Origin of the sequence: Amycolatopsis sp. NPDC051061 (genome assembly GCF_040682935.1) — a bacterium.
GTDB lineage: Bacteria > Actinomycetota > Actinomycetes > Mycobacteriales > Pseudonocardiaceae > Amycolatopsis.
The window spans coordinates 1-110,812 of the sequence record NZ_JBFBBZ010000022.1 but is presented as its reverse complement, the minus strand read 5'-3'; the positions used below and the strand labels follow the sequence as shown (position 1 = coordinate 110,812).

The window sequence follows — 110,812 nt, the reverse complement described above, 5'->3', positions numbered from 1 at the left end:
ACATCGGCGACGACTTCCCGCTGTCGGCCAGCGCGAAGGGGCTGGCGAGCGGCATCTTCTTCGTCGGCTACCTCGTGCTGCAGATCCCGGCGGCGGTGCTGGCGGCGAAGTGGAGCGCCCGCAAGACGGTGCTGCTGCTGATGATCGCGTGGTCGTTCGCGGCGGTGCTGTGCGGCCTGGTGCGGAACGAGACCCAGCTGCACCTGGCCCGGTTGCTGCTCGGGCTGTTCGAAGGCGGTGTGTGGCCGGCGGTGCTGATCCTGCTGGCGTCGTGGTTCCCGCAGGCCGAACGGGCCCGGGCGAACGCGCTGTGGATGACGTGCCTGCCGATCTCGGCGATCGTCATGTCCCCGCTGTCCGGGCTGATGCTCGACCACATGTCCTGGCGCTGGGTGTTCGTGATCCAGGGCCTGCCGCCGCTGCTGTGGGCGATCGTCTGGTGGTTCGCGGTGGCCGACCGGCCGGCCAAGGCCCGCTGGATCTCCGCCGAGGAACGCGAGTACCTCGAAACCTCCTTGCGGGCCGAGGAAGAGGCGAAGCCGGCGTTCGTGAAGCAGGGTTACCGGCAGGCGCTGGCGAACCGGCAGGTGCTGCTGCTGATCGGCGTCTACTTCTTCTGGATCACCGGGTTCTACGGCTTCAGCCTGTGGTTGCCGTCGGTCGTGAAGACGATGACCGGCGGGTCGGCCACCGCCGTGGGGTTCCTGTCGGCCGTGCCGTACGTCCTCGCGCTGGCCGGGATGGTGGCGTGCGCGTACTGGTCGGACCGGACCGGCAACCGGCGGCTCGCCGTGGCGGTCCCGCTGGTCGTCGCCATCGCCGGGCTGCTGCTCGGCAACCTCGTGCACTGGCCGGCCGCGGTGCAGCTGGTGCTGCTCTGCGTGGTCGCGACCGGCGTCTACATGCCGTACGGGCCGTTCTGGGCCATCCCCAGCCGGCTCCTCGGCATCGAGGTCGTCGCCGTGGCGATGGGCCTGATCAACGCGCTGGGCAACCTCGGCGGGTTCGCCGGGCCCTACCTGGTCGGCTGGCTCACCGACGTCACCGGCAGCTCGACCACCGGCTTCGTCGTCCTGGCCGCGTTCCTCGCGGTGGCCGCCGGACTGGCGTTCTTCGGGCTGAAACCCGCCCCTGTGGAAGGCTTGGCGCATGTCCCAGCCGCGACCAGGAACCCGTGACCGGCGCGCGATGCTCCTGGAGGCCGTCCGCGACGGCTCGGGCGGCATCGCGGAGCTGGCCGAGGAGTTCGGCGTCTCGGAGTCGACGATCCGCCGCGACCTGGCCTCGCTCGCCGGGGCGGGGCACGTCGTGCGCACCTACGGCGGCGCACTCGACACCGAACGCAGTCCGCACGAGAAGGACCGCGAGCACGCGGCGGCGAAGGACGCCATCGCCCGGGAAGCCGCCGCGCTGGTGCGCGACGGCGAGGTGGTGCTGCTCGACGCCGGCACCACCACCGGCAGGCTCGCCCGCCACCTCGCCCATCGCGAGGGGCTGACCGTCGTCACGAACGGCGTCAACGCCATCCGCGAGCTCGCCGGCTTCGCCGGGATCGACCTCATCGTCCTCGGCGGCCGGCTGCGGCACCCGAACGAAGCGATCCTGGGCGAGAGCGTGCTGGCGCAGCTGAGGCACATCTCACCCGACCGGGTGTTCTTGGGCGCCGACGGCCTGGTAGCCGACCGAGGCCTGTGCTGCCCGTCACTGGAGCAGTCGGTGGTCAAGCACGCGATGCTCCACGCAGGCGGGGAGGCCTACGTGCTGGCCGACCACTCCAAGCTGGACCAGGCCCCTTTTTCCTACTGGACACCCCTCGACCGCGAGTACCGGCTGATCACCGACGAACCCCGGGTCGACGTGACGTACCCGCAGTTCGCCGAGAGCGTGATCGTGGCCGGAGAGCCGGAAACTGTCGGAGGTGCCGCGCATCATGGACGACGTGGCAGCTGACGTGCTCGACCTCTTCTCCCCCGCGACCCGCGACTGGTTCGCGGGGGCCTTCGCCGCGCCCACCGCGGCGCAGGAAGGAGCCTGGCGGGCGGCGCACGCGGGCGAGCACGCCCTCGTCGTCGCACCGACCGGCTCCGGCAAGACGCTGTCCGCGTTCCTGTGGGCGCTGGACCGGCTGTCGGTGGAGCCGCCGCCGGCCGAGGCCACGAAACGCTGCCGGATCCTCTACGTCTCCCCGCTGAAGGCCCTCGCCGTCGACGTCCAGCGAAACCTGCGCGCGCCGCTCGCCGGCATCTCGCAGGCCTCGCGGCGACTCGGGCTCCCGGTGCCGGGGATCGAGGTCGGCATGCGCACCGGCGACACGACCGCGACCGAGCGCCGCTCGTTCGGCAAGACCCCGCCCGACGTGCTGGTGACCACGCCGGAGTCGCTGTTCCTGATCCTCACGTCGTCGGCGCGGGAGTCGCTGCGCGGCGTCGAGACCGTGATCGTCGACGAGGTGCACGCCGTCGCCGGTGGCAAGCGCGGAGCGCACCTCGCGCTGTCGCTGGAACGGCTGGACTCGCTGCTGCCGAAGCCGGCGCAGCGGATCGGCCTGTCGGCGACGGTCCGCCCGGTCGACGAGGTGAGCGCGTTCCTGGCCGGCGGCCGTCCGGTGCGGGTGGTCCAGCCGAAGCTGGCGAAGACCATCGAGGTGCGCGTCGAAGTCCCGGTCGACGACATGAGCAACCTCGACGCGCCGCGCGGTGGCCCGGCGCCGAGCCCGCTCGACGAGCTGGAGTCACTGACCGAGGCGTTCCCTCCCGGCAACATCGCGCCGGGCGGCCTGGGCACGCTGGAGGAGATCGCCGGCAACCCCGTGCAGCGGCCGTCGATCTGGCCGGCGGTCGAGGAGCGGGTGCTGAGCCTGATCCAGACCCACCGGTCGACCATCGTGTTCGCCAACTCCCGGCGGCTCACCGAACGGATGACCGCGCGGCTCAACGAACTCGCCGCCGAGCAGACGGAGCTCACGCCGGCCGACACCTTCCCGGCGGAAGCCGTCGGGCAGTCCGGGGTGAGCACCGGGGCGCCGCCGGTGATCGCCCGGGCGCATCACGGGTCGATGTCGCGTGAGCAGCGCACGCAGGTCGAGGAGGACCTCAAGTCCGGGCGGCTGCCGTGCGTGGTGGCGACGTCGTCGCTGGAGCTGGGCATCGACATGGGCGCGGTCGACCTGGTCGTGCAGATCGAGGCGCCGCCGACGGTGGCGTCCGGGCTGCAGCGCGTCGGCCGGGCCGGGCACCAGGTCGGCGCGGTCTCCACCGGGGTGATGTTCCCGAAGTTCCGCGGTGACCTCGTGTCCTGCGCGGTGGTCGCGGAGCGGATGGCGAGCGGGGCGATCGAGGCGGTCCGCTACCCGCGCAACCCCCTGGACGTCCTGGCGCAGCACGTGGTCGCGATGGTGGCGCTGGAGCCGTGGACGGTGACGGACCTCGCGACGCTGGTGCGGCGGGCGGCGCCGTTCGCGTCGCTGCCGGACGACGCGCTGCACGCGGTGCTCGACATGCTCGCCGGCCGGTACCCGAGCGAGGAGTTCGGCGAGCTGCGGGCGCGGATCACGTGGGACCGCATCGCCGGCGAACTGCGTGGGCGCCCGGGCTCGCAGCGGCTGGCCGTCACCTCCGGCGGCACCATCCCCGACCGCGGCCTGTTCACCGTGATGACCCCGGGAGGGGACGACAAGCCCGGATCCCGCGTCGGCGAGTTCGACGAGGAGATGGTCTACGAGTCGCGCGTCGGCGACACCATCCTGCTCGGCACGTCGTCGTGGCGGATCACCGACATCACGCACGACCGGGTCATCGTGGTGCCGGCGCCGGGCGAGCCGGCGCGGATGCCGTTCTGGAAGGGCGACGCGCCGGGCCGTCCACTGGAACTCGGCCGGGCGCTGGGGAAGTTCGTCCGCGAACTGTCCACATCGGACGACGAGAAGGCGCGCGCACGAGCCACCGCGGCGGGGCTGGACGAGCGGGCGTGCGACAACCTGCTGGCCTACCTGACCGAGCAGAAAGCGGCCACCCGGCACGTCCCGAACGACCGGACGATCCTGCTGGAGCGCTACCGCGACGAGCTGGGCGACTGGCGGATCATCGTGCACTCGCCGTTCGGCGCGCAGGTGAACGCGCCGTGGGCGCTGGCCATCGCCGCGCGGCTGCGGGAGAACCGCGGGGTGGACGCGCAGGTGGCGCACTCCGACGACGGCATCGTGCTGCGCCTGCCGGACGCGCTCGACGCCGAGGGCGGCGACGTCACGATCGGCGCGGACGACATCCTGCTCGATCCCGAGGAGGTCGAGCAGCTGATCGTCGCGGAGGTCGGCGGCTCAGCGGTGTTCGCCGCACGCTTCCGGGAGTGCGCGGCGCGGTCGCTGCTGCTGCCGCGCCGGGACCCGCGGCGCCGCACCCCGCTGTGGCAGCAGCGGCAACGAGCGTCGCAGCTGCTGTCGGTCGCGTCGAAGTACGAGCGGTTCCCGGTCGTGCTGGAGGCGATGCGGGAGGTCCTGCAGGACGTCTACGACGTGGGCGGGCTGCGTGAGCTGATGGCCGACGTCCGGGCGCGCAAGGTCCGGCTGGTGGAGGTCGAGACGCCGGCCGCGTCGCCGTTCGCGCGCAGCCTGCTCTTCGGCTACGTCGGGATGTTCCTGTACGAGACCGACGCGCCGCTGGCCGAGCGGCGCGCGGCGGCGCTGTCGCTGGACTCGGCGCTGCTGGCCGAACTCCTGGGCACCGAGGCGATTCGCGAGCTGCTCGACCCGGAGGCCGTGCTCGAGGTGCAGCGGTCGCTGCAGCGGCTCGAGCCCGATCGGCACGCGCGCTCGGCGGAGGACGCCGCCGACCTGTTGCGGTTCCTGGGCGACCTGACCGTCGACGAGGCGGCCGAGCGCGGGATCCAGGCGGAGTGGCTCACCGAACTGGAGGCGGCGCGGCGGGCGATCCGGGTGCGGATCGGCGGCACGGAACGGTTCCTGGCGATCGAAGACTCCGGCAAGGTACGAGACGCCCTCGGCACCGCGCTGCCGGTGGGGGTGCCCGAGGCGTTCACCGAACCGGTCGCGGACCCGCTCGGCGACCTGCTGTTCCGCTACGCCCGCAGCCGGGGGCCGTTCGCCGCGGCGGACGCGGCCGCGCGGTTCGGGCTCGGCGCGGCGGTCGTCACCGGCGTCCTCGACCGGATGACCGGGGAAGGCCGCCTGGTGCGCGGCGAGCTGAGTCCCGTGGGGCATCCGGACACCCACGGCGTCGGTGTCGAGTACTGCGACTCGGCCGTGCTGCGCCGGCTGCGGCGGGCGTCGCTGGCGAAGCTGCGGGCCGAGGTGGAGCCGGTCGAGCCGGCGGCGCTGGGCCGGTTCCTGCCTTCGTGGCACGGGTTCGGCGGCCGCGTCCGGGCGGCGCCGACGGCGGACGACGTGCTGTCGGTGGTCGAGCAGCTCGCCGGGGCGCCGTTGCCGGCGAGCGCGGTGGAGTCGCTGATCCTGCCCGGCCGGCTGCCGGGCTACTCCCCCGCGTTGCTGGACGAGCTGACGACCGCGGGCGAGGTCACGTGGGCGGGCTGCGGCGCGCTGTCCGGCGGGGACGGCTGGATCGCCCTCGCCCCCACGGACGTCGCCGACCTGCTGCTGCCGGAAGTCGTCGAGGACATCCCGACCGGTCCGCTGCACGACGCACTCGTGTCCACTTTGGAGGGTGGCGCGCTGTTCTTCCGCCAGCTGGTGGACCGTGCGACCGTGCTGGTGGACAAGGCACCGAACGACGCCGAAGTCGTGGCCGCGCTGTGGGACCTGGTGTGGGCCGGGCTGGTCACGGGCGACACGCTGGGGCCGTTGCGGGCCCAGGTGGCCGGGCACGGCGCGCACAAACCGCGGCGCCAGGCACCCCGCGGCCGGTACGCGCGGCTGCGGGCGGGGCGGCCGCAGATGCCGTCGCGGTCGGGGCCACCCACGGTCGCCGGCCGCTGGGCGCTGACCCCGGCCCGTGAAACCGACGCGACCCGGCGCGCCCACGCGCGGACGGAGGCGTTCCTGGAGCGCCACGGCGTCCTGACCCGCGGCGCGCTCGACACCGAACGCGTCACCGGCGGGTTCTCGGGGATCTACAAGGTGCTGCGCGGCATGGAGGACACCGGCCAGGTGATCCGCGGCTACGTCGTGGAGGGCCTGGGCGCGGCCCAGTTCGCGGCGAAGGGCGCGGTGGACCGGCTGCGCGCGTTGTCGGGCCCGGGCCGGCCGGCGCCCGGCCGCGCGGTGGTGCTGGCGGCGGCGGACCCGGCCCAGCCGTACGGCGCGGCGCTGCCCTGGCCCGCCGCGACGGGCGACACGAAGCACCGCCCGGCCCGCAAGGCCGGAGCGCTGGCGGTGCTGGTGGACGGGGTTCCGGCGCTGTACGTCGAGCGAGGAGGCAAGTCGCTGCTGAGTTTCACCGACGAACGGCAACCCCTCTCGGACGCGGCGCAGGCGCTGTCGGCCGCGGTGCGGGAGGGCTGGCTGGGACAGCTGTCGGTCCAGCGCGCGGACGGCGAGCAGGCTCTGACGTCGGAGCTGGCGGAGGTCCTGCGGGAGGCGGGTTTCCGGGCCACGCCCTCAGGTCTACGCCTGCGGGCCTAAGCTGCCAGTCCGACACGCACGAAGGATGTTCTGCTCATGGCGATGCGCGAACTGCGCTATTTCGGGGACCCGATCCTCAAGTCCGTCTGCGATCCGGTCACCGTGTTCGACGAGAAGCTCGAGGCGCTCGTGCGGGACCTGGTCGACTCGGTGAAGCCGGCGGGGCGCGCCGGGCTGGCCGCGCCGCAGATCGGGGTCGGGCTGCGCATCTTCAGCTACGACGTCGCCGGGCTGGCGGGTTACGTCATCAACCCGAAGATCGTCGAGCTGTCCGAGGAGACGCACGAGATCAACGAGGGCTGCCTGTCGGTGCCGGAGCTGTGGTTCCCCACGAAGCGGGCCATGCACGCCAAGGTCCGAGGCGTCGACATCCACAACGAGCCGATCGAGGTCGAAGGCGAAGACGTGCTGGCCCAGTGCCTCCAGCACGAAACCGACCACCTCGACGGCGTGCTCTACCTGGACCGCCTGACAGCCGAGCGCAAGAAGACGGCCCTGCGCGAAGCGCGCGACAAGGACTGGTTCTGGAAGCGCTGACCAGCTGAGACGGGTGGTGCCGTGCCACCGGCGGCAAGCGGCCACCACGCCCCGTCAGCATCGCCCACGCAGGCAGCACCGGCCGCGCCGAGACCATCTCGGCCACCGAGCCGGCTCGGGTCGCCCCACCGGCGGCCGAACCCACGTCGGCGTGCACCACAGCCGGTCCCGCTCAGGGCGGCGGGAACATCCGCAGCTGGGTGCCGTCCTCGGTGGGACGTTCCGTGCGCAAGCCCGCTCGGGCCGCCGTGCGAGCCAGCACCTCGTCGCCGGGGAGGCAGTCCGCCCGCAGCTCCGTGCTCCCCCCGGCCTCCGCGAGCGCTGCCACCCTGGCCAGCAGGGCGGTGCCGATGCCCTGGCGCTGCCAGTCGTCCTCCACCAGCAGGGAAATCTCGGCCCCGCCCGCCGCGGACGGGATCAGCTGGGCCAGCCCGATCACCTCGCGGCCGAAGACCGCGAGCACGCTCGTACCGCGGGGTGGCACCAGCAGCCGGTGCAGCCAGCGGCGCGGGACCGTCCGGACTCCTGTGTGGTAGCGCCGGAAGAGCGTCGCCGTCGAGCAGCGGCGGTGCAGTGCCGACACCGCTTCGGCGTCGGCCGGGACGCCCTTGCGCAGGACGATCGCCGCGCCGTCCGGGCGGTTCAGCACCACCGGGCCCGCGACGTTCCGGGCCGCCGCGGTCAGCAACGTCACCAGTGCTTCGGCGCGGGTGAGCTCCAGCTGCACGAACGGCGCCCACCGGCGCCGCGCCACCAGCGCCTCCCCGCCGCCCAGCCCGAACACCGCGCGGTGCCCGCTCTCGGTGCGGGCCGGGTTCGCCTCGGCCGTGGGGACGCGCGTGACGACGTCCGCGGCCAGCACGTCCTTCAGCACCTCGGCGAGCCGAGCCGGGTCGTCGATCGCCCGGCGGGCCGCGAGCAGCGTCGTCGACGCCGGGTCGACCAGCTCGTGGACGTCGGCGTCGATGATCGCCGTGCATTCGCAGCCCTCGGCGCGGATGGCGTCGGCCAGGTGCCGCCGGGGCAGGCCGGTCGCCGGGCGCAGGACGATCTCGTCGAGCACGCCGCCGGGCACGGGCAACACGGCCAGGCCGAGGATGTTGCACTCGAGGTCGGCGAGCCGGATCGCGATGCGGGCCAGGGTGCCGGGGTGGTCGTGCATCCGGATCCGCACCCGCCACACCGGCGGCGCGTCCGCCACCTCGGCGGCGGCCGCCGGGCGAAGCTGGGGCAACGCTCTGGAGGTCTCCATGCCCCCACGGTCCCCCGCGGTTGTTGCCGTCCCGGGGCGCGGGTGTTTCGCGCAGATCAGCGTTCGCCGCGGCTCGGCAACCCGGCCGAAACGGTCAGCGTGGGGTCAACACGCAGAACTCGTTGCCCTCCGGGTCCATCAGCACGCGCCACGGCAGGTCCGGCCCGCCGAGGTCCGCGGGCGCCGCGCCCGCCGCCACGACCGCCGACACCGCCTCCGCGTGCTCGGTGCCCGACGGCGGCGCGACATCGAGGTGCACCCGGTTCTTGACCCGCTTCACGTCGTCGTTGCGGAGGAACTCCAGCCACGGCCCGCGGCCCGACGGCGCGTGCAACCCCACCAAAACGTTGCCCTCGCGGGCGCCGACCGGCCAGCCGGTGAGCCGCGCCCAGAAATCCGCCATGCGCTCCGGGTCGTGGGCGTCGACCACGATCGAGGCCACCGCGCCCGACGCGTACCGGTCGCGGGGCTCGAGGACGCAGAACTCGTTGCCCTCCGGGTCCGCCAGCACGATCCACGGCACCGCGCCCTGCCCGAGGTCGACCCGGCTGCCGCCCAGCTCCAAGGCGCGCGAGACCAGCTCCTCCTGGTGCGCGAGCGTCGTGCTGGCCAGGTCCAGGTGGATCCGGTTCTTCACTTCCTTGGCTTCGGGCACCGGCACGAAAACCAGGTCCAGGTCCCAGCCGTCGGCCTCCGGGGCGCGCACGTCGACCTCGTCCGGCTCCTCGAGGGCGACGCGCCAGCCGAGCAGCGCGGCCCAGAAGTCCGCCAGGACCCTCGGCCGCGCCGCGTCGATCACCAGGTTCACCAGGCGCGTGTTCATGCGCCGCAGGCTAACGGCCACCACCGACAGTTCCGGTTCGGCTTCCCCACCGGCCGGATCATCGGGTCGCGAGCCGCAGCAGCGCCCAGAGCTGGGCCGCCTGGTCGTGCACGCCCCGCACGGTCACCGAGGTCAGGGACGATCGGCCCCACAACCACAGGTGGATCCGCCCGGGTTCGGCGGCCGTGACGACGTCGTCCGCGGACTCGGCCTCCTCGGCCGAACAGCGCCAGGCCTCCGTCACGTCGGGACCGGCCCGCGCGATCCAGCTGTGCGCGCCGGCGCGGACGCCGACCGAGCCCGCCTTCGTGCCGGTCAGCCCCAGCATCGGCAATTTTTGCCCGAACCAGAGGGTCAGCGCCTCGTCGATGCCGTCGATCGCGAGGTCTTCGGCGATGCCGCGCTCCGGAGTGCCCGCCGCTTGTTCGACGTCCACACGGTGGACCAGCGTCTCGTGCAGCATCCGCCGCCGCCAGAACCCGTAGGTCGGGTCGGCCGGCCACCAGGTGTCGGCGCGCTCTTCCGGGTCGTGCGCGGCCAGCTCGTCGAGCAGTTCGGCCAGGCCGGTCTCCAGGTAGGCCGCCAGGCTCTGGCCCGGCTCGGGGTCGCGCGGCCAGTCTTCGGGGTTGCGGCCGTCGGTCAGGCGGCGCCGGACCATCCGGTAGAGGCTGCCGACGTGCCGGGCCACCTCGCCGAGCGACCAGCCCGGGCAGGCGGGCACCGGCGCTTCGACGGGCGCCGCGTGGACGGCCTCGGCCAGCACCCGGCCTTCGATTCCCAACGCCGTGAGCAGCCGCCCCTGGTCGACCGGGCCGTGCTCACGCGACATGGGCTTCCCCGGTGATCGGGAGGCCGTGCACCAGGCGGCGGACCAGTTCGAGGAACGACGTGGCGGCGCGCACCAGCTCGGCGGCCGACTCGGCGGTGACCTTCCCGGTGATCCCGGCCTGCGCGGCGGCGCGTGCGGCCGAGTTGCTCGCGAAGAAGGCGGACCACTCCTGCAATTCGGTAGCGACGGAGTCGAGCAGCACCCACGTGCTGGCCGGCCGCGCGCGCCCCCGGTGCGGCCGCCCACGGGCGGCGAGCACGGCGGCGGCGCCGCGCAGCGCCGCGAGGTAGGCACCGATGAACCGCTCGGTGGGAGCGGTTTCGCGTTCGGCCTCGGCGAGCCCCCGCCGGGCTTGGGCGAGCAGGCCGGCCGCGACCGGCGGAGCAGGCGGGCGCAAGGTCATGGGCAGCTGGGACTGACTGCGATCGGCATCGGCCGTGGGCGGACGCAGCGAGGCCGGCAGTTCAGGCTGCCCCGAGTCCGGCACCGACGAGTGCGGCATCGGCAGCTCCGCCCGCTCAAGCGCAGCACCGGCGGTAGGCGGACGCAACGCCGTGGGCAGGGGCGAGGGCTCGGAGTCCACACCGTCGGCGATCGACGGGCGCGGCGGCACCGGCAGCCGGGCCTGCTCCGGCTCCGCCTCGGCCGTGGGTGGGCGCAGGGATTCGGGGAGCGGCCGTTCGAAGTCCGCGCCGTCCGCGGTCGGCGGCGACATCGGCAGCTCGGGCTGCCCCGAGTCGACCGGGGCCGACGAGCGCGGCGTGGACTTCGCCTCGGCCGTCGACGGGTGCCGCCGGGGTCGCCGGTGGTGCGTGCCGGCCGCTGCCGGGGTCACCGGCGGGCGCAGCGGCATGGGCAGCTGCGGCTGCCCGGAATCCGTGGGGGACACGACCTTGACGGACATGACGACCCTCCTCCTGCGCGGGGTGAGCCCGATCGAGCACCCGGCGGCCGGACGCTTCCCCCGCCCCGCCGCCGGGCACCTGACCGGTGCGCGCTCACCGATGTCGAACGTCTGTTCGAACAATTTCCAGAGTAACCCCGACCCGGTGTCCGCTCAACCCCACGGGTGGAATCCCCGGACGTGGTGCGGGACACCAGGTCGGTGGCGTGATCTCATAGGTTCATGAGTTCGCTGGACCACCCCGCCGTCGCCAAGGTGGCGGCCGCGCTCGCCGAAGCCGGGCAGCACGCCGCCGCCGAGGGCATCCGCGTGCTGCCCGCCGAGGTCCGGACCGCCGCTCAGGCGGCCGAAGCGCTCGGCGTGCCCGTGGGGGCCATCGCCAACAGCCTCATCTTCCGCCTGGGGTACGACAAAAAAGCGCTCCTCGCGCTGACGTCGGGTGCGCACCGGGCCGATCCGGCCACGCTCGAGCGGCTGGCCGGCGCGGAAATCGGCAAGGCCGACGCCGATTTCGTGCGGGCGCACACCGGGCAGCCGATCGGCGGGGTCGCCCCGGTCGGGCACCCCGAGCCGCTGCCGACGCTCGTCGACACCGCGCTGCGCGCCCACGACGTCGTCTGGGCCGCGGCCGGGCACCCCAAGACCGTGTTCCCCACCACCTTCGCCGGGCTGGTCGCGTTGACCGGGGGCACTCCGGGTGCGCTCGGCGGCGCGGAGGAAGATGAGCAGCCGTGACCGCGATGCCCGCCGGCTGCTCCCGCTACGTCCAGCTGTCCTCGGACGAGTTCCGCGCCCGCCTGCCCGAGGCGCTGGACATCTACGTCCGGGCGATGCGGTACCCGGCCGGCACCGCCGAGCAGCGCGCGCCGATGTGGCTCACCCACGCGCTGCGTGAGGGCTGGCGCTGCATGGCCGCGCTCGACGCCGACGACGTCCTGCTCGGCCTGGCCTACGGCTACCGCGGCCGGGCCGGGCAGTGGTGGCACGAGCAGGTGCGCCACGGCCTGAGCCGCCGCTTCGGGCCCGAAGAGGCCGAGCGCTGGCTGTCGGACTACTTCGAGCTGACCGAGATCCACGTCCGGCCCGAAAACCAGGGTCACCAGATCGGCGAGGACCTGCTGCGCGCCCTGCTGGAGAGCGTGCCGAGCGCGAACGTCCTGCTGTCGACGCCGGAAGGCACGAGCCGCGCGTGGAAGCTCTACCGCCGGACCGGGTTCGTCGACGTCCTGCGCGACTACCACTTCGCCGGCGACCCGCGGCCGTTCGCGATCCTCGGGCGGACGCTGCCCCTCGACTCGCGCTGAGCCGAGGGGCGGCGCCGGTCAGCGCGGCTCGGGCCGCCAGTACCCGATCGCCAGCGCCGCGACCAGGACGGCGGCGCCGCACCAGGCCGTGACGCCGAGCCGTTCCCCGAAGAGCGCGGCGGACAGGACCGCGGCCGTCAGCGGCTCGAGCACCGCCGACAGCGCACCCAGGACCGGGTGCGCCGTCGCCAGGCCGCGCAGGTAGGCGGCGTAGGCGAGCGCGGTCGGCACCGCGCCGAGGTAGCAGGCCGCTGCGAGGACGTCCGCGTGCAGTGGCAGCGCCATGCCCGTCCAGCTCGCCACGGGGGTGAGCAGCGTCAGGGTCGCGAAGCCCGCCGCGGCGAGGAGGGCGAAGCCGAGGCCTCCGAGGAGGTGGGCGGGTTCGTCCGGTGACCAGCGGAGCAGCACCAGGCCGGCGAGGGTGCCGGCGATCGAGAGCACCGTCCAGCGGTGGGGCCTGCGCACCGCGGCGAGGGTGACGACGACGGGTGCCGCGCCGATGGTGGTCATCGTGGCGATGCTGACCGAGCTGAGCGCGACGGCGGCGAAGTAGCTCGCTTGGAAGAGCGCGAACAGCCCGCCGACGGCGAGAAGCCGTTTCGCCGCTTCGGCCGTGCGCGGGAGAGCACCGCCTCTCAGTAGGACGAAGAGGGTCGCGACACCGCCGCCGACGAGCAGCCGGTACGCGGCGACGGCGAGCGGGTGGAGGCCGGCCAGTTGCCCGAGAAGTGAGCCGGCGAGGCCACCGGTGCCCCAGAGAACACCGGCTAGAACGAGCGCGGCCGAAGACCGGGCGCGCGTGGACAGGGTTGTCAAAGGAATGCTCCTGCGTCGAAGGAAAAGGGAGTTCGACGACGCGGGGCGGTGTGCACGACTGATCAGCCGCGGGCCCTGGAGGCCACGCAGCTGGGGACCACCCCGCTCAGGCGCGGGGCGGTGGGGTGACGAAGAGAATTCGGCGCACGAGGACGAACTTAGCCGAGCGAGATCGGCCGGAGCCAACGGTTTTCGATGGTTGTCCACAGGCAGGCGGCATTGTGGACAGTCGGGCCGCGAAACGGCTTCTCAGCGGGTTTTGTCGGCCGGGGACGATAAACTGGACGTGGGACGCCCCCCAAGGGAAGGGCGGGGGCCCCGCCGCGATCGGGCGGGGCCGCGCACACCTCAGTCCAGCTGGGCCAGCTGCTCCCGCAGTGTGTCCAGCCCCATCCCGCCCATCCTCAGCGCCTCCGTGTGGAACCGCTTGATGTCGAACCCGGCACCTGCCCGCGACCGCGCCTCCGCCCGGGCCGCCAGCCAAAGGCGCTCGCCGATCTTGTACGCCGGCGCCTGGCCGGGCCAGCCCAGGTAGCGATCGATCTCGTCGCGGACGTGGGCCTCGTCCGTGATCGTGCGGGTCAGCATGAACTCCAGGCCCAGCTCCGGGGTCCAGCGCGCACCCTCGTGGAAGCCCGTTCCCGCCGGGATCGTGAGCTCCAGGTGCATCCCCAGGTCCACCACCACGCGCGCCGCGCGGAAGAGTTGCTCCGCCAGCATTCCCAGCAGGTCGCCGTCGTCCGAAAGGTAACCCAGCTCCTCCATCAGGCGCTCCGAGTACAGCGCCCAGCCCTCCGCGTGGCCCGAGGTGAACGCCATCAGGCGCTGGTACTTGTTCAGCCCCTCGGACTGGTCCACCGCCGTCGCGATCTGGAGGTGGTGGCCCGGCGCGCCCTCGTGGTAGACCGTGCTCGTCTCGCGCCACGTGACGAACTCGTCGCGGCCGGCCGGCAGGGACCACCACATGCGGCCCGGGCGGCCGAAGTCCTCGCTCGGGCCCGTGTAGTACGCGCCGACGCCGCCGCCCGGCGGGGCGATCTTGCACTCCAGCGCCATCACGCGGTCGGAAATGTCGAAGTGCTTGCCGCGCAACGACTTCAGCGCTTCGTCGGACAGGTGCTGCATCCACGCCTCGAACTCGGCGCGGCCGCGGACGCGGTAGCGCGGGTCGGCGTCCAGGATCGCGGCGGCTTCCGCCAGGGAAGCACCCGGCTTGACGCGGTTCGCGACCGCGCGCATCTCGGACTCGATCCGGGCGAACTCCGCCCAGCCCCACTCGTACGCCTCGCGCAGGTCCAGCGCCGCGCCGACGAAGTACCGCGACCACAGGCGGTAGACGTCCTCGCCGACGGCGTCCTTGACCGGGGCCTTCGGCGCCAGCTCGGCCCGCAGGAACCCGGCGAACTCCGCGAACGCCTCCTCGGCGGCCCGCGCCCCGTGCGCGAGGTCTCCCTTCAACGCTTCGCCCTGCGAAGTCGCGCCGCCGGTGAGCTGGGTGAAGAACCCCGTCTCCTCCTTCAGCCCGGCCCACGTCTCGCACTGCTCCGCCACCTTCGCGACCTGCCGCAGCGCCGCGACCCGCCCCGCGTCGGCCGCCGTGAGCAGGCCGTTGCGCACGTTCGCGAGCGCCTGCGGGACCTCGCCGATCCGGGCCGAGACGACCGACCAGTCCTGCTCGGTGTCCAGGGGCATCAGGTCGAACGCCATCCGCAGTTCCTGCACCGGGCTGGAGATGACGTTGAGGCTCGCCACGTCGAGACCGGCTTCGTGGATCTCCAGCTCCAGGCCGACGCGCTCGGAGAACACGGCCTTGGCGGCGCGCTCCGCGGTGTCCCGCGGCTCGGCGGCGGTGACGGCGGCGTGTGCCCGCGCGGCGAGCCCGGCGCGCTCGGCGAACCCGTCCGCCGAGTAGTCGGTCAGCCGGCGGTCGTGACCCTTGATGCCGATGACCGTCGCGGTGACCGGGTCCGCGGCCGCGTAGTCGTCGACGAAGCGGTCACAGATCGCGTGCACGCCTTCGGAAGCAGAAGAAGCCATGCGCCGCACGCTACCGGGCCGTCTGTGATCCGCGGTACGGACTTAAGCACGGGCCGGGACGAGCCCCAGCCTCGCGATCACCTCACGCGTCGCCTTCGACCGGTTGAACGTGTAGAAGTGCAGGTTCGGCACGCCCTCGGCGATCAGCTTCTCGCACAGCTCGGTGATGACGTCGATGCCCGCCGCGCGGAACGCCTTGGGGTCGTCGGCCAGCGGCTCGAGCCGGTCCAGCAGCTTTCGAGGGGCCGGCGCGCCGGACAGCTTGATCGTCGTCTGCAGGGTCCGCAGCGTCGTCAGCGGCATGACGCCGGGCAGCACCGGGACGTCGCAGCCGGTCGCGGCCACCCGGTCGCGCAGCCGGAGGAAGTCCTCGGCGTCGTGGAACAGCTGCGCGATCGCGAAGTCCGCCCCCGCGCGCAGCTTGCTGACCAGGTACTTCGTGTCGGTCTCCAGGTCGGGGGAGCGCGGGTGGCCGTAGGTGGACGCCGAGACGCCGACGCAGAAGTCGCCCAGCTCGCGGACCAGCTGCACCAGCTCTTCGGCGTAGGTCAGGCCCTGCGGGTGCGGGGTCCAGTCGCCGTAGACGTCGCCCGGCGGGTCGCCGCGCAGCGCGAGGATGTTGCGGACGCCGACCGAGGCGTACCAGCCGATCACGTTCCGCAGCTCGGCGACGGTGTGGTTGACCGCGGTCAGGTGGGCCATCGGCACGAGCGTGGTCTCGGTGGCGACGCGCGCGATACTGCGGATCGTGCCGTCGCGGCTGGAGCCGCCGGCACCGTAGGTGATCGACATGTAGGCCGGGTCGTACGGCTCGAGCTCCCGGATCGCCTTCCAGAGGACGGCCTCGTCCGCCGTGTCCCGGGGCGGGAAGAACTCGATGGAGAACTTCGGCCCGTCTCCTCGCAACCGCTCGATCACCGACGTCATACCTGGAATGTTAAGGGCCGACGCCCGCGATGCGGGAGCCCCCGTCCGCGTCGCGAGACTGACGTTCGACTCAGGTTCGAGGACTAAACTGGCCGGGTGAGGGACGACGACGCGAGCTGGGACGAGGACGTGCGCCTCGCCGTCTACCACGCCTTCGCCGACCGCGGCCGCGCGCCGTCCGCGCCGGAGCTGGCCGACGCCGCTGGCGGGTCACTGGCCGTCGCCAAGCAGGCGCTGCACCGGCTCGCCGCGGCCCACCACCTGGTGCTCGACGAGTCCGAGCACGTCGTGCTGGCCCACCCGTTCGCGGCGAAGTCGCTCGGCTTCTCGGTGATGGGCTCGCACACGCTGTGGTGGGGCGGCTGCGCGTGGGACTCCTTCGCCATCCCCCACCTGGTGGCCGGCGAGCCGGAGGTGCTCGTCGCGACCCGCTGCCCCGGCTGCGGCCAGCCGCACGCACTGGTCGTGGACCGTGCCGCGCCGCCCGAGGGCGCGCAGGTGGCGCACTTCCTCGTGCCCGCCGCGCGGATGTGGGACGACGTGCTGCGCACCTGCGGGCATCAGCGGCTGTTCTGCTGCGAGTCCTGCGTGGACGCCTGGCTGGCGGCCACCGGGCAGGCCAAGGGGTACGTCATGGACCTCGTCACGCTGTGGCGGCTCGCGCGCGGCTGGTACGAGGGCCGGCTCGAGCGCGGCTACCGGCGGCGGGAACCGGACAGCGCCGTCGCGTACTTCGCCGAAGCGGGCCTGACCGGGCCGTTCTGGGCGGCCACGGCCGGAGTCTGATTCGCCACATCCGGGTGCCCCGGCAGCCCGCGCCCCCGCCGGTTCCGCGAGGATGGCGGGATGAACGCGCCCGTTTCCGACGCCGATCTGCCCGCTGACGTCGAGCGCGCGCTGGCCGGGTTCCTCGGCCGGGCGAGCGCGGAAATCGTGGCGACCGAGCCGACCGTGAAGGCCGGGATCGACGCGCTGAGCGGGTTCGTGCTGACCGGTGGCAAGCGCTTGCGCCCGACGTTCGCCTGGTGGGGCTGGCGCGGCGCGGGCGGCGACCCGGCCGGCCCGGACGCCGAGGGCGTGCTGCAGGCGGTGTCGAGCCTCGAGCTGATCCAGGCGTGCGCGCTGATCCACGACGACCTGATCGACTCCTCCGACTCCCGGCGCGGTTTCCCGACGGTGCACATCGCGGGCGCGAAGCTGCACGCCGACCAGGGCTGGCTCGGCTCCCCCGCGACGTTCGGCCTGGCCACCGCGGTGCTCGTCGGCGACCTGGCCCTGGCCTGGGCCGACGACATGTTCGCCGACGCGGCCCTGCCCGCGCAGACCCTCTCCGCGGCTCGCCCGGCGTGGCGCGCGATGCGCACCGAGGTGCTCGCCGGGCAGTACCTCGACGTCCGCACGCAGGCCACCGGCGACGCCTCCGTCGAGGCCGCGCTGAAGATCGACCGGCTCAAGACCGCCGCCTACACCGTGCAGCGGCCGCTGCACCTCGGCGCCGCGCTCGGCGGGGCGTCGGACGAGCTGATCGCCACGCTGCTGGAGTTCGGCGGCGAGGTCGGCGTCGCGTTCCAGCTGCGTGACGACCTGCTGGGCGTGTTCGGCGACCCGTCGGTCACCGGCAAGCCCGCCGGCGACGACCTGCGCGAGGGCAAGCGCACGCTGCTCGTCGCGCTCGGCCTGCAGCTCGCCGCCGAGAAGGGCGAGACGGCCGCGGCCACGGTCATCGCGGACGCCATCGGCGACGCCGACCTGTCCGACGAGGGCGTCGAGACCGTCCGGATGGCGCTGCAGCAGGTCGGGGCGGTCGACGCGGTCGAGTGCCGGATCGACGAGCTGACCACCGCCGCGATGGCCGCGCTCGAGCGCGCGCACCTGGCCGAGCCGGCGCCCGCCGCGCTGACCGGGCTGGTCGTCAAGGCCACCCAGCGGACTTACTGACGTGCGGCACGTAGACGGGCCCGCCGACCACGTCGTTGTCATCGGGGCCGGGTTGGCCGGGCTTTCGGCGACCCTGCACCTGCTCGGCGCGGGCCGGCGCGTCACGCTGCTGGAGCAGGCCGACGTCCCGGGCGGGCGCGCCGGGCAGGAGAACTTCGACGGCAACGCCGTGGACACCGGCGCGAGCGTGCTGACCATGCCCGAGCTCCTCGAAGAGGCGTTCGCCGCGGTCGGCGAACCGCTGGCCAAGAACCTGCGCCTGACCCGGCTGGACCCGGCCTACGAGGCCCGGTTCGCCGACGGCAGCTCGCTGAGGCTGCGTACGGACGGCGACGCGATGGAGGCCGAGATCCGCGCCTTCGCCGGCGCCCGCGAGGCGGCGGGCTACCGGGCGCTGCGACGCTGGCTGAGCGAGCTGTACGCCGTGCAGAAGGACCGCTTCCTGGCGGCGAACTTCGACTCGCCGCTCGACCTCGCCCGCCCCGAGCTGGTGAAGCTCGCCGCGCTGGGCGGGTTCGGCCGGCTCGGCCCGCGCGTCTCCCGCTACCTGCTCGACGAACGGGTCCGGCGGCTCTTCACCTTCCAGTCGCTCTACGCCGGTCTCGACCCGGCGAGCGCGATCGGCGCGTACGGCGTCATCGCCTACATGGACACCGTCGGCGGTGTCTACTACCCCGAAGGCGGGATGGGCGAGATCGGCCGGGCGATGACCGGCGCGGCGGCCCGGGCGGGCGCCGACGTGCGGTTCGGCACCGAAGCCGCGTGGCTCGAGCGGGTCTCCTCGCGGGTGCGCGCGGTCCGGACGCGCTCGGGCGAGCGGATCGCCTGCGACGCCGTCGTCCTCGCCACCGAGCTGAGCGCGGCCTACCGGCTCATCGGCGCGCGGCCCCGGCGAGTCGTGCCGCTGCGGTATTCGCCGTCCGCCGTCGTCCTGCACGGCCGGACGACGCGGGCGTGGGACCTCGGGCACCACACGATCTACTTCGGCGACGCCTGGGAGCGGACGTTCGCGGAGATCATCCGCGAAGGGAAGCTCATGAGCGACCCGTCGCTGCTGGTCACGCGCCCCACGGCGAACGACCCGGGGCTGGCCGGGCGCGGCGGCGAGATCGTCTCGGTGCTCGCGCCCGCGCCGAACCTGCGTCGCGGGCCGATCGACTGGGACCGTGTCCGCGGGCCGTACCGCGAAGAGCTCCTTCGCACGCTCGAAGCGCGCGGGCTCACCGGGTTCGGCGACGGGTTCACCGTCGACGAGACGATCACCCCGGCGGACTGGGCGGCGCGCGGGCTCGCGGCCGGGACGCCGTTCTCGCTGGCGCACACGTTCGCGCAGACCGGCCCGTTCCGGCCGGCGAACCTGGTGCGCGCGGCGGGCAACGTGGTGCTCGCCGGCTGCGGCACCACTCCCGGCGTCGGCATCCCGCCCGTGCTCATCTCCGGACGACTGGCAGCGGAAAGGATCACCGGCCGGTGAACGAACTCGACGCCGCGGGCATCCTCTCGCCGGACCTGCGGGCCGCGTACACGGAGTGCCGCCGCATCAACGCCCACCACGGGCGCACGTTCTTCCTGGCCACCCGGCTGCTGCCGGCGCGGGCCCGGCCGGCCGCGCACACGCTCTACGGGTTCGCGCGGATGGCCGACGAACTCGTCGACAACCCCGAGCCGGGCACCGACCCGGCCGAGTCCTTGGACCGCGTCGCGGCGATGGTCGACGTCGTCTACGACGGCGGCACCCCGGGCGACCCGGTGCTGGTGGCCTTGGCCGACACCGTGCGGCGCTACGGCATCGCGCGTGACTTGTTCGACGCGTTCCTGAAGTCCATGCGGCTGGATCTCCACCCGATCGAGTACCGGACGTTCGCCGAGCTGGATGAGTACATGTACGGCTCGGCCGCGGTGATCGGCCTGCAGATGCTGCCGGTGTTCGGCACGGTCGGGCCGCGCGCCGACGCTTCGCCGGGTGCCATCGCGTTGGGCGAGGCGTTCCAGCTGACGAACTTCCTGCGCGACGTCGGCGAGGACCTCGATCGTGGTCGCCTCTACCTGCCGACTTCGGAGCTGGCGGCGTTCGGCGTCTCGCGATCGTTGCTGGAGCAGCGGCGGCCCGACCCGCGGATCCGGGCGGCGCTGGCGTACTTCGTCGCGAGGACGCGGGCGGTGTACCGGCGGGCCGAAGCGGGGGTTCCGTTGCTGCGGCCCGAATCGCGGCCGTGCGTGCGGACGGCGTTGACGCTGTACGAAGGCATCCTGGACGAGATCGTCGCGCTGGACTACGACATCCTCACGCGGCGCGCGGTGGTGCCGAAGTCCCGCAGGCTGGTAGTCGCGCTACCACCCTTGGCCGCGGTCTGGGCGCGCGAGACGCTCCGGGGCGGTCGTAGGCTGCGGTCATGACCGAACGACGCATCCGGATCGGCCTGCAGCTCCAGCCGCAGCACGCCGACTACGACACCATCCGGCGCACCGCCTCGGCCGCCGAAGACCTCGGCGCCGACATCGTCTTCAACTGGGACCACTTCTACCCGCTGTACGGCGATCCCGAGGGCGCGCACTTCGAGTGCTGGACCATGCTCGGCGCGTGGGCGGAGTCGACGTCGCGCGTGGAGATCGGCGCGCTGGTGACCTGCAACAGCTACCGCAACCCCGAGCTGCTGGCCGACATGGCCCGCACGGTCGACCACATCTCCGGCGGCCGGCTCATCCTCGGCATCGGCTCGGGCTGGTTCGAGAAGGACTACGACGAGTACGGCTACGAGTTCGGCACCGCGGGCGGCCGCCTCGACAACCTGGCGGAGTCGTTGCCGCGCATCGAGTCGCGCCTCGGCAAGCTGAACCCGGCGCCGACCCGCAAGATCCCGGTCCTCATCGGCGGCGGCGGCGAGAAGAAGACCCTCAAGCTGGTCGCCAAGCACGGCGACATCTGGCACGGCTTCGGCGACCCGGAGGTCGTCGAGCGCAAGGTGAAGATCCTCGACCAGCACTGCGCGGACGTCGGCCGCGACCCGGCCGAGATCGAGCGCTCGTGCGGCGTCCAGGGCGAGCCGGACGAGCTGGGCCCGAAGCTGCTGAGCCTGGGCGTCACGACGTTCACGGTGGGTGTGGGCGGCCCAGACTACGACCTGGACGCGCTCAAGTCGTGGATCGCCTGGCGCGACAAGACCACCGGCTGAGCTTGGTTCGTGAAGGCCACCTTCAGGAACTTCAAGTTCCTGAAGGTGGCCTTCACGGCTTTTGAGCCCGGTGTGCGGCGACGCGTTCGCGGACCGGGGCGGCGGGCGCCACGCCGGCGTCGACGATCTCCTGCGCCGGCATCGGCATGGTCACCGTCTGTCATCCCCGGCTGGGCGCGGCCCACCTGCGCGACCCTGCGGCGGCGAGCTGTCTCCGCAGGTCAGAACGCCATCGCTTGCGCGCGGCGCTTCACCTCCGTGCCGTGGCTGGTGCGCAGGGCGTTGACCGGGGTGTTGCCCGGCAGGCTCTCGTCGGTCTCGAAGAGCCACCGCAGCATCTCGGTCCGGGAGAACCCGGAGTCGGCGAGCACCGTGATAGTCCCGGCGAGGCCCTTGACGACCCCGTCCTTGACCAAGAAGGCGCCGGGAACGCACAGGTCACCGCCGCGTCTGAGGGCGATCAGCTGCCCGTCGCGCAGCATCTGGCGAACCTTGTTGGCCGACGTCCCGAGGGCTTTCGCGACCTCTCCCACCGGGAGGACCGCGATGGCGGTATCGAGAATGTCGTCGGCGACAGGAATCCCACTCACAGGTGACACTCTGCCACATTCCACACTCACGCCCGTTAGTGCGCATGGGTGACCGCGAGGTCTCCTCCACCAGCCGTGTGCGGTTCCGTACGATCCATACTCGTGACTCGCACCCAACCCGGCCTGGTCGGCACGCTCCTCGAGCGGCGCTACCGGGTGGACCGGCTGCTCGCGCACGGGGGGATGTCCTCCGTCTACCGGGGAACGGACACCCGGCTGGACCGTCCGGTCGCGATCAAGATCATGGATCCGCGGTTCGCCGACGACCGGTCGTTCGTGGACCGGTTCGTGCGGGAGGCGCAGTCGGCGGCGCAGCTGCACCACCCGCACGTGGTGGCGGTGCACGACCAGGGCTTCGACCTGCCCCAGGGCGCCGAGTCCGGACTGGCGTTCCTGGTGATGGAGCTGGTCGACGGCGGGACGCTGCGCGACCTGCTGGCCGACCAGGGCCCCCTGGACGTCGCGCTGGCGCTGAGCGTGGCCGAGCCGGTGCTCTCGGCGCTGGCCTCCGCGCACCGGGCCGGGCTGGTGCACCGGGACGTCAAGCCGGAGAACGTGCTGATCGGCCGGTCCGGGCCGCACGCCGGCGGCGTCGTGAAGGTCGCCGACTTCGGCCTGGTGCGGGCCGTGGCGAGCGCGGGCACGACGAGCTCGAGCGTCATCCTCGGCACCGTCGCCTATCTGTCGCCCGAGCAGGTCGAGACGGGCGCGGCGTCCGCGCGGGGCGACGTCTACTCGGCCGGCATCCTGCTCTACGAAATGCTGACCGGGCAGGTGCCCTACACCGGCGACACCGCGATCTCGGTGGCGTACCGGCACGTGAACGACGACGTCCCGCGCCCGAGCGAGCTGCGCCCGGACCTGCCGCCCGCGCTGGACGAGCTGATCACGCGCGCGACCCGGCGCGACCCCGAGCTGCGCCCCGCCGACGCCGGGGACTTCCTGACCGAGCTGACGGCGGTGCGCGCGCAGCTGGGCCTGCTGCCGGTGACCGTGCCCGTCCCGGTCTCCCACGGCCAGGGCGACCTCGCCGACACCGAGCGCACGCTGCCGCGGATCCCGCAGGTGCCGGGCACCGAGAAGACGATGCCGGTGCACCGCCCGAACGCGACGCGGGCGCTGAGCCACCCGGGCACCCCGCCGCCGGGCATCACCCAGCAGATCCCGCCCGTGCGGCCGCCGGGGTCGCGGCGCCGGAGCGAGCCGGAGCCGGAGCGGCCGAAGGACAACCGGAAGCGGATCGCCATCATCGCCGGGGCGGTGCTGCTGTTCGGCGGGCTGATCACGGCGTTCATCTTCATGCTCACCGACACCGGGGGCGACAAGACCGCGACCGTGCCGAAGCTCGTCGGGCTGAACCAGGCCGCGGCGGGCGACGCGCTGCGGGCGGTGAAGCTGAACCCGCAGTTCAGCCAGGAGTACGACAACTCGGTGCCCTCGAACACCGTGCTGCGCGCCGAGCCCGCGGAGGGCACGTCGCTGGCGCCGAACTCGACGGTGTCGGTCGTGCTGTCGAAGGGCCGCCCGGCGGTGCCGGACATCCGGCCGGGCACCGCGCTGCCCGACGCCGAGCAGGCGATCAAGACCGCCCGGCTGACCCCGGTCCGCGGGACGGACGACTTCGACGCCGACGTCCCGCAGGGCGCGGTGATCCGCACCGAGCCGTCCGCGGGCAGCCAGCTGAACATCGGCGGCCAGGTCACGATCATCGTGTCGAAGGGCCCGATCCCGCTGCCGCCGGTCCCGGACGTCGCCGGGCGGAGCAAGGACGAGGCGTTCCAGCTGCTGCAGCAGGCCGGCTTCGAGCCGTTCCAGGCGGGCGAGGAGTTCAAGCAGGACATCCCGGGCGGCGCCGTCACCCGGACCGACCCACCGGCCAACGCGCAGGCGAAGGCGAAGCGGATCGGCGTCTTCGTCAACAACGCCGTCCAGGTGCCGGACGTGCGGTTCCGCTCGTTCGACGACGCCCAGAAGATCCTCGAGCAGGCCGGGCTGCAGGCCGACCGCGACGGCGGCCGGGGCCACGGCAACGGCGGCGGGGGCTTCGACTTCGTCTTCCAGCAGGACCCGCAGCCGGGCACGTTCGTGCAGAAGGGCAGCAAGGTCAAGCTGAAGGGCTTCGGGGGATGATCGGCAGCCGAGGCCGCGTGACCGGCACGATCGGCCCCGGCCTCATCGGCGAGGTGCTCCTGAACGTCCGGGGCGGCACGGAGGCGTTCTACGCCTACCCGGCCGACCCGGACGCGAGCTTCTCCTCCGGCACCCAGGTGCTCGTCGTGGACTTCGAACCCCCTCGCACGGTTTATGTCGAACGGTGGCAACCGCTGGGCCGCTAGCGGCGTCGAAGGGCTACCAACGACAGACGCAACAACTGAAAACCGAGGGGTGTGGGAGGCCAATGAACATCCTGCTGATCGTCGGCATCGCCGTCGTGGCCGTGATCGTGATCTTCGGACTGCTCCGGATCCTGTACAGGGTGGCGGAGCCGAACGAAGCACTGATCGTGTCCGGCTGGGGGATCCGGGTCGAGCGCAGCGAAACCGCGGACAGCCTGGGCTTCAAGATCATCACCGGCCGCGGCGTGAACGTCATCCCGGGGTTCCAGACCGCCCGGCGGCTGTCCCTCGACACCCGGGGCGTCAACCTGCAGGTCTCCTGCGTGACCCGGCAGGGGCTGCCGGTCACCGTGCGGGCCGTGGTGATCTACAAGGTCGGCGACGACTTCTCGTCGATCGCCAACGCGGCCCGCCGGTTCCTGGACCAGCAGAAGGGCATGAACGACACGATCCACGAGCTCTTTTCCGGGCACCTGCGCTCGATCGTGGGCGGGCTGACCATCGAGGAGATGATCCACAACCGGGACGCGCTCACCGGCGAGGTGCGCCAGTCCTCGGCCACGGAGATGATCAAGCTGGGCCTGATCGTGGACTCCCTGCAGATCCAGGAGATCGACGACGAGTCGGGCTACATCCTCAACCTCGGCAAGCCGCACGCCGCCGCGATCGCCGCGTCGGCCCGCATCGCCGAGGCGCAGCGCGACCAGGAGGCCGCCGAGGTCGAGCAGATGTCCGCGGCGAAGAAGGCGGCCGCGGTCCGCGAAAGCCAGATCCAGCAGGCCGGCTACCAGGCCGAGGTCGACCAGGCGCGGGCGAAGATGTCCCAGTCGGGTCCGCTGGCCGAGGCGACCGCGCGCCAGGAGGTCGTCGTCCAGGAGACGCGGGCGGCCGAGCTGGAGGCGGCGCTCGCGGAGCAGCGGCTGCAGTCGCAGGTCCGCAAGCCGGCCGACGCGAAGGCGTACGACACGCGTACGGCGGCGGACGCGGCCCGTGACGCTTCGATCGCGAAGGCGCAGGCCGAGGCGAAGGAGACCGAGCTGCGGGCGGTGGCGGACGCGACCCGCGTCAAGACCGCGGCCGAGGCCGAAGCGCAGGCGACGAAGGCCCGTGCGGAGGCGGCGGCCGGCGCGACCCGGGCGACCGGTGAGGCGGAGGCGGCCGCGGCCAAGGCACGCGGTCTCGCCGACGCGGAAGCCGCGAAGGCGAAGGGTCTCGCCGAAGCCGAGTCGGCCCGGGCGAAGGGCCTGGCCGAGGCGGACGCCATCAAGGCGCGTGCCGCGGCGCTGGCGGAGAACCAGGAGGCGGTCGTCGCGCAGCAGCTGGCCGAGCGCTGGCCGGAGATCGTCGAGGCGGGCGCGAGCGCGTTCGGCAACATCGACCACATGGTCGTGCTCAACGGCGCCGACGGCATGTCCGACATGTTCGCCAAGGCGCTGTCGCTCGGCGGAACCGGTCTCGGCCTGGCCCGGCAGCTGATGGACGCCATGGGCAAGCCGGCCGAACCGGCGCTCGACGAGCCCGCCCGGCGCAACGGCGAACTCAAGTTGAGCGACTGACAGTTCACTCTGCGTGCGGCCCTTGTGTCCCGGATCACGGGAGGCAAGGGCCGTACGCCCGTTCGGGGGCGGCAATTCCCGGGCGGTTGTCCTACCGTGGGCGCATGGTGCCGGACAGCGTGTCGCGGGCCGTCCGATGAGCTTCTTCACCGGCGGTCCCCGCGAGCGTCCCCTGTTCCCCGTACCGGAGCAGGAGCTCTACGCGTTCAACGGACGACACTGGACCGATCCCCCGCGCGAGCACATCGTCCCGGCGGTGCTGCCGTGGGCGCAGCCGCTGGGCCGGTCCGAGCGCACGATCGTGGCGCTGCGGGCGGTCGAGGTCTGGCCGCAGGCGCTGACGCTGCGCATCACGGTGTTCTCCCGGGACAGCCTGGTCGACGACCCCACCGAGGGGCTGATCGACCACCGGCGCAAGCCCGACTACAACGGGCTGCTGATCGGCGTGCTCTACGCCGACGGCAGCCGGGCGAGCTCCGAGACGATCTCGGTGCCGTCCGCGTCCGAACCGGAGGACCCGGTGCTGCGGGCGCAGCCCGTCGGCGGCACGCGCTTCGCCGTCGAGCACGAAGTGTTCCTGTGGCCGCTCCCGCCGGCCGGTCCGCTGAAGCTGATCGTGCAGTGGACGGACCGGCAGATCGCCGAGACGCGCACGACGCTCGACGGCGGCGCGATCCGGGCCGCGGCGAAGGACGCCGCGGAGATCTGGCCGGGGCTCGGCAAGCGGCAGGTGAACGGCCTGCCGGTGCGCCGCGTCGGCAAGCAGGTGGCGCTCACCCCCGAATGGGGGACTTCGGTGGTGCGGGCGGAAGAGCCCGGGTCCACCCCCGCGGAGTAGCGGATTTCCTGATCTGTGACCCCGGGCACCGGCGACCGGGGTATCTCGAATGGACGAACGGGGTGGGTAGTTAGCGTCGTGGAAACACTTCGACCACCCGCCCGTCACGTCGGGCTGGTGCAGTGCTGTCACCGGGGCGCCGCCCCGGGCCGGGGGCTCCGCCACCCGGACCCCCGAAAGACGCAGTGCTGTCACCGGGGCGCCGCCCCGGGCCGGGGGCTCCGCCACCCGGATCCCCGAAAGACGGTGGTTCCTCCCTTCCGACGCACGTGGCCGTGCACACCCGCGAACCCGGAAAGGTCGCCCATGGCAGGCTCTCCGCTCAGCGCGCTCGACGTCGCTTTCCTCTGCCTGGAAAGCGAAACCTCCCCGATGCACATGGGGGCGGTGGTCACCTTCACCGCCCGTGGTCCGGTGGACCCCGCCGCGGTGACCGCGCTGCTGGCCGAACGCGCCGCCCGGCTGCCGAAGCTGCGCCAACGGGCCCGCGCGGAGCTGTTCCCCCCGGGGTCGGCCAGCTGGGCCGAAGACCCGAAGTTCGTTGCGGCGGAACACATCCACCACGTGACGCTGAGCTCCCTGTACGAGCCGGACCCCCTCGCGGCGTACGCGTCGCGGTGGATCGCCGAGCCGCTCGACACGTCCCGGCCGCTGTGGGACCTCACCCTCGTCACCGGGCTGCCGGACGGGAACTTCGCGCTGCTGCTGAAGCTGCACCACGCCCTCACCGACGGTGAGGGCGCGTACGCGGTCGCGGCCGGCCTGCTCGACGGCGTCAAGCTGCCGGACCCGACCCCGTCGCGGCCGATCCCGGCGCCGAGGTCCACTTTGGACACGGTGAAGGACACCCTCGGCACCGTCTGGGGCCAAGCGAACGAAGCCGCCGGTATCGCCTCGTCGGTGGTGCGGGCGACGCGGCCGACGCTGTCACCGGTGTCGGCACCGGCCTCGGCCGAGCGACGGCTCGGGTTCGTGCGGCTGCCCCTGTCCGAGCTGCGCCAGGTGCGCAAGGCCCACGGCGGCACCACCAACGACGTCGTGCTGGCGGTGCTTTCCGGCGCGCTGCGCGAATGGCTCGTGAACCGCGGCCACCGTGCCGACGGCCGCACGCTGCGCGCGCTGATCCCGGTGAGCGTCCGCGGCCGGGCCGGCGGCCAGGTGGGCGGCAACAAGCTGTCCGGGTACCTGTGCGACCTGCCGATCGGCGAGGACGACCCGGCCGAGCGGCTCCGGGTGGTCCGCCGGGCGATGACCCGCAACAAGGCGGCCGGCCCGAGCCGCGGCGCGGGCGCGCTGCCGCTGCTCGCCGGCCGCGTCCCGCCGCTGCTGCACCGGCTGGGCACCCGCGCCGCGGGCCAGGCGGCGCCGCTGCTGTTCGACCTGGTGATCACGACGGTGCCGGTCCCGCCGGCCCGGCTTTCGATCGACGGCGCGCCGCTGTCGGAGATGTACCCGTTCGTCCCGCTGGCCCCGCGCCACGCGGTCGGCATCGCGGTGGCGACGTACCGCGACTCGGTCCACATCGGACTGCAGGCCAACGGCGCGGCGGTGCCGGACGTGGGCTCCCTGCGCGACGCGGTCGTGAAGTCGATGGACCGCCTGCTCGACGCCTCCTGACCCAGCGGGGCGGGGTCAGCCGCGGAGCATCTCCGCGACCAGGAACGCCAGCTCCAGCGACTGCTGCGTGTTCAGCCGCGGGTCGCAGGCCGTCTCGTAGCGGCCCGACAGGTCGATGTCCGAGATCTCCTGGGCGCCGCCCAGGCACTCCGTGACGTCCTCGCCCGTGAGCTCCACGTGGATGCCGCCGGGGTAGGTGTTCAGCTGGTTGTGGACCTCGAAGAAGCCCTGGACCTCGTCGACGATCCGGTCGAAGTGGCGGGTCTTGTAGCCGGTCGACGACTCGTGCGTGTTGCCGTGCATCGGGTCGCACTGCCAGATGACCTTGTGCCCGGACGCCTCGACCCGCTCGACGATGCCCGGCAGCACCTCGCGGACGTTGCCGTTGCCCATCCGCGCGATCAGCGTCAGCCGGCCCGGCTCGAAGCGCGGGTCGAGCCGCTCGACGTACTCCACGGCCTGGTCGGGCGTGGTCGTCGGGCCGATCTTCAACCCGATCGGGTTGGCCAGCAGCTCGGCGAACGCGATGTGCGCGCCGTCCAGCTGCCGGGTCCGCTCGCCGATCCAGAGGAAGTGTGACGAGAGGTTGTACAGCTTCGGGTTCGTCGCGTCGGCGTTGTCCAGGCGCAGCATCGAACGCTCGTAGTCGAGCAGCAGCGCTTCGTGGCTGGCGAAGATCTCCGTGGACTGCAGCGACGTGTCGGTGACGCCGCACGCCGACATGAACCGCAGGCCGCGGTCGATCTCGTTGGCCAGCGCCTCGAAGCGCTGCGCCGCCGGCGACGCCGACACGAAGTCCTTGTTCCAGTCGTGCACCTGGTGCAGGTCGGCCATCCCGGCGCCGGTGAGGGCGCGGACGAGGTTCATCGCGGCGCCCGCGTTCGCGTAGGCGCGGATCATCCGGCCGGGGTCCGGCACCCGCAGCTCGGGCTTGGCGACGAGGGAGTTGATGATGTCGCCGCGGTACACCGGCAGGCCGAGGGCGTCCGTCGCGGCCGAGCGCGGCTTCGCGTACTGGCCGGCGATGCGCCCGACCTTGACCACCGGCAGGCTGGCGCCGTAGGTCAGCACGACCGCCATCTGCAGCAGCGTCCGCAGGTTGGCGCGGATGTGCGGCTCGGTGTTGGACTCGAACGTCTCCGCGCAGTCACCACCCTGCAGGAGGAAGGCCTCACCGCGGGCGACCATGGCCAGCCGGTCCTTCAGCCGGTCGATCTCCGGCGGGACGGTGATCGGCGGCACGCTCTCCAGCACCGCGCGGACCCGGCGGGTCGCGTCCGGGTCGGGCCACTCCGGCTGTTGCGCGGCCGGCCGGGCCAGCGCCTTGTCGAGCCGCGCGCGCAGCTCGGGCGGCAGCGGCGGCAGTTCGGGCAAGGTGTCGACAGGGACGTCCACAGTCCAGTTCACGAACACCAGGATAGGGTTCCCGCCCCGCCCCGCTTCGCCCGGTTCGCCCCCGAGCTGGCAGAGCGCCAGATGTGCCGGGGAGAAAACGCCGGTTCAGCCCGTCGAGCTGGGGACCCGCACCGAATGGCCGGACCGGGGTCCGCACGGCGGGAGAACCGGCTCCCGCCGCGCGGAGCTCACTCAGCAGGGACGCCCGGACGCGAACGTCGCCACCGCGTTCACGCGGGAGAACGCCGGCACCCGCAGCAGCGCGCCCGTGTACTTCTCGCCGGTGAACAGGCACCACGTGTCCTGGCTGCCGTTCTGTTCGGTGACCGCGGTGAACGGCGGCGCGATCGACGGCGTCGGCGCCGCCAGGCAAAGCGAAGTGGTGCCGAAGCCCACCAGGACGAGACTTTCCGGAATGCACGCCGTGGTCCGCGCGGACGCCGACGGCGCCGTCAGCAGCATCGTGGCCAGCGCGGACACGGCGAAGAACACCATTCTTTTCATGATTCTTTCCCCTCTTTTCCCCAGTGAGGGGAACAACCCCCTCACATTCCAGATTGGCAGGAAGTGTCCGCCACGGGGAAGACCCCGTCACGCAAATAGCGCAGCACCGCCGCGTTCCCGCAAGCGTTTTCCCGCGTGAAGACGCCGTGGCCGCCCGCGTCGACGGTCACCAGCCGCGCCCGGTTTCCGAACGCCGCTCGCGTTTCGCGCGCGCCGGACAGCGGGGTCGCCGGATCGCGCCGGTTCTGCACCAGCAGGACGTTCGCCGGGCCGGGGCCGCCGACGCGCGCCGGCGGTTCGCTGCGCTCGACGGGCCAGGACGCGCACGGGTTCACGTTCGCCGCGGCCGGGCCGAACATCGGGTGCCGCACCCGCTCGCGTTCGACCGCGCGCTGGTAGTAGCCGACCTGCTCGGGCCAGTCGGAGTCGTTGCAGATCACCTGGAGTTGCAGCGCCGCCCGGGTGTCGCCGTCGAGCGGCCCCGCCGCGGCGCGCGCGGTACCCGCCCACTCGGCGGCGAGGGCGGGGAAGGACGCGTCGTCGTAGAGCCCGTTCCACGTGTCCGAGCGGAACTCCGGGCCCCGCACGGCGGCCAGCTCGGCGAACTTCGCCGTCACCTCGGCCGGGGTCCGCCCCAGGTGGTAGCCGTCGTCGCGCGCGGCGGCCCAGGCGGCGAAGTCCGGGAACCGGTCGTCGAACCCCTCCGCGAAGCGCTGGTTGGCGCGGACGTCGAGGCCGCGCGGGCCGAGGACGCTGTCGAGCACGATCCGGTCGCCGCGGGCGGGGAACATCGACGCGTAGGCGGCGCCGAGGTAGCTGCCGTACGAGAAGCCGTAGTAGGAGATCTTCCGCTCCCCCAGCGCTTCCCGGATCCGGTCGAGGTCGCGCGCGGTGTTCGCGGTCGTCATGTGCGGCAGCAGGTCCGCCGTCGCCGCCTCGCCGCACTGTCTCGCGACGACACGCGCTTTCGCCGCGGTGGCGACGACGTCACGCGGGCTGTCCGCGTACGGGCCGAGCACGGCGCCACGCTGCTCGGGCGTCATGTCGCACGTCACCGGCGTGCTGTAGCCGGTGCCGCGCGGGTCGAAGCCGATGACGTCGTAGGCGTCCGGCAGGCCGGAGGCGCCCATCCGCTGCAGCAGCTGCGCGGGCATGGCTAGCCCGGGACTGCCCGGGCCGCCGGGGTTCATCAGCAGCACGCCGCGGCGCTGGCCCGGCACCCCGGCGTGCCGCGAAATCATCAGCTCGATGGTGCGCTCGGGGTGCGCGTAATCGAGCGGCACGCGCAGTTTCGCGCATTCGAGCCCGGCCGTGGGCGACGGCGACCTGCCGTAGTCCGGGCAGGGCGTCGTCCACTCGAGCCGCGGTGAGGCGTCCGCCGGCGGCGCGGCGAGCACGGGCAGGAAAGCCAGCGATATCAACGTTTTCCGCATGCCCCGAGCCTGGCCCGGCGGGAGCGCGTGGACGTCAGCCCGGGGGCCGGACCGGAAGGTCCTCCCCCGGGCTGACGGCGGTCACGCGGCTTGCGCGCGGTTGTACAGGTTCTGCGCGTCGGTGCCGAAGTACGGCCCGAACATGTAACCCGGCAGGAAGGTGTAGCCGAAGCTGTTCACCGAGGCCTGGACGCCGGAACCGGTGCCTTCGGTGAACGACAGGAACCACGGCCCGCCGCTCGAACCGCCGGTCATGGTGCAGTTCATGCCGTGGTCCTTGGTCAGCAGGAAGTCCGTGAACGTGCTGCCGCTGCAGTAGATCAGCTTCGTGCCGTCGTAGGGCGCCGCGGCCGGGTAGCCGAAGGTGTACATGCTCTGGTTCTTCGGCTGGTTGAAGGCGATCCCCTGCGCGCCGACGACGTCGGTCAGCCGCTGCCCGTCGAGCGGGTTCACGACAGCCATGCCGACGTCGTAGTTCATGTCCTCACCGGCTTCCCACTGCGGCGTGGTCAGCGTGGTCTTCGCCGCCCACTGGCCGTAGGGCGCGTTGCCGTTGTCGTAGCCGGGGACGAAGGTCCATTGCGTGTGCCAGGTGCCCTGGTACTTCACGCAGTGCCCGGCGGTGACGACGACGCTGCCGTTGGTGCTGGTGACGGCGTCACCGGAGCAGGACGCGTTCTGGCCGCCGAAGACGAAGAACACGCGCCCGGCGGTGTGCGTGACCTGGCCGCCGCCGGTCCACGCGCCCCCGCCGTTGGGAATGCTCCGGATGATCGCGCTCCGCCCGCGTTCCACGTCCTTCGGCGTGAACGCGGGGGCTTTGACGAGGTTGTCCATCGGGATGGCCGCCCGCATGGCGTCGGGCGTCCAGAAGGGTTTCGGCGCGGCCTGGGCGGGCACGCCGACCAGGGCGAACGCGAGGGAGAGGACCGCGGTGACGACCGCGGTCCGGAAAGTCGTGTGCTTCAAGGGGCCCACCTTCCGCCGAGGTGAATTGCCGCGAAACCGGCACAGTTACTCGAAAGTAGTTGTCCGTGCACGCAGAGCACAGCCGCTGTTCGGCCCAATGCGGCCCAAAGCCGTGAAGGCCACCTTCAGGAACTTTAAGTTCCTGAAGGTGGCCTTCACGGCTTTCCTGGAATCAGACGACGGCGAGCGGCAATGCCGTCGGGTGGACCGGGGCCGGCAGATCCGAAGCGCCGGTGAGGAACGCGTCGACCGCGTTGGCCACCGAACGGCCCTCCGCGATCGCCCACACCACCAGCGATGCCCCGCGGTGCGCGTCGCCGCAGACGAAGACCCCCGGGGATTCCGTCTGCCAGTCCGCGCCGCACGACAGCGTGCCGCGGCGGGTCAGGGACAGGCCGAGGCCGTCCAGCAGTGGCATCTCCTCCACGCCCTCGAAGCCGATCGCCAGCAGGACCAGGTCGGCCGGGAGCGTCTCGACCTCGTCGTTGACCGGGATGACCTCGCGGCGGCCGGTCGCCGGGTCCTTCTGGACGCGGACCTGCTGCAGCTCGACCGCCCTCACGCGGCCCTCTTCGTCGCCGACGAACCGCTTGACCGCGACGGCGAACTTCCGCTCGCCCGCCTCCTCGTGCGCCGGGTAGGTGCGCAGGATGTACGGCCAGGTCGGCCACGGCGAGCGCTCGTCGTCCCTTGTGGACGGTGGCGTCGGGTACTGGTCGAGCTGCGTCACGGAAAGCGCGCCCTGGCGGGTGGCGGTGCCGTAGGAGTCGGCGCCGGTGTCGCCGCCGCCGATGATCAGCACGTGCTTGCCGCGCGCGTCGACCGACGGCGGGCCGTCGCCTTCGACGAACTTGTTGGCCGGCACCAGGTGCTCCATCGCCAGGTGGACGCCGCTCAGCTCGCGGCCCGGTGTCGTCGTGTCGTCGCGGCCGCGCAGTGCGCCGACCGCGAGCACGACGGCGTCGTACTGCTCGCGCAGGTCCTCCACCGAAAGGTCGACGCCGACCTCGCAGCCGGTGACGAACTTGGTGCCCTCCTTGCGCAGCTGCGCGAGGCGCCGGTCGAGGACCTTCTTCTCCATCTTGAACTCGGGGATGCCGTAGCGCAGCAGGCCGCCGAGGCGGTCGTCGCGCTCGAACACCGTGACCTCGTGGCCGGCGCGGGTCAGCTGCTGAGCGGCGGCGAGCCCGGCCGGGCCGGAGCCGACCACGGCGACCCGCTGCCCACTGGCCACTTCGGACAGCTGCGGCTGGACGTAGCCCGCTTCCCACGACTGGTCGGCGATCGTCTGCTCGACGCGCTTGATCGCCACCGGGCCGCCGGAGGCCGGCGAGATGGACAGGACACAACCCGCCTCGCACGGCGCCGGGCACAGCTTCCCGGTGAACTCGGGGAAGTTGTTGGTGGCGTGCAGCCGGTCGCTCGCCGCGGCCCAGTCGCCGCGGCGGACCAGGTCGTTCCACTCCGGGATCAGGTTGCCGAGCGGGCAGCCGGAGCCGCCGGAGTGGCAGAACGGGATGCCGCAGTCCATGCAGCGCGTCGCCTGCTTGCGCACCTTTTCGTTGCGCTCGCCCGGGTCGACGTCCGCGTAGACCTCGCCCCACGAGGAAAGCCGCTCCTCGTAAGGCTTCTTCTTCGGCTCTTCGCGGTCGTATTTGAGAAAACCGGTCGGGTCAGCCACGAGCGGCCTCCATGATCGCCTCGTCGACGTCGCGACCGGCAGCCTTCGCCGCCTTCGCCGCGTCCAGGACCCGCTGGTAGTCCCGCGGCATCACCTTGGTGAACGCCACGGAGCGGCGCGGCCAGTCGCCGAGCAGCGACGCGGCCACCGCGGAGCGGGTGAGATCGTAGTGCTGGTGCACGGTTTTCTTCAGCCAGGCCAGGTCGTCCGCGGTCGGCTTGAGCAGGTCCACCATGTCCTGGTTGACCTTCTTGCGGTCGACGTCGAGCACGAACGCCATGCCGCCGGACATGCCGGCCGCCAGGTTGCGCCCGGTCGGGCCGAGCACCACCGCGCGGCCGCCGGTCATGTACTCGAAGGCGTGGTCGCCGACGCCCTCGGCGACGACGGTGGCGCCGGAGTTGCGAACGCAGAACCGTTCGCCGACCTGGCCGCGCAGGAAGATCTCGCCGGCCGTCGCGCCGTACGCGATCGTGTTGCCCGCGATCGTCTGCGCCTCGGCGGCGAAGGCGGCCGCCGGGTCGGGGCGGACGATGATCCGGCCGCCGGAAAGGCCCTTGCCGACGTAGTCGTTCGCGTCGCCGACCATGTCGAGGGTGAGGCCGCGCGGCAGGAACGCGCCGAGCGACTGCCCCGCGGATCCGGTGAGCAGCACGTGGATCGTGCCCTCGGGCAGGCCGTCACCGCCGTAGCGGCGGGTGATCTCCGACCCGAGCAGCGTGCCGACGGTCCGGTTGACGTTGCGCACCGGCAGTTCGAGCCGCACCGGGTGCGCGTCTTCCAGGGCCGCTTCGGCGAGCTGGATGAGCGTGCGGTCCAGGGCGTGCTCGAGGCCGTGGTCCTGGCCGCGGGTGCGCCGCTTCGCGCCGCCGTACGGCGTCGCGGTAGGCATCTCGAAGATCGGCGTCAGGTCCAAACCGGACGCCTTCCAGTGGTCGACGGCCTCGTCGGTGTCCAGCAGCTCGGCGTGGCCGATGGCCTCGTCGAGCGTCCGGAAGCCCAGCGCCGCCAGGGTTTCCCGGACTTCTTCGGCGACGAACTTGAAGAAGTTGACGACGTGCTCGACCTGGCCGGTGTAGCGCTTGCGCAGCTCGGGGCTCTGCGTGGCGACGCCGACCGGGCAGGTGTCGAGGTGGCAGACGCGCATCATGATGCAGCCCGCGACGACGAGGGGGGCCGTCGCGAAGCCGTACTCCTCGGCGCCGAGCAGCGCGGCGATGACGACGTCGCGCCCGGTCTTCATGGCGCCGTCCACCTGCACGGTGATCCGGTCGCGCAAACCGTTGAGCAGCAACGTCTGCTGGGTCTCGGCGAGGCCGATCTCCCACGGCGTGCCCGCGTGCTTGAGCGAGTTCATCGGCGACGCGCCGGTGCCGCCGTCGTGGCCGGAGATCAGCACGACGTCCGCGTGCGCCTTGGACACGCCGGCCGCGACCGTGCCGACACCGAGCGAGGACACCAGCTTCACGTGGATGCGGGCGTGCTCGTTGGCGTTCTTGAGGTCGTGGATCAGCTGGGCGAGGTCCTCGATGGAGTAGATGTCGTGGTGCGGCGGCGGGGAAATCAGGCCGACGCCCGGCGTGGAGTGCCGGGTCCGCGCGATCCACGGGTACACCTTGTTCGGCGGCAGCTGGCCGCCCTCGCCGGGCTTGGCGCCCTGCGCCATCTTGATCTGGATGTCGTCGGCGTTGACGAGGTACTCGCTCGTGACGCCGAACCGTCCACTCGCGACCTGCTTGATCGCACTGCGGCGCTCCGGGTCGTACAGCCGCTCGGGGTCCTCGCCGCCCTCACCCGTGTTGGACCGGCCGCCGAGCCGGTTCATCGCGATGGCCAGGGTTTCGTGCGCCTCGGCCGAGATCGAGCCGTACGACATCGCACCGGTGTTGAAGCGCTTGAAGATCGCTTCGGCGGGCTCGACCTCGTCGAGCGGGATCGGCTCGCGGAGGCCGTCGCGGAAGGCGAACAACCCGCGCAGCGTGCCGCCCTCGCGGTAGAGGCGGCGCACCTCGTCGGTGTACTTGCGGTACACCTCTTCGCGGCCGGTCTTGGACGCGTGCTGCAGCAGGAACACCGTCTCCGGCGTGAACAGGTGCAGCTCGCCCTCGCGGCGGTAGGCGTACTCGCCGCCGGTGTCGAGTCCACGGTGGACACGCTCGGTCGGGTTGTCCGGGTACGCGCGGCGATGCCGGACGGCGACCTCTTCGGCGAGCACCTCGAGGCCGACGCCGCCGAGCTTCGACGACGTCCCGGTGAAGTACTCGTCGAGCAGGTCCTGGGCCAGGCCGAGGGATTCGAAGACCTGGGCAGCGGTGTACGCGCCGACCGTCGAGATACCCATCTTGGACATGATCTTCAGGACGCCCTTGACGAGAGCCTGCACGTAGTTGCGGATCGCCTTGCGGGACTCGATGCCCGTCACGGCGCCCTGCCCGATCATGTCCTCGATGGTCTCGAAGGCCAGGTACGGGTTGACCGCGGCGGCACCGTAGCCGAGCAGCAGCGCGATGTGGTGCACCTCGCGCGCGTCGCCGGATTCGACGACCAGCGCGACGCGCAGGCGTTCCTTGGTGCGGACCAGGTGGTGGTGCACCGCGGAGACCAGCAGCAGCGACGGGATCGGCGCCATCCGGTGGTCGGAGTCGCGGTCGGACAGCACGAGCGTGCGCGCGCCGGCCGCGATCGCCTCGGACGCCTCGCGGCGGACCCGCTCGATCGCACTGGCCAGCGCCTCGGCGCCACCGTCCACTTCGTACAGTCCGGAAAGGACACTGCAGGCGAAGCCGGGGAGGTCGCCGTCGTCGTTGATGTGGATGAGCTTGGCGAGCTCGTCGTTGTCGATGACCGGGTACGGCAGCTTGAGGTGGCGGCAGGACGCCGGGCCGGGGGCCAGGAGGTTGCGCTCCGGCCCCATGATCCGCGCCATGCAGGTGACGAGCTCCTCGCGGATCGCGTCGAGCGGCGGGTTGGTCACCTGGGCGAAGTTCTGCTTGAAGTAGTCGTAGAGCAGCCGGGATCGTTGCGACAGCACCGCGGGCGGCGTGTCCGTGCCCATCGAGCCGATCGGCTCGGCGCCCTTCTCGGCCATCGGCGCGAGCAGGATCTTCAGCTCTTCTTCGGTGTAGCCGAAGGAAAGCTGGCGGCGCAGCACCGAGTCGTGGCTCTGCACGACGTGGTCGCGGTCGGGCAGCTCGGCGATCTTCAGCAGGCCCGCGTGCAGCCAGCCCTCGTACGGGAGGTCCTTGGCCAGCGCGGACTTGACCTCTTCGTCGTCGACGATCCGGCCGGCCTCGGTGTCGACCAGGAACATCTTGCCGGGCTTGAGCCGGCCTTTGGCGACGACGTCCTTCGGGGCGACGTCCAGCACGCCGGCCTCGCTGGCGAGCACGACGCGGTCGTCGGCCGTGCGCCACCAGCGCGCAGGGCGCAGGCCGTTGCGGTCAAGGACCGCGCCGACGAGCGTGCCGTCGGTGAAGGTGACGCACGCGGGGCCGTCCCACGGCTCCATGAGACTCGCGTGGAACTGGTAGAAAGCGCGGCGCTCGGGCTTCATGGTGGCGTGGTTCTCCCACGCCTCCGGGATCATCATCAGCACCGCGTGCGGCAGCGAGCGGCCACCGAGGTGCAGCAGTTCCAGGACCTCGTCGAAGGACGCCGAGTCGGACGCGTCCGGCGAGCAGATCGGGAACAGCCGGGACAGGTCTCCGTCGAGGACTTCCGACTCCAGCAGCGCCTCGCGGGCCCGCATGCGGTTGCGGTTGCCGCGGATGGTGTTGATCTCGCCGTTGTGGGCCACGAACCGGAACGGGTGCGCCAGCGGCCACGACGGGAACGTGTTGGTGGAGAAGCGGGAGTGCACCAGCGCGATGGCGCTTTCCAGCCGCTCGTCACGCAGGTCGGCGAAGAACGCGGGCAGCTGCTCCGGCGTCACCATTCCCTTGTAGACGATCGTCCGCGAGGACAGCGACGGGAAGTACGTGCCACAGCCGGAGTTCGCGCTTTCGTGCTCGACGCGCTTGCGCAGGCAGAAGGCCAGGCGGTCGAGCTCGATGCCGGCTTTTCCTTCCGCCGCCACGAAAAGCATGGCGAAGTGCGGCATGACCGAGCGGGCGGTCGGGCCGATGTCCGCGCGGTCGGCGTCCACCGGCACCTCGCGCCAGCCGAGGACCTCCAGGCCCTCTTCGACGGCGATGCGCCCGGCCAGCTCGACGGCCTTGCGGCGCTGCTCGGCGTCTTCGGGCAGGAACGCGATGCCGGCGGCGTAGGCGTGGTGGCCGCGCTCGTCGGGCTCGGGAAGCGCGAAGCCGGCTTCGGCGCGCAGCAGCTCGTCGGGCAGCTGCAGCAGGATGCCGGCGCCGTCGCCGCTGGTCGGTTCGGCGCCGGCGGCGCCGCGGTGGTCGAGGTTGGTCAACGCGGCCAAGCCGTCGGTGACGATTCCGTGGGAACGGCGCCCGCGGATGTCGGCCACCATGGCCACACCGCAGGAGTCCTGTTCGGTCTCCGGGTCGTAGAGACCCTGCTTGCCGGGAATGGCGGAGAAGATCATGAAGGGACCTCCTTCGTCGTCTTGTCGTGCGGGGCCGGACTACCGGCCGGGGAGCGCACGGGACGACGATGGCCCGCTTGTTAGCGCGACTTTAACACCTGGGAAACAGGCCAGCACCCGTTCAGAGCGCCCCGAGCGACGTCGGACGGTAACGATCTGGCTGCGCGGAACGACGTAGTTCCTGATGGGTTCCCGGTAGTTCGCTCTGCTAAGTATACGGCTGGGAAACTCCCGTCAAGCCTAACGTGACGGGACCGACGCGAGGCGCCGGAATTGTGTTGCCGGTCACTAGAACGTGTTACATTTTGCCGCATGATCCTCGATCGGTTCAAGCTCACCGACCAGGTCGCGGTGATCACCGGCGCCGGACGCGGGATCGGCGCGGCCACCGCCGTGGCCCTCGCCGAAGCGGGCGCCGACGTGGTCATCGCCTCCCGCACTTCCGAACAGCTCGCCGAAGTCGCCGCGCGCGTTTCGGCCGCGGGCCGGCGTGCTCACGCGGTGCCGGTGGACCTCTCCTCGCCGGAGGCCGCGGCGGCACTGGCGTCGACGGCGGTGGCGGAGTTCGGCCGGCTCGACCTGGTGGTCAACAACGTCGGCGGCACGTACCCGCGGCCCCTGCTGGAGTCTTCGGTGGACTTCATGGAGGAAGCGTTCCGTTTCAACGTGGCAACGGCCCACGCGCTGACGGTGGCGGCGGCGCCGTCGCTGGTGAAGACGGGCGGCTCGATCGTCAACATCTCATCGGTGATGGGCCGCCTGTCCGGCCGCGGCTTCGCGGCGTACGGAACGGCGAAGGCAGCGCTGGCCCACTACACGCGCCTGGCGGCGGCTGATCTGGCGCCACGCGTCCGGGTGAACGCGATCTCGGTGGGCTCGGTGGCGACGTCGGCGCTGGAGATCGTGGTGGGGAACCCGGAGCTGAAGGAGAAGATGGAGTCGGCGACGCCGTTGGGAAGGATCGGCGAGGCGGAGGATATCGCGGCGACGGTGGTGTTCCTGGCGTCGCGCGCCGGCGGGTACATCACCGGCAAGATCCTCGAGGTCGACGGCGGGTTGCAGACGCCCAACCTGGAGCTGGGCCTGCCCGACCTTTCTTGACCCAGGCCATTTCGAGCCCCGGAACTTGTCGGTGCCTCCCGGTAGCGTGGAAACCGGGGGCGGCGCCCGAAGCCCGGTGCTGTTGGCCGGTCGCCAGCGCCCCAATGTGGCCTTCGGTGCGTCCCACGCACCGAAGGCGGCCTTCGGTGCGTTGAGCGCACCCAAGGCCGCCTTGGGGCGCGCGCGGGAAGTGACCTCCGAATGCGGTCAGCTCTCGTCGGTCTTCTTCGGCTCCTCGGCCGGTGCGTCCTCCGCGGGCTTCTCGGTCGAAGCCGGGGCCTCGGCGGCGGCCACCTTGACGTGCTCCGGCTCGCCGGCCACCGCGGGCTCGGCCACCGAGGAACCTTCGGAAGGAGATTCCGAAACCGGCGTCTCCTCCGGCCCAGGCGCATCCTTGCTCCGCAACGTCTCCGGCGCCTCCCGCGGCCCACGCTTCCCCGCGAGCACGAAGTACACCACCGCCGCCACGAACAGCAGGATCGACGTCCACACGTTCACCCGCAGGCCGAGAATGTGGTTGGCCGTGTCGGTCCGCATCATCTCGATCCAGCCGCGGCCGACCGTGTACCCCGCCACGTACAGCGCGAACGCGCGCCCGTGGCCGAGCTTGAAGCGCCGGTCCGCCCACACCACCAGGAGCGCGACCAGCAGGTTCCAGATCAGCTCGTACAGGAACGTCGGGTGGACCGGGCTCTCCGGCAGCGGGATGTGCCCCGTCGCGACGCCGTTCAGCAGGTTGTCCGGGTCCTCCGGGTTGAAGCGCTGGTAGACCTCCAGGCCCCACGGCAGGTCCGTGTGCGCGCCGTACAGCTCCTGGTTGAAGTAGTTGCCGATGCGGCCGATGGCCTGCGCGACGACGATGCCCGGGGCGATCGCGTCCGCCATCGCCGGCAGCGGGACGCCCTTGCGGCGGCACGCGATGAGCGCGCCCACCGCGCCGAGGGCGATGGCGCCCCAGATGCCGAGGCCGCCGTCCCAGATCGCGAACGCGTTCCAGGGGTTCTTGCCCTCGGTGAAGTACAGCTCGGGGTCGGTGATGACGTGGTACAACCGGCCGCCGACCAGGCCGAACGGCACGGCGAACACCGCCATGTCGATGATCGTGCCCTTGGTGCCGCCGCGGGCGGCCCACCGCCGCTCCCCCCACCAGATCGCCACGATGATGCCGGCGATGATGCACAGGGCGTACGCACGGACCGGGATCGGCCCCAGGTGCCAGACGCCCTGGTCGGGGCTCGGGATCGTCGCGAGGTAGGCGCTCATCACGCGGCCACCGTAGCGCTACTGTGCCGTTCGTTACCAACCCGGCCACAGTTACGGCCGACTGCTTGCCGGCAACGGTTACGTGTCGCTGCGTGGGCGGCCGGCTTCCCGCCGGGTCGGCACCGCGGCCGGAGCCTCCAAGGCGGCCAGGTACCCCGCCACCAGCGTGTGCGCCACCTGGACCACGGCCTGGTCGCGCGGGAGGAACCGTTCGTCGTGGAGGCTGGGGACGCCCGCGGTGTCGCCGAGGCCGACGAACAGCATCAGGCCCCGCGTCGCGCCGCCGCAGTAGTGGGCGAAGTCGTCCGCGCCGAACGAACGGAACTGGTCGTCGACGGCGAAGCCGGCGTGGCTCAGCCAGCGCCGCGCGCCCGTCGCCAGCGCCGGGTCGTTGGTCAGCACCGGCTCGCACGGGCTGATCTCCAGCTCGGCGGTGCAGCCGTGCGCCTTCGCTGTGCCGTGCACGATCTCCTCGAGCGCCTCCAGCGCGCGCTCGCGGTCCTTCGTCCGCATCAGGCGCAACGAGCCGAACGCGCTCGCGCTGTTCGGGACGACGTTGGCCGCCGCGCCGCCCTGGATCCGGCCGATCGAGCAGACCGCGCCGAAGACCGGGTCGATCCGCCGCGACGCGAGCTGCTGCAGGCTCACGACCAGCTGCGACAGCGCCAGGATCGGGTCGCGCAGCAGCTGCGGGTAGCCGGCGTGGCCACCCTGGCCCTGCATCGTCACCTCGAACTCGTCGGTCGACGCGTTCACCGGGCCGGACACCGCCGACACCACGCCGTGCGCGAGCCGCGGCTGGACGTGCGCGCCGATCACGGCGTCCACCCCGGCCTCGGCCAGCAAACCGGACTCGACGATGTCGAGCGCGCCGGGCGGCGACGTCTCCTCGCGCGGCTGCAGCAGCGCGAGGATCGGCCGCGGGACGCCGACGCGCACCGCCGCGCGGCCGACCGCGACCAGCGCGGCGAGGTGGACGTCGTGGCCGCACGCGTGCATCAGCTCGTTGCCCGACGCCCACGGGACGCCGGTGCCCTCCAGCACGGGGAGGGCGTCGAGCTCCGCCCGCAGCGCCACGACCGGGCCGTCCCCGCCCGGCAGTGGGATCGCGCGGCCGGTCTTGGCGACGCGGATCCCGTCGCCGGCCCCGAGCGCGCCGGCCACCAGCCGGGCGGTGTCCTCTTCGTCGCCGGAGCCGCGCGGGTCCGCGTGCACGGCGTGCCGGAGTTCGATCGCGGCCGGCAGCTCCTCGTCGATGGCCCGCGTCCAGCGGTCCCAAAGGTCGTTCACCCGTGCTCCAAGCGGTAGATCCTCTTCGCGTTCTCGTGTCCCACCAAAGCACACATCCGGACGGCGTCCACTTCGGACAGCGCGTCAGCGGCCAGCGCGACGCGCAGGAAGTCCGAAAGTCCCTGGCGGAACAGGGCCGTGCCCAGGTGGTACAGCTCGGCCAGGCCGAAGGCGTCGGTGGAGAAGAGGACCTTCCCGAACGGCGCGATCTCCAGCAGTTCGGCCAGGATCGCCGGCGCGCGGAAGCCCGCGTTGTGGGTGGCGAGGCCGACGTCGACGAAGACGTGCTCGAAGACTTGCGCGAGGTAGGCGGCGTTGCGGTGGAACGGGTAGTTGTGCAGCAGCAGGATCGGCACGCCGCGGTCGCGGGTGGCCCGCAGCAGCCCGGTGAGCCGCAGCGGGTCGCAGCGGTCCAGGTCGACGTCGGAGTCGCCGTACCCGACGTGGAACTGCACGGGCAGGCCCAGGTCGAGGCCGGTGAACACGAGGAACCGGTGCAGGACCTCGTCGGCGAGCCGAGTACCGCCCCCGGCGAGCCAGCGTCCGGCCGCGGCTTCGACCTCCGCGGGCGACGGCCGCTCCCCCGCCAGTTCGAGGCCGACGCGGTAGGCGGCGATCGACTTGAACCCGACGGCGGTCCCGGCGCGTTTCCCCAGCTCGTCGACGAACGCGGCGGCGAACCCCGAGGCCGTGGTCCCGCGGATGACCTGCTCGGCGACCTGTTCCAGCCGGACGACGTCGTGCGCGCGGGCGCCCGCCAGCTCGGCGAACTCGCGAGTCGTCGTCAGCGAGTCCGGCAGGAACCCGCCGTCCAGCAGGAAGTCCGTCGTGCCGGTGGCGCGCAGGAAGCGCCGCGCCACCTCCGCCGCGCCCAGCTCGGCGCGGCGTTCGAGGTAGGCGTCGGCGGGGGCGTGCTTCGGCAGGTCGAGCACGGGCGCGCAGCGTTCGCGCACGGCCAGCCCGATCAGCGAGTCGAACAGGCTCGTGCCGAGCGGCGACGTCGTGTCCGCCTCGGTCAGCATCGCCTCGAAGTCCGCGCGGGCCACACCGCCGGTGGCGACGCCGTGGCAGTGGTGGTCCACCAGCGGCAGGTCCGCGACGAACGGGAGCAGGTCGGTCATGCGCCTCCGTCCACGTCGGTGAGCCTCTCCCCCACCCTACGAGCGAAGCCGGGCGCGGACAGCACCAAGATCACCGCGAGCACGAGCACCGCGGCCGCCACCACGGGGAACCACCGCGCCGGGCCTTCGGTCGGGTACGGCACCACGTTGACGTAGACGGTGTACCCGAGCACGGCTAGCGCGCCGATCGGGAACACGAGGTGCCACGCCGGCACGCGCATCCGGCGCTTCACGAACAGCAGCAGGATCGCGCCGACCGTCGTGAGCAGGTAGATCACCAGCAGGATGAGCGTCCCGATCGACCCGCTCCACGCGAAGGTGTCCGATGCCGTCGCGCCGAAGAACAGCGCGCAGACCAGGATTATCAGCACCGCCGCTCCGGTCACCGCGCTGACCGCCGCGACCGGGGTACCGCGGCTGGACGTCCGGCCGATGCCGCGTCCGCCGAACGCGTCGCGGCCGAGGGCGAACAGCAGCCGCGAGCCGCCGACGACACAGGCCAGGCAGCAGCCGAACGCGCTGATCGCGGCGCCGACGCTGATGACGTCGCCGACCCACGCCCCCGCGTACCGGCTGCCGAGGTCGCCGAGCAGGGACGGCGAGTCGTGGAACGCCGTCGCGTCCGCGCCGAACGCCATCATCTCGACCGCGGTGACGACGACGAAGTAGACGCCGCCGAAGATCGCCGTGCCGAGGATCGCGCGCGGGATGTTGCGCTTCGGGTCGTGGGTCTCTTCACCGAGCGTCGCGGCGGCTTCGAACCCGGCGAAGGACAGGAAGCCGAACACCGCGCCGAGGAACACGCCGGACGACCCGGTTTCGGGAACGAAGACATCCATCGTGAACCGCGCGTCGCCAGGTGCGTTCCCGGCGAGCAGCCGGACCAGGATCACCACCGTGACCAGCAGGATCACCGCGATGGTCGCGCCTTCGACGGCGAGCAGCGTGCTCGTGCCGCGGCGCGCGGGCACCACGGACAGCAGCCAGGCGCCGATCAACGCGAGGGCCGTCAGCACGAACGGGCCCCACGACGGCGGGTCCGGCCAGATCCCGACCTGGGTGAGGAAAGCGGTCCCGAGCGTGCCCGCGGCCGAGCTCGTGACAACGGCGTAGAACGTGTACGTGCCGAGGAGCCCGATGCCGGAGACGACGCCGGCGCGCGGGCCGAGCGTCGCGCCGACGAACGCGTAGACCGAACCGGCGTGCTGGTAGTGCTGACAGAGCTTGACGAAGCCGTACGCGACCAGCAGGACGCCGACCGCCGAGAGCAGGAAGGCGAGCGGGACGGCGCGGCCGGCGGCGGCCGCGGTCTGCTGGGGGTTGATGTTGGCGGCCATGCTGGGGGCCATCAACGCCACCGACAGGCCGACGGCCTGCCAGACGGACAGAGAACGGCGCAGCGCTGGACGGGTTTCGACGGTGTCTGACACGATCTCCACCTCTTTCTCAAGGTACTCAGTGAACATCGACGGGAGCAGGATGAGCCAGCTCGATCGGGCAGAACTCGCACAGCAGGGCGCACTCCGGGCCGACGGCCTGCGCGCGGCCGGCGTCGAGCTGGTCGCGCTGACCTTCGTGGACAACAGCGGCATCGCGCGGGTCAAGGCCGTCCCGGTGGATCGGCTGTGGTCGGCGGCGGCGTGGGGCGTCGGCGCGTCGAACTCGTTCGACTTCTTCCTGGCCACCGACGACATCACCGACGGTTCCTACTCGCGCGGACCGGTCGGTGACCTGCGGCTGCACCCCGATCTCGACGCGCTCGTGCCGCTGGCCGCGCAACCCGGCTGGGCGTGGGCCCCGGCCCGGAGGTACGACCAGGAGGGCGAGCCGCACCCGCAGGACGGGCGGGCGCTGGCCGCGACCGCGACGGCCCGGCTCGCGTCGCTCGGCTACAACGTGCGCACCGCCTTCGAGATCGAGTGGGTGATCACGGCGGCGGACGCGCCGGACGACCCGCGCTCGGCCACGGCGGGCCCGGCCTACGGCTTCGCGCGGCTTTCCGCGCAGGCCGGCTACCTGCGCGCGCTGGTGTCCACTCTGTCCGCCCAGGGCGTGGCGGTGGAGCAGATCCACCCCGAGTACGCGGCCGGGCAGTTCGAGCTGTCGGTGGCCGCGGACGACCCGGTCCGCGCGGCGGACGTCGCGGTGCTGACGCGCGAGACGATCCGGATGGTCAGCTCCCAGCACGGACTGCGGGCGTCGTTCACCCCGAAGTTCTCGCCGGACGGCGTCGGCAACGGCGGCCACGTCCACCTGAGCCTCTGGGACGGCGACCGGAACCTGTGCTCCGGCGGCGACGGCCGGTTCGGCCTGACGCCGACGGCGGAGGCGTTCGGCGCCGGGATCTTCTCGCGGCTGCCGGCGCTGCTGGCGATCGGCGCGCCGTCGGTGGTCAGCTATCTGCGCCTGGAGCCGCACCACTGGGCCGGGGTGTTTTCGGTGTGGGGCCTGGAAAACCGCGAGGCGCCGCTGCGGCTGGTGCAGGGCCCGGCCGGGCAGCGCGACCGGGCGGCCAACTTCGAGGTCAAGTGCTTCGACCTCACCGCGAACCCGTACCTGGTGGTGGCGGCACTGCTGTTCGCGGGCCTGGCCGGGCTTTCCGCGTCGTCTTCCTTGCCGGAGCCGGTGGACGTCGACCCGGGCACGCTGCCCTCCGCGGTCCGCCTGCCGACGTCGTTGGCGGACGCGGTGGCGGCGTTCGAGGCCGATGCGGAGTTGACCTCGGCGTTCGGCGAGGAGCTGGCGACGACCTTGATGGACGTGCGCCGCGGGGAGATCTCGCGGCTCGGTTCCCTGCCGCCCGACGAGCTGTGCGCGCTCATGCGGTACCTACATTGAGGCGGCGACTTCGTCGCGCAGCTGCGGGAGCTTGGCGTAGAGGCGGTCGCCGGGGCATTCGGTGTTGTAGTAGTCGCGGTGGCCCTTGATCTCCTCGACGGAGATGCCGTACTGGCGGCAGATGTAGGCGCAGAAGGTCACGAGTGACGCCCACTGCGCTTCGGGCGGCTCGACGCTCGTGTAGGTGCCCTCGTTCTCGATGCCGATGGCGTTGGTGTTCTGGCCGGGGCATTGCGCGCCCTGGATCATGGTGGTGCGGCCGCGCAGGGCATCGAGGCTGCCGTGCCGCCCTTCGAGCCGGTACCCGCCGCGGCTGACGGTGAAGTGCTGGCCGGTGTCGGACCAGCCGTTGTTGTCCATGTGGTCGTGCTGGTCGTCGCGGGCGACCTGGAAGGCGTGGGCCAGGGAGTAGTCGGTGCTGTTGGCGTCGGCGATGTGGTGGATGAGGATGCGGTTCGCGGGGTGGTCGAGGGTGGTGAGGGCGTCGGCTGGTGGGCGGGCGCTCCATTCGGCGCAGCTGTAGATCCGGGGTCCGGTTTGTGCTCGGGCCGCCGCGGGGAGCAGGAGTCCGGTCACGCCCGCGGCGGCCAGACCCGCGGCGCCGCGGAGAAAGGTGCGCCGCGGGAGGTGTGCGAAGTCCATGGGACGGAGCTTGGTCCGGGCGCGTACAGCTTTCGTACAAACGCCTCTCAGAGGCGCAGGGTGGCCTCGAAGGGGCGGGTGAAGTGGAGTTCGCCGTTGTCGCTCTTGGCGATGGGTTCGTACCCGCCGCCTCGGAGCTCGAACAGCGTGGCCGCGGTCGGTTCGAGCGGCTCGATCAGGAGGTAGAACGGGATCAGCGCTTCGGCGTAGAGGGCGCGTTTGAGGATCCGGTCCTGCACCTTGGTCGACGGCGACACGATCTCGGTTGCCAGCAGGACTTCGCTCGCCGCGTAGGCGACGGTGTCGACTTCCGGGCAGGTCACGATCACCAGGTCCGGGATCATCAGCCGCCTTCCACCGAAGCGCACGTTGACCCCGGGGAGTACCTCGGTGCCGCCGGGAGCCACCGGCGCGAAGGCGAGTTGCAGCTTTTGCAGGATCCGCTGATGCGTCGAGGTCGGTGCCGGGCTCACGAGAAGAGCTCCGTCCACGAGCTCGATCCGCTGCAGTGAGGTCTGGTCCTCGGGCAGAGCGAGCACCTCGTCGACCGTCCAGCCCTCAGGTCGCGGCGGAATGCTGAACTCCGCCGGGGGCTCAGTCGGTGCTGCCATCGCGCTTCACCTCCATCCGGGCACGTCGGCGCAGGTCTGTTCCAGTGTGGCATGTCCGCTCGGTCCTCTCGTTGTGGATCATCACACGAGGAGTATGCGGACCACCACCGACAGTTCTGAGCCGGGTGATGGCGTCACGCGGAGGTGACAGCCAGCTCGCCCGCGCCGCGGAGGAAGGTGCGCCGGCGACGGGGGCTCTGCCGTGTCAGGGCCCCGGCAAAGTCGCGTTCGCCGAGCGGCACGTCATGAAAGGGTCGTTCACGACGCTGGACGACAGGAAAGAGTCGTTCATGACGTCGCCAACCCCCGCCCAACGTCGCGAATGACTCATTCGGGACCTCCGGCGCCCCCAATGACTCATTCGCGACACCCGACTCCGCGCGCGCCGTGACTTTGCCGGAGCCCTGCCACCAGACGACATGAATGAGTCGTTCGAGCGCCGGCTCAGCCCGCCGAGGCCAGCTCGCCCGCGCCGCTGTACAGCTGGATCTTGAACCGGATGTGCTCCTGGTGCTCCTGCAGCCGCTCGATCTGGGACGCCACCCGGGCCTCGTGGTCGCGCAGGACGTCGACCCGCTCTTCGCGCGTTGCCTCGCCCGAGCGCAGCAGCTCCACGAACCGCAGCATCTCCGCCACCGGCATGCCCGTGTAGCGCAGGCACCTCAACAACTGCAGGAACTCCACGTCCTGCTCGGTGAACGTGCGGCGGCCGCCGGCGGTGCGGCTGACGTGGTGAAGCAAACCGATGCGCTCGTAGTACCGCAGCGTGTCGATCGTGAAACCGGTCTTTTCGGTCACCTGGGCCGGGGTGTAGGACGTCACCGATCCAGAGTGGCACCTGGAGTGCACTCCAGGTCAAGCGGTGGCGACCGCCCGGCGCACGCCCTCGGCCAGCTCGGCGGACAGCGCGCGGACGCCGGAAGGGCCCTCGGCCGCCGCCGTGACCAGGGCCGAACCCACGATCACCGCGTCCGCGAACGCCGCCACCTGGGCCGCCTGCTCGCCCGATCGCACGCCCAGCCCCACGCCGATCGGCAGGGACGTGTGCGCTCGCGTGCGGCGGACCAGCTCCTCCGCACCCGCGCCCACCTGGTCGCGCGCGCCCGTCACGCCCATCACCGCGGTCGCGTAGATGAACCCCGAAGCCGCGGCCACCGTCTTGGCGATCCGCTCTTCCGACGACGACGGCGCCACCAGGAACGTCCGGTCCAGACCATGCGCCGAGGACGCTTCCATCCACGAACCGGCTTCGTCCGGGATCAGGTCCGGCGTGATCAAGCCGAGCCCGCCGGCCGAAGCGAGGTCGCGCGCGAAGCGGTCCACGCCGTAGCGGTTCACCGGGTTCCAGTACGTCATGACGACCGCGCGGCCACCCCGCGCCGACACCGACTCGACCACCTCGAACAGGTGCTTGAGGCGGAAGCCGTTGTCCAGCGCGGTCACGGACGCCGCCTGGATCGTCGGGCCGTCCATCACCGGGTCCGAGTACGGGACGCCGACCTCGATCAGGTCCGCGCCGCCGTCGACGCACGCCGCGATGAGGTCCTTGGACCCGGAAACCGTCGGGAAGCCTGCCGGGAGGTACCCGATCAGGGCGCCGCGGCCCTCCGCGCGCGTCGTGGCGAAGAGGTCGTCGAGCCCGCTCACTTGTCCACCAACCCGAACCACTTCGCCGCCGTGTCCATGTCCTTGTCGCCGCGGCCGGAGAGGTTGACCACGATCAGACCCTCCGGTCCGAGCTCGCGGCCCAGCACCAGGGCGCCGGCCAGCGCGTGCGCCGACTCGATCGCCGGGATGATGCCCTCGGTACGCGAGAGCAGCTTGAACGCGTCCATCGCCTCAGCGTCGGTGACCGGCCTGTACTCGGCGCGGCCGGTGTCCTTCAGCCACGCGTGCTCCGGGCCGACGCCCGGGTAGTCCAGCCCGGCCGAGATCGAGTGCGACTCGACCGTCTGGCCGTCCTCGTCCTGCAGCAGGTACGTCATCGCGCCGTGCAGGTTGCCCGGAGTGCCCTTCGTGAGCGTCGCGCCGTGGCGGTTGCCCTCGATGCCCTCGCCGCCCGGCTCCAGGCCGACCAGCCGCACCGACGGGTCGTCGTAGAAGCCGGAGAAGATGCCGATCGCGTTCGACCCGCCGCCGACGCACGCCGCGACGACGTCGGGCAGGCGACCGGCCTGCTCGAGGATCTGTTCGCGGGCCTCGGTGCCGATGACGTGGTGGAAGTTGCGGACCATGGCCGGGAACGGCGCCGGACCGGCGGCCGTGCCGAACAGGTAGTGCGTGGTGTCGGAATTGGTGACCCAGTCGCGCAGCGCCTCGTTGATCGCGTCCTTCAACGTCCGCGAACCGGTCTTGACCGGGATGACCTCGGCGCCGAGCAGCTTCATGCGGGCCACGTTCAGCGCCTGGCGCTCGGTGTCGACCTCGCCCATGTAGACGACGCAGTCGAGGTCGAGCAGCGCGCACGCGGTGGCCGTCGCGACGCCGTGCTGGCCCGCGCCGGTCTCGGCGATGACGCGCTTCTTGCCCATCCGCTTGGTGAGCAATGCCTGGCCCAGCACGTTGTTGATCTTGTGAGAGCCGGTGTGGTTGAGGTCCTCGCGCTTGAGGAACACCCGGGCGCCGCCGGCGTGCTCGCCGAAGCGCTTGGCCTCGGTGAGCAGCGACGGACGGCCCGCGTAGTCCTTCAGCAGGCGGTTGAACTCGTTCAGGAACTCCGGGTCGTGCCGGGCCTTGTCGTACTCGGTGGCGACCTCGTCGACGACGCCGATCAGCGCCTCCGGCATGAACCGGCCGCCGTACGGGCCGTAGTAGCCGCGCTCGTCGGGGTCGTGCTCGGGGTTGTTCTTCTCGGTCACCGAGACGGCCTCGGGCAGGCAGGGTGCGAGCCGGCGGTGACCAGCTTGATCAGGGAGCCCTTCGGGTCGCCGGAGGCGACGAGCCCCTCACCGACCAGCACGGCGTCGGCGCCGTGGCCGGCGTAGGACATCAGGTCGCCCGGCCCGCGAACCCCGGACTCGGCGACCTTGTAGACGTCCATCGGCAGGCCGGGGGCCAGCCGCGAGAAGACGTCGCGATCCACCTCGAGGGTGTGCAGGTTGCGCGCGTTGACGCCGATGACCTTGGCGCCCGCCTCGAGGGCCTTGTCGGCCTCCTCGGCGTTGTGGATCTCCACCAGCGCGGTCATCCCGAGCGACTCGACGCGGTCGAGCAGCGAAACGAGCGCGTTCTGCTCCAGCGCGGCGACGATCAGCAGCACCATGTCGGCGCCGTGCAGGCGGGCCTCGTGCACCTGGTAGGGGCTGACGACGAAGTCCTTGCGCAGGATCGGGGTGTCCACCGCGGCGCGGACCGCGTCGAGGTCGGCCAGCGAGCCGCCGAAGCGGCGCTGCTCGGTGAGCACGCTGATCACGCGCGCGCCGCCGTCTTCGTAGTCCTTCGCCAGCGCGGCGGGGTCGGGGATGTCGGCCAGGTCGCCCTTCGAGGGGCTGCGCCGCTTCACCTCGGCGATCACGCCGATGCCGGACTCGCGCAGCGCGGACATCACGTCACGGGGCGCCGGGGCGGCCGCCGCGCGGATCTTCAGCTCGTCGAACGGCAGCACGGCCTCGCGTGCCGCGAGGTCCTCGCGCACGCCGGCGACGATGTCTTCGAGCACGGTCACCGGACGCCCCCGCCCGGGTACGCGCTCACGGTTTCCTTCGCAAGGTCGCTCACAAAAACCTTCCCCTTCCCGCCGAAACGATGCTAACCCCCGCATCTGGAGCGCCCGGTTCCGGGTGCGCGCGTTACTCCGAATGCCGCTCCCGGACGTCGGTCGGATCCTCTCCTTCCGACAGCGCTTCCCACAGCTCGGCGTCCGGATCGCGCGCCTTCTTGCGCGTGGCCGGAGCCGCGTACCGGGCCCCGAGCCGCGCGGCCCGCCCGGCGCCCTTGACGGCTGCCAACCCGCCGGCGACGACGAGAATTCCCCCCAGCACGGCCAGGCCGCGCCCGAGCAGCATCTGCGTCACGGGCAGCCCGTCGGCGTAGCCGGAGAACCGGACGCCGGACACGCCGGACCACACCGCGGCGACGCCGGCCAGCGCGAGCACCACGCCCAGCACGCGCCGCGCCCAGCCGCCGGTCGCGATGACCCCGGCCACGCCGGCCAGGGCGAGCAGGGCCAGCGGCACGAGCGCCGTCGCGCGCTGCTCGCCGGTCTCGCGGTAGAGCACCGTGCCGCGCACGCCGCCGTCGCGGAACTCGGCGAACCACGTCAGTCGTGACGCACCCCACAGCGCGAGCGCGCCGAGCAGGAGCGCGACCACGATCATCCACAGTGGACGGCGCGACGGCTTCTCCGGCAGCTCAGACACGGGCGGAGTCCGCGGCCGGGTCGAGGGTGCCGGCCGCCACCATCGTCTGCGCGGCGGCCACGGCCGACAGCACGGTCCGGGCCTTGTTCAGCGACTCCGTGTCCTCGTAGTCCGGCACCGAGTCGGCGACCACCCCGCCGCCGGCCTGGACGTGCGCGATCCCGTCCTTGACCAGGGCGGTGCGGATCGCGATCGCCGTGTCCGCGTCACCGGCGAAGTCGAGATAGCCGACGACGCCGCCGTACAGCGCCCGCCGGACCGGCTCCAGCTCCTCGATCAGCTCCATCGCGCGGACCTTCGGCGCGCCGGACAGCGTCCCGGCCGGGAAGCACGCCGTGACCGCGTCGAACGCCGTCTTGTCGTCGGCCAGCTCGCCGGTGACGGTCGACACGATGTGCATGACGTGGCTGTAGCGCTCGATCTGGAAGAAGTCGACGACGCGCACGGTGCCCGGCTTGCAGACCTTGCCGAGGTCGTTGCGGCCGAGGTCGACGAGCATCAGGTGCTCGGCGCGCTCCTTCTCGTCGGCGAGCAGGTCCTTGGCCAGCTGCGCGTCCTCCTCCGGGTCGGCGCCGCGCCAGCGCGTGCCCGCGATCGGGTGCGTGGTCGCGCGGCCGTCCCGCACGGTGACGAGCGATTCGGGGCTGGAGCCGACGATGTCGAAGCCTTCGAGCCGCAGCAGGTACATGTACGGGCTCGGGTTGGACGTCCGCAGCACGCGGTAGATGTCGAGGGCGTCGGCGGCCGTGGGGATCTCGAACCGTTGCGACGGCACGATCTGGAACGCTTCGCCGGCCTTGATCGCCTCGACGGCCTTCTCGACGGCCGCGTGGAAGTCCGCCTTGGACCGCTTGCGCGTGAACTCGGGCTCGGGCCGGTCGAACGCGGCCACCGTGGCCGGCGCGGGGACCTGCAGCTGCTCGGTCATCGCGCTCAGCCGGGCGACGGCGTCGTCGTAGGCCGCGTCCACGCGCTCGGGCGAGTCGTCCCAGTTGACGGCGTTCGCGATGAGCGTGACCGTGCCCTCGTGGTGGTCGAACGCCGCGAGGTCGGTGGCCAGGAGCATCGTCAGCTCGGGGATGTCGAGGTCGCGCTCGGCCAGCTCCGGCAGCTTTTCCAGCCAGCGCACGGCGTCGTAGCCGATGTAGCCGACCATGCCGCCGGTCAGCGGCGGCAATCCGGGCAACGGCTCGGTGTGCAACGCTTCGATCGTTTCACGCAGCACGGTGAGCGGGTTGCCTTCGGACGGCAGGCCGACCGGCGGGGTGCCGGTCCAGACCGCTTCGCCGTCGCGGACGGTGAGCGCGGCCGGGCTGCGGACGCCGATGAACGACCAGCGCGTCCAGGAGGCGCCGTTCTCCGCGGACTCGAACAGGAACGTGCCCGGCCGGTCGGCGGCGAGCTTGCGGTACACCCCGATCGGCGTCTCGCCGTCGGCGAGGACCCGGCGCACGACCGGGATGACGCGGCGGCTCTCGGCGAGGGCGCGGAAGTCCGCACGGGACGGGCTGACCGAGCCGGGACCGGACTTGCTGCTCGAGGTGCTGACCATGACCCTCATTGTGCTGCACCGCCGGGAAGGAGTTTTCCCAGACCCTGAATTCAATGGATGTTGAATTCGGCGGGGACGTGAGTCATGATGGAGGCGTGAGCACCACCGAGCCTACTTCGCGACGCCGCGGGCGGCGCCCCGCCGGCCAGGACACCCGCACGGCACTGATCGAAGCCGCGCGGGCCGTGTTCGCCGAGAACGGCTACGACGGGGCCACCGTGCGCGCGATCGCCACCCGCGCGGGCGTCGACGCGGCCATGGTCAACCACTGGTTCGGCGGCAAGGAGGGCCTGTTCGCCCAGGCGGTGCTCAAGCTGCCGTTCGACCCCCTGGAACTGCTGGGGATCCTCCGGAACGGCCCCGACGACGAGCTCGGCGAGCGGATCGTCCGCACCTTCCTCACCCGCTGGGACGGCGCGGGCGGCGGGGTGTTCGTCGCGCTCATCCGCAGCGTCACCGGCCACGAGCAGGCCGCGCACGTGCTGCGCGACTTCTTCCAGAAGTTCTTCACCGCGCTGATCTCCTCGATCGGCTCGGACGACGTGTCGCTGCGCATGACGCTCTGCGCCTCCCAGATGGTCGGCATGGGCATGGTCCGGTACGTGGCGAAGTTCGAGCCGTTCGCCACCGAAGACGTCGAGGTGCTGGTGCGGGCGGTGGCGCCGAACCTGCAGCGCTACCTCACCGGCGACATCGGCTGAACCCGCGGCCCGGTGGCGGACGCCGGGACGTGGTGCGGGCCGTTGTCCGCGAAGCCGACCACCATCTGCCGTCCCCAGCCGCCGATCCACGCCGGGCGGCGGGCCGGGGCGCCGAAGCCGTGCACCGACAGCGCGCAGCGCACGATGCCACTGCCGTCGCGGTAGCGGGCTTCGGCTTCCTGCCTGCGCGGGACGCGCGGCCCGACGGTCACCGTCGCGCGCAGCCGGCCGGTGGCCGCGACCGCGCGCACCCGGCGCCGCCGGCCGGCCGCGGCCTTCGCCGCGAACGGCAGCCCGGCGAAGCCGGCGACCGGGAACGCGAGGCCGCCCGCGCACAGCACGGCCCAGGCCACGGCGATCGCGGCCGCCGCCGGGCCGTCCGGCGCAGGCGCGCGGTGGGCGTGTCCGGGTCGATCCCGGCGGCGTCCGGCGCGGGCAGCCCAGGCGCCGAAGCCGGGCACACCGTCGCGCACCCGGCGGTCCGGCACCTGCAGGCGGTGGGCGCCGAACGCGGCGAGCGCCAGGGAGCCGGCGAGGACGGCGGCCTCACCGGGAAGTTCGCCGTCCGCGACGACGTGGTCCGGCGCCGGCAGCGAGTACGTCGTGCCCGCGCCGAAGAATCAGGAAGACGAGCACCGCGGCCACCGTCGAGGCGGACCATCCGGTCCGCCGCCGCTCGCCGGTCACCGGCGCCCTCCGCCCTCGGTGCGCAGGTTCAACGCCAAAGCCGGAACCGCGTACGGACCGGGGCGGCGCGGGCCGTTCGGGAAGAGGACGACCATGTGCCGTCCCCAGCCGCCCACCCACGCGAGCCGGTCGGTGAAGTCCGCCAGCGCATTGGCCCCGTGCGTCGAAGACATCGCCTTCAGCACGATGCCGGTGCCCTCGCGGTAGCGGACGTGGATCTCCGGCGGGGGCCGCCTCAGTGAGCGGCCGTTGCGGGCGAAGACGCGCACGATGTCGACCGTCGCGTTCCGCCACCCGGTGGCCGCGACCGCGCGGGCCCGGCCCCACCAGCCCACCGCGGCCACGGTGGCGAACAGCGTCCCGAGCGAGCCGGCCACGATCAGGACGTAGCCGAGGTTGACGAGGAACTGGCTCTTGTTCTCTTCCACCAGGGTGCGCACGCGATCCGGGTCGGCCCGGTCGTAGACCACGGTGACCCGCTCGCCGACGGTGTAGGAGTTCTTCGAGTCGCGGACGATCTTCGCGGTCCGCGACTCGAAGCGCACCTCGAACGTCATCCCGCCTCGGGTGAACGTCTGCACGGAAACCACCTCGCCGGTGGTCCGCGCGCCGGTGGCGAGGAGTTCGTCGGCCGCTTTGTCGAGCAGGACCAGATCCGCGGCCCCGGCCCCGGCCAGTGCCATCCAGACGAGTACGAACGCCGCCGCGCGACGCGCCACCCGGCGCAGCCGCCCGGTTTCGGCCGCGAAGTCGATCCGGCGGTCGTGGTCGTGGTCGGCCGGCAGCGGAAGCCAGCCCCCGAAGCCGTCCTCGCTCGCGGCAGCGCGGTTCCGGGCCGACACCCGCAGGCGCCAGACCGCGCCGCCGGACCCCACCGCAAGCAGGACGGCGGCGGCGGGAACCAGCCCGAAAGCCGCCACCACATCCGGAGAAAAAGAGAAGACGGCCACCACGGCCACCGGGAGGGCGAACCACACCCACCGCCGCTTGACGAAACCGCCGAAGGGGTCCATCAGCCGAGCTTAGAAGCCTTGAGCAGCGCTGATGCTGCGAGAAACGGCACAGGACGGCGAGGCAACCGGACGGCCGCGCCAGGCGTGCAAGTGAGCAGGTCCGACGGTCACCCGAATACCCCTTCGTCGCAATTCGTGGACACCATTCGCACATTCGGGGAATCGACGGGATTCGTATCCTTTCCCCATGAAGCCAACGTCTTCGGGGCCTGCCGCGAGAACACTCGCCGCTTCTCTGCGCGAAGAACGCGAAGGACGCAACGTCGGCCTTCGCCGGCTCGCGGAAATGTTGGGGATCCTGCCGCAGGTGCTGTCGCTGTGGGAGAAGGGGCAGCGCCTGCCGAGCGTCGAGGACGTGTCGGCGATCCTCGCGCTGCTGGGCGTGACCGGGGAGAAACGCGACCGGATCCGGACTCTGGCCCGGCATGCGCGCGAGCCGAACTGGCTCGCGTCGAGCAATACCGACATTCCGTTCGCTCTCACCACTCGGCTGAACCTTGAAAGCACCGCCACCGCTATCACCACCTGGTCGCCCCTGATCGTTCCCGGACTGCTCCAGACCCCGGACTACATCCGCTCGATCATGGACAAGATCCCGGTGCCGGTCGACCAAGCCGACAAGCGGCTCCGGATCAGGTTGGATCGGCAGCGAATCCTCACCCGCCGGGATCCGGTCCGGTTCAGCGCCCTGATAGGCGAACAAGCCCTGCGGGAGAACTTCGGCGGTCCCGAGATCATGTCCGACCAAATCGATCATCTGCCTGGAAGTGTCCGAGCGAACGAACATCAGCCTGCGTATCGTGCCGTCCGGAATCGGCTACCACCCCGGCCTGATCGGCCCGTTCGACATCTACGAATTCGCCGACGCGCCGCCGATCGCCTCCGTCGAACACGTCAGCTCAACGGCCTTCCTCCACGAAGAATCCCAGACCACAGGCCATAAGCACGATGCTAAGGTGCTACGCGGACTAGCACTGAGCGAAGAGGCCACCTGCGCTCTGCTGCAGGAGGCCGCACCGTAACGGAGGCCATCGTGAGTGTCTGGCGCAAGTCGTCGTACAGCGGCCCCAACGACAACTGCGTCGAGGTGGCGTTGGGGCCGGTCGTGGGGGTGCGGGACACGAAGGCCCGGCACGCGGGCCAGCTCACCGTTTCCGCGCGGGCCTGGCGGTCCGTGCTCGATCACGCGTCTTCCCTCTCGGTCAGCGCGAACGCCGGGACCGCGTAGGGCCTTTCCTCCTTCGGCCCGTACGGGAACAGCACCACCATGTCGCGGCCCCAGCCGCCGATCCAGGCGATGCGGTCCGGCGGGTCCGCCAGCTTCTGGGCGCGGTGGCTCGACTGGGCCGCGCGCAGCACGATCGCCGAGCCGTCGCGGTAGCGGACGTGGATGTCCGGCAGGTGCCTGTCCGTGCTGAGCGAGCGATCGGGCACCACCGTCACCGAGGCCCGGCGCCACCCGGTGTGCCGCAGACGCTCCCGCCGTCGAGGGGTTCCCGCGACGACAGCCAGGGCTCGAAACCGAACCGCGCCGACACGGTCTCGGCGCGGCGGTCGCCGGCGACGATCCGGGATGTCACCAGGACCGCCGGCATGACCGTCCCGGCGATCGCGACCAGCGTGCCGACCACCGAGACCGCGAAGAGCAGCGCGCAGGACGCACCGGCCAGATCCCACGCCGTCCTTCGCCACGACACCCCGCGAGCGGCGAATCCCACGTCCGGCTCCAGGTCCATTTCCGAGGCAACCGAGCGGCCCCGCCGGACGTGCAAGGGAGCGGGGTCAGCGGGCGAGCAGGAGCGCGATGAGCGCCAGGGTGCCCGGCAGCACCTGCACGAACAGGATGCGCTTGCTGGCCGTCGCGGCGCCGTAGAGGCCCGCGACGATCACACACACCAAGCCGTACAGCTGGAGCTGGAACTGGCCGGCGACCAAGCCCCAGACGAGGGCCAGCGCCAGGAAGCCGTTGTACAGCCCCTGGTTCGCGGCCAGCGTCTTGGACTCCTTCGCGAACTCCTCGGTGGTGCCGAAGGCCGCGCGGGCCCGGGGCGTCGTCCAGAGGAACATCTCCAGGACGACGATGTAGACGTGGATCAGGGCGACCAGCCCGACCAGGACGTCGGCGACGATTGTCACGCGTGCTCTTTCTCGTCGGCCAGGAGCAGGCGCTCCTCGGTGTCGAAACAGGTGTGCGTGCCGGTGTGACAGGCCGGGCCGGTCTGGTCGACGCGCAGCAGGACCGTATCGCCGTCGCAGTCGATCCGCACCTCGCGGACGTGCTGGTAGTGGCCGGACGTCTCGCCCTTGACCCACAGCTTCCGCCGGCTGCGCGACCAGTACGTGCCGCGGCGGGTGGCGAGGGTGGCGGCGAGCGCGTCGTCGTTCATCCAGGCCATCATCAGCACGTCCGAAGTGGCGTGCTCGACGACGACCGCGGCGATCAGGCCGTCGGCGTTGCGCTTGAGGCGCGCCGAGACGGCCGCGTCCAGGGTCATGCCCGTACTCCCAGGATGTGCCGCTTCAGCGGCATCGAGTTGAACAGGACGAACGCGTAGCCGTACCCGGCGAAGGAGAGGCCGGAGAACAGCTTGTTCCACCACAGTGCCGCGCCGAGCAGCAGGAACGCGTGCAGCAGCGCGAACACGACGCTGATGACGAGACCGCCGATCCGGGCGCTGCCCATCTTCAGCACGAGCCCGGTCGTCACCACGCCGCCGAGGATCAGCGCGAGCGCGGGGATGCGGAAGATCTCCAGGCCCGAGCCGGCGCCGAGCACGGGGACGAGGTCGAGCAGTGCCCACGCGACCGGCAGCCCGACCATCAGCGCGGCGGTGACCTTGACCTCGACGGGAGCCTGCCAGGACTTCACCGGACCTCGACCCCGCCTTCGCGCAGCGCGTCCTTGACGTCGCCGATCTTGAGCTGTCCGAAGTGGAACACGCTGGCCGCGAGGACCGCGTCCGCGCCCGTTTGCACAGCCGGCAAGAAGTGCTCGACCGCGCCCGCTCCCCCGCTGGCGATCACCGGGACCCGCACGGCCTTGCGGACCAGCTCGATGAGCTCGAGGTCGAAGCCGTTCTTGGTGCCGTCGGCGTCCATGGAGTTCAGCAGGATCTCGCCGACGCCGAGCTCCTCGCCGCGCGCGGCCCACTCGACGGCGTCGATGCCGGTGCCGCGGCGGCCGCCGTGGGTGGTGACCTCGAAGCCGGACGAGGTCGGCTCGCCGCCCTCGGGCACGCGGCGCGCGTCGACCGACAGGACGATGCACTGGGCGCCGAACCGGCGGGACGCCTCGTGGAGGAACTCCGGCCGGGCGATCGCGGCGGTGTTGATGCTCACCTTGTCCGCGCCGGTGCGCAGCAGCCGGTTGACGTCGTCGTTGCTGCGGACGCCGCCGCCGACGGTGAGCGGGATGAACACCTGCTCGGCGGTGCGGCGGACCACGTCGAAGGTGGTCTCGCGGTCGCCGGAGGACGCCGTGACGTCGAGGAACGTCAGTTCGTCGGCTCCCTCGGCGTCGTAGCGCCGGGCCAGCTCGACGGGGTCGCCGGCGTCGCGGAGGCCGGCGAAGTTGACGCCCTTGACGACCCGGCCCGCGTCGACGTCGAGACAGGGGATCACCCGCACCGCGACAGACATGCCCACCAGCGTAGTCAGGCGCGATCTAAGCTCGGCCAATGGCACGGGCAGGGCGGCGGCCGGGGCAGACCGAGACGCGCGAGAAGATCCTCGACGCGGCGCGGCACCGGTTCGCCGAGCTGGGGTACGACGGCGCGACGGTCCGCGGGATCGCCGCCGACGCGGGCGTGAACGCGGCCTTGCTACACCACTTCTTCGGCAGCAAGCAGGCCCTGTTCGCGGCGGCGATGAACCTCCCGGTGAACCCGGCTTCGCTGGTCCCGGCGATCCTGGCCGGCCCGCGCGCGGGCGTGGGCGAACGGCTGGTGCGCGCGTTCCTGGCGGTCTGGGCGGCGCCGGAGGGGCGGACGCCGTTCATCGCGATGCTGCGCGCGGCGGCGACGAACGAGCAGGTCGCGCTGATGATGCGCCAGTTCATCGAGCGCACGGTGCTGGCCGAGGTGGCGAAGGCCCTGGACGTGCCGCGGATCCGGGTGACGGGGATCGCGTCGCAGATGATGGGGGTCGCGCTGCTGCGGTACGTGATCAAGCTGCCCCCGCTGGCGGAGGCGGACGACGAGGAGATCGTGGCCCTGCTCGCGCCGGTGGCGCAGTACTACCTCGAAGGCCGCGAAACCGTCGGTGGCCCCCGGTAAGCGCGGTAGCGGTTTCCGCTCCCATTGTCCAGCATTTGTCCAAGAACCGGAGACGGTGATTATCCACCCTTATCCGGCGCTCGAATCAACGACCGGCCGAAACGGGAACCTTCCCCTTATGGCGGTGTCCTCCCGAACGATCTCACGTAGATTACCGGCATGCCGCGCCCCCATTCCGCGCTTGTCGTCCTGCTCGCTGCCGCCTTGGTCACGCCCGTTTTCCCCGCCGCCGCCGCGGCGGCCGGCGACGCGCCGGGTGCGGTGTGCGACCGCCAGCCCGCCCTGTACCCCCAGGCGCCGGCCGGTGCGGTCGTCGTCGACCCGGCCGTCGACGGCGACCTCAGCGTGAAAACGCTGTCCGCACCGCCCGGCACCACCTTCTGGCTGCCACCCGGCACCCACCGCCTGGCCGCGGACCAGTTCGGGCAGGTCATCCCGAAGGACGGCGACGTCTACCTGGGCGCCCCCGGCGCCGTGCTCGACGGCCGCGGGGTCAACCAGGCCGCCTTCACCCAGCAGGCGAAGGACGTCGTCATCCGCGGCCTCACCATCCGGAACTTCGCCGCGCCCCAGGACCAGGGCGTGGTCAACCACGACTCCGGCGAGCACTGGGTGATCGAAAACTCCACCATCCAGGACAACCGCGGCGCCGCGCTGATGGCGGGGGTCCGGCAGGAAGTGCGGGCGAACTGCCTGCGCGGCAACGGGCAGTACGGGATGAACGCCTACCGCCCCGACAATGCCATCACCGGGCTCGTCGTCGAGGGCAACGAAATCTCGGACAACAACGTCGACGACTGGGAAACGCGCAACCCCGGCTGCGGGTGCAGCGGCGGAATCAAGTTCTGGGCCGTGAACGGCGCCGACGTCCGCGGCAATTGGATCCACCACAACCACGGCGCCGGCCTGTGGGCCGACACCAACGACAACGATTTCCTGATCGAAGACAACGTCATCGAGGACAATGACGCCGAAGCGATCTTCTACGAGATCAGCTACAACGTCGTCATCCGGCACAACGCCATCCGCCGCAACAACGTGGTGGCCGGCAGCCGGCGCGCGTCCCGCGGCGACAACTTCCCGTCCGCGGCGGTGTACCTGTCCGAGGCCGGCGGCGAACCGCGCGTCCCGGCCCGCACCGACGTCATCGACATCTACGGCAACGACTTCGAGGACAACTGGTCCGGCGTCACGCTGTGGGAGAACGCCGACCGCTTCTGCAACAGCCCGGCGAACACGTCCACCGCGAGCTGCACCGCACTGGTCGCCGACCGGACCCGCTGCTCGGCGCCGGGCATCGCGGACGAGCCGCTCTACGACGACTGCCGCTGGAAGACCCAGCGGGTCGAGATCCACTCGAACACCTTCCGCTTCGACCCCGCCCGGCCGGGCTGCGCCGGCCTGTGCGGCCGGATGGCGGTGCTGTCGAACTACGGCACCTATCCGGCCTGGTCGCCGTACCGGGCGACCGTCGTGCAGGAGGCGATCAGCCACGACCAGGACAACTACTGGTACAGCAACGACTACGTCGGCCCGTGGACGTTCGTCGCCGGCGACAGCTCCCGCACCCTCACCCCGGAGCAGTGGCAGAACGAACCGTGGAACCAGGACGACTGCGCGTCCTTCGACGGCGTGACCCCGTACTGCTGAAAACTTCCGGCCCGCGTGCAGCAGCCCGGCCCGCTCGTGCGTCCATAGGGAGGACAGAGCGGGCGAAGGGACGCGTGTGCGCTTTGAAGAGTTCGTGGCGGAGCGGCTGGACGGGCTGCTGCGCTACGCCACCGTCCTGACGAACGACCCGCACCTGGCCCAGGACGTCGTCCAGGACGTGCTGCTGCGCGCCCAGCAGCGCTGGGACGGCATCGACTCCCCACCGACCTACGTGCGGCGGATGATCACCAACGAGTACCTCTCGTGGCGCCGCCGGGCGGTGCGGCGGATGGTGCCGAGCAGCCACGACGTCCTCGACGCGCTCGGCCCGCCGGAAGCCGACCCGTCGGCCGCCTACGACGAGCGGGACGCCATGCTCGGCCTCCTCGAAACGCTGCCCCGCAAGCAGCGCGCGGCGATCGTCCTGCGCTACTACGAGGGCTACTCCGACGCCGAGATCGCGGCCGTCCTGCGCTGCGGCGCCTCCACCGTGCGCAGCCAGATCTCCCGCGCCCTCGCGACCCTCCGCCAGGCCCCGCACCCCACGATCCTCACCGGAGCCCCCGAATGACCCGCAGCGAGCACGAGACCGAGACGCTGATCCGGGACAGCCTCGACCGCCTCGCCGCCCGCGCCCCGGACGGCGACGCGGTCCGGACCGCGCTGACCCGGGCCGGCCGCAAGCAGCGGCCGGGGGCCCGGCTCGCGCTGGTGGCCGCCGCCGTGGTCGTGGTGGTGGCGGGGGTCATCGCCGGCACGCAGGCGTTCACGACGACGTCCGGCCTGGTCCCGGCGGCGGGCCGGCCGGTGCTCGGCTACAGCCCCGGCCGGCTGCCCGGCGGCTTCACCGAGCAGTACCGCGAGGGCGGGCCGGGCACCGCGCCGCAGGTCCGGCGGTGGTTCGCGGGGCCGGCCGAGATCACGCTGTCGGCGTACTCGACCGCCGACCCGGCGTGGTCGCAGACGGCGCTGCGGATCGCGTCGCTGCGCGACCAGATCCTGGTGCACGGCCGGGTCGCCATGGTCACCGGCGACACCGGCGGCGCCGCGCTGCTCACCTGGCTGGCCGACGACGACCACGTGCTCACCGTGCGGGTCGACGGGGTGCCGGACGCCCGCACGGTCGCCCAGCGGATCGCCGAGGACGTCACGCCCGCACCGGTCGGCGTCCGCGGCGAGCTGCGGTTCGGCGCGCTCCCGGCGGGCCTGGCCGAACGCTCGGCCGCCGTCAAGGGCACCGGCCCGGCCGACGCGAGCACGGAGCTGACCGCGGCCGACCCGGCCCGGCCGTCGGTTCCCGCGGTCCGCGTCACGGCGAGCGCCGGCTCCCCCGGCGTGAACGGCGCCGCGCCCGTCACCGTGCGCGGCGGCCCGGGGTTCTTCGTGGCACCGAAGAACGGCGAGCAGGCGATGGTCGCGGTCCGGCTGCCGTCGGGGCGCTGGCTGACGGTGGCGGGCCCGCGGCCGGAAGCCGAGCTGGTCGCCGTCGCCGACGGCGTCCAGCTCGATCCCTCGCCCGACTACCGGTGGCTCGGGCGGGCTACCAGCTGACCATGGGGAACCAGATGATCCCGAGCCGGCCGAGCACGCGGACGTCCCAGTAGAGCAGCGTGAACGTGCCGCCGACGAGCAGCGCCGCGCCCGTCACCGTCGCGATCCGGGCGGGTTTCGCGGCGAGCCGGCGCTGCACGCGCCCGCCCGTGGCGTGCGTCAAGAGCAGGAACAGCACGCCCATGAGCACGATGTTGCCGAGTGACTGCAGGGCGAACGCGGCCGCGCCGTAGAAGACGTTGTGCTGCTCGGCGGCGCTGCGGAACATGATCCGGAAGAGCGGGTAGGGCCGGCCGATGAGGAACCCGCCGATGAGCGCGCCCATCAGGACGAGCGGCGCCGCGGGGTGGCGGGCGACGAACCTCTCGGCCGGGTTGGGAATGATGCCGAGCGCGATCAGGCCCATGACCAGGAAGACCAGCCCGACGACGCCGAACGCGACCATCGACTGGATGCTGCGCGGGCTCAGGCCGGACGTCTGCGCGGTGGAGAACTGCGGCATCCGCGTGCCGACCAGGGCGACGACGACGCCGTAGACGATCGACACCGCCAGCATGCCCGCGGCGATCCAGCCCAGCGGCTTGAGCGTGGTGGCGAAGCGCCGCTTCTCGCCGGCCTGGCCGCCGACCAGCGGGGCGACCGCGCCGAAAGCGGCGATGTTGCAGGCGGTGAAGGAACCCGCGAGGCCGGAGACGAACGCGAAGAGCGTCCCGGCGAGGACTCCGCTGATCGGAGTGGCCTTCGCGTCGTGACCGAGCAGGCCGTTCGCGACGCTGTCGCCGATGACGGAGTCGACGAACGGCGCGGACCACAGCGCGGTCAAGGCGAAGCCGGCGACGATCGCGGCGACGGCGATCGCGGCGCGGCGGGCGGGATAGGGCCCCGCGCCGAAGAACTGTGCTTGGGGATGAACCGGTACCTGCTGTGTGACGGCCATCGACGTTCCCTCCAGTTCCGGAACATAAAGCGTTTCAGACACAGGCGTTGAAACGCTTCCGCCGGTCGTGTGGGGTTGACCCGGCGAACGGACCAGTCGTTTTCCCACCTCTTGACGCCGGGAACTCCTCGGGCGCAGAATTAAACGCATGACTAATTCTGCCCTCGAGGTCACCGGCCTGCGGGTCCGCCGCGGTGGCCGGCCGGTGGTGCGGGACGTGAGCTTCACGGTGCCGCGCGGCACCGTCACCGGGCTGCTCGGCCCGAGCGGCTGCGGAAAGACGACGCTGATGCGGGCGATCGTCGGCGTGCAGATCGTCGAAGGCGGCAGCGTCACCGTGCTGGGCCTGCCCGCCGGCAGCCCGCCCCTGCGGCGCCGGATCGGTTACGCCACCCAGAATCCGGCGATCTACGCCGACCTCACCATCCGGGAAGCCCTGCGGTACTTCGCCGCGGTGCTGCGCGCGCCGGCGTCCGATGTGGACAGGGTCATCGCCGAGGTCGGCCTGGAAGACCACGCCGGGAAGCTCGTCGGCTCGCTGTCGGGCGGGCAGCACAACCGCGCGAACCTCGCCGTCGCCCTGCTCGGCCGGCCGGAACTGCTGGTGCTCGACGAGCCGACCGTCGGGCTCGACCCGGTGCTGCGCGACGAGCTCTGGGGCCTCTTCCGCCGGCTCGCCGACGGGGGCGCCACGCTGCTGGTGTCCAGCCACGTCATGGACGAAGCCGCGCGCTGCGACCGCCTCCTGCTCATGCGCGAAGGCATTCTCCTGGCCGACGACGCACCGCTCGCCCTGCGCGAGCGCACCGGCGCCGCCGACCTCGAAGGGGCCTTCCTGCACCTGGTGAGGGCCGCCTCGTGAACCCCGCGCTGACGCTCGCGACCACGCGGCGCATCCTCCTGCAGCTGCGGCACGACCCGCGCACCGTCGTGATGCTGATCCTGGTGCCGACGCTCCTGATGATCCTGCTGCGCTACGTCTTCAACTCGACGTTGGTGTTCAGCCGCGTCGCGCCCGCGCTGCTCGGCGTGTTCCCGTTCCTGATCATGTTCCTCATCGCGTCGATCACGACGCTGCGGGAGCGCACCACGGCCACCCTCGAACGGCTGATGACGCTCCCGATCGGCCGGCTCGACCTGCTCTTCGGCTACGCGCTGGCGTTCGGCTCGATCGCCGTCGTCCAGGTGGCGCTCGCGGCGGGCGTTTCGCTGTGGTGGCTCGGCCTCGACCTCGCCGGCTCGGTCGTGATGCTGCTGGTGATCGCCGTCCTCGACGCGCTGCTGGGCATGGCGCTCGGGCTGTTCGTCAGCGCGTTCGCCCGCACCGAGTTCCAGGCCATCCAGTTCATGCCGGTGTTCGTGCTGCCGCAGATCCTGCTGTGCGGCCTGTTCGTGCCGCGCGAGGAAATGGGCTGGCTGCTGCGGTGGCTTTCCGAGGTCATGCCGCTGTCGTACGCGGTCGAAGCGCTGACCCGCGTCACGGCTTCTTCGACGGTGGACGCGGTGATCCTGCGGAACCTCGTGGTCGTGGCGTGCTGCGCGCTGCTGGCGCTGGTGCTCGGCGCGGCGACGCTGCGGCGCCGGACGCCGTGACTACCGTGCTGCCATGGCATCCGAAACGGACCGGCTCGCGGCCGAGCGCTACGTCGTCCTGACCACGTTCCGCCGCGACGGGCGCGCGGTGCCGACCCCGATCTGGGTGGCCGGCGACGGCGGCGAGCTCGTGCTGTGGTCGGAGCGCAAGGCCGGGAAGGTCAAGCGCATCCGCAACGGCGGGCGCGTCGAGGTCCAGGCGTGCGACCTGCGCGGCCGGAAGACGCACGGCGCGGTCGTCGCCGGGCAGGCGCGGCTGCTGGACCTTTCGGAGACCGAGCGCGTCCGGAAGGCGATCGCCCGCAAGTACGGCATCGTCGGGCGGGTCACGATGTTCTTCTCGAAGCTGCGCGGCCCGGCGGACCGGACGGTCGGGATCGCCGTCAAGCTCGACGGCTGAAGCTGCGGAAGCCGCGGCGCAGGTAGTTCGGCAGCGCGTTCGGGTGATCGAGGGTCGAGGTGCGCAGCCAGACGCGGCGCGCGCCGCGCAGCGCCCACGCGTCGGCCACGACGAGGGTGAGCGCGTAGCCGCCGAGCCCTTTGCCGACGAACTCCGGCAGCAGGCCGAAGGTGGTGATCTCGACGTCACCGCCGGGCCGCGGCTCGAAGTCGGCGGCGCCCGCGACCTCGCCGCGGTACTCGACGAGGCGGTACCGGCGCCCGGGGTCGGCGAGCCAGCGTTCCCAGTCGTCGTCGGTCCTGGACGCGCTCGGCCACCGGTACGGCGTCCCGATCCGGACGTGCAGTTCCCGGATCACCGGCCCCGCTCCGGCGGTTTCGAGCGCGACGCCGTCGACGACCGGCGCGGGGTTGAGCTGTTCGGCGGCGGTCATTTCGAGCTGGGTGACGATCTCCTCCACCCGCGGCAACCTAGGGGAAGCGAGTGCCGCTGTCAGCCCCTTAACGGGCCCACTCCACAAACTGGCCTCAGACCTTCGCGACCGCGGCGAGGGCCTCGGGCAGCGTGAACGCCCCGGCGTAGAGGGCCTTCCCGACGATGGAGCCCTCGACGCCGTCCGAAGCCAGCCCGGCCAGCGCGACGAGGTCGTCCACACTGGACACCCCGCCGGAGGCGATCACCGGCGCGTCGGTGCGGGCGACGACGTCGCGCAGCAGCTCGAGGTTCGGGCCGCGCAGGGTGCCGTCCTTGCTGACGTCCGTCACGACGTAGCGGGACGCGCCGTCGCGGTCCAGGCGCTCCAGGACCTCCCACAGGTCGCCGCCGTCGGACGTCCAGCCGCGGGCCGAGAGGCGGTGGCCGGCCTCGGTGATCCGCACGTCGAGGCCGATCGCGACGCGGTCGCCGTACTCGCCGATCACCCGCGCCGTCCACTCCGGGTCCTCGAGCGCGGCGGTGCCGAGGTTGACGCGGCGGGCGCCGGTGGCCAGCGCGGCCTTCAGCGACGCGTCGTCGCGGATGCCGCCGGAGAGCTCGACCTGGACGTCGAGGCGCCCGACGACGCCCGCGAGCAGCTCGCGGTTGCTGCCCTTGCCGAAGGCGGCGTCGAGGTCGACCAGGTGGATCCACTCGGCGCCGTCGCGCTCCCAGGCGAGCGCCGCTTCGAGCGGGCTGCCATAGGAGGTCTCGGTGCCGGCCTCGCCCTGGACGAGTCGCACGGCCTGGCCATCGGCCACATCAACGGCGGGAAGCAGCGTGAAAGTCACGCCGGTAACTCTAAAGCGGAGACCCCCGTCACCCGGTCAGAGGGTCGCGAGCCAGTTGCGCAGGAGCTGCGCGCCCGCGTCGCCGGACTTCTCCGGGTGGAACTGGGTGGCCCACAGCGGCCCGTTTTCGACCGCGGCGACGAAGTCCTCGCCGTGGTTGGCCCAGGTGACCTTCGGTTCCTGGCCGGCCAGGCCCGACTCCAGTTCCCACTTGCGCGCGGCGTAGGAGTGGACGAAGTAGAACCGCTCGTCCGGGTCGAGGCCGGCGAAGAGCTGCGTGTCCGCGGGCGCGCGCACGGTGTTCCAGCCCATGTGCGGCAGGACGTCGGCGTTCAGCCGGTCGACGACGCCCGGCCACTCCCCCGTGCCCTCGGTCTCCTCGCCGTGCTCGACGCCGCGGGAGAAGAGGATCTGCATGCCGACGCAGATGCCGAGCACGGGACGGCCGCCGGCGAGGCGCTTGCCGATGATCCGGTGGCCCTTGACGTCCAGCAGGCCCGCCATGCACGCCGAGTACGCGCCGACGCCCGGCACGACGAGGCCGTCGGCCTCGATCGCGGCATGCGGGTCGGCGGTGACCTCGACTTCGGCCCCGGCGCGCGCCACAGCGCGTTCGGCGGAGCGGAGGTTGCCGGAACCGTAGTCGAGAATCACCACACGAGACACGCCACCCAGCGTAGCCGTCGCCGTCAGCGGCGCTCGAACGAATAGACGTCCGTCACGGTGTTGCACGGCGCCGGCGGCACGACCTCCACCCGCAGCACGCCGGCGTCGTAGTCGACGCCTTCCGGCGTGAAGGTGCCGGTGCAGGTGCTGACCAGCGGAACCTGGCTGATCTCGCGCACCTTCGCGGTGACGTCGTGGCCGTTCAGGGGCCGAGGGAGGTCGATCTGCAGGAGCTGCAGGTTGGTCGGGTAGAGGTCGTTGTTCGGGTCGCTGGTCGCGCAGATCAGGCGGGTCGAGCTGACGAAGTCGCAGCCCTGGGCGCTGCGGATGTGGTGGTCGAGGTGGATGCGGCCGGCGACGGGGAGGTCGCCGGCCTGCTTCGGGCCGCGGGGGTTGAGGAACGGCGTCGCCGAGACGTAGAGGCGGTCGATCTCGCCGAGCGGACCGGAGACCAGCCACTGGCCGTCGGGGGTGGCTGCGACCTCGGCGTTGGCGTTCGGGGCGGGCTCGTCGGCGGCGAGCGGGTGGACGAACTCCGTCGTCGTCCCGTCGGGCTTGGTGACCAGGTACATCTTCCGGGTGGGCGTCGGGGTGACGGTGTCCTGGTAGACGTCGAAGACGTAGCCGCGCAGCGAATCCGGGTCACCGACGTGGCCCCAGCCCTCGTCCTTGAGCGGCTGCGGGATGGTGGCGCCGTTGCGGTAGACGATCTCGGGGGCGTGACCGGGCAGGCGCAGTGTGGTGAGGCCCTCGCCGCTGACCCGGTTCTCGGCGGTGGTGTGCCCGGTTTGCCGCCAGGGGGACTCGTGCGCCGTGGCGACGCCGGTGGCGGTGAGCAGGGCGGCGGTGATGAGGGCGAGCAGACTGGCCGCGCGCATGTGCGCTCCTCGGAAGTAGAGGCCTTGGCGGCGGCGACGCGATTCTGCCACGGAGGGGTCACCCACCGGAAGAATCTTGGCGAAGGACGTTTCGGCGTCCCAGCGACTGGGTACCAACTCAGCCGATCGTGTGGGCTCACCCCGGCAAGACCGGACGCCAGGGAGGCGAAGATGGCTGAGGACGATCTGCTGTCCCAGATGCTGCACGCCTGGCGCGACGACATCGAGAGCGTGCCGTTTCCGCAGTTCAGCGAGCTGCTGATCCCCCGCCAGCAGGTCCGGCCGCGGTGCTCGCCCTCCGCGTCTGCTGTCCGCGTGACGAACGCCACGCGCAAGACAGACGCCTGACTGTGGTTTCCTGCGGGGGCCGCATCGACGCGTCCCCCGGGAGCCCTCATGAGTCGCAGCCCTGACCCGCACGACTTCCTCGACCTCGACGCCGGGCTCGCCGAGGAGGAGCGCGCCATCCGCGACGCTGTCCGCGCGTACGCGAAGGACAACCTGCTGGACCACATCGCGGATTGGTACGAATCGGGCGCGTTGCCGGCCGCCGAGCTGGCCAAGGGCTTCGGTTCGCTGGGGCTGCTGGGCATGCACCTGGAGGGTTACGGCTGCGCCGGCACGAGCGCGGTCGCGTACGGCATCGCGTGCCGTGAGCTGGAAGCCGTCGACTCGGGGTTGCGGAGCTTCGTGTCGGTGCAGGGCTCGCTCGCGATGTACGGGATCCACAAGTGGGGCAGCGAGGAGCAGCGGCAGGAGTGGCTGCCCCGGATGGCCACCGGCGACGCGCTGGGCTGCTTCGGCCTGACCGAGCCGGACGCGGGCAGCGACCCCGGCTCGATGCGGACGCGGGCGGTGCGCGACGGGTCGGACTGGGTGCTGTCGGGCACGAAGATGTGGATCACCAACGGAACGGTCGCCGACGTCGCGGTCGTCTGGGCCCAGACCGACGACGGGATCCGCGGGTTCGTCGTCCCGACGTCGACACCGGGGTTCACGGCGAACGAGGTCAAGCACAAGCTGTCCCTGCGGGCGTCGCTGACGGCGGAACTGGTCCTCGACGGCGTCCGGTTGCCTTCCACGGCGGCGTTCCCCGAGGTCCGGGGCTTGAAGGGCCCGCTGTCGTGCTTGAACGAGGCGCGCTACGGGATCTTGTTCGGCGTGGTCGGGGCGGCTCGCGCGTGCTACGAGTCGGCGCTGGAGTACACAATGTCGCGGTCGCAGTTCGGCAAGCCCCTGGCCGGGTTCCAGCTGACGCAGCGCAAGCTGGCCGACCTGCTGGTCGAGGTGAATCGTGCGGGGTTGGTGGCGCTGCAGATCGGGCGGTTGAAGGACGCGGGGACGTTGCACCACAACCACGTGAGCTTCGGCAAGATGGCGAACGTGCGCTCGGCTCTTTCCGCGGCGCGCGAGGCGCGTTCGATGCTGGGCGCGAACGGGATTTCGCTGGAGTACCCGGTGATGCGGCACATGGCGAACCTGGAGACGGTGCTGACGTACGAGGGCACGGAGGAGATGCACGCGCTGTCGCTGGGCCAGGCGGTGACGGGGCTGGCGGCGTTCCGCTGATCCGTTTTTGTCGGTGGTGGTCTTTAGACCTGGTCTCAAAACTCGGCGTGTCGCTAGGTGAACCAACGGCCCGCCCGTGGCTCCGCACCGCCCGCCTGTGGGGCCCGGCCCGACGGGCCGGAGGTCTGTCAGAGAGACTGGGGGCCAGTGCCCGCCCTCTCGACCTGGAGCCGTTGATGCCGCAAGGGACCGTCCGTTGGTTCGACGCCGAACGGGGTTTCGGCTTCCTCGCGCCCGAGGACGGCTCGCCGGACGTGTTCGTGCACGCCTCCGAGATCGTCGGGGACGGCGGCGCGAAATTGCTCCGCGAGGGTCAGGCCGTCGTGTTCGAGGTCGGCGAGAACGACCGCGGGCCCCAGGCGCTGCGCGTTCGCGTCACCGCCGATGCGGCCACCGGCAGCGCCGTGGGCCTGCTCGGCACCGTCAACTGGTACGAGCCGGGCAAGGGGTACGGCTTCGCGTCGCCGGACGGCGGCGGCGCCGACATCTTCGTGCACAGCTCCGCCATCGTGACCGGCGGCGTGGTCACCGAGGGGCAGCGGGTGGCCTTCCTGATCGTCGAAGGCGAGCGCGGCCCGCAGGCCGGGCACGTGATCCCGCTGGGAGCAGGGGCCGGCTCACCCGCTGCGGCTGGTATCGCGGACGGTGCCGACGGCACGGTGGCCTGGTACGACGAGGACAAGGGCTTCGGCTTCATCAACCCCGACTCCGGCGCCGGGGACGTCTTCGTTCACGCCCGGGCCCTGGCCGAGGGGCTGACGTGGCTCGCGGAGGGCGACCGCGTCGCCTACGAGGTGGCTAGTGGAGACAAGGGCCCGCAGGCCCGCGACGTGCACCTGGTCCGGGGCGCCGAGCCCCAGACGGCGCCGCAGCGGTCGGCACCTGCCGCGGCCGCAGGGCCGGCGGCGCGGGACGTGCCCGTACGAGGCGGCGAGGGCGTCGTCGCGCGCTACGACGACGACCGCGGCTTCGGCTTCATCACCCCGGACGCAGGCGGCGACGATCTCTTCGCCCACGCGTCCGTGATCATGGGGTCGGAGCCGCTGCAGAAGGGTGACCGGGTCCGGTACGCGGTGCGTCAGAGCGACCGGGGCCCGCAGGCCGACCGCATCGAACGCCTCTGAAGAGGCGGCCCCACCGATGGCTGATCACTTCCCGACGAGAGTGCTCGTTCATCCCCGTCGATGGTGCCGTCAGCAACGCGGCTGCAGCCTCCTCCAGGAGATCGATCTCCCTCGTGGTGACGGGGGCCCCGTGCCGACCCGAGGACCTGCTCCGCGCTCAGAAGCTCACCAGTCACCCCCACCCAACGACACAGAGCTACCGATGTATCCCAAACGAGTGAATGGATGCGTTAGACCTGGTCGCAGAGCTCGATCTTTATGAGCCAGCGGACGTTGATCACGGTGCAGGCCAGCGTGAGTAGCGCCAGCGTGGTGCATTCGGTCCGGTCGTAGCGCAGCCCGAGGCGTTTGAACCGCAGCAGCCAGGAGATGGTGCGTTCGACGACCCAGCGGACCCGGCCGAGGCGGGACTTGCCCTCAATCCCGCGCCGGGCGATACGGACCTTGATACCGCGGCGGGTCAGGTAGCGGCGGCAGCGGCGGTAGTCGTAGCCCTTGTCGGCGTGCAGCTTGTCCGGTCGGCATCGTGGCCGGCCCGCCCGGCCGTGGTGGCCGCGCACGGTCGGGTTCGTGTCCAGCAGCGGCTCGAACAGCATGCTGTCGTGGGTGTTTGCCGCCGACAACATGATGTGCAGCGGTAGCCCGTTCGCGTCGCACAGAACGTGGTACTTGGAGCCGGCTTTACCCCGGTCAGTGGGGCTGCGGCCGGTCAGCTCGCCCCCCTTTTCGACCGCACCGACACCGCGTCGATGCAGCCTCTGGTCCAGTCGAGCTCGTCGATGTTGGACAGCTCGTCGAGCATGAGCTGGTGCAGCCGGTCCCACACGCCGGCGTCCTGCCACTCACGTAACCGCCGCCACGCGGTGTGCCCGGAACCGCATCCGAGCTGCTCGGGTAGGTCTCGCCAGCGGCAGCCGGTGTCGAGCACGAACAAGATCCCCTCCAGCGCGGCACGGTCATCGATCCGGGGCCGCCCACCCGGACCGCGCGGCGCTGGTCGGGACGGGATCAGGGGTTCGATCAGCTCCCAGAGCCGGTCTTCGACCCGCCGCTGCTGCGTCGTCTTCGCCACGACTGCCCACGATCGACGACCAGGACCGGCAGGTTACGCAGTGACACACCCTTAAGTTTTGAGACCAGGTCTTAGAGTGCGGGTCGTGGACTTTTCTTCGTTTGAGACGGTGCTCGAGCTACGGCGCTACACGCTGCACCCGGGGCGGCGTGATGAGCTGATCGCGTTGTTCGAGCGTGAGTTCGTCGAGCCCCAGGAGGCTTCGGGGGCGCACCTGTTCGGGTTGTTCCGGGTGCCTTCGTCGCCGGACGAGTTCGTGTGGCTGCGGGGGTTCCGGTCTTTCGAGGCTCGCGCGGCTGCGCTTTCCTCGTTTTATTCCGGGCCGGTCTGGCGGCGTTTCCGCGATGCCGCCAACGCGACGATGGTGGACTCGGACAACGTGTTGCTGCTGCGTCCGGTCCTTCGCGGGCTGACGTCCCCACCGCCGGGTTCGGGCGTGTACGTCTCCTTCGCCGCATCGCCGTCGGCGTTCGCGGTGTTCGAGACGGAGCCGTCGGAGAACAACTTCCCGCAGCTGCCGGTGCGGACGGACGGGCCGTTCACGGTGTCGTTCAGCCGGGTTTCGTCCGCTTCTGCTGAGGCGCTGGAGCCGACTTCGCGGTCACTACTCCGTTGAGAGCAGTTCGGTGAGCCCCCGGGGGTAGAGGATCTTGCTGCCGTCGCGGAAGTCGGCGAAGTCGACCCAACGCGCGGTGGCGGGGTCGTCGAGGATCTTCATCTCATCCTTGGCGTACAGAGCGGAGTCGACGAACTCGGCGTCGTAGACGAAGGCGATCTCGTGCCCGGGGTTGTCGCGCCAGCTGAAAACGTTCTCGAGGACACCGAGCCGTTCCTTGACGAGCACCTCGGCATCGAGTTCCTCGCGGAACTCCCGCTGAAGGGCGTCATCACTGCGTTCGCCGAACTCGACCCCACCCCCGAGCGGCCGGTAGTAGGTCTCGCCTTTGACGTCATCGCGCCCTTCGAAGACGAGCAGAGCATGCTCACGCCAAATAACGCCGAGCGCGATCGGCCGGATGCTGGACCCCATGAGGGTCAGGCTATCGGCCCGCGGCTCCCTCAGCACACCCCAAGCAAGTCCGCCCACCCCGACCGCCACCACAACCCCGGCGGCAACCCAGGCCCACTGCGGCCCGAAAACCCCGGCCAGCGCCACGACCACAATGCCCACGGCAGGCATCGCCCAGGGCGAAGAGCCCATCACCACCTCGTCCCGACTTGTCGACCAGGCCTGAATGCTGGCCTAACATGGTCCAATCCTGGAGGGCGGGGTGAGGGCCATGCGCAGACTTCGTTTCGTTCGCCAGATCATGCAGTTGACGAACAACCCGCCGCCGACGCTTCCCGGTCACCGCAGGCGGCGGTTCGGGCGGAAGTGCCCGCAGTGCGGCAACGTGGTCCGGCCGGAAGGAAACCGAGAGTGGTGTCCAGTCTGTAGAGAGTTCGTCGACGAGATGTACGACTAGGCACCGTGGTGGCAACTTCATCGCCGTCGACTGCGGCCCTCGACCTCGCAGGACGGATCGGTCGGTACTTCACCGTCGTCAGCGTGGTGCCCGCGCTCTTCTTGACCGCGTGGACCGCGGCACTGGCTACCAGCGACGCGTGGAAGGCGACCCCGGATCTGCACCTGATGGTGCGACGCCTGGGAGGCATCAATCTCGCCGGCGCGGTGTGGTTGCTGCTGACTACGATGGTCTTCGCCCTGTTCCTTCACCCCCTCCAACTCGGCATGACCCGGTTGCTGGAGGGCTACTGGGGAAGTTCGTGGCCCTCGCGAATCCTGCTCCGACGAGGAATCACCCATCACCGCAAGCGGCGCGCCAGACTGCACCGCCGGCACTCGAAACTGGCGGCGGCACGGGATGACATCCTTCTGGCACAACTAGTGGCTGGATACGAGGAAAGACGAGCGGCAGGCAAGAGGCACCGCGGCGACCCGAGGGCATGGGGCGAAAGTCAGCTGGAGCAGGCTTTGACCGGCCAACGGTCGGCCGACGAGGCACATCGAGCCAGCGGATTGCACGCCGCCGCCGATGCAGCGGAGATCGCCTTCGACCGTTATCCGGAAGCCTCCCGGGTCATGCCGACCCGGCTCGGAAACGCCCTTCGCTCAGCCGAAGACGCAATCGGCTCGCAGTACGCCTCGACGCGATACTGACTGCCCCGCACGTGGCTTTGATCGCCCCCGCCGAGCACGTCAGCTACCTCCAGGACTCACGCCAGCAGCTTGATACTGCGGTGCGGCTGTGCGTAGTCGCCTTGATCGTCACTTGTGAGACCATCGGTTGCCTCCTGACAGACGGTTGGTGGCTGCTCATCGCTCTGGGGCCGTACTTTCTCGCGGGCATCGCTTACCGCTCCGCGGTCGCCGCAGCCGATTACTACATGGCGATCGTCGGCACGGTTCTCGACCTCAACCGATTCAGTCTCTACAAAAGCCTCCACGTCAAGTTGCCGATGAACACAGTCGAAGAGCGCTGGAACAACGAGAAGCTGATGGCGGTTCTGGAGCGGCGAAAGGGATCGAACATCCGGTACGAACACCACACCGCCGATTCCATCGACACCAGCGGCTCGCCTTCTACTCCCCCAGGAACTCTCTGATCGACAACCTCAACGATCCGGCATCCAGCCCATGCGCCAAGTCGTGGTCCGCGATCCCACCATAAGTCCGCACCTCCGCATCCCGCCGCACACCCAAAGACTTCAACCGATGCGGCAAGTCCGCCAATGCCTCCGAAACCCAAAAAGCCGAAGTCCCCGCCAAATAAGGCTCCACAAGAACAACCGAACCCGAAGCCGAAAGCACCGCCGACCGCAAACCGGCGGAGTCAAAAGGCCGAATAGTAGACGCATACAAAACCGTCACGTCCAACCCGGCGCACGCCCGCAGCACCCGATCCAACACCGGCCCCACCGCCACCACCACGCCCGACGAACCAAACCGCAGCCGAGTGAACCCGACGCCAAGATGAGGCGAAGCATTCGTCTGAGCTGAAAGCCGAAGGTAAACCCGCCCATCGCCAGGAACGGACTCCAGCAACAACCGGCGAGCCTCGTCGGCATGGCCGGGAACGTGCACCGTCCACCCCGGCAACGAATCCATCAGTAAAACGTCCCCCGGAGACTGATGCGTCCGCCCCTCGGCCGACATGTCGTACGAAGCCCCGTACGACACCAAAACCCCACCCACTTCCTGGTGCGAAAAGTCCAGCTTGATCTGCTCGAATGCGCGCTCCACCAGGAACGACGGGAACGTGTGCACGATCGGCCGCAACCCCGCCAGTGCCAGGCCCGCACCCGCGCTGACCAGCAGCTGCTCGCGGATCCCCACGTTGATCACCCGGTCCGGATGACGACGCGCCGCGCCCGCCAGCTGGGCCACCGAGATGTCCGCCAGCACCACCGCCACGTCCGGGTCCGCGTCCAGGATCTCCTCGGTTGTCTTCAGAAACGTTTCCCTCATGGAAATCAGCCCTTCGGTTCGACGACAGCGACCACAGCCAGTGGCCGGCCGGGATGCGGAGAAGTGAACGCGTCGTACAGCGCGGAGTGGTCGCGGCCGGACACCGTGCGCGTCTCCCAGCCTTCGACCTCGAAGCGGCGCGCGATGCCACCTGGCCAGCCGTGCGTCGACGACTGGTTGTCGATCACCACCGTCGTCAGGTTTTCGAGGCCGGACTTCGCCGCGACGACCATCGCCTCGTGGTTGGACCCCTCGTCCAGCTCGGCGTCGCCGATCAGCGTCACGACCCTCGACGTCACCCCGCGGGCGCGCAGGCCCAGCGCCGTGCCGAGGGCGATCGGCAGGCCGTGGCCGAGGGAACCGCTCGAAATCTCGACGCCGGGGACGCGCCGCCGGTCCGGATGGTGACCGAGGCGCGACAGCGCGTTCGACCACGTCGGCAGCTCGGCTTCGTCGAGAAAGCCCTTCACCGTGAGCACGGCGTAGTACGCCATCGGACCGTGCCCTTTGGACAACAGGAAACGGTCGCGGTCCGGCGAGCGGAACGTGGCCGGCGTAATGTCCAGCACGCGGTCGTAGAGCACCCACAGGACGTCCACAGTGGACTCCGCGGCGGCGTGGTGCTTGTCGTCGCCGGTCATCAGCGAGATCAGTCGCGGCAGCTCGGCGTAGCCCGGTTCGGTCGCAGTGGTCATACTCCGACGATGCAACCTCGACTAAACTCGAAGTCAAGGATAGCCTGAACTGGTGACGAGGCTCGCTGAACATCTCAGCATCGGACAGGTGGCGGACCGCAGCGGGGTGCCGCACACGGCACTGCGGTTCTACGAGGAAAAAGGCCTGATCAGCTCGGAGCGATCGGCGGGCAACCAGCGCCGCTACTCGCGCTCGGTGCTGCGGCGGATCGCGTTCATTCGCGCCGCGCAACGGGTCGGGCTCTCCCTCGAGGACATCAGCGCGGCACTGACGTCGCTGCCCGCCGACCACGCCCCGACGAAGGCCGACTGGGCGCGGCTGTCCCGCGACTGGCAGCACGAGCTCGACGCGCGGATCGACGCCCTGCAACGCCTTCGCGACCGGCTCACCGGCTGCGTCGGCTGCGGGTGCCTGTCACTGCGCAGCTGCGCGCTCTACAACAACGATGACGCGCTGGCGCGCTTCGGGCCGGGAGCGAGCAAACTGCGTCCGGCGATCGAGGGCGGCATCTAAATCGCTTGCCCGCCGCGGGATCCTGGGGAGGAAATGAACGAGAAAGAACTGATCCGCATCTCCAAACGGCTGTCGCTGCACCTGCGCCACGATCCCGCCGCCGCCGGCCTCACCCTCTCCCCTGACGGCTGGGTCGACGTCGACACCCTGCTGCGGGCGTTGAAGATCACCCGCGAACAGCTCGACGAGGTCGTCGAGACGAACAGCAAGCGCCGTTTCGCCTTCGACGAGACCAGCACGCGCATCCGCGCGAGCCAGGGCCACAGCGTCTCGGTCGACCTCGGCCTCGCGGACGCGACACCGCCGGACGTGCTCTACCACGGCACGGTGGCGAAGTTCCTCGACGCGATCCTCCGCGAGGGACTGCGCCCGATGAAGCGTCACGCGGTCCACCTTTCGGCGACGCTCGACACCGCGCGAACGGTGGGGGCGCGACGCGGCAAGCCGGTGCTCCTCCGGGTCGACGCCGCGGAAATGGCCGCCGCGGGACACGCCTTCCAGGTCAGCGCGAACGGCGTTTGGCTGACGGCGACGGTGCCGCCGGAATATCTCCACCGCGTCGGCTGAGGCGGAACTCGCTTACCGGAGTGGTCGGCTCGCGTACTCAGACGGTCGGCTCGCGTACCTGGACGGTCGGCTCGCGTACCCAGACGGTCGGCTCGCGTACTCGGGCGGACGACACGCGGGGCGGAATCCCGGAACTCGCGTGATTGGGCGCGTCTCTCGCGTGATTGGGGGCGGGACTCGCGTGATTGGGGGGTCGACTCGCGTGATTACGCGGTCGACACGGGGGTGGGGAGGCGGCGGCGGGGGCGGCCCAGGAGGCGGCGGCCCACGTCCAGCAGTTCCGTGCGGAGCTCGTCGTCGCCCAGGCGGGCCAGGTCGGGGGAACCGCCGGCCATCGCGATGCCCGTCAACGTCACCATCGCGTTGACCCGCGCTGTCGGGGTCGGGTCCGGGCCCGACAGGATGCCCAGCAGCGCCTGGCCGAAGCCCTCCATACCGCCGTGCGCCGACTTCTCGATCGCGCGGACCAGGCCCGGATCGCTCGAGAACAGCGCCACCAGCGCGCGGTGCCGGATCACCAGGTCGACGAACCCCTCCAGCAGCAGGTCCACCTGCGTGCCACGGCGCTTCTGCGCGGCCGCGCGCAGCACCAGCTCGTCGAGGTCACGCACCCCGGGCTCGGCCACCGCCTCGGTGATCTCCGCCTTCGTCTTGAAGTGGTAGTAGACCGCCGCCTTCGTGACCCCGAGCGCGTCGGCGATCATCTGCAGCGACGTGCCCTCGACCCCGTGTTCGGTGAACAGCCGCAACGCGGTCTGCAGCAGTCGGGTCCGGGTGTCCTCGGCCGGGCCGGCGGTCATTCTTCCTCCTCAGCGAGCCGTCGGAGCGTACGTCACTCCCTGTCGATCGGCAAACCGCTTACTAGCCGATCGGCTGGGATAAACCTTGCTGTTCGGCAAGTCACATACTTGCCGATCGGCTTGGAGCTCTCCTTGCCGATCGGCTAGCTTGAAAGGAACCAGATCGAGTGACCCGACCCCGTTCGGGCGAAACGGAGCTGACTCGTGGCCACCTTCCTGTACCGGCTCGGCCGGTTGTCCTTCCGACGGCGGGCGCTGGTGGCCGCCGTCTGGGCGGCCGTCCTCGTGGCGCTCGGGCTGGGCGCCCTCACGCTGTCCGGCCAGCTGTCGAACTCGGTGACGATCCCCGGCACCGAGTCGCAGCGCGCGATCGACCAGCTGACCGAGAAGTTCCCGCAGGCCAACGCCGGTGGCGCCACCGCGCGCGTCGTCATCGAGGCGCCGGCCGGGACGTCGGTGACCGACGCGAAGGGCAAGGTCGCCGTCGAGTCCCTGGTCGGGCAGCTGAAGACCGCGCCGAAGGTCGCCGTCGTCGTGGACCCGTTCCAGGCGCAGTCGATCTCCCCCGACAAGCGCGTCGCGCTCGCCCAGGTCAGCTACGGCGCGAAGGCGTACGAGCTCACCGACGGTGACCGCAAAGCCCTCCTGAACACCGCCGACGCGGCCCGCGCCCAAGGGTTCACCGTCGAGTTCGGCGGCGACGCCGTGCAGGGCGTCCCCGAAACCGGCGCGACCGAGGGCCTGGGTGTCGCGGTCGCCGCCGTCGTGCTGATCATCACCTTCGGCTCGCTGGTCGCCGCCGGGATCCCGCTGCTCACCGCGCTGATCGGCGTCGGCACCGGGATGGGCGGCATCTTCCTCGCCTCCGGGTTCCTCGAGCTGAACTCGAACACGCCGATCCTGGCGCTGATGATCGGGCTGGCCGTCGGCATCGACTACGCGCTGTTCATCGTCTCGCGCTACCGGCACGAACTGCGTCTCGGCCGCGATCCCGAAGAGGCCGCGGGCCGCGCCGCCGGCACCGCCGGGTCCGCGGTCGTGTTCGCCGGGCTCACCGTCATCATCGCGCTGGCCGGCCTCACCATCATCGGCATCCCGTTCCTCGGCCAGATGGGCGTCGCCGCGGCCGTCACCGTCGCGGTTGCCGTGCTCATCGCGCTGACGCTGCTGCCCGCGATCCTCGGGTTCGCCGGACACCGGGTGGCCGGCGAACGGATTCGCCTGCGCCGCAAGCCGGTCGGAACGACGCACGGAGAGCGCTGGGCGCGGTTCGTCGCCCGCCACCGGTGGCCGGTGCTGCTCGTCGCGCTGGCCGGGATGGCCGTCGTCGCGCTGCCCGCGCTCGGCATGCAGCTCGGCCTGCCCAACGACAGCACCGCGGCACCCGAGTCGACCCAGCACAAGGCGTACGAGATCGCCAGCCGCAGCTTCGGCGAGGGCTCCAACGGGCCGCTGCTGGTCGTCGTCGACACCGGGTCGAGCACCAACCGGCAGGCCGCGCTCGGTCAGGCCGCGGCGGACATCCAGAAGCTGCCGGACGTCGCCGCCGTCACTCCGGCGAAGGTCAACCAGACCGGTGACACGGCGTTGCTCACGGTGATTCCGAAGAGCGGGCCGAGCAGCACCCAGACCGAGGACCTGGTGGCCGCGATCCGCACCGAGTCCGGCGCGCTGGAGAACGCGACCGGCGCGAAGCTGTCCGTCACCGGGCAGACCGCGGCGAACATCGACGTCTCGGAGAAGCTGTCCGACGCGATGCTGCCCTACCTCGCGCTGATCGTCGGGCTGGCGTTCGTGCTGCTGATGCTGGTGTTCCGCTCGGTCGTGGTGCCGCTGAAGGCGACGATCGGCTTCCTCGGCTCGGTCGCGGCGACGTTCGGCGCGGTGGTCGCGGTGTTCCAGTGGGGCTGGCTGACGGACCTGCTCGGCGTCGAGTCGACCGGGCCGATCATGAGCATGCTGCCGATCCTGCTGATCGGCGTGCTGTTCGGGCTGGCGATGGACTACCAGGTGTTCCTGGTGACGCGGATGCGCGAGGAGCACGTCCACGGCGCGGAGCCCCAGGAAGCGATGGTCACCGGCTTCCGCCACGGCGCGCGGGTGGTCGTCGCGGCGGCGCTGATCATGATCAGCGTGTTCGCCGGGTTCATCCTGGCCGAGTCGGCGCTGATCCAGTCGATCGGCTTCGCGCTGGCGTTCGGCGTGCTGGTGGACGCGTTCGTGGTCCGGATGACGCTGGTGCCGGCGGTGATGTCCCTGCTCGGCCGCGGCGCGTGGTGGCTGCCGAAGTGGCTCGACCGCATCCTGCCGGACGTCGACGTCGAGGGTGAGAAGCTCACCAAGCACCTCGACGCCGCACCCGATGACGACGAGCGCGAACTGGTCGGCGCGAGCCGCTAGCCGAAGTTCGTGAAGGCCACCTTGAGGAACTTGAAGTTCCTCAAGGTGGCCTTCACGGCTTTCAGGCCGGGGCGGGGACGCCGTCGAGGACGATCACCGGGAACACCCGGTCGGTGTTCCGCTCGTAGGCGGAGGTGCCGTCGGAAACCGTGCGGTAGAGGCGGTCGCGCTCCTCGCCGGTCGTCACGACGGCCCGCGCCGGGTAGGTGGCGTCGCCGAGCTCGACCGTCACCGCCGGGTCGGCGAGCAGGTTGTGGAACCAGGCCGGGTGCCGGGGAGCGCCCGCCTTGGAGCCGACCACGAACACGCGGCCCCGGTCGTCGACCGCGAAGCCGAGCGGCACCGTCGTCCGACGGCCGGTGCGCGCCCCGGTCGTGGTCAGCAGCAGGATCGGGAACGGCGGTCGGCTGACCACGCCGTGGTGAGCGCGGAATTCGCTGATGACGCCTTCGTTGTAGGTCCGGAACTCCTCGTCGGCCGGCACAGTGGACATCGCTCTCCCTGGTTCTCGTGGCGGGACCTCGATGGTGCAGACCGCCCGCGCCCGGGAAAGGAATCGGTCAGCTCATGAACCAGAAGATGGCGCCGCCGATGGCGAGCAGGGCCGCGACGCCGAGCACCCCCGCCATGAACTTGGCCGTCTTCCAGGTCGAGTACACGCCGCCCACCAGGAAACCGCCCAGGGCGAGCAGGAGGACTCCGACGACTTCCTTGCTCACAGGACGCCCTTCGTGGAGGGGATGCCGCCCGCGCGCGGGTCCGGCTCGGTCGCCGCGCGCAAGGCCCGGGCCACCGCCTTGTACTCCGCCTCCGCGATGTGGTGCGGGTCGCGGCCGTGGATCACGCGGACGTGCAGCGCGATCTGCGCGTGGAACGACAGCGAGTCGAACACGTGGCGCGTCAGGACGAACGGGTAGTTGTTACCGATCGTGAAGGTGTTGAACTGCTCCGGTTCGCCCACGTGCACGCAGTACGGCCGCCCGGAAACGTCGATCGCCGCGTGGGCGAGCGTCTCGTCCATCGGGATCCACGCGTCGCCGAAGCGGCGGATGCCGCTCTTGTCGCCAAGGGCCTGGCGGATCGCCTGGCCCAGCACGATCGCCGTGTCCTCGACCGTGTGGTGCGCGTCGATGTGGATGTCGCCGGTCGCCTCGACCTTGAGGTCCAGGGAGCCGTGGACGCCGAACGCCGTCAGCATGTGGTCGTAGAACGGCACGCCGGTCGAGATGTCGACCTCGCCGGTGCCGTCGAGGTCCAGCTGGACGAAGATCGAGGACTCCTTGGTGGTCCGTTCGACCTTGCCGATGCGGGTCATCGGGAAACTTCCTTACTCGCCTCGAGGAAGGCGTCGTTCTCTTCCGGCGTGCCGATGCTGACGCGCAGGTGTCCTTCGATGCCGGGGTCGCGGATCAGCACGCCCTTGTCCAAATAGGACTGCCAGGCCGCGTGCGGGTCGCCGAACCGTCCGAAGAGGACGAAGTTCGAATCGCTCGGCACGGGGTCGTACCCCAGACCGGCCAACGCCTCCAGGACGCGGTCGCGTTCGGCGGCCAGCTTGTGCACGCTGTCCAAAGTGGCGTCCGCGTGGCGCAGCGCCGCCCGCGCGGCCGCCTGCGTCAGCCGCGAAAGGTGGTACGGCAGCCGCACCAGCTGCAGCGCGTCGACGACGGCGGGCGCCGCCGCCAGGTAGCCGAGCCGGCCGCCGGCGAAGGCGAACGCCTTGCTCATCGTGCGCGACACGATGAGCCGCGCGGGGTAGCCGGCCAGCAGCTCCACCGCGCTCGGCTGCGGCGAAAACTCCGCGTACGCCTCGTCGACGACCACGATCCCGGTGGCCGCGTCGAGCACCGCGCGCAGCTCGGCCAGGGGGATCGAGCCGCCGGTCGGGTTGTTCGGGCTGGTGACGAACACGATGTCGGGCCGCTTCTCGCGGATGAGTGACGCCGCCGCGGCCGTGTCGAGCGTGAAGTCGGGGCGGCGGGGCGCCGGGACCCACTCGGTGCGCGTGCCCGACGCGATGATCGGGTGCATCGAGTACGACGGCTCGAAGCCGAGCGCGCTGCGCCCGGGGCCGCCGAAGGCCTGCAGGATCTGCTGCAGCACCTCGTTGGACCCGTTGGCGGCCCAGACGTTCGCCTCCGACAGCACCACCCGCGTCGACACGCTCAGGTAGTCGGCCAGGTCCTGGCGCAGCGCCACGGCGTCCCGGTCCGGGTAGCGGTGCAGCTCGGCGGCTTCCGCGCGGACCGCCTCGGCCACGTCCGCGACCAGCTCGGGCGGCGGCGGGTACGGGTTCTCGTTGGTGTTGAGCCGGACCGGGACGTCCAGCTGCGGCGCGCCGTACGGGGTCTTGCCGCGCAGGTCGTCGCGCAGCGGCAGCGCGTCCAGGGTGACCTCTTCGCCGATGGTCATCGAGCCTCGCCTCCGAAGCGCGCGGTGACGGCTTCGCCGTGCGCGGGCAGGTCCTCGGCGTTGGCCAGCGCGACGACGCGGCCGGCGACCTCGCGCAGCGCGTCCTCGGAGTAGTCCACGACGTGGATGCCCTTGAGGAAGCTCTGCACGGACAGGCCCGAGGAGTGGCGGGCGAACCCGCCGGTGGGCAGGACGTGGTTGGAGCCGGCGCAGTAGTCGCCGAGCGACACCGGGGCGTACGCGCCGACGAAGATGGCGCCCGCGTTGCGGACCCGGGCGGCGACCGCGCGCGCGTCCGCCGTCTGGATCTCGAGGTGCTCGGCGGCGTAGGCGTCGACGACGCGCAAGCCGTCGTCCACAGTGGACACCAGGATGACGCCGGACTGCTTGCCGGCCAGCGCTTCGGCGACGCGTTCGGTGTGCTTCGTCGCGGCGACGCGGTTCACCAGCTCCTTGTCGACGGCGTCGGCGAGCTGCTCCGACGTCGTCACCAGGACGCTCGCCGCCAAGGGGTCGTGCTCGGCCTGGCTGATCAGGTCGGCGGCGACGTGCACCGGGTCGGCCGTCTCGTCGGCGAGGATGGCGATCTCGGTCGGCCCGGCCTCGGCGTCGATGCCGATCAGGCCGCGCAGGAGCCGCTTGGCCGCGGTGAGGTAGATGTTGCCCGGCCCGGTGACGACGTCGACCGGGACGAGCTCGGCACCGTCGGTGTCCGTGCCGCCGTACGCGAGCAGCGCGACGGCCTGCGCGCCGCCGGCCGCCCACACCTCGTCGACGCCGAGGAGCTCGGCCGCGGCGAGGATGGTCGGGTGCGGCAGGCCGTCGAACGCGGCCTGCGGCGGCGAGCAGACGACCAGGGAGGCGACGCCCGCGATCTGCGCCGGGACGACGTTCATCACCACGGTCGAGGGGTACACGGCCAGCCCGCCCGGGGCGTAGAGGCCGACGCGCTCGACCGGCACCCACTTCTCGGTGACCGTGCCGCCGTCGACGACCGCGGTCGTGACGTCGGTGCGGCGCTGCCCGTCGTGCACCTTGCGGGCGCGGGTGATCGACTCCTCCAGCGCGGCGCGCACGGCCGGGTCCAGCTCGGCCAGTGCCTTCGTCAACCGCTCGCGCGGCACCCGCACGGACGCGGGACGGACGCCGTCGAACTTCTCGGTGTACTCGAGGACGGCTTCGACACCGCGGTCACGGACCGCCTCGACCACCGGGCGCACGTGATGCAGCGCCGCGTCCACGTCGTATTCGGCGCGCGGGAGCGTGGCGCGCAGTTCGGCGGCGGTCGGGACCTGCCCACGCAGGTCGGTGCGGTTCAACATGCCCTCAGGGTACGAGGTCACGCCGAGCGGGTTTTCGGCGATACTCCCCGGTGACGGCGGATCCCAGCATGCAGGAGGCAGCGGTGGCGCGAATCGCGTTGTGCCAGGTCAACTCGGGCGACGACCCGGAAGCGAACCTGAAACTGGTTCGCTCCGGGGTGGAGGCCGCGGTGACCGGCGGCGCGCGGATCGTCGTGTTCCCCGAGGCGACGATGGCGCGGTTCGGCCGGCCGCTGGAGCCGGTCGCGGAGCCCCTGGACGGGCCGTGGGCGTCCGCGGTCGCTTCGGTGGCCGCCGAGCACGACGTCGTGGTCGTCGCCGGGATGTTCACCCCGGCGGACGAGGGCCGGGTGCGCAACACGCTGCTGGTCACCGGCGGCGGGCAGCACGACGGCTACGACAAGATCCACCTCTACGACGCGTTCGGCTTCGCCGAGTCCGACACGGTCGCGTCCGGTGCGACTTTGACGACGTTCGACTTCGAGGGCGTCGTCTACGGCGTCGCGACCTGCTACGACCTGCGGTTCCCGGAGCTGTTCCGGGCGCTGGCCGACGACGGCGCCGACGTCGTGCTGCTGCCGGCGTCCTGGGGCGCCGGCGAGGGCAAGCGCGAGCAGTGGGAGGTCCTGGTGCGCGCGCGGGCGCTGGACTCGGGCTGCTGGGTGCTGGCCTGCGGCCAGGCCGATCCGGCGGCGACGGGCGTCACGGTGAACCCGAAGGCACCGACGGGCATCGGCTACTCGACGGTGTCGGACGGCTTCGGCCGGGTGGTGGCCCAGGCCGGTGCGGCGCCGGAGACTCTGCTGGTGGACGTGGACCCGGCGGTGTCGGCCCAGGCCCGCACGGCCACCGGAGCCCTGGCCAACCGCCGCCTCTGACCGGTCCCGAGCGCCCCAATGTGGCCTTGGGTGCGTTGAACGCAACCAAGGCCGCCTTGGGGCGCTTGAGGCGGAGCTAGCGGAGCAGGCCTTCGCGGATCGCGACCCGGACGAAGCCCGCCCGACGTCGCTCGCCCGTCTTGTCGCGGATCCGGTCCAGGTACGACCGGACCGTCCGGACGCTGATGTTGAGGATCTCCGCCACGTCGACGTCGCGCTCCCCCGCCGCCACCAGCCGGAGCACCTGCTTCTCGCGCTCCGACAGCACGATCTTCGGCCCCGCGTGGCGTTCTTCGCTGTCCTGGATGATCATCCCGGCCAACGTCGGCGAGACGTACGCGTTGTCGTCGGCGATCGTGCGGATCGCGCGCAGGAGCTCGTCGCCGTCGACGTCCTTCGACAGGAACCCCTTCGCGCCCGCCTGCATGGCGCCGAGCACCTCCGGCTGTTCCGCGTGCGCGGACACCACCAGCACCCGGTGCCCCATCTGCCCCACTTCCAGGACCGCGGCCGCGTCCTGGACGCCCCGGAGCTTCAGGTCGAGGACCACGACGCTGCCGACCGGCTGGTCCTGCACCGCGAACCGGGCCACCGAGTCGGCGACCGCGCCGAGCTCGATGTCCGGCGCCTCGGTGAGCACGCGGGTGAGCGCGTACCGGTAGAGCGGGTGGTCCTCGATCACCCCGACGTGGATCCGCCGGGGCGCCTTCGCTTCCCCGTCGCTCATTTGCGGCCGCCGCGCCGCGGGCCGGAGCCGCCGATCAGGCCCCGCCGGATGGCTTCCTTGACCAGGCCCGGCCGCCGCCGTTCGCCGGTCTTGTCGCGGATGCGGTCGAGGTAGCCCCGCACGGTCCGGACGCCGATGCCGAGGATCAGCGCGATGTCGACGTCGCGCTCCCCCGCCGCCACCAGCCGCAGCACCTGCTCCTCGCGCGGCGACAGCTCGACGTCGGCCGAGACGGCCGGCCGGTCCGCGTTGTCCTTCATGATCATCCCGGCGACCACCGCCGAGACGTACGCGCCGCCTTCGGCCACCGTCTTGATGGCGATCAGCAACTCGTCCCCGTCGACGTCCTTGGACAGGAACCCGCGCGCCCCGGCGGCGATCGCCCCCAGCACGACCTCGGGTTCCGCCTGCGCGGAGACCACGAGCACGTGGTGCCCGAGCTCGCAGACCTCCAGGACCGCCGCCGCCCCGGCGACACCTGGGAGACCCAGGTCGAGCAGTACCACGCTGCCCGGTGGCTGCCGGTGGACGTGGAACCGCGCCACCGAGTCGACCACCGCCCCCAGTTCGATGAATTCCGCTTCGGCCAGCACCCGTTCCACCGAAACGCGGTACAGCGGGTGGTCTTCGATGACCGCGACCCGGACCCGGCCCCGGTCCAGATCGTCTTCGGCCGAGCGCTCTTGTGTCATGTGCACGACTTTCACCCCGTTCCACCCGACGGGGCCGGCCGCCCGGCCGTGGCCGGGTCCAGCGCGGGGCCCATCGGCACCAATGCCAGCAAACTACCGTTGACCGGTGATCTGTTCACGCTTCCGTAGCCGAGTGAGGCCAGCGCCTGCGCGTTCACCACCGGGTACTTCCGGCCCGTATCGGTCACCAGGTACGTGGTGGCCGAGCCGGATTCGACGACGACGGCTCCCCCTGAGGGAGGTACGTACACCTCGTCCGCCACCCGTGCTTCGGTCCGGGTGGCGACCTGGATTGCTTTCGCGCCAGCGGGAAGCGGGAATTCGGCCGAAACGAGCAACCGGCTGCCCTGGATGCACAGCGCGACGGAGCCGCCGGTGATCGGCGCCTTGCCCGGGATGCGGTCGGGGAACGCCGCGGGGTCGGCACCGCCGGCGCGGGGCGCCGCGACCTTCGGCGCGGCGGCGACGTCGGCCGCGCGGACGTCGACCGGCGCCGGCGTGCCGGGGTAGGCGGCCGCGTTGGCCTGCGTCGTCACCAGGAGGCTCGCCTCGGTCTGCCCGACCGGCTCGAGCCCGTCGCGGCGGACCAGGTAGTACGACGACGCCGTGCCGGGCGCGGCCAGCGCGTCCACGACGGCGAGGACCTCGCCGACGCGGGTGTCGCGACCGCCCACGTCGGGGCCCCGGTCGCCGGCGCCGTCGACCGGCAGCGCGGTCAGGTCGCGCCCGGCCGGGACGGTGTCGATCCACCGCGCGGACACCGCGATCGTCGGGTAGCTGTCGAACTGCAGCGCGGTCGCGGCTTCGTCGGACAGCTTGTAGCGGCGGCCGCCGGCGAGCAGGAACCGGTCGCCCCAGGGCAGCCGGACGATCACGCCCTGGTCGCGCGGCAGCTCGACCCCGGACGCGGGCGCGGCGAGCAGGACGGCGGTGCGCGGCTCGGCCGACGCGGGCGCGTCCTGGGTGGTGCGGCTGCAGCTCGTCCACGGCGTCGTGACGAGCGCCCCGGCCGCGGGCACCGAGTCGGGCGCCCCCGGGATGCCGATCTGGGTGCCGCGGCCGGCCTTGCCGAGGTTCTCGGAAGAGACGGACACGGTCGCGTCGCCGTTGCCGCCGGCCAGCAGCCGCGCGGAGGCGTAGTTGAGGACCGGGTGCAGGACGCCGTCGGCGCCGAGCACGAACCGGGCGCCGGTGCCTTCCTCGACGATCACCTTGCCGCCGGCCAGCCAGTCCTTGCCGCCGGAAGGGTCGAGCAGGCCGATGATGCCGAAGACGGCGGTGACGAGCAGCGCGGCCACGAGCCCCAGCACGGTGCCGAGCACGAGCCGGCGGCTGGGCGAGACGGGGTGGTTGGCGTCAGCCGCGACGAGGGCGGAAACGAGCCTGCGGCGGAGGAACTGGTACGCCTGGATCTGGTCCCGCTGCGTCCACACGCGCTGTGCCCCCGGCTGTGTGCGTCGTCCTCCCGAGTGCTCGATGCTAGGCACCCGAATGGCGCACAGGGAGGGTAATTTTTACGCCCACGCCGCATCCGGGGAGGCAGTAGCGTCGGAGCCCTGGGGAAAGGGGAGCCCGTGTCCGTCGAAACCGCCGGCGCCGTGCGCCCGGCACCGCCGCGGCCCGCGTCCACGCCGCTGCCCTGGCTGTTGCCGATCCGGCCGTTGCAGGCCGCGCTGTGGGAGATCGCGGGCATCGCCGTCCTGCTCGCGTGGATGGTCGACGCCGTCTCGCAGCCGGTGCGCATCGCGGTCAGCGCGGCAGCCGGGCTCCTGGTGCTGCTGACATCCGTACGCTTCGCCGGGCGGCACCTGGCGGGTTGGGCCCTGACCTGGACGGCGTTCCGCTTGCGGCGCCACGACACGCGCCGCGACAGCCCCGACCCGCTGCTGAGCGTGGCCGGGACGGTGAAGGTGCGCCAGCACGTCGACCGCGCGGGCAACCGCTTCGGCGTCGCCGAAATCGACGGCGGGTGGAGCGCGCTGGTGCGGCTGACGCAGGGGCCGGAGGCGCCGGGACCGCTGGTGGAAGCGTTGCGCTCGGCCTATCGGCGGACCGACGTCCCGCTGGCTTCGGCGCAGCTCCTGACGTGGGCGATTCCCCATGGCGAGCAGGTGCTGCGCGTGCGCTGGCTGGCGGTGCGGTACCGGCCGGACCTCGCCCCGATCGCGGCTTTGGCCCGGGGCGGGGGCGATCTCGGCGCTTTGCGGAGCACGGCGTCGGCGGCGTTGAGCTTGATGGGGGCGCTGGCCGAGGCCGGGTACCAGAGCACGGTGCTGGAGGCCGGGGAGCTGGCGAAGGAACTTCGGGTGGCGTTGGGGGTCCAGGGAGCTGCTTCCGCGCCGCCCAATCGGTGGAAGTCGTGGACGTGGGGCGAGTCGAGGCAGGTGTGCTTCACGCCGCGGTCGTCGCGGGTGGTGGATTTCGCGGTGCCTGGGGCGGCTTTCACGGCGACGTCGTACACGCTGACGCGGACCGCTGGTGGGCGGGAGAAGGCCGAAGTGACGGTGCGGGTGGGGGCTCGGCCGGGTGCTCCCGCGCCGGCGCCGGGGGCGGCGATCCCGCTGCACGGGCGGCACGGCGCCGCGGTCCGGCAGACGCTCCCCCTGGCGCTGGACAGCTGAGACGACAAGCGCCCCAATGTGGCCTTCGGTGCGTCTGACGCAACCAAGGCGGCCTTCGGTGCGTCTGACGCAACCAAGGCCGCCTTGGGGCGCTTGAGGCTCAGCCGCGGACGGCCTCGTAGACCCCCGCGATCATGCCCACGAACGGCACCAGCGAAAGCAGCACCAAGAACTCCGAGACGTCCAAAAGCCTCGACCAGTAAGGCGAACGCAGCCCGCGCGCGACCCGCGTCGCGTACACCAGGCACACCACCGCCGCCAAGACGACCGCGCAGCCCGCCGCGAACACCACCGTGCGGTTGCCCGATGCCACCAGCCACACCCCGGCGCACACCAGCGAAAGAACGCCGAAGCCCACCAGGACCAGGCGCTGGACGCGGCCCGCGTACGACCGGGATCGCAGGATCCACGCCACGCCGAGCAGGGCCGCCAGGCCCGCGTCCCATGGGCCGGCCGTCGACAGCACGACCGACGCCGCCAGCACCACCAGGCCCAGGCCCACCAGCAGCCCCGTCAGCACTGCCTGCGCCCGGGACGTGCGGCCGATCATCTCCGTCCCCACCGACGGCTGCTCGTCCGCGCGGAACGCCGCCATGTCGTCCGGCACCCGTGGCAGCGGCAGCCGGGCCAGGCGCAGCGACAGCATCGGGGCCACCGCCGCCAACGCCGTGCACAGCACCGCGACCACCGCCGCCGCCGACACCGGCTTGACGCCCGCCAGCAGCACCACACCCGTCGTGATCGCGCCGAACCCCGCCGCGCTCGTGATCGCCACGAACCACGGCAGCCGGTCGGCCACCGAGACCGCCGCCAGGACGCCGTACACCGTCACCGCCGCGAACCCCGCCGCCAGCGGAGCCGCCGACAGCGAGAACAGCGGATGCGGTGGCAGGACGGACATCCCGGCCAGCAATGCGACGCCGACGCCGGCCACCGCGCCGGCCGCGCCGGCCTCGGCGTCTCCGTACGCCCGGCTCAGCGCGCCGCCGCCGAGGAGCAGCACCAGCGCCAGCAGCCCGGTCCCGATCGGCGCCAGGACGCTGCCGGACGCCGCGGCCTGCACCAGCAACCCGCCGGCCAGCAGCAGCACCACCGCGGCCACCAGCCCGGATCGCCGCGCGACCGACGGGCCCCAGCCGCCGGCGGAATCGGCGACGCCGGCGATCGAGTCGATGACGTCGTCGAACAGCAGCGGACCCCGCGGGCGTTCCCGCGGGGTCAGGTGGAGCACTTCGCCGTCCCGGATCTGGGCTGCGGCCACGCTCAGGCCGAGGGCCAGTGGCGCGCCGCCGAGCCGGGAAAGCACCCAGCCCGGATGCTCGGCCGACGCCTGCCCGGCCGCGCCGGCCAGCCGCACCAGCTGCGGCACCAGCTCGGCGAACGTCGACTGCTGCGGCAGCGCGACGTCCACCCGGGCCCTCGGCGTCACCACCGTGACCCGGCGCGTCGTCCCCGTGAGAGCCGCGGCGGTCATCAGACGTTCTTCGCGGCCGAGATCACCGGGGCGAACTTGGCGTTCGACGCCTCGGCGAGCTTCTGCAGCCCGGCGTTCACCGCCTCGAGGACGATCTCCGAGAGGTTGCGGGCGTCGTACTCGCGGATCGCGCGGGGGTCGATGTCGAGCGAGGTGAAGCGCCCGTCGCCGCGGAGGGTGACGGTGACCTCGTTCTGCCGCGAGTGCGCTTTGACCTCCATCGCCTCGACCGTGCGCTGGATCCGCTGGACCTCTTCGGTCTGCTTGCGCACCTGTGCGAGCAGCTCGTCCATGTCCGGCACCGCGTACGGATCGGTCACTGTTGCATCCCTTCGTGCTGGCGGACGCGGACACTGCCCACGAACCGCTGGAAACCGGGTGAGAGCCGCCGCGCGGTCGCGGTCGCGGCCGTGCAGGCGAGCTCGAGCACCAGCCGGTCCGCCGGCGCGGGGCCGGGAACCGTCAGGTGCACCTGGGTCTGGATCAGCTCTTCGCCTTCGCCGGTGCGCAGGCGCAGCAGCTGCATGACGCCGGGCGCGACCGGGGCGCCGACGTCGCGGCGGCTCAGTATTTCCAGGCCGGCCAGCGTGCGCGAAAGGCGTTCGACAGCTTCGGCGGCGATGGCGTCGATCGACGCCTCGTCCGGCCGCTGCTGCACGCTCACCGTGATGTTCGGGACGAACTCGCCCGGCGAAGCGTCGTGCACGGCGACGAACACCGCGCCCGACTCGCCCGGGTCGACGGCCGTCCAGCCGTCCGGGATGACGAAGTCCAGGGGAAGGGTCATCGCAGCCCCACGGAGGAAACGGCGTCGTCCCAAGCGGATCCGACGGCGGTGGCGGCGTCGTCGGCCGCGGTGCCGACGTAGTCCGCGGCCGCGCCGCCGTACTCGGTGATGGTGTGGCCGAGCTTCGGCAGGTCGATGTCGATCTTCGCGCCGACGCCGAGCCCGAGGCCGAGCGCGGCGCCCGCCTTGAAGTTGACCTTGACGTGCCCGGCGTCGTAGACGGCCTGGGCGTCCAGCTGCGCGCCGAGGCCGTACTGCAGCGTCCCGTTCGCGCCGACGCCGACGCCCGCGACGTCCGCGGCGACCTCGCCCTCGACCTTCCCGCCGACGAAGGCGTTCGCGTGCGCGCCGACGCCGTGCGCGCCGATCGTGCCGGACGCGCTCGCCTCGCCACCGGCGAAGACCGTGCCCTTGGCGTGCGCTTCGGCTACGCCCCACTCGCCCTTGGCTTCGAGCTCTTCCTTCACGGCGGCCAGCTCGGTGTGCCCGGACGCGCCGACGTCCCAGCCCTTCGACGTGATCTTCCCGTCGTACTCCGGGGTGAGCCCGTCCTGCTCGTGCTGGAACTTGTAGTACGTGATCTCGGTGTTGCGGCCGAGCTTGTCCTTGAGACCCTCGGCTTCCGGCCGCCCGAACGGCGTGTCCGCCTTCTTCGGCGCGCGCGTGCCTTCGAGGCCGTCCCAGGTGAGCTTCTTCCAGCCCGAGTTCTTGAACCACGACGGCGCGGTCCGCGGCCGCTTCCGGCCGTCGAGCGGTTCGCCGTTGAGCCAGTGCAGCGGGCCGCGCGCCCACTTGCCCAGCTCGTGCTCGAGCCGGCCGACGCCCTCGGGCGGGAACAGCTCGGCGAGCGCGTCGGAGAACTCGTCGACGACCTGGCGGGCGGCCTGGACGCTCTGCTCCCCCAGCTGCCGCGCGGCCTGGATGAACGCGCCGACCGAGCCGGCGTTCACCGCGCGCGCCTGCGCGGTCAGCTGCTGGGCGTACTGGTCGAACTGCGCGATGACGGAGTCGACCGCGGCCTTCGCCGACTGCACCAGCTGAGCGGCCGTCGAGAGCCGTTTCGCCTGGTCGTCGAGCTTCGTGGCGGCGTCGGTCAGCTCTTCGCCCAGTTTCCCGGCCGCGGTCGCGAACGCCGTGTAGGCGTCGCCGTCCCAGTCCGCGTGCAGGGTTTTCGCGGACTCGTCGATTTCGCGAGCCTTGCCCGACACCGTCGAGGCCTGGGTGGCGACCCGCTGCGACGCGGCGCTCAGCGCTCCGGGGTCACCGGTGACCCGTCTCCGGCACTCGACCAGGACCTGCCGGTACCCGGACAGGATGGAGCTGACCACCCCCGACGCGTCGACCACCCCCGCGGCCACGGGCTAGTTCCCCGCCGCGTCGTAGCCGACGTGCTGGCTGAAGTGCTTGCCGTCGAAGTCCAGGTCGATGTCGAGGTCGAAGTCCTGGCCACCCGGAGCCTCCACAGTGGACTCCCCGGTGGTGAGGTTCGTGTGGATGACGACCTCGTCGGCACCCCCGGCCGAAGGCGCGGGGACGGGAGCCGGGGTGGTAGGAACCGATCCGGTACCCGGCGCCGTCGAAGAGTGGTCGACCGGGATCCAGCTGTTCGAGGGGTCCAGCGGGGTCCCGCCGGCAGTCACCGGCACGGTGGCACCACCCGCTCCCGTGCCGGTGCTGGAACCGCCGGTGGCGAGCGCGGGCGGGGTGTAGTCGGTGAACGACGGCTGCTGCGGGATCCCCCCGCCGCTCCCGCCCGCCACCGCCTGCTGCCCCGCCGGGCTTGCCACCGACGGCGGGGCCTGCGGCGCCGTGACCGGGGTGTTCCCGATCGACGGCGTCGTCGCGCCCGAGCTGCCGGAGTCGTGGTGGAAGAGCTTCTCGATCTCGCCGATGACCTGCGCGAGCTGCGTGATCTGCTGGGCGAGGTCGACCGCGCCCAGTGCCTTGAGCAGCGCGCCGATCGCGGTGATGAACGCCCGCAGAGACGCGCTCGTCGCGGTCGACAAAGCGACCGCCGCGCCGTAGGTCCACGGGTTCGACATCAGCGAGGCGACCGTCGGGTTCACCGCGGCCACCACCGAGCGGTAGGCCTGCTGCGCCGTCTTGATCAGCGTGCCGGAGATGCCGAGCAGCTCGGCGCCCTTCTGGACGACGGTGATGATCGTCTCGAGCTGCTTCAGGGAGTCACCGATCTTCTTCAGCGCCGACTCGCTCGCCGCGCCCGACCAGATCTTGCCGAGCTGGTCGGCGGCCTTGGTGAGCTCGGTGTACATGCTCAGGAACTGCTCGGCCTTCTTGACCAGGTCGACTACGTGGTGCGCGATCTGCTCCGGCTGGCCGGTGACGATCTGCGGCAGGATGGTGATCGGCCCGCCCGAGGACGCGGTCGCGTCCATCGCGCTGGAGTTCGGGAAAGTCAGCATCGGACCTCACAAAGGTTCTGTAGTGCCAGACAGGACGATCAGGCGACGACGGAGGCGGGCCGGTAGACGCTGACCTTCGCCAGCCCGCCGATGCGGGCGTCGAGGAGCCCGTGGTTGTAGAGGCGGCCGCCGTCGCCGGCGACGCCGATGACCGGCTGGCGGTCGGAGAACAGCAGCGGCTCGACGACCACGACGTCCCCGCTCTGCACGCCGCCGGGCACGTCGGAGAAAGTGCGCGCGGTGCCCGCGTAGACCTCGATGAGCCCGACGCGCGCCTGGTTGTCGGCGTCGCCGGCCAGCCAGTCGTTGAAGTCGGCGACACCGTGGAAGCGCGTGTCGGTGATCGGGTGGTCCCCGAGCCGGCCGAGCTGCGCGTCCCCCAGGTAGCGCAGCACGTTCCCGACCGAGGACGGCTCGCCGTGGGCGCCCGCGCTGTCGTTGATCGCCAGGGTGGCGAGCTCGGAAGCGTGCGAACTCCCCCAGATCGACGACGTGGGCGTCGAGGACCCGTCGTGCCCTCCGCCGTAGCCGGCGGCCGCGGCCCGGTCCGCCGCCTGGTAGGCGTCGGCACTGGCCTTGACCAGCCCGTTGACCTGCTGCAGCAGCTGCAGGAGCGTGCGGACGGCGGTGACCTGGCTGGAGTGCAGGGCGGCGTTCGCGGCGGCGACCGCGCTGCCGAAGCCCGCGAACGACATCGGCTGCACGACGAGCCGCTCGAGGTCGGCCACGGCGTTGATGCCGTGGGCGATGATGCCGCCGACGTTCCCGACGGACGAGCGCATCGCCTCGGGCTCAGCCCGGTACTCGCCGGCCATGGCTCTCCTTCCGCGGGTGGCTGCTCGGCAGAGCGTAAGTTCGGCCCCGGAAGCGGGCGGACGGCAAAAGTACCCACCGCGACGGGTCGGCAAGTGGCCAAAATACCGGTGAGAGCCACCCCGATCTGCTGGAGCCTTACTACATGAGCCTCTCGCCCGAGCGCCCGACCGAGATCGTGCTGCAGTCGCCGCCGATGCTCCCGAAGAGCTCGTCCGGCGGGATGATGCAGCTGATGATGTTCCTGCCGATGATGCTCGGCATGGGCGCGATGTCGTTCGTCTACATCGGACGCGACGGCGGGGTGATGACCTACATCTTCGGCGCGCTGTTCCTCTGCGCCATGGGCGGCATGGTCGTGATGTCGCTGGGCCGCGGCGGCATGGCGAAGAAGGCGCAGATCAACGACGAGCGCCGCGACTACCAGCGCTACCTCTCCGGCCTGCGGGCCCAGGTCCGGGACATCGCCGACGGCCAGCGCGCCGCGATGGTCGCCGTCCAGCCCGACCCCGCCGATCTCTGGGCCTACGTCGAAAGCGGGAAGCTGTGGGACCGGCGGCGCACCGGCGGCCAGTTCGCGCAGGTGCGCGCGGGCACCGGGCCGCAGCGCCTGGCGACGCCGCTGAAGGCGCCGCAGACCGTGCCCCTGGAGGACCTGGACCCGGTCTGCTCCACCAGCCTCAAGCACTTCATCCGCACGTACTCGACGGTCGACGACCTGCCGGTGGCCCTGTCGCTGCGGTCGTTCGCCGCGGTCACCGTGGCCGGGCGGCGGCCGGACGTGCTCGGCCTGGCACGGTCACTGCTGTGCCAGCTCGTCACCTTCCACTCCCCCTCGGACCTGCGGGTCGCGCTGTGCGTGCCTGCCGACCGGCAGCACGACTGGGAATGGGCGAAGTGGCTGCCGCACGCGACCGCGGCCGGCGCGGCCGACGCCGTCGGCTCCCGGCGCCTGGCCGCCGACTCGGCGGCCGGCCTGGCCGAGCTGCTCGGCGCGGACCTCGGCGAACGGCCCGCGTTCAGCCGGCGCGCGGCGGCCGAGCTCGACCTGCCGCACCTGGTGGTCGTCGTCGACGGCGGCAACGCCCACGGCGAGCCCCGGCTGATCGGCGAGGACGGCCGGCTCGGCGTCACGGTGCTCGAGATCGGGCAGGAGCACCCGCGGACGTACTCGACCGAGCGGCTGCTGAGCCTGCACACCGCGCCGGACTCCCTCGGCATGGTCGTCGGCGACGCCACCGAGCAGCGGCTCGGGTTCCTCGGCCGCCCGGACACCCTCGACCGCGGCGCCGCGGAGGCCCTGGCCCGCATGTTCACCCCGCTGCACACCCCGGCCGCCGTCGTCGGCGACAAGCCGATGTCGGCGACGTTCGGGCTGTCCGGGCTGCTCGGCATCGGCGACCCGCGCGACACCGACACCACCGTGACGTGGGCGCCGCGCGCGGCGCGTGACCGGCTGCGGATCCCGCTGGGCGTCAACCCGGAGGGCCGGCCGGTGGAGCTGGACCTCAAGGAGTCGGCCGAGGGCGGGATGGGCCCGCACGGCCTGGTCATCGGCGCGACCGGGTCCGGCAAGAGCGAGCTGCTGCGGACGCTGGTGACGGCGCTGGCGGTGATGCACTCGTCGGAGACGCTGAACCTGGCGCTGATCGACTTCAAGGGCGGCGCGACCTTCGCCGGGATGACCGGGCTGCCGCACACCTGCGCCGTCATCACGAACCTGTCCGACGACCTCGCGCTGGTCGACCGCATGGCCGACGCGCTCAACGGCGAGCTGCTGCGGCGCCAGGAGCTGCTGCACGCGGCCGGGAACTACGCGTCGGTGCGCGACTACGAGAAGGCGCGCGCGGACGGCGTCGCGCTCGACCCGCTGCCGTCGCTGCTGGTCATCATCGACGAGTTCAGCGAGCTGCTGTCCGCCCGGCCGGAGTTCATCGACCTGTTCGTCGCGATCGGCCGGCTCGGGCGCTCGCTGGGGATCCATTTGCTGCTGGCGTCGCAGCGGCTCGAAGAGGGCCGGCTGCGCGGGCTCGACTCCCACCTGTCGTACCGGATCGGCCTGCGGACGTTCTCGGCGTCGGAAAGCCGGACCGTGCTGGGTGTCGCCGACGCCTACCACCTGCCGCCGGTGCCGGGGTCGGCGTACCTGAAGTCCGACACCGAGACGCTCATCCGGCTCAAGGCCGCGTACGTCTCCGGGGAACTGCCGCCGCGCAGCACGGTCGTGCGCGAAGACGGGCAGGAGCTCGGCGTGCTGCCGTTTTCCCTGGCCCCGGTGGAGATCCCGGTGACGACCGAGATCTCCGAGGCCCCGGCCGCCGACGGCACCGGCGAAACGATCATCCACGCGATGCTGTCGCGCCTGGAGGGCCGCGGGCCGGCCGCGCACCAGATCTGGCTGCCGCCGCTGAACGAACCGCCGACGCTGGAACAGCTCCTGCCGCCGCTGGGCGAGGACGCCGCGCGCGGCCTGTCCCCGCTCGGCTGGGGCGGCAACGGGAAGCTGACGATCCCGGTCGCGCTGGTGGACAAGCCGTTCGAGCAGCGCCGGGACATGCTGTGGGCCGACTTCTCCGGCGCGGGCGGGCACGCGCTGATCGTCGGCGCCCCGCAGACCGGCAAGTCGACGCTGATGAAGGACATCGCGGGCATGCTCGCGCTGACCCACACCCCGGCCGAGGTGCAGCTGTTCGTGCTGGACATGGGCGGTGGCGCGCTGGCCCCGATCGCCGGGCTGCCGCACACCTCCGGCTACGCCACCCGCCGCGACGCGCAGCGCTGCCGCCGGGTCGTCGCCGAGCTGACGACGCTGCTGGAGGAGCGCGAGGAGTTCTTCGCCGCCCACGGGATCGAGTCGATCACGACGTTCCGCCGGCGGCGGGCGGAGTTCACCGAGAGCACCGACGGGCGCGAGTTCGGCGACGTCTTCCTGTTCGTGGACAACTGGACCACGATCCGGCAGGAGTACGAGCAGCTGGAGGAGCAGATCACCGGGCTGGCCGCGCGCGGGCTCGGGTTCGGCATCCACGTGATCGTCTCGCTCAACCAGTGGATCGGCGTCCGCGCGCAGCTGCGCGACGCGATCGGCACGCGCTTCGAGCTGCGCCTCGGCGACCCGATGGACTCCTCCATCGACCGCAAGGTCGCGGTGAACGTCCCCGCCGACCGGCCCGGGCGCGGCATCACGGCGGAGAAGCTGCACTTCCTCGCGGCGCTCCCCCGCATCGACGGCGACCAGCGCCCCGAGACGGTCGGCGCGGGCGGCGTCGACCTCGTGCGCCGGATTTCGGAAGCCTGGAAGGGACCGCGCGCGCCGCAGGTCCGGCTGCTGCCGCCGGAGGTGCCCCTGGACACGCTGCCGGCGGCCCCCGGGAAGCAGGTCACGCTGGGCATCGCGGAGTCGACGTTGCGGCCCGTGTACCTGGACTTCGCGGCCGACCCACACTTCGTGGCCTTCGGCGACGTCGAGTCCGGCAAGAGCTCACTGCTGCGTGCGCTGGCGCACGGCATCACGTCGGCCTACCCCCCGGACGAGGCGGCGATCATCGTCGCGGACTACCGCCGCGGCCTGCTCGGCGCGGTGCCGGAGCCGCACCTGCTCGGCTACGCGGGCGCCGAGGGCAAGCTGACGGAGCTGATCACCGAGTGCGCGACGGCGATGCGCAACCGGCTGCCGGGCCCGTCGGTGACGCCGGAGCAGCTGCGCAACCGTTCGTGGTGGCGCGGGCCGGAGCTGTTCGTGCTGGTGGACGACTACGAGCTGGTGGCGACGGTGGGGCGCAACCCGTTGCAGCCGCTGCTGGAGTTCCTGCCGCAGGCGCGGGACATCGGCTTGCACGTGATCATCGTCCGCGGATCCGGTGGGGCCGGGCGGGCGTTGTTCGAGCCGGTGCTGCAGCGGCTGCGGGAGCTGGGCTCCCCCGGGCTGATCATGTCGGGGACGAAGGACGAAGGGGCGCTGCTGGCCGACGTCAAGCCGTCGCCGCAGCCGCCGGGCCGGGGGACGCTCGTGTCCCGGCGGCACGGGACGGGCTTGGTCCAGGTGGCTTGGACCAAGCCGGCGGAGTCGTAAGCCAAAGAATTGCGAGTACGCCGAAAGGCGGTACGTGAAGCGAACAATTCGCCCCTCTTCGCGGTCGCCGATGCGACAGGCTTCCACACACTAACCAAACAGACCGTTGATCCGGAATGTGAGCTACCTCACCGCGCCTTTCGGTAATACTCCGCACCCGTCGCCGATGGGATCACCGGGACCTGGCCCACACCTTGCGACCACCGTCACGACGGTTGCGACGTTCGGCGTATGGACAGGTCGGGCGGGATCGACTAGGGGAGGGAAAGCCGGTCCGAGGGGAACCGGTCGTCGAACGAGCACGTCTTCACACCATTCCACCGAACGCGCCATTTTCCGGTGAGCGGCACCACGCTCACCGGTTCGTCACGCGCCGGAAAACCACCATTTCCGCACGATCGGAATTCACCGAGGGGGAATCGATGCCACGCGCACTCCGCAAGGCCGGTGCGGCGTTCGCCGTCTTGGCCGCCGCGGGCCTGCTCACCGCCACACCCGCCCAAGCCCTCACCGGCGGCACGCCGGCCGCCCAGGGCAGTTACGCCTTCACCGCGCAGATCAGCGGGGCCCACGGCTGCACCGGCGCGCTGGTCGCCCCGCAGTGGGTGCTGACCGCCGCCGCCTGCTTCGGGCCGGCGCCGCTGCCCGCCGGGCCGCCCGCCACGCCCTACTCGGCCACCGTCGGGCGCGCCGACCTCACCGGGACCGCCGGGCACACCGTCAAGATCACCACCCTCGTGCCCGCCGCCGACCGCGACGCCGTGCTGGCCAAGCTGGCCCTGCCGATCGTCGACGTCGCACCGGTGCCGCTGGCCACCCGCGCCCCGGCCGCCGGGGACGTCCTGCGGATCGGCGGCTACGGCCGCACCGCGGACACCTGGGTGCCGGACCGGCTGAGCACGGCGACGTTCACCGTGAACGGCGTCAACGGCTCCGCCCTCGACGTCACCGCGACGACCGGGGACGCCACCACCTGCCTCGGCGACGCCGGCGGCCCGGCGCTGCGGGAGACCGGGACGCAGGTCGAACTCGCCGCGATCACCACCCGCTCGTGGCAGCACGGCTGCCTCACCTCCACCGAAACCCGCCAGGGCACCACGGAGACCCGGGTCGACGACCTCGGCGCGTGGGTGCGCCAGGTGACCGCGCCGGTCGCCGCGACGATCGTCGGCAAGGCGAGCGGGCAGTGCCTGGACCAGGACTGGTCCGGCGGCCAGGAGCACCCCACGCTCAACGCCTGGCAGTGCTGGACCACCAACGAGACCAACCAGCAGTGGAAGGTCACCTGGGTCTCCGGCGACAGCGTCTCGATCGTCAACGCCCGTTCGGGCAAGTGCCTCGACCAGGACTACACCGGCCAGCAGCCGCACCCCACGGTCAACGCCTGGCAGTGCTTCACGCCGCTGGAGGCCAACCAGGTCTGGACCGTCCGGCCGCACTACGAAGACGGCACCGTGACGCTGGTCAACCAGCGCAGCGGCCAGTGCCTGGACCAGGACTACACCGGCCAGCAGCCGCACCCCGCCGTCAACGCCTGGCAGTGCTGGAACCCGGCCACCGCCAACCAGCGCTGGCTCCTCAACTAGCTCCGAACCCCGCCGGCCGGAACCGGTCCGCCGGCACGCACGAGAAGGACGAACACCATGCAGCTCACCAAAAAGCTCGCCGTCGCGGCCGCCGTCGCGATCGGGCTCGCCACCGCCGGCGTCTGGACGGCCTCCGCGGCGTCGAACGCCACCCAGGCCGACGACACCCAGCCCTCGCTCGTCGAGGACTACACCTACCCCGGCGCGGCCCAGATCCTGGCGCAGTACAACGTCACCCTGATCTCCGGCGACGGCCACATCATCTTCGCCGACTGCGCGACCCCGCCGGTCGAGAACGTGAGCGTGATGCAGGTCCGCTCCACCGAGAACGTCGGCACCAACGGTCTCGTCTGCTTCAAGGTGCTCTCCCCGACCGGGCACCTGGAGCTGCGCATCCCCGCCGTCTACGAGATCCGCGGCGACGGCCGGACCAGCGGCGCCGGGCACAAGGTGAAGGCCGAGGTCACCACCGACGCGGGCGCGCACTCGACCGTGGACGTCAACCCGAGCGGCAGCACCCAGGTCGGCATCGGCGCCAACCCGAACAACGCGCCGACCACCCTCCTCCAGCTGACCGTCGCACCCTGACCGGCGAGGCGAACCCCATGCGCACACCCAGGATCGCCGTCCTGTCCGCCGGCGTGCTCGCCGGCGGACTGCTGGCCGCCACCCCCGCCGTCGCCGTGTCCGGCGGCGCGGCGGTGCCGGCCGGCACCCACCCGTTCCTCGCCCGGATCACCACGGCGACGAAGGCGTGCTCCGGCGCGCTGATCGACCCGTCGTGGCTGCTCACCTCGGCGACCTGCCTGACCGCGACCGAGTCCGGCGCGTCGGGCGAGGCCGCCACCATCGCGGTCGGCGAAGCTTTCACGACGACGGTGGCCAAGGTCGTCCGCAACGCGGGACGCGACGTCGTCCTCGCGAAGCTGGCGGCCCCGGCGACCGACGGCACGCCGCTGGCCGTGTCCACCACCGCACCGCAGGCCGGGGAAACCCTGCAGGTGGCCGGGTTCGGCCGCACCGCGACCGACTGGGTGCCCGCGCGGCCGCGCGTCGCGCCGTTCACCGTCGGCGCCGTCACCGGTGCGTCGGTGGCGGTTTCGTCGGCCGACGGCGTGGACACCTGCAAGGGCGACGCCGGCGGCCCGGCCTTCCGCGTGAGCGGCGGGACCGCCCAGCTCGTGGCGCTCAGCAGCACCTCGTGGCAGCACGGCTGCCTCGACGTCACCGAAACCCGCCAAGGCAGCACTGAAACCCGCGTCGACGACCTCGCCACCTGGATCCACCAGCACATCGTGCCGACGCCGGTGTCGTGCTCCGCCGCGGCGATCTGGACCGCCCGCCCCGACGGCAGCCTCTGGCGCTACGTCCACTCCTCCGTCGCCGACGGCGGGCTGACCTGGACGACCCCGAGCGCCCCGATCGGCTCCGGCTGGACCGGCCGGACGCTGGCCGGCAAGGGCGGCGTGATCTGGGACGTCCACCGCAACAACAGCGCGGCCGACCCGAACCCGAGCGGCACGCTCAAGCGCTGGGTGTACTCGACCAGCGCCGGCTGGAGCGGCGGGAACGAAGTGGGCAGCGGCTGGGCGCGCTACCTCACACCCGAATACGCGAACCGGATCACCGTCGACCAGCAGAACCGCATCTTCATGATCGACGACCAGAACCGGCTGAAGGTCTACGTCTGGGACGACGCCACGGGCTGGTGGGTCAACGGCGTCGGCGACGTCCTCGACACCGGCTGGGACCGGTTCGACTCGATCACCGCGGCCGGCGACGGCGTGCTGTACGCGCGGAAGCCGACCGGGGAGCTCTTCCGCTTCCAGTACGACTTCGCGACGTCGGCGTGGGTCGAGCGGAGCAAGCCCGTCGGCGTCGGCTGGCAGATGTTCAGCGAGATCTTCTCGCCGGGCGCCGACATCCTGTACGGCCGCGGCAGCAACGGGACCAGCCCCTGGACCGGCCAGCCCGGCCCGGTCCTGCGCTGGTACCGCCACTCGGACAACACCGACACCTGGGCCCCCTCGGGCCCGGACGGCCGGGGCGTCACCGTCGGCTCGGGCTGGAACACCGAGACCCACGTGACCGCCGCACCCGACTCCTGCAAACTCACCGGCTAGAACGGAAACGCATGCGCACGAACCCCCGAAGAACGGCGACGCTCTCGGCGGCGGTGATCGCGGCCGGCCTGCTGGCCGCGGTCCCCGCCGCCGCCGTCCCCGGCGGCACCGCCGCGAACGCCGGCTTCGCCGCCAAGATCACCACGGACGGCCGCGCCTGCAGCGGCGCGCTCGTCGAACCCGCACTCGTCCTCACCGCGGCGAGCTGCTTCCCCGAGAACCCGCCGGCCACCCCGGTCAGCGTCACGGTCGGCAGCCACGTCGCGAAGGTGACCGCGGTGCTCCCGCGCACCGATCGTGACGTCGCACTGGTCCGGCTCGACACGACGATCACCGACGTCACGCCGCTGAAGCTCGGCGCGGCCGAGGGCGTGCCGGGCACGTCGGAGCAGCTGACGCTCGCCGGCTGGGGCCGGACGGCGACCGACTGGGTGCCGAACGAGGTCCACAGCAGCACCTTCACGGTCGCGACGAGCAGCGTCACGACGCTGTCGCTGGCCGGCACGAACGACGCCTGCAAGGGCGACGCGGGCGCCCCGGTGGTCCGCGCGGACGGCACCCTCGCCGCGGTGGCGGGCAAGTCGTGGCAGCACGGCTGCTTCGGCGAGACCGAAACCCGCCAGGGCACCACCGCCGCCCGGGCCGACGACCTGAGCGGCTGGATCCGCGGCGAGGCGATCGTCGGCACGGCGAAGGCGGTCGGCCACGGCGTCACGCTGTCGTGGACCCCGGTGGCCGGCGCGGCGACGTACTCGATCTACGCCAGCCCCGACGGCTCCGCGGTCCCGGCGGCGGAACTGCTCGTCGGCACGACGACGGCGACGACGTTCCTGCACTCCGCCACCGCGCGGAAGACGTGGTCGTACCTCGTGGTCGCTTCCACGGGCGGGATGAGCGCGCCGTTCTCGGCGAAGACGGGCGCGCGGTCGCTGACGGACTTCACGGGTGACGGCAAGGCGGACATCGCCACCTTCACCCGCGGCACCGCCGGGGACGTCTTCGTGGCGGCTTCGGACGGCGGCAAGTTCACCGGCACGTCCCAGAAGTGGCACGACTTCTTCGGGATCGGCACCGAGATCCCGCTGAGCGGCGACTTCAACGGCGACGGGAAGGCCGACGTCGTCACCTTCGCCCGCGGCACGACCGGCGACGTCTTCGTCGCCCTCTCCGACGGCACGAAGTTCAGCGGCACGAGCACCATGTGGCACGACAACTTCGCCTTCAGCAACGAATTCCCGGCCGTCGGCGACTTCAACGGCGACGGCAAGGACGACATCGCCGTCTTCACCCGCGGCACCGCCGCCGACGTGTACGTCGCTCTCTCCGACGGCACCAAGTTCGTCGGCGACGCCGTGAAGTGGCACGACTTCTTCGGCCTCGGCGACGAACTCCCCACCGTCGGCGACTTCAACGGCGACGGGAAGGACGACATCGCCACCTTCGCCCGCGGCACGACCGGCGACGTCTTCGTCGCCCTCTCCGACGGCACCAGGTTCAGCGGCACCAGCACCATGTGGCACGACAACTTCGCCTTCAACGCGGAGGTCCCGGCGATCGGCGACTTCAACGGCGACGGCAAGGACGACATCGCCACATTCACCCGCGGCACCGCCGGCGACGTCTACGTGGCGCTCTCCGACGGCACCGAGTTCGTCGGCGACGCCGTGAAGTGGCACGAGTTCTTCGGGATCGGCGACGAGGTCCCCGCCGTCGGCGACTTCACCGGCGACGGCAAGGACGACCTGGGGCTCTTCAAACGCGGCAGCACGTCCGACGTGCTCGTGGCCGTCTCCGACGGGGCCAAGTTCGGCACCGGCACCGTCTGGCACGACTTCTTCGGGCTCGGCAGCGAAGTGCAGCTGCCCCGGGCGATCACGGTCGGGTAGCAGGCTTTCGTGCCCCGCGGCGCTCGCCGTGGGGCACGAAAGTTACCGACTTCGGTAGGTTCCGCGAATCCTTCACGGCTCTTAGCTTGAGCTGGTCGTCCCGTTCGGGACGAATATCCGGATCACCCGGGCCGAAGGGCATTTTCATGCGAATGTCGAGGGCTGTTGCCGCGGTGGGTGCCGCCGCCGCGGCGCTGAGCTTGGTCTCAGCAGGGGTTGCGGACGCCCAGCAGGACATCATCGGCGGGAGCACCGTCTCCTCCGCGCCGTGGGGCGCCCAGATCTACTGGAACAACGTGACGACGTACGGCGGTTTCGAGTGCTCGGGGACGATCATCGCCCCGCAGTGGGTGCTCACCGCGCGGCACTGCCTGAACTCGCCGGGCATGCACGTCAAGGTCGGCAACGTGACGCTCCAGCAGGGCACGAACGCGAACGTCGACCAGCAGAAGGCCTCGCCCAACGGCGACATCGCGCTGCTGCACCTGACAACCGCGGTGAACACGACCTTCATGAAGCTCGGCACCGGGAACCCGCCGACCGGGTCTACCAACCAGATCTACGGCTGGGGCCGCACCCAGGGCACCAGCCCGCCGTCGAGCACCCTCAAGACCGCCAACGTGCGCGTGACGGGCACCAGCACGGACACGTTCGGCGGCCGGGCGATCGCCAGCCAGGGCGTCAACGGCTCGGCGTGGCACGGCGACTCGGGCGGGCCGCAGCTCTACAACGGCACGCAGGTCGGGGTGTGCTCCACGGGCAACAACTCCGGTTCGAACCCGCAGGGCACGCAGAACTACGCGAGCATCGCGTCGAGCCGCAGCTGGATCCAGACCACGGCCGGCGTCTGATCCCTGCCGCGGTAGTCCGTGAAGGCCTCCTTCCCGGCCATAAGAGCCGGTAAGGAGGCCTTCACGGCTTTCGCCGGGCATACTCCGCGCCATGAAGTTCCGCACCACGGTCCTGCTCGGCGGCAAGACGGCGACCGGCCTGCCGGTCCCGGACGACGTCGTCGAGGCGCTCGGCGCCGGCAAGAAGCCCGCGGTCACCGTGACCCTCGGCGGGCACACGTACCGCTCGACGATCGCGAGCCGCGGCGGGCAGTACCTGCTGCCGCTCAGCGGCGAGAACCGCGAGAAGGCCGGAGTCGCCGCGGGCGACGACGTCGAGGTCGAGGTCGCCCTCGACCCGGCCCCGCGCGAGCTGGAGATCCCGCCGGACCTGGCCGAGGCGCTCGCGGCCGACGACGAAGCCCGGACCCGGTTCGAAAGCCTGTCCTACAGCGCGAAACAGCGGTTCGTGCTGCCGATCGGCCAGGCGAAGACCGAGGAAACCCGGCAGCGGCGCGTCGCCAAGGTGATCACCGACCTGCGCGCCGGGAAGTGATGGACGCCGGCACGGTCCTGCGCGTGCTCGACTCCGTGAAGCCGGCCGAGGTCTGGGTGGCCGGCGGCTGGGGCATCGACGCCCGGCTGGGCCGCCGGACGCGCGAACACCGCGATCTGGACTTGCTGCACCGCCTCGAGGAAGAGCCCGCGGTCCTCGCGGCGCTGAGCCGCCTCGGCTACCGGGAAACCCTCGATCTGCGCCCGGTCCGGTTCGTCCTCTCCGACGGCGAAACCGAGCTGGACCTGCACCCGCTGGTCTTCGCCGAAGACGGTTCAGCCATCCAGCAGGCCGACGACGAGGGCGCGACTTTCCCCTACCCGGCAAGCTGTTTCGTCACCGGGCACGTCGGCGGCGTCGAGGTGGCGTGCGTGTCGGTCGCCCAGCAGGTCTTCTTCCACCAGGGGTACCCACCCACCGGCCGCGACCTCGCGGACATGCGCCACCTCCGCGAGGCCTTCGGGGTCCGCACCCACTTCTAGTCCACAACGGACGCCCGCAGCGCCGCCTTGTCCGGCTTCCCCGACGGCGCGATCGGCACCGCGCCGACGAAGCTGAACCGCGCCGGCACCGCCGCCTCCCCCAGCTCGGCCGCCACCGCCTTGCGCACCGCGTCGAGGTTCGGCTCGCGGCCCGGCATCGGCACCACGAACGCGTGCGCCGCCTCGCCCGTCCGCTCGTCCGGCACCGAAACCACGTACGCCTGGTCGACGTCCGGGTGTGCCGCGATCGCCCGCTCGATCGGGCCGGTGTAGTGGATGACGGCGTTGACGATCACGACGTCGCGCGCCCGGCCGGACAGGTGCAGGTACCCGGCGGCGTCCAGGGAACCGAGGTCCTGCGTGCGCACCCAGCCCTCGCGCAGCACGTCGGCGGTGGTGCCCTCGTCGCGCCAGTACCCGGCCAGCGCCGACGGCGTCCGGACCCAGACCTCGCCCTCCGAGCCGGTCGGCAGCGGCGTGCCCGCGGCGTCGCGGACCTCGATTTCGACGGTGTCGCAAGCCTGTCCGACGGACCCGGCGCCTTCGCCGGCGCCGCAGATCGTCAGCATCCCGGTCTCGGTCTGCCCGTACGCGTGGTGCATCGCGGGCCCGATCAGCTCGAGGGCCTCGGCCAGCTTGTGCGGCGGCACGGGCGAGCCGGCCACGACCAGCGTCCGCAGGCCGCTCAGGTCGACGTCCTCGGTGCGCAGCACGTCCAGGACCTGGTGCAGGCGCGGCACGGTCATCAGCGCCGCGGTGATCCGCAGCCGCGGCAGCACCCACGGGAAGTCCGGCAGTTCCGCCGGGACCACCGCGGTCCCGCCGGCGAGCAGGCACACGCCCAGCTGCTCCAGCATCACCGCGCTGGAGAGCGTGCCGAACAGGAGGAACCGCCTGAACCCGGCGCCGAGCCGCTCGTGGGCCGAGCCGGGCACCGGCGCCCGCCACACCCGGCCTTCGGTCAGGGCGCGGTAGCTGTAGGCGACGCCCTTCGGCATACCGGTGCTGCCGCTGGTGTAGACGACCGTCGCGATGTCGTCCAAGCGTCCTTGCGGCACCGGCTCTTCGCAGGTGGCCAGCAGCTCGGGCCCGACCCGCAGGATCGGCAGGCCGGCGACGGTGCCGAGCAGCTCCGGCGTCTCGGACGCCGCGTCGACGACCAGCGCGCCGACGTCGGCCACGACGTGGCGCAGCTGTGGCACGGGCAGACCGGGCCGCACCCCGACGACCCGGCAGCCGAGCACCTGCGCGGCGACGATCGCGGCGAACCCCTCCGGCGTGACGGCGGTGGCGATGCCGACGCCGTCACCCGGCCCCAGCCCGGCCGCCCGCAGGCCCGCGGTGAACCGGCCGACCAGCTCCCGCAGCTCGCGCCGCGACGTGACGTGCGAGCCGTGTTCGAACGCGGGAACCTCCGGGGCGCGCCCCAGCTCGTCCAGCAGTGCCTGCGGGTGGACCATCTCGACCGCCTCTCGCCCGGGGTGTCCGGGTCTACCGGGCGGATCTCAGAATTTCGGCAGAATCGCGCTGACCAGCGGTTTTCCGTGTTTACCACGGCAGACGGGCGGCCGGGGTCACCCCTGTGGGTATAAGTGCCGTCAGCGCGACCGGCAGTTGTGCCGTTTGACCGCACCAGCCTCTTTCCTAGCGTGACATTCACACCGCGCGGACCACCGCGCCAGGGGAATTCGCTTCAGGAAGGAGGTGGCCCGTCGATGTCCAGTCCGGGATTCCAGGCAGATTCCGCTGCTATGACGCGCGCCGTCCAGGGTTTCGAGGAAACCGCGACGAACGCCAAGTCCACGATGGCCAGCTTGGAGTCCGAGCTGACCGAGGCGCTCCGCAACTACAAGGGTGACCAGGCCGTCGCGTTCTGGGACCTGCAGCGCCGGCTCCAAGAGAAGATGACGGTGGCCGTGAAGGAGCTCGACACCATGTCGCAGCTCGTCCACACCAGCCATCAGAACTACGGCCGCGGCGACGCCGACGTCCACCAGAGCTTCCAAGGGGTCGGCAACTCCCTCGAGGGCTCGGGCGTGATCCCCCGCCTCAACCCCTGACCCGAGAGGACGTACCGATGGCCGACGTCGTCGAAATCAACTTCGCCGCGCTGCAGCACAGCTCGGCGTCCCTGGCCGCCAAGGCCAAGGCACTCACCTCGCAGCTGGAGCAGCTGCACCAGAACCTCCAGCCGATCACCGCGACCTGGTACGCCTCCGGCAGCTCCGCCGGTGACGCGGCCCGCCAGTCGGAGACCCGGCTGCGCCAGGCCACCGCGGACATCGTCGCCATCATCGCCCAGTTCGGCGGCAAGGTCGGCGAGGCCCACGACCTCCAGCAGTCGCTGGAGAACCGCAACCAGGGACTGTTCGCGGGCTGAACCGCGCCCAGACGTCGGTCGGCCGGTGCGGGACCCCCCGCTCGCACCGGCCGACCGGCTTTCCCTCCTTACGTGCGACGAGAGAGCCGGGACCCGATGCACGACCAGTCGTACTACGTCCACCTGGAATCGCTGAAGGACTTCGTGCGGGAGCTGGAGACCCAGATCCACGCGATGGCCAAACCGAACGACTTCCTGCTCACCCTCGGCGAGGAGCCGCTGTTGTTCGGCGAGTTCGGCGAGGCCGGGTCGCTGGCCGACGCCCACCGCGCCGCGGTCTCGGAGATGCAGGGCCTGCTCGACCAGGTCCGCAGCGCGATCGGGTTCGCGCAGGACGTCACCACCACGGTCGCCGACGGCTACCAGAACGCCGACGAAACGGTCGCCGGAGACCTCCACACCTCGGGCGCCGGCACCGGCCTGCTCGACCCCGTGCTCGGCCTGCTCGGCCTGGGCGACTCGGACGGGAGCCGCAAGGGATGACGAACACCGCGCACACGAACTTCGCCGCGTACAGCCACCAGCAGCTGTACGCGATGCTTCAGGCGGGCGACCCGAACAGCGCGCGCCACGCCGCCGACAAGTGGAAGTCCGCCGCGCTGCACCTGCACGAGCAGGCCCACAACCTCAACTCGGAGCTCACCGAGTTCAAGGACCAGTGGACCGGCGGCGCCGCCGACCAGTACCAGCACATGATCGTCGACCTCGCGAACGGCATCGCCAAGGTGGCGCAGACCGCCGAGGCGATGAACGTGATGCTCGACGACGCCGCCGATGCGCTCGTGAAGGCCAAGAAGGAGATGCCGCCGCCGGTCTCGGTGCCGGACGTCTCCCCCGCCGACGTCGCGCTCGCGGTGAACCCGCCGCTGCTGCCGCCGGACTCCTCGCCCGCCGTCGTCCAGGCCGCCGCGCAGCAGCGCCAGCAGGCCATCGCGAACGTCGAGGCCCAGCAGTCCGCGGCGAACTCGGCCGGGTCCGCGCACGGCCAGGCGATCGTCGTGATGACCCGGCTGGCCGGCGAGTACAGCACCGCCGAGGAGTCGATCCCGGCGTCGCCGAACGCCGTGCAGACGCCGACCGCTCCGCCGGCCGGCGGCGGCGCCGGGAGCGCGGGTTCGCCCGGGCTCGTCGGCAACGGCGTCACCGATCCCGGCGTCGTCGTCACGCCGACCGACGGGCACCCCTTGCCCTCGACCGGCACCCCGCCGCAGCCCGGCACCGTGCCGACGTCGAACCCGCTGTTCGGCGACATGTTCACCGCCGGGCTCGCCGCGGCTTCGGCCGCCGCGTTCGGCCGGTTCGGCTCGATCATGCCGAAGGTGCCGTCGTGGGCCACCGGCAAGGACCCCAAGGACGGCAAGGAAGACGCGTCCGGCACGAAGCTCGGCGGCGGCGGGGCCGGCGTCGAGGGCGGGGCCGGGGGCGGCATCCCGATCGGCGGGGGTGACGCGCCTTCCCTGGGCGGCGCCGGTGGCATCCCCGGCGGCGCGGGGATCGGCGGCGGCGCCGACGGCCCGGCGGCGCACTCCGGCCTGGCCGGCGACGGCGGC

General features: G+C 71.8%; 109 protein-coding genes and 2 pseudogenes (1 of these 111 cut by a window edge). 52 read left to right on the top strand and 59 right to left on the bottom strand.

Features of this window, described 5'->3' with window-relative positions; all coding sequences use genetic code 11:
* The 4 genes in view from AB0N03_RS27995 to def are tightly spaced (at most 36 nt apart) and all read left to right on the top strand, a layout consistent with a single transcriptional unit that may run on beyond the window.
* A protein-coding gene (locus AB0N03_RS27995) for an MFS transporter (RefSeq protein WP_364377554.1) crosses the window boundary here: on the top strand, positions 1-1,178 show its 3' portion. Its footprint begins 112 nt before the window's first position; only the last 1,178 of its 1,290 coding nucleotides appear in the window; the start codon falls outside the window, past its left edge; it ends in the stop codon at positions 1,176-1,178.
* Positions 1,150-1,950: a DeoR/GlpR family DNA-binding transcription regulator gene (locus AB0N03_RS27990; protein WP_364377552.1), complete on the top strand. Its 801-nt coding sequence runs from the start codon at positions 1,150-1,152 to the stop codon at positions 1,948-1,950. Before AB0N03_RS27995 ends, AB0N03_RS27990 begins: the two co-directional genes overlap by 29 nt.
* Positions 1,931-6,592, top strand: a complete 4,662-nt coding sequence (locus AB0N03_RS27985; RefSeq protein ID WP_364377551.1) for a DEAD/DEAH box helicase — start codon at positions 1,931-1,933, stop codon at positions 6,590-6,592. The genes AB0N03_RS27990 and AB0N03_RS27985 overlap by 20 nt, the downstream gene beginning before the upstream one ends.
* A 36-nt stretch (positions 6,593-6,628) precedes the next feature.
* Positions 6,629-7,129: a peptide deformylase gene (gene def / locus AB0N03_RS27980; RefSeq protein WP_364377549.1), complete on the top strand. Its 501-nt coding sequence runs from the start codon at positions 6,629-6,631 to the stop codon at positions 7,127-7,129.
* A gap of 172 nt (positions 7,130-7,301) precedes the next feature.
* Here def and AB0N03_RS27975 read toward each other — a convergent pair whose 3' ends face one another.
* The 4 genes from AB0N03_RS27975 to AB0N03_RS27960 form a co-directional block, all read right to left on the bottom strand.
* Positions 7,302-8,291: a GNAT family N-acetyltransferase gene (locus tag AB0N03_RS27975; protein WP_364377673.1), complete on the bottom strand. Its 990-nt coding sequence runs from the start codon at positions 8,289-8,291 to the stop codon at positions 7,302-7,304.
* Between the two features lie 184 nt (positions 8,292-8,475).
* The gene (locus tag AB0N03_RS27970) at positions 8,476-9,204 is read right to left on the bottom strand and encodes a VOC family protein (RefSeq protein WP_364377547.1); all 729 of its coding nucleotides are present in this window, start codon (positions 9,202-9,204) and stop codon (positions 8,476-8,478) included.
* A gap of 58 nt (positions 9,205-9,262) precedes the next feature.
* Positions 9,263-10,033, bottom strand: a complete 771-nt coding sequence (locus tag AB0N03_RS27965) for a maleylpyruvate isomerase family mycothiol-dependent enzyme (protein WP_364377545.1) — start codon at positions 10,031-10,033, stop codon at positions 9,263-9,265.
* Complete coding sequence (locus AB0N03_RS27960; RefSeq protein ID WP_364377543.1) at positions 10,023-10,937, bottom strand: SAV_6107 family HEPN domain-containing protein; 915 nt, start codon at positions 10,935-10,937, stop codon at positions 10,023-10,025. Before AB0N03_RS27960 ends, AB0N03_RS27965 begins: the two co-directional genes overlap by 11 nt.
* A gap of 222 nt (positions 10,938-11,159) precedes the next feature.
* On the opposite strand from AB0N03_RS27960, the gene AB0N03_RS27955 reads away from it, so the two are divergent.
* Positions 11,160-11,672 (top strand): YbaK/EbsC family protein, encoded by a 513-nt coding sequence (locus AB0N03_RS27955; protein ID WP_364377541.1) that lies wholly within the window; start codon positions 11,160-11,162, stop codon positions 11,670-11,672.
* Positions 11,669-12,241 carry a GNAT family N-acetyltransferase gene (locus AB0N03_RS27950; protein ID WP_364377539.1) on the top strand — a complete coding sequence of 191 codons (573 nt, stop codon included), beginning with the start codon at positions 11,669-11,671 and terminating at the stop codon, positions 12,239-12,241. The genes AB0N03_RS27955 and AB0N03_RS27950 overlap by 4 nt, the downstream gene beginning before the upstream one ends.
* Positions 12,242-12,259: 18 nt before the next feature.
* Here the strand turns inward: AB0N03_RS27950 and AB0N03_RS27945 are convergent, their stop codons facing one another.
* From AB0N03_RS27945 to AB0N03_RS27935, 3 genes are all read right to left on the bottom strand, one after another.
* The gene (locus AB0N03_RS27945; RefSeq protein ID WP_364377537.1) at positions 12,260-13,057 is read right to left on the bottom strand and encodes an EamA family transporter; all 798 of its coding nucleotides are present in this window, start codon (positions 13,055-13,057) and stop codon (positions 12,260-12,262) included.
* Between the two features lie 348 nt (positions 13,058-13,405).
* A complete protein-coding gene (locus tag AB0N03_RS27940) occupies positions 13,406-15,094 on the bottom strand; it encodes a DUF885 domain-containing protein (protein ID WP_364377535.1) in 1,689 nt (562 codons plus the stop codon).
* A gap of 42 nt (positions 15,095-15,136) precedes the next feature.
* The gene (locus AB0N03_RS27935) at positions 15,137-16,021 is read right to left on the bottom strand and encodes a methylenetetrahydrofolate reductase (protein ID WP_364377534.1); all 885 of its coding nucleotides are present in this window, start codon (positions 16,019-16,021) and stop codon (positions 15,137-15,139) included.
* Positions 16,022-16,117: 96 nt separating this feature from the next.
* Between AB0N03_RS27935 and merB the strand changes: the two genes are divergently transcribed.
* Genes merB through AB0N03_RS27910 form a run of 5 tightly spaced genes read left to right on the top strand, consistent with a single transcriptional unit; the run spans position 16,118 to position 21,132 of the window.
* Positions 16,118-16,807 carry an organomercurial lyase gene (gene merB, locus AB0N03_RS27930; protein ID WP_364377533.1) on the top strand — a complete coding sequence of 230 codons (690 nt, stop codon included), beginning with the start codon at positions 16,118-16,120 and terminating at the stop codon, positions 16,805-16,807.
* 60 nt (positions 16,808-16,867) lie between these two features.
* Positions 16,868-17,959, top strand: coding sequence for a polyprenyl synthetase family protein (locus tag AB0N03_RS27925; RefSeq protein ID WP_364377531.1), 1,092 nt, complete (start codon positions 16,868-16,870; stop codon positions 17,957-17,959).
* Position 17,960: 1 nt separating this feature from the next.
* A complete protein-coding gene (gene crtI / locus AB0N03_RS27920) occupies positions 17,961-19,433 on the top strand; it encodes a phytoene desaturase family protein (protein ID WP_364377529.1) in 1,473 nt (490 codons plus the stop codon).
* Positions 19,430-20,356: a phytoene/squalene synthase family protein gene (locus tag AB0N03_RS27915; protein WP_364377527.1), complete on the top strand. Its 927-nt coding sequence runs from the start codon at positions 19,430-19,432 to the stop codon at positions 20,354-20,356. Before crtI ends, AB0N03_RS27915 begins: the two co-directional genes overlap by 4 nt.
* Complete coding sequence (locus AB0N03_RS27910; RefSeq protein ID WP_364377525.1) at positions 20,353-21,132, top strand: LLM class F420-dependent oxidoreductase; 780 nt, start codon at positions 20,353-20,355, stop codon at positions 21,130-21,132. The genes AB0N03_RS27915 and AB0N03_RS27910 overlap by 4 nt, the downstream gene beginning before the upstream one ends.
* 221 nt (positions 21,133-21,353) lie before the next feature.
* Here the strand turns inward: AB0N03_RS27910 and AB0N03_RS27905 are convergent, their stop codons facing one another.
* Positions 21,354-21,722, bottom strand: a complete 369-nt coding sequence (locus AB0N03_RS27905; protein WP_364377523.1) for an Rv2175c family DNA-binding protein — start codon at positions 21,720-21,722, stop codon at positions 21,354-21,356.
* Between the two features lie 102 nt (positions 21,723-21,824).
* Here AB0N03_RS27905 and pknB point away from each other — a divergent pair, with 102 nt between their 5' ends.
* From pknB to AB0N03_RS27880, 5 genes are all read left to right on the top strand, one after another.
* Positions 21,825-23,852 carry a Stk1 family PASTA domain-containing Ser/Thr kinase gene (pknB, locus tag AB0N03_RS27900; protein ID WP_364377521.1) on the top strand — a complete coding sequence of 676 codons (2,028 nt, stop codon included), beginning with the start codon at positions 21,825-21,827 and terminating at the stop codon, positions 23,850-23,852.
* On the top strand, positions 23,849-24,058 hold the full coding sequence (locus AB0N03_RS27895) for a hypothetical protein (RefSeq protein WP_155542013.1): 210 nt from the start codon (positions 23,849-23,851) through the stop codon (positions 24,056-24,058). The genes pknB and AB0N03_RS27895 overlap by 4 nt, the downstream gene beginning before the upstream one ends.
* Before the next feature lie 62 nt (positions 24,059-24,120).
* On the top strand, positions 24,121-25,614 hold the full coding sequence (locus tag AB0N03_RS27890) for an SPFH domain-containing protein (protein ID WP_364377519.1): 1,494 nt from the start codon (positions 24,121-24,123) through the stop codon (positions 25,612-25,614).
* Positions 25,615-25,750: 136 nt separating this feature from the next.
* Positions 25,751-26,452, top strand: a complete 702-nt coding sequence (locus tag AB0N03_RS27885) for a hypothetical protein (protein WP_364377518.1) — start codon at positions 25,751-25,753, stop codon at positions 26,450-26,452.
* 306 nt (positions 26,453-26,758) lie between these two features.
* A complete protein-coding gene (locus tag AB0N03_RS27880; RefSeq protein WP_364377516.1) occupies positions 26,759-28,069 on the top strand; it encodes a wax ester/triacylglycerol synthase family O-acyltransferase in 1,311 nt (436 codons plus the stop codon).
* Between the two features lie 15 nt (positions 28,070-28,084).
* On the opposite strand, the gene AB0N03_RS27875 is transcribed toward AB0N03_RS27880, so the two are convergent.
* The 6 genes from AB0N03_RS27875 to gltB all read right to left on the bottom strand — a co-directional run bounded on the left by AB0N03_RS27875 (position 28,085) and on the right by gltB (position 38,597).
* Positions 28,085-29,476 (bottom strand): class II 3-deoxy-7-phosphoheptulonate synthase, encoded by a 1,392-nt coding sequence (locus AB0N03_RS27875; protein ID WP_364377514.1) that lies wholly within the window; start codon positions 29,474-29,476, stop codon positions 28,085-28,087.
* A gap of 180 nt (positions 29,477-29,656) precedes the next feature.
* The gene (locus tag AB0N03_RS27870; RefSeq protein ID WP_364377512.1) at positions 29,657-29,968 is read right to left on the bottom strand and encodes a hypothetical protein; all 312 of its coding nucleotides are present in this window, start codon (positions 29,966-29,968) and stop codon (positions 29,657-29,659) included.
* A gap of 41 nt (positions 29,969-30,009) precedes the next feature.
* Entirely contained in the window at positions 30,010-31,401 is a 1,392-nt protein-coding gene (locus AB0N03_RS27865) for an alpha/beta hydrolase (protein ID WP_364377510.1), read from the bottom strand.
* Between the two features lie 81 nt (positions 31,402-31,482).
* Positions 31,483-32,370: a peptidase gene (locus AB0N03_RS27860; RefSeq protein ID WP_364377509.1), complete on the bottom strand. Its 888-nt coding sequence runs from the start codon at positions 32,368-32,370 to the stop codon at positions 31,483-31,485.
* Between the two features lie 172 nt (positions 32,371-32,542).
* Positions 32,543-34,051, bottom strand: a complete 1,509-nt coding sequence (locus AB0N03_RS27855; RefSeq protein WP_364377507.1) for a glutamate synthase subunit beta — start codon at positions 34,049-34,051, stop codon at positions 32,543-32,545.
* Positions 34,044-38,597: a glutamate synthase large subunit gene (gltB, locus tag AB0N03_RS27850; RefSeq protein ID WP_364377505.1), complete on the bottom strand. Its 4,554-nt coding sequence runs from the start codon at positions 38,595-38,597 to the stop codon at positions 34,044-34,046. The genes AB0N03_RS27855 and gltB overlap by 8 nt, the downstream gene beginning before the upstream one ends.
* A gap of 312 nt (positions 38,598-38,909) precedes the next feature.
* Between gltB and AB0N03_RS27845 the strand changes: the two genes are divergently transcribed.
* Positions 38,910-39,698, top strand: a complete 789-nt coding sequence (locus AB0N03_RS27845; RefSeq protein ID WP_364377503.1) for an SDR family oxidoreductase — start codon at positions 38,910-38,912, stop codon at positions 39,696-39,698.
* A gap of 207 nt (positions 39,699-39,905) precedes the next feature.
* Here the strand turns inward: AB0N03_RS27845 and lgt are convergent, their stop codons facing one another.
* The 4 genes from lgt to AB0N03_RS27825 all read right to left on the bottom strand — a co-directional run bounded on the left by lgt (position 39,906) and on the right by AB0N03_RS27825 (position 44,802).
* Positions 39,906-40,961, bottom strand: a complete 1,056-nt coding sequence (gene lgt / locus AB0N03_RS27840) for a prolipoprotein diacylglyceryl transferase (RefSeq protein ID WP_364377501.1) — start codon at positions 40,959-40,961, stop codon at positions 39,906-39,908.
* A gap of 78 nt (positions 40,962-41,039) precedes the next feature.
* Positions 41,040-42,251: an amidohydrolase gene (locus AB0N03_RS27835; RefSeq protein ID WP_364377499.1), complete on the bottom strand. Its 1,212-nt coding sequence runs from the start codon at positions 42,249-42,251 to the stop codon at positions 41,040-41,042.
* Entirely contained in the window at positions 42,248-43,372 is a 1,125-nt protein-coding gene (locus tag AB0N03_RS27830; RefSeq protein WP_364377497.1) for an amidohydrolase family protein, read from the bottom strand. The genes AB0N03_RS27835 and AB0N03_RS27830 overlap by 4 nt, the downstream gene beginning before the upstream one ends.
* On the bottom strand, positions 43,369-44,802 hold the full coding sequence (locus AB0N03_RS27825) for an APC family permease (RefSeq protein WP_364377496.1): 1,434 nt from the start codon (positions 44,800-44,802) through the stop codon (positions 43,369-43,371). Before AB0N03_RS27825 ends, AB0N03_RS27830 begins: the two co-directional genes overlap by 4 nt.
* Positions 44,803-44,851: 49 nt before the next feature.
* On the opposite strand from AB0N03_RS27825, the gene AB0N03_RS27820 reads away from it, so the two are divergent.
* Positions 44,852-46,210 (top strand): glutamine synthetase family protein, encoded by a 1,359-nt coding sequence (locus AB0N03_RS27820; protein ID WP_364377494.1) that lies wholly within the window; start codon positions 44,852-44,854, stop codon positions 46,208-46,210.
* On the opposite strand, the gene AB0N03_RS27815 is transcribed toward AB0N03_RS27820, so the two are convergent.
* The 8 genes from AB0N03_RS27815 to AB0N03_RS27780 form a co-directional block, all read right to left on the bottom strand.
* On the bottom strand, positions 46,202-46,852 hold the full coding sequence (locus AB0N03_RS27815; protein WP_364377492.1) for a peptidoglycan recognition family protein: 651 nt from the start codon (positions 46,850-46,852) through the stop codon (positions 46,202-46,204). The two genes, AB0N03_RS27820 and AB0N03_RS27815, sit on opposite strands and share 9 nt — an antisense overlap.
* 47 nt (positions 46,853-46,899) lie before the next feature.
* Positions 46,900-47,463 carry a Uma2 family endonuclease gene (locus AB0N03_RS27810; protein ID WP_364377491.1) on the bottom strand — a complete coding sequence of 188 codons (564 nt, stop codon included), beginning with the start codon at positions 47,461-47,463 and terminating at the stop codon, positions 46,900-46,902.
* Positions 47,464-47,907: 444 nt separating this feature from the next.
* Complete coding sequence (locus AB0N03_RS27805; RefSeq protein WP_364377489.1) at positions 47,908-48,285, bottom strand: MerR family transcriptional regulator; 378 nt, start codon at positions 48,283-48,285, stop codon at positions 47,908-47,910.
* A gap of 33 nt (positions 48,286-48,318) precedes the next feature.
* Positions 48,319-49,110, bottom strand: a complete 792-nt coding sequence (gene trpA / locus AB0N03_RS27800) for a tryptophan synthase subunit alpha (protein WP_364377487.1) — start codon at positions 49,108-49,110, stop codon at positions 48,319-48,321.
* Entirely contained in the window at positions 49,107-50,321 is a 1,215-nt protein-coding gene (gene trpB / locus AB0N03_RS27795; RefSeq protein WP_364377485.1) for a tryptophan synthase subunit beta, read from the bottom strand. Before trpB ends, trpA begins: the two co-directional genes overlap by 4 nt.
* Positions 50,318-51,127 carry an indole-3-glycerol phosphate synthase TrpC gene (trpC, locus tag AB0N03_RS27790; protein WP_364377483.1) on the bottom strand — a complete coding sequence of 270 codons (810 nt, stop codon included), beginning with the start codon at positions 51,125-51,127 and terminating at the stop codon, positions 50,318-50,320. Before trpC ends, trpB begins: the two co-directional genes overlap by 4 nt.
* Before the next feature lie 124 nt (positions 51,128-51,251).
* Complete coding sequence (locus AB0N03_RS27785; RefSeq protein WP_364377671.1) at positions 51,252-51,779, bottom strand: Trp biosynthesis-associated membrane protein; 528 nt, start codon at positions 51,777-51,779, stop codon at positions 51,252-51,254.
* A 34-nt stretch (positions 51,780-51,813) separates the two neighbouring features.
* Positions 51,814-53,373: an anthranilate synthase component I gene (locus AB0N03_RS27780; protein WP_364377481.1), complete on the bottom strand. Its 1,560-nt coding sequence runs from the start codon at positions 53,371-53,373 to the stop codon at positions 51,814-51,816.
* Positions 53,374-53,468: 95 nt separating this feature from the next.
* Between AB0N03_RS27780 and AB0N03_RS27775 the strand changes: the two genes are divergently transcribed.
* A complete protein-coding gene (locus AB0N03_RS27775) occupies positions 53,469-54,074 on the top strand; it encodes a TetR family transcriptional regulator (protein ID WP_364377479.1) in 606 nt (201 codons plus the stop codon).
* Here the strand turns inward: AB0N03_RS27775 and AB0N03_RS27770 are convergent.
* Positions 54,050-54,562, bottom strand: a complete 513-nt coding sequence (locus AB0N03_RS27770) for a hypothetical protein (protein WP_364377477.1) — start codon at positions 54,560-54,562, stop codon at positions 54,050-54,052. The genes AB0N03_RS27775 and AB0N03_RS27770 overlap by 25 nt on opposite strands.
* 195 nt (positions 54,563-54,757) lie before the next feature.
* Positions 54,758-55,774, bottom strand: coding sequence for a DUF3592 domain-containing protein (locus AB0N03_RS27765; protein WP_364377475.1), 1,017 nt, complete (start codon positions 55,772-55,774; stop codon positions 54,758-54,760).
* 187 nt (positions 55,775-55,961) lie between these two features.
* On the opposite strand from AB0N03_RS27765, the pseudogene AB0N03_RS27760 reads away from it, so the two are divergent.
* The 3 genes and pseudogenes from AB0N03_RS27760 to AB0N03_RS27750 form a co-directional block, all read left to right on the top strand.
* Positions 55,962-56,474: pseudogene (locus tag AB0N03_RS27760) on the top strand (Scr1 family TA system antitoxin-like transcriptional regulator); the annotation flags it as partial.
* A gap of 67 nt (positions 56,475-56,541) precedes the next feature.
* Entirely contained in the window at positions 56,542-56,796 is a 255-nt protein-coding gene (locus tag AB0N03_RS27755; protein WP_364377473.1) for a Scr1 family TA system antitoxin-like transcriptional regulator, read from the top strand.
* Positions 56,797-56,804: 8 nt separating this feature from the next.
* A complete protein-coding gene (locus AB0N03_RS27750; protein WP_364377669.1) occupies positions 56,805-57,002 on the top strand; it encodes a DUF397 domain-containing protein in 198 nt (65 codons plus the stop codon).
* Here the strand turns inward: AB0N03_RS27750 and AB0N03_RS27745 are convergent.
* The 6 genes from AB0N03_RS27745 to hisF form a co-directional block, all read right to left on the bottom strand.
* Positions 56,957-57,208, bottom strand: coding sequence for a hypothetical protein (locus AB0N03_RS27745; RefSeq protein WP_364377471.1), 252 nt, complete (start codon positions 57,206-57,208; stop codon positions 56,957-56,959). The genes AB0N03_RS27750 and AB0N03_RS27745 overlap by 46 nt on opposite strands.
* A gap of 5 nt (positions 57,209-57,213) precedes the next feature.
* Positions 57,214-57,492 carry a hypothetical protein gene (locus AB0N03_RS27740; protein WP_364377470.1) on the bottom strand — a complete coding sequence of 93 codons (279 nt, stop codon included), beginning with the start codon at positions 57,490-57,492 and terminating at the stop codon, positions 57,214-57,216.
* A gap of 64 nt (positions 57,493-57,556) precedes the next feature.
* Positions 57,557-57,910, bottom strand: coding sequence for a DUF1304 domain-containing protein (locus tag AB0N03_RS27735; protein WP_364377468.1), 354 nt, complete (start codon positions 57,908-57,910; stop codon positions 57,557-57,559).
* The gene (hisI, locus tag AB0N03_RS27730) at positions 57,907-58,269 is read right to left on the bottom strand and encodes a phosphoribosyl-AMP cyclohydrolase (protein ID WP_004561853.1); all 363 of its coding nucleotides are present in this window, start codon (positions 58,267-58,269) and stop codon (positions 57,907-57,909) included. The genes AB0N03_RS27735 and hisI overlap by 4 nt, the downstream gene beginning before the upstream one ends.
* Positions 58,266-58,643 (bottom strand): hypothetical protein, encoded by a 378-nt coding sequence (locus AB0N03_RS27725; protein ID WP_364377467.1) that lies wholly within the window; start codon positions 58,641-58,643, stop codon positions 58,266-58,268. The genes hisI and AB0N03_RS27725 overlap by 4 nt, the downstream gene beginning before the upstream one ends.
* Positions 58,640-59,413: an imidazole glycerol phosphate synthase subunit HisF gene (gene hisF / locus AB0N03_RS27720; RefSeq protein WP_364377465.1), complete on the bottom strand. Its 774-nt coding sequence runs from the start codon at positions 59,411-59,413 to the stop codon at positions 58,640-58,642. The genes AB0N03_RS27725 and hisF overlap by 4 nt, the downstream gene beginning before the upstream one ends.
* Before the next feature lie 38 nt (positions 59,414-59,451).
* Between hisF and AB0N03_RS27715 the strand changes: the two genes are divergently transcribed.
* The 4 genes from AB0N03_RS27715 (at position 59,452) to AB0N03_RS27700 (ending at position 63,249) form a co-directional block, all read left to right on the top strand.
* Entirely contained in the window at positions 59,452-60,048 is a 597-nt protein-coding gene (locus AB0N03_RS27715; RefSeq protein ID WP_364377463.1) for a TetR family transcriptional regulator, read from the top strand.
* Between the two features lie 159 nt (positions 60,049-60,207).
* On the top strand, positions 60,208-61,698 hold the full coding sequence (locus tag AB0N03_RS27710) for a right-handed parallel beta-helix repeat-containing protein (RefSeq protein ID WP_364377461.1): 1,491 nt from the start codon (positions 60,208-60,210) through the stop codon (positions 61,696-61,698).
* Positions 61,699-61,774: 76 nt separating this feature from the next.
* Positions 61,775-62,269, top strand: coding sequence for a SigE family RNA polymerase sigma factor (locus tag AB0N03_RS27705; RefSeq protein WP_364377459.1), 495 nt, complete (start codon positions 61,775-61,777; stop codon positions 62,267-62,269).
* On the top strand, positions 62,266-63,249 hold the full coding sequence (locus AB0N03_RS27700) for a hypothetical protein (protein ID WP_364377457.1): 984 nt from the start codon (positions 62,266-62,268) through the stop codon (positions 63,247-63,249). Before AB0N03_RS27705 ends, AB0N03_RS27700 begins: the two co-directional genes overlap by 4 nt.
* Here AB0N03_RS27700 and AB0N03_RS27695 read toward each other — a convergent pair.
* Positions 63,239-64,186: a hypothetical protein gene (locus tag AB0N03_RS27695; RefSeq protein WP_364377456.1), complete on the bottom strand. Its 948-nt coding sequence runs from the start codon at positions 64,184-64,186 to the stop codon at positions 63,239-63,241. The genes AB0N03_RS27700 and AB0N03_RS27695 overlap by 11 nt on opposite strands.
* 148 nt (positions 64,187-64,334) lie before the next feature.
* Between AB0N03_RS27695 and AB0N03_RS27690 the strand changes: the two genes are divergently transcribed.
* From AB0N03_RS27690 to AB0N03_RS27680, 3 genes are read left to right on the top strand one after another with little or no spacing between them, the layout of a single operon-like run.
* Positions 64,335-65,048: an ABC transporter ATP-binding protein gene (locus AB0N03_RS27690; protein ID WP_364377454.1), complete on the top strand. Its 714-nt coding sequence runs from the start codon at positions 64,335-64,337 to the stop codon at positions 65,046-65,048.
* On the top strand, positions 65,045-65,779 hold the full coding sequence (locus AB0N03_RS27685; protein ID WP_364377452.1) for an ABC transporter permease: 735 nt from the start codon (positions 65,045-65,047) through the stop codon (positions 65,777-65,779). Before AB0N03_RS27690 ends, AB0N03_RS27685 begins: the two co-directional genes overlap by 4 nt.
* 13 nt (positions 65,780-65,792) lie before the next feature.
* Positions 65,793-66,179, top strand: a complete 387-nt coding sequence (locus AB0N03_RS27680; protein WP_364377450.1) for a PPOX class F420-dependent oxidoreductase — start codon at positions 65,793-65,795, stop codon at positions 66,177-66,179.
* On the opposite strand, the gene AB0N03_RS27675 is transcribed toward AB0N03_RS27680, so the two are convergent.
* The 4 genes from AB0N03_RS27675 to AB0N03_RS27660 all read right to left on the bottom strand — a co-directional run bounded on the left by AB0N03_RS27675 (position 66,163) and on the right by AB0N03_RS27660 (position 68,988).
* Positions 66,163-66,639 carry a GNAT family N-acetyltransferase gene (locus AB0N03_RS27675; RefSeq protein ID WP_364377448.1) on the bottom strand — a complete coding sequence of 159 codons (477 nt, stop codon included), beginning with the start codon at positions 66,637-66,639 and terminating at the stop codon, positions 66,163-66,165. The genes AB0N03_RS27680 and AB0N03_RS27675 overlap by 17 nt on opposite strands.
* A gap of 67 nt (positions 66,640-66,706) precedes the next feature.
* Positions 66,707-67,444 (bottom strand): bifunctional 1-(5-phosphoribosyl)-5-((5-phosphoribosylamino)methylideneamino)imidazole-4-carboxamide isomerase/phosphoribosylanthranilate isomerase PriA, encoded by a 738-nt coding sequence (gene priA / locus AB0N03_RS27670; protein ID WP_364377446.1) that lies wholly within the window; start codon positions 67,442-67,444, stop codon positions 66,707-66,709.
* 36 nt (positions 67,445-67,480) lie between these two features.
* Complete coding sequence (gene hisH / locus AB0N03_RS27665; RefSeq protein ID WP_364377667.1) at positions 67,481-68,101, bottom strand: imidazole glycerol phosphate synthase subunit HisH; 621 nt, start codon at positions 68,099-68,101, stop codon at positions 67,481-67,483.
* A gap of 32 nt (positions 68,102-68,133) precedes the next feature.
* Positions 68,134-68,988, bottom strand: coding sequence for a hypothetical protein (locus tag AB0N03_RS27660; protein WP_364377444.1), 855 nt, complete (start codon positions 68,986-68,988; stop codon positions 68,134-68,136).
* A gap of 171 nt (positions 68,989-69,159) precedes the next feature.
* Here AB0N03_RS27660 and AB0N03_RS27655 point away from each other — a divergent pair, with 171 nt between their 5' ends.
* The 3 genes from AB0N03_RS27655 (at position 69,160) to AB0N03_RS27645 (ending at position 71,681) form a co-directional block, all read left to right on the top strand.
* Entirely contained in the window at positions 69,160-69,336 is a 177-nt protein-coding gene (locus AB0N03_RS27655; protein ID WP_364377442.1) for a hypothetical protein, read from the top strand.
* A 48-nt stretch (positions 69,337-69,384) separates the two neighbouring features.
* Complete coding sequence (locus AB0N03_RS27650) at positions 69,385-70,557, top strand: acyl-CoA dehydrogenase family protein (protein WP_364377440.1); 1,173 nt, start codon at positions 69,385-69,387, stop codon at positions 70,555-70,557.
* Between the two features lie 176 nt (positions 70,558-70,733).
* Positions 70,734-71,681 (top strand): cold shock domain-containing protein, encoded by a 948-nt coding sequence (locus tag AB0N03_RS27645; protein WP_364377438.1) that lies wholly within the window; start codon positions 70,734-70,736, stop codon positions 71,679-71,681.
* Positions 71,682-71,911: 230 nt separating this feature from the next.
* On the opposite strand, the pseudogene AB0N03_RS27640 reads toward AB0N03_RS27645, so the two are convergent.
* Positions 71,912-72,753 (bottom strand): annotated as a pseudogene (locus AB0N03_RS27640) (IS5 family transposase).
* Positions 72,754-72,838: 85 nt separating this feature from the next.
* Between AB0N03_RS27640 and AB0N03_RS27635 the strand changes: the two are divergent.
* Positions 72,839-73,369, top strand: coding sequence for an NIPSNAP family protein (locus AB0N03_RS27635; protein WP_364377436.1), 531 nt, complete (start codon positions 72,839-72,841; stop codon positions 73,367-73,369).
* On the opposite strand, the gene AB0N03_RS27630 is transcribed toward AB0N03_RS27635, so the two are convergent.
* On the bottom strand, positions 73,358-73,924 hold the full coding sequence (locus tag AB0N03_RS27630; RefSeq protein ID WP_364377434.1) for an NUDIX hydrolase: 567 nt from the start codon (positions 73,922-73,924) through the stop codon (positions 73,358-73,360). The genes AB0N03_RS27635 and AB0N03_RS27630 overlap by 12 nt on opposite strands.
* Positions 73,925-74,302: 378 nt before the next feature.
* On the opposite strand from AB0N03_RS27630, the gene AB0N03_RS27625 reads away from it, so the two are divergent.
* Positions 74,303-74,914: a hypothetical protein gene (locus tag AB0N03_RS27625; protein WP_364377432.1), complete on the top strand. Its 612-nt coding sequence runs from the start codon at positions 74,303-74,305 to the stop codon at positions 74,912-74,914.
* A gap of 11 nt (positions 74,915-74,925) precedes the next feature.
* Positions 74,926-75,360: a hypothetical protein gene (locus AB0N03_RS27620; RefSeq protein WP_364377430.1), complete on the top strand. Its 435-nt coding sequence runs from the start codon at positions 74,926-74,928 to the stop codon at positions 75,358-75,360.
* Here the strand turns inward: AB0N03_RS27620 and AB0N03_RS27615 are convergent.
* Both AB0N03_RS27615 and AB0N03_RS27610 read right to left on the bottom strand, forming a co-directional pair.
* Positions 75,338-76,228, bottom strand: coding sequence for a transketolase (locus AB0N03_RS27615; protein WP_364377666.1), 891 nt, complete (start codon positions 76,226-76,228; stop codon positions 75,338-75,340). The genes AB0N03_RS27620 and AB0N03_RS27615 overlap by 23 nt on opposite strands.
* Complete coding sequence (locus AB0N03_RS27610) at positions 76,228-76,917, bottom strand: thiamine pyrophosphate-dependent enzyme (RefSeq protein WP_364377428.1); 690 nt, start codon at positions 76,915-76,917, stop codon at positions 76,228-76,230. The genes AB0N03_RS27615 and AB0N03_RS27610 overlap by 1 nt, the downstream gene beginning before the upstream one ends.
* Before the next feature lie 52 nt (positions 76,918-76,969).
* Between AB0N03_RS27610 and soxR the strand changes: the two genes are divergently transcribed.
* On the top strand, positions 76,970-77,431 hold the full coding sequence (gene soxR / locus AB0N03_RS27605) for a redox-sensitive transcriptional activator SoxR (protein ID WP_364377426.1): 462 nt from the start codon (positions 76,970-76,972) through the stop codon (positions 77,429-77,431).
* Positions 77,432-77,464: 33 nt separating this feature from the next.
* Positions 77,465-77,998 (top strand): RNA 2'-phosphotransferase, encoded by a 534-nt coding sequence (locus tag AB0N03_RS27600; protein ID WP_364377424.1) that lies wholly within the window; start codon positions 77,465-77,467, stop codon positions 77,996-77,998.
* Between the two features lie 206 nt (positions 77,999-78,204).
* Here the strand turns inward: AB0N03_RS27600 and AB0N03_RS27595 are convergent, their stop codons facing one another.
* Positions 78,205-78,798, bottom strand: a complete 594-nt coding sequence (locus AB0N03_RS27595) for a TetR family transcriptional regulator (RefSeq protein WP_364377422.1) — start codon at positions 78,796-78,798, stop codon at positions 78,205-78,207.
* A gap of 204 nt (positions 78,799-79,002) precedes the next feature.
* On the opposite strand from AB0N03_RS27595, the gene AB0N03_RS27590 reads away from it, so the two are divergent.
* Positions 79,003-81,198: an MMPL family transporter gene (locus AB0N03_RS27590; RefSeq protein WP_364377420.1), complete on the top strand. Its 2,196-nt coding sequence runs from the start codon at positions 79,003-79,005 to the stop codon at positions 81,196-81,198.
* 61 nt (positions 81,199-81,259) lie between these two features.
* On the opposite strand, the gene AB0N03_RS27585 is transcribed toward AB0N03_RS27590, so the two are convergent.
* From AB0N03_RS27585 to hisD, 5 genes are all read right to left on the bottom strand, one after another.
* Positions 81,260-81,691, bottom strand: a complete 432-nt coding sequence (locus AB0N03_RS27585; RefSeq protein ID WP_364377418.1) for a nitroreductase/quinone reductase family protein — start codon at positions 81,689-81,691, stop codon at positions 81,260-81,262.
* Positions 81,692-81,758: 67 nt separating this feature from the next.
* The gene (locus tag AB0N03_RS27580) at positions 81,759-81,917 is read right to left on the bottom strand and encodes a hypothetical protein (protein ID WP_196425226.1); all 159 of its coding nucleotides are present in this window, start codon (positions 81,915-81,917) and stop codon (positions 81,759-81,761) included.
* Positions 81,914-82,513: an imidazoleglycerol-phosphate dehydratase HisB gene (hisB, locus tag AB0N03_RS27575; RefSeq protein ID WP_364377416.1), complete on the bottom strand. Its 600-nt coding sequence runs from the start codon at positions 82,511-82,513 to the stop codon at positions 81,914-81,916. The genes AB0N03_RS27580 and hisB overlap by 4 nt, the downstream gene beginning before the upstream one ends.
* On the bottom strand, positions 82,510-83,610 hold the full coding sequence (locus AB0N03_RS27570; RefSeq protein ID WP_364377414.1) for a histidinol-phosphate transaminase: 1,101 nt from the start codon (positions 83,608-83,610) through the stop codon (positions 82,510-82,512). Before AB0N03_RS27570 ends, hisB begins: the two co-directional genes overlap by 4 nt.
* Positions 83,607-84,932 carry a histidinol dehydrogenase gene (gene hisD, locus AB0N03_RS27565; protein ID WP_364377412.1) on the bottom strand — a complete coding sequence of 442 codons (1,326 nt, stop codon included), beginning with the start codon at positions 84,930-84,932 and terminating at the stop codon, positions 83,607-83,609. The genes AB0N03_RS27570 and hisD overlap by 4 nt, the downstream gene beginning before the upstream one ends.
* 83 nt (positions 84,933-85,015) lie before the next feature.
* Between hisD and AB0N03_RS27560 the strand changes: the two genes are divergently transcribed.
* Positions 85,016-85,810, top strand: coding sequence for a carbon-nitrogen hydrolase family protein (locus tag AB0N03_RS27560; protein ID WP_364377664.1), 795 nt, complete (start codon positions 85,016-85,018; stop codon positions 85,808-85,810).
* A gap of 76 nt (positions 85,811-85,886) precedes the next feature.
* Here the strand turns inward: AB0N03_RS27560 and AB0N03_RS27555 are convergent, their stop codons facing one another.
* Genes AB0N03_RS27555 through eccB form a run of 3 tightly spaced genes read right to left on the bottom strand, consistent with a single transcriptional unit; the run spans position 85,887 to position 88,662 of the window.
* The gene (locus AB0N03_RS27555; protein ID WP_364377410.1) at positions 85,887-86,537 is read right to left on the bottom strand and encodes a response regulator transcription factor; all 651 of its coding nucleotides are present in this window, start codon (positions 86,535-86,537) and stop codon (positions 85,887-85,889) included.
* A complete protein-coding gene (locus AB0N03_RS27550; RefSeq protein ID WP_364377408.1) occupies positions 86,534-87,229 on the bottom strand; it encodes a response regulator transcription factor in 696 nt (231 codons plus the stop codon). Before AB0N03_RS27550 ends, AB0N03_RS27555 begins: the two co-directional genes overlap by 4 nt.
* An 11-nt stretch (positions 87,230-87,240) precedes the next feature.
* Entirely contained in the window at positions 87,241-88,662 is a 1,422-nt protein-coding gene (gene eccB / locus AB0N03_RS27545; protein ID WP_364377406.1) for a type VII secretion protein EccB, read from the bottom strand.
* Positions 88,663-88,803: 141 nt separating this feature from the next.
* Here eccB and AB0N03_RS27540 point away from each other — a divergent pair, with 141 nt between their 5' ends.
* A complete protein-coding gene (locus AB0N03_RS27540; RefSeq protein WP_364377405.1) occupies positions 88,804-89,850 on the top strand; it encodes a type VII secretion protein EccE in 1,047 nt (348 codons plus the stop codon).
* Between the two features lie 100 nt (positions 89,851-89,950).
* Here AB0N03_RS27540 and eccD read toward each other — a convergent pair whose 3' ends face one another.
* From eccD to AB0N03_RS27510, 6 genes are read right to left on the bottom strand one after another with little or no spacing between them, the layout of a single operon-like run.
* A complete protein-coding gene (eccD, locus tag AB0N03_RS27535; RefSeq protein WP_364377403.1) occupies positions 89,951-91,324 on the bottom strand; it encodes a type VII secretion integral membrane protein EccD in 1,374 nt (457 codons plus the stop codon).
* Positions 91,324-91,644, bottom strand: coding sequence for a YbaB/EbfC family nucleoid-associated protein (locus AB0N03_RS27530; protein ID WP_364377401.1), 321 nt, complete (start codon positions 91,642-91,644; stop codon positions 91,324-91,326). The genes eccD and AB0N03_RS27530 overlap by 1 nt, the downstream gene beginning before the upstream one ends.
* Positions 91,641-92,111 (bottom strand): hypothetical protein, encoded by a 471-nt coding sequence (locus AB0N03_RS27525; RefSeq protein WP_364377399.1) that lies wholly within the window; start codon positions 92,109-92,111, stop codon positions 91,641-91,643. The genes AB0N03_RS27530 and AB0N03_RS27525 overlap by 4 nt, the downstream gene beginning before the upstream one ends.
* Positions 92,108-93,457: a WXG100 family type VII secretion target gene (locus AB0N03_RS27520; RefSeq protein ID WP_364377662.1), complete on the bottom strand. Its 1,350-nt coding sequence runs from the start codon at positions 93,455-93,457 to the stop codon at positions 92,108-92,110. The genes AB0N03_RS27525 and AB0N03_RS27520 overlap by 4 nt, the downstream gene beginning before the upstream one ends.
* Positions 93,458-93,472: 15 nt before the next feature.
* Positions 93,473-94,534 carry a hypothetical protein gene (locus AB0N03_RS27515; protein ID WP_364377397.1) on the bottom strand — a complete coding sequence of 354 codons (1,062 nt, stop codon included), beginning with the start codon at positions 94,532-94,534 and terminating at the stop codon, positions 93,473-93,475.
* 38 nt (positions 94,535-94,572) lie between these two features.
* Positions 94,573-95,349: a WXG100 family type VII secretion target gene (locus tag AB0N03_RS27510; RefSeq protein ID WP_364377395.1), complete on the bottom strand. Its 777-nt coding sequence runs from the start codon at positions 95,347-95,349 to the stop codon at positions 94,573-94,575.
* A 143-nt stretch (positions 95,350-95,492) separates the two neighbouring features.
* Here AB0N03_RS27510 and eccCa point away from each other — a divergent pair, with 143 nt between their 5' ends.
* From eccCa to AB0N03_RS27470, 8 genes are all read left to right on the top strand, one after another.
* Positions 95,493-99,419 (top strand): type VII secretion protein EccCa, encoded by a 3,927-nt coding sequence (eccCa, locus tag AB0N03_RS27505; RefSeq protein WP_364377393.1) that lies wholly within the window; start codon positions 95,493-95,495, stop codon positions 99,417-99,419.
* A 422-nt stretch (positions 99,420-99,841) separates the two neighbouring features.
* Entirely contained in the window at positions 99,842-101,005 is a 1,164-nt protein-coding gene (locus tag AB0N03_RS27500) for a trypsin-like serine protease (protein WP_364377391.1), read from the top strand.
* Positions 101,006-101,062: 57 nt separating this feature from the next.
* On the top strand, positions 101,063-101,593 hold the full coding sequence (locus AB0N03_RS27495; RefSeq protein ID WP_364377389.1) for a hypothetical protein: 531 nt from the start codon (positions 101,063-101,065) through the stop codon (positions 101,591-101,593).
* A gap of 17 nt (positions 101,594-101,610) precedes the next feature.
* On the top strand, positions 101,611-103,128 hold the full coding sequence (locus AB0N03_RS27490) for a tachylectin-related carbohydrate-binding protein (RefSeq protein WP_364377387.1): 1,518 nt from the start codon (positions 101,611-101,613) through the stop codon (positions 103,126-103,128).
* An 11-nt stretch (positions 103,129-103,139) separates the two neighbouring features.
* Positions 103,140-105,014, top strand: coding sequence for an FG-GAP-like repeat-containing protein (locus AB0N03_RS27485; RefSeq protein ID WP_364377385.1), 1,875 nt, complete (start codon positions 103,140-103,142; stop codon positions 105,012-105,014).
* A gap of 152 nt (positions 105,015-105,166) precedes the next feature.
* Complete coding sequence (locus AB0N03_RS27480) at positions 105,167-105,865, top strand: trypsin-like serine protease (RefSeq protein ID WP_364377383.1); 699 nt, start codon at positions 105,167-105,169, stop codon at positions 105,863-105,865.
* A gap of 91 nt (positions 105,866-105,956) precedes the next feature.
* Positions 105,957-106,400, top strand: a complete 444-nt coding sequence (locus tag AB0N03_RS27475) for a YdeI/OmpD-associated family protein (RefSeq protein WP_364377381.1) — start codon at positions 105,957-105,959, stop codon at positions 106,398-106,400.
* Positions 106,400-106,882 carry a hypothetical protein gene (locus tag AB0N03_RS27470; RefSeq protein WP_364377380.1) on the top strand — a complete coding sequence of 161 codons (483 nt, stop codon included), beginning with the start codon at positions 106,400-106,402 and terminating at the stop codon, positions 106,880-106,882. The genes AB0N03_RS27475 and AB0N03_RS27470 overlap by 1 nt, the downstream gene beginning before the upstream one ends.
* Here AB0N03_RS27470 and AB0N03_RS27465 read toward each other — a convergent pair.
* Positions 106,879-108,342: a long-chain fatty acid--CoA ligase gene (locus tag AB0N03_RS27465; protein ID WP_364377378.1), complete on the bottom strand. Its 1,464-nt coding sequence runs from the start codon at positions 108,340-108,342 to the stop codon at positions 106,879-106,881. The genes AB0N03_RS27470 and AB0N03_RS27465 overlap by 4 nt on opposite strands.
* Before the next feature lie 255 nt (positions 108,343-108,597).
* On the opposite strand from AB0N03_RS27465, the gene AB0N03_RS27460 reads away from it, so the two are divergent.
* The 4 genes from AB0N03_RS27460 to AB0N03_RS27445 all read left to right on the top strand — a co-directional run.
* Positions 108,598-108,942 carry a WXG100 family type VII secretion target gene (locus tag AB0N03_RS27460; protein ID WP_086856673.1) on the top strand — a complete coding sequence of 115 codons (345 nt, stop codon included), beginning with the start codon at positions 108,598-108,600 and terminating at the stop codon, positions 108,940-108,942.
* A 17-nt stretch (positions 108,943-108,959) separates the two neighbouring features.
* Positions 108,960-109,262: a hypothetical protein gene (locus AB0N03_RS27455; protein WP_020644701.1), complete on the top strand. Its 303-nt coding sequence runs from the start codon at positions 108,960-108,962 to the stop codon at positions 109,260-109,262.
* 96 nt (positions 109,263-109,358) lie between these two features.
* On the top strand, positions 109,359-109,745 hold the full coding sequence (locus AB0N03_RS27450) for a hypothetical protein (protein ID WP_364377660.1): 387 nt from the start codon (positions 109,359-109,361) through the stop codon (positions 109,743-109,745).
* Positions 109,742-110,812 (top strand): WXG100 family type VII secretion target (locus tag AB0N03_RS27445; RefSeq protein WP_364377376.1); only part of this gene is annotated, 1,071 nt, incomplete at its 3' end. The genes AB0N03_RS27450 and AB0N03_RS27445, both read left to right, overlap by 4 nt.

What these genes read in the sequence shown, in the direction of transcription:
- AB0N03_RS27990 (WP_364377552.1), top strand. Translation starts at nt 1,150, where the DNA reads ATGTCCCAGCCGCGACCAGGAACCCGTGACCGGCGCGCGATGCTCCTG.
- AB0N03_RS27985 (WP_364377551.1), top strand. Translation starts at nt 1,931, where the DNA reads ATGGACGACGTGGCAGCTGACGTGCTCGACCTCTTCTCCCCCGCGACC.
- def (WP_364377549.1), top strand. Translation starts at nt 6,629, where the DNA reads ATGGCGATGCGCGAACTGCGCTATTTCGGGGACCCGATCCTCAAGTCC.
- AB0N03_RS27975 (WP_364377673.1), bottom strand. Translation starts at nt 8,291, where the DNA reads ATGCACGACCACCCCGGCACCCTGGCCCGCATCGCGATCCGGCTCGCC.
- AB0N03_RS27970 (WP_364377547.1), bottom strand. Translation starts at nt 9,204, where the DNA reads ATGAACACGCGCCTGGTGAACCTGGTGATCGACGCGGCGCGGCCGAGG.
- AB0N03_RS27965 (WP_364377545.1), bottom strand. Translation starts at nt 10,033, where the DNA reads ATGTCGCGTGAGCACGGCCCGGTCGACCAGGGGCGGCTGCTCACGGCG.
- AB0N03_RS27960 (WP_364377543.1), bottom strand. Translation starts at nt 10,937, where the DNA reads ATGTCCGTCAAGGTCGTGTCCCCCACGGATTCCGGGCAGCCGCAGCTG.
- AB0N03_RS27955 (WP_364377541.1), top strand. Translation starts at nt 11,160, where the DNA reads ATGAGTTCGCTGGACCACCCCGCCGTCGCCAAGGTGGCGGCCGCGCTC.
- AB0N03_RS27940 (WP_364377535.1), bottom strand. Translation starts at nt 15,094, where the DNA reads ATGGCTTCTTCTGCTTCCGAAGGCGTGCACGCGATCTGTGACCGCTTC.
- AB0N03_RS27935 (WP_364377534.1), bottom strand. Translation starts at nt 16,021, where the DNA reads ATGACGTCGGTGATCGAGCGGTTGCGAGGAGACGGGCCGAAGTTCTCC.
- AB0N03_RS27925 (WP_364377531.1), top strand. Translation starts at nt 16,868, where the DNA reads ATGAACGCGCCCGTTTCCGACGCCGATCTGCCCGCTGACGTCGAGCGC.
- AB0N03_RS27910 (WP_364377525.1), top strand. Translation starts at nt 20,353, where the DNA reads ATGACCGAACGACGCATCCGGATCGGCCTGCAGCTCCAGCCGCAGCAC.
- AB0N03_RS27895 (WP_155542013.1), top strand. Translation starts at nt 23,849, where the DNA reads ATGATCGGCAGCCGAGGCCGCGTGACCGGCACGATCGGCCCCGGCCTC.
- AB0N03_RS27890 (WP_364377519.1), top strand. Translation starts at nt 24,121, where the DNA reads ATGAACATCCTGCTGATCGTCGGCATCGCCGTCGTGGCCGTGATCGTG.
- AB0N03_RS27885 (WP_364377518.1), top strand. Translation starts at nt 25,751, where the DNA reads ATGAGCTTCTTCACCGGCGGTCCCCGCGAGCGTCCCCTGTTCCCCGTA.
- AB0N03_RS27880 (WP_364377516.1), top strand. Translation starts at nt 26,759, where the DNA reads ATGGCAGGCTCTCCGCTCAGCGCGCTCGACGTCGCTTTCCTCTGCCTG.
- AB0N03_RS27870 (WP_364377512.1), bottom strand. Translation starts at nt 29,968, where the DNA reads ATGAAAAGAATGGTGTTCTTCGCCGTGTCCGCGCTGGCCACGATGCTG.
- AB0N03_RS27865 (WP_364377510.1), bottom strand. Translation starts at nt 31,401, where the DNA reads ATGCGGAAAACGTTGATATCGCTGGCTTTCCTGCCCGTGCTCGCCGCG.
- gltB (WP_364377505.1), bottom strand. Translation starts at nt 38,597, where the DNA reads ATGATCTTCTCCGCCATTCCCGGCAAGCAGGGTCTCTACGACCCGGAG.
- AB0N03_RS27845 (WP_364377503.1), top strand. Translation starts at nt 38,910, where the DNA reads ATGATCCTCGATCGGTTCAAGCTCACCGACCAGGTCGCGGTGATCACC.
- lgt (WP_364377501.1), bottom strand. Translation starts at nt 40,961, where the DNA reads ATGAGCGCCTACCTCGCGACGATCCCGAGCCCCGACCAGGGCGTCTGG.
- AB0N03_RS27830 (WP_364377497.1), bottom strand. Translation starts at nt 43,372, where the DNA reads ATGACCGACCTGCTCCCGTTCGTCGCGGACCTGCCGCTGGTGGACCAC.
- AB0N03_RS27820 (WP_364377494.1), top strand. Translation starts at nt 44,852, where the DNA reads ATGAGCCAGCTCGATCGGGCAGAACTCGCACAGCAGGGCGCACTCCGG.
- AB0N03_RS27815 (WP_364377492.1), bottom strand. Translation starts at nt 46,852, where the DNA reads ATGGACTTCGCACACCTCCCGCGGCGCACCTTTCTCCGCGGCGCCGCG.
- AB0N03_RS27810 (WP_364377491.1), bottom strand. Translation starts at nt 47,463, where the DNA reads ATGGCAGCACCGACTGAGCCCCCGGCGGAGTTCAGCATTCCGCCGCGA.
- AB0N03_RS27785 (WP_364377671.1), bottom strand. Translation starts at nt 51,779, where the DNA reads ATGATCGTGGTCGCGCTCCTGCTCGGCGCGCTCGCGCTGTGGGGTGCG.
- AB0N03_RS27780 (WP_364377481.1), bottom strand. Translation starts at nt 53,373, where the DNA reads ATGGTCAGCACCTCGAGCAGCAAGTCCGGTCCCGGCTCGGTCAGCCCG.
- AB0N03_RS27765 (WP_364377475.1), bottom strand. Translation starts at nt 55,774, where the DNA reads ATGGACCCCTTCGGCGGTTTCGTCAAGCGGCGGTGGGTGTGGTTCGCC.
- hisI (WP_004561853.1), bottom strand. Translation starts at nt 58,269, where the DNA reads ATGACCCTGGACGCGGCCGTCTCGGCGCGCCTCAAGCGCAACGCCGAC.
- hisF (WP_364377465.1), bottom strand. Translation starts at nt 59,413, where the DNA reads ATGTCTGTCGCGGTGCGGGTGATCCCCTGTCTCGACGTCGACGCGGGC.
- AB0N03_RS27715 (WP_364377463.1), top strand. Translation starts at nt 59,452, where the DNA reads ATGGCACGGGCAGGGCGGCGGCCGGGGCAGACCGAGACGCGCGAGAAG.
- AB0N03_RS27710 (WP_364377461.1), top strand. Translation starts at nt 60,208, where the DNA reads ATGCCGCGCCCCCATTCCGCGCTTGTCGTCCTGCTCGCTGCCGCCTTG.
- AB0N03_RS27700 (WP_364377457.1), top strand. Translation starts at nt 62,266, where the DNA reads ATGACCCGCAGCGAGCACGAGACCGAGACGCTGATCCGGGACAGCCTC.
- AB0N03_RS27695 (WP_364377456.1), bottom strand. Translation starts at nt 64,186, where the DNA reads ATGGCCGTCACACAGCAGGTACCGGTTCATCCCCAAGCACAGTTCTTC.
- AB0N03_RS27690 (WP_364377454.1), top strand. Translation starts at nt 64,335, where the DNA reads ATGACTAATTCTGCCCTCGAGGTCACCGGCCTGCGGGTCCGCCGCGGT.
- AB0N03_RS27680 (WP_364377450.1), top strand. Translation starts at nt 65,793, where the DNA reads ATGGCATCCGAAACGGACCGGCTCGCGGCCGAGCGCTACGTCGTCCTG.
- AB0N03_RS27660 (WP_364377444.1), bottom strand. Translation starts at nt 68,988, where the DNA reads ATGCGCGCGGCCAGTCTGCTCGCCCTCATCACCGCCGCCCTGCTCACC.
- AB0N03_RS27655 (WP_364377442.1), top strand. Translation starts at nt 69,160, where the DNA reads ATGGCTGAGGACGATCTGCTGTCCCAGATGCTGCACGCCTGGCGCGAC.
- AB0N03_RS27650 (WP_364377440.1), top strand. Translation starts at nt 69,385, where the DNA reads ATGAGTCGCAGCCCTGACCCGCACGACTTCCTCGACCTCGACGCCGGG.
- AB0N03_RS27645 (WP_364377438.1), top strand. Translation starts at nt 70,734, where the DNA reads ATGCCGCAAGGGACCGTCCGTTGGTTCGACGCCGAACGGGGTTTCGGC.
- AB0N03_RS27610 (WP_364377428.1), bottom strand. Translation starts at nt 76,917, where the DNA reads ATGACCACTGCGACCGAACCGGGCTACGCCGAGCTGCCGCGACTGATC.
- AB0N03_RS27600 (WP_364377424.1), top strand. Translation starts at nt 77,465, where the DNA reads ATGAACGAGAAAGAACTGATCCGCATCTCCAAACGGCTGTCGCTGCAC.
- AB0N03_RS27595 (WP_364377422.1), bottom strand. Translation starts at nt 78,798, where the DNA reads ATGACCGCCGGCCCGGCCGAGGACACCCGGACCCGACTGCTGCAGACC.
- AB0N03_RS27585 (WP_364377418.1), bottom strand. Translation starts at nt 81,691, where the DNA reads ATGTCCACTGTGCCGGCCGACGAGGAGTTCCGGACCTACAACGAAGGC.
- hisB (WP_364377416.1), bottom strand. Translation starts at nt 82,513, where the DNA reads ATGACCCGCATCGGCAAGGTCGAACGGACCACCAAGGAGTCCTCGATC.
- AB0N03_RS27570 (WP_364377414.1), bottom strand. Translation starts at nt 83,610, where the DNA reads ATGACCATCGGCGAAGAGGTCACCCTGGACGCGCTGCCGCTGCGCGAC.
- hisD (WP_364377412.1), bottom strand. Translation starts at nt 84,932, where the DNA reads ATGTTGAACCGCACCGACCTGCGTGGGCAGGTCCCGACCGCCGCCGAA.
- AB0N03_RS27555 (WP_364377410.1), bottom strand. Translation starts at nt 86,537, where the DNA reads ATGAGCGACGGGGAAGCGAAGGCGCCCCGGCGGATCCACGTCGGGGTG.
- AB0N03_RS27550 (WP_364377408.1), bottom strand. Translation starts at nt 87,229, where the DNA reads ATGACACAAGAGCGCTCGGCCGAAGACGATCTGGACCGGGGCCGGGTC.
- eccD (WP_364377403.1), bottom strand. Translation starts at nt 91,324, where the DNA reads ATGACCGCCGCGGCTCTCACGGGGACGACGCGCCGGGTCACGGTGGTG.
- AB0N03_RS27525 (WP_364377399.1), bottom strand. Translation starts at nt 92,111, where the DNA reads ATGACCCTTCCCCTGGACTTCGTCATCCCGGACGGCTGGACGGCCGTC.
- AB0N03_RS27515 (WP_364377397.1), bottom strand. Translation starts at nt 94,534, where the DNA reads ATGCTGACTTTCCCGAACTCCAGCGCGATGGACGCGACCGCGTCCTCG.
- AB0N03_RS27510 (WP_364377395.1), bottom strand. Translation starts at nt 95,349, where the DNA reads ATGGCCGGCGAGTACCGGGCTGAGCCCGAGGCGATGCGCTCGTCCGTC.
- eccCa (WP_364377393.1), top strand. Translation starts at nt 95,493, where the DNA reads ATGAGCCTCTCGCCCGAGCGCCCGACCGAGATCGTGCTGCAGTCGCCG.
- AB0N03_RS27500 (WP_364377391.1), top strand. Translation starts at nt 99,842, where the DNA reads ATGCCACGCGCACTCCGCAAGGCCGGTGCGGCGTTCGCCGTCTTGGCC.
- AB0N03_RS27495 (WP_364377389.1), top strand. Translation starts at nt 101,063, where the DNA reads ATGCAGCTCACCAAAAAGCTCGCCGTCGCGGCCGCCGTCGCGATCGGG.
- AB0N03_RS27490 (WP_364377387.1), top strand. Translation starts at nt 101,611, where the DNA reads ATGCGCACACCCAGGATCGCCGTCCTGTCCGCCGGCGTGCTCGCCGGC.
- AB0N03_RS27485 (WP_364377385.1), top strand. Translation starts at nt 103,140, where the DNA reads ATGCGCACGAACCCCCGAAGAACGGCGACGCTCTCGGCGGCGGTGATC.
- AB0N03_RS27480 (WP_364377383.1), top strand. Translation starts at nt 105,167, where the DNA reads ATGTCGAGGGCTGTTGCCGCGGTGGGTGCCGCCGCCGCGGCGCTGAGC.
- AB0N03_RS27475 (WP_364377381.1), top strand. Translation starts at nt 105,957, where the DNA reads ATGAAGTTCCGCACCACGGTCCTGCTCGGCGGCAAGACGGCGACCGGC.
- AB0N03_RS27470 (WP_364377380.1), top strand. Translation starts at nt 106,400, where the DNA reads ATGGACGCCGGCACGGTCCTGCGCGTGCTCGACTCCGTGAAGCCGGCC.
- AB0N03_RS27465 (WP_364377378.1), bottom strand. Translation starts at nt 108,342, where the DNA reads ATGGTCCACCCGCAGGCACTGCTGGACGAGCTGGGGCGCGCCCCGGAG.
- AB0N03_RS27460 (WP_086856673.1), top strand. Translation starts at nt 108,598, where the DNA reads ATGTCCAGTCCGGGATTCCAGGCAGATTCCGCTGCTATGACGCGCGCC.
- AB0N03_RS27455 (WP_020644701.1), top strand. Translation starts at nt 108,960, where the DNA reads ATGGCCGACGTCGTCGAAATCAACTTCGCCGCGCTGCAGCACAGCTCG.
- AB0N03_RS27450 (WP_364377660.1), top strand. Translation starts at nt 109,359, where the DNA reads ATGCACGACCAGTCGTACTACGTCCACCTGGAATCGCTGAAGGACTTC.